General features: G+C 61.1%; 104 protein-coding genes and 1 pseudogene (1 of these 105 running past the window's edge). 60 read left to right on the forward strand and 45 right to left on the reverse strand.

The window, feature by feature from the left end; genetic code table 11:
• Window positions 1–124: pseudogene (locus tag ROG8370_RS21380) on the reverse strand (IS110 family RNA-guided transposase); the annotation flags it as partial.
• Window positions 125–264: 140 nt separating this feature from the next.
• Window positions 265–1,449: an ectoine hydrolase DoeA gene (gene doeA / locus ROG8370_RS03900; RefSeq protein WP_085825882.1), complete on the reverse strand. Its 1,185-nt coding sequence runs from the start codon at window positions 1,447–1,449 to the stop codon at window positions 265–267.
• A gap of 164 nt (window positions 1,450–1,613) precedes the next feature.
• On the opposite strand from doeA, the gene eutB reads away from it, so the two are divergent.
• The 9 genes from eutB (at window position 1,614) to ROG8370_RS03945 (ending at window position 12,667) form a co-directional block, all read left to right on the forward strand.
• On the forward strand, window positions 1,614–2,615 hold the full coding sequence (gene eutB / locus ROG8370_RS03905; protein WP_085825774.1) for a hydroxyectoine utilization dehydratase EutB: 1,002 nt from the start codon (window positions 1,614–1,616) through the stop codon (window positions 2,613–2,615).
• On the forward strand, window positions 2,605–3,597 hold the full coding sequence (locus tag ROG8370_RS03910; RefSeq protein WP_085825775.1) for a cyclodeaminase: 993 nt from the start codon (window positions 2,605–2,607) through the stop codon (window positions 3,595–3,597). The genes eutB and ROG8370_RS03910 overlap by 11 nt, the downstream gene beginning before the upstream one ends.
• A 3-nt stretch (window positions 3,598–3,600) precedes the next feature.
• Complete coding sequence (locus tag ROG8370_RS03915; protein ID WP_085825776.1) at window positions 3,601–4,074, forward strand: Lrp/AsnC family transcriptional regulator; 474 nt, start codon at window positions 3,601–3,603, stop codon at window positions 4,072–4,074.
• Between the two features lie 110 nt (window positions 4,075–4,184).
• Window positions 4,185–5,660, forward strand: a complete 1,476-nt coding sequence (locus tag ROG8370_RS03920; RefSeq protein WP_085825777.1) for an NAD-dependent succinate-semialdehyde dehydrogenase — start codon at window positions 4,185–4,187, stop codon at window positions 5,658–5,660.
• An 83-nt stretch (window positions 5,661–5,743) separates the two neighbouring features.
• Window positions 5,744–7,114 (forward strand): aspartate aminotransferase family protein, encoded by a 1,371-nt coding sequence (locus ROG8370_RS03925; RefSeq protein ID WP_085825778.1) that lies wholly within the window; start codon window positions 5,744–5,746, stop codon window positions 7,112–7,114.
• A gap of 235 nt (window positions 7,115–7,349) precedes the next feature.
• Window positions 7,350–8,459, forward strand: a complete 1,110-nt coding sequence (locus ROG8370_RS03930; RefSeq protein WP_085825779.1) for an ABC transporter ATP-binding protein — start codon at window positions 7,350–7,352, stop codon at window positions 8,457–8,459.
• A 123-nt stretch (window positions 8,460–8,582) separates the two neighbouring features.
• The gene (locus ROG8370_RS03935) at window positions 8,583–9,698 is read left to right on the forward strand and encodes an extracellular solute-binding protein (protein WP_170925178.1); all 1,116 of its coding nucleotides are present in this window, start codon (window positions 8,583–8,585) and stop codon (window positions 9,696–9,698) included.
• Window positions 9,699–9,799: 101 nt separating this feature from the next.
• Window positions 9,800–11,470, forward strand: coding sequence for an ABC transporter permease (locus ROG8370_RS03940; protein ID WP_085825781.1), 1,671 nt, complete (start codon window positions 9,800–9,802; stop codon window positions 11,468–11,470).
• 6 nt (window positions 11,471–11,476) lie between these two features.
• A complete protein-coding gene (locus tag ROG8370_RS03945) occupies window positions 11,477–12,667 on the forward strand; it encodes an ABC transporter permease (RefSeq protein WP_085825782.1) in 1,191 nt (396 codons plus the stop codon).
• Window positions 12,668–12,838: 171 nt separating this feature from the next.
• Here ROG8370_RS03945 and ROG8370_RS03950 read toward each other — a convergent pair whose 3' ends face one another.
• The 3 genes from ROG8370_RS03950 to ROG8370_RS20485 form a co-directional block, all read right to left on the reverse strand.
• Window positions 12,839–14,143, reverse strand: coding sequence for a ferredoxin reductase family protein (locus ROG8370_RS03950; RefSeq protein WP_085825783.1), 1,305 nt, complete (start codon window positions 14,141–14,143; stop codon window positions 12,839–12,841).
• A 132-nt stretch (window positions 14,144–14,275) separates the two neighbouring features.
• Window positions 14,276–14,893, reverse strand: a complete 618-nt coding sequence (locus ROG8370_RS03955; protein ID WP_085825784.1) for a TetR/AcrR family transcriptional regulator — start codon at window positions 14,891–14,893, stop codon at window positions 14,276–14,278.
• Between the two features lie 126 nt (window positions 14,894–15,019).
• Window positions 15,020–15,178 carry a hypothetical protein gene (locus ROG8370_RS20485; RefSeq protein ID WP_170925177.1) on the reverse strand — a complete coding sequence of 53 codons (159 nt, stop codon included), beginning with the start codon at window positions 15,176–15,178 and terminating at the stop codon, window positions 15,020–15,022.
• A gap of 174 nt (window positions 15,179–15,352) precedes the next feature.
• On the opposite strand from ROG8370_RS20485, the gene mbfA reads away from it, so the two are divergent.
• The 8 genes from mbfA to ROG8370_RS03995 all read left to right on the forward strand — a co-directional run bounded on the left by mbfA (window position 15,353) and on the right by ROG8370_RS03995 (window position 23,193).
• A complete protein-coding gene (mbfA, locus tag ROG8370_RS03960; RefSeq protein ID WP_085825785.1) occupies window positions 15,353–16,330 on the forward strand; it encodes an iron exporter MbfA in 978 nt (325 codons plus the stop codon).
• A 68-nt stretch (window positions 16,331–16,398) separates the two neighbouring features.
• Window positions 16,399–17,331: an AEC family transporter gene (locus tag ROG8370_RS03965; RefSeq protein ID WP_085825786.1), complete on the forward strand. Its 933-nt coding sequence runs from the start codon at window positions 16,399–16,401 to the stop codon at window positions 17,329–17,331.
• A gap of 30 nt (window positions 17,332–17,361) precedes the next feature.
• Entirely contained in the window at window positions 17,362–18,195 is an 834-nt protein-coding gene (fghA, locus tag ROG8370_RS03970; protein WP_085825787.1) for an S-formylglutathione hydrolase, read from the forward strand.
• A gap of 3 nt (window positions 18,196–18,198) precedes the next feature.
• On the forward strand, window positions 18,199–19,641 hold the full coding sequence (gene sthA / locus ROG8370_RS03975; protein ID WP_085825788.1) for a Si-specific NAD(P)(+) transhydrogenase: 1,443 nt from the start codon (window positions 18,199–18,201) through the stop codon (window positions 19,639–19,641).
• Complete coding sequence (locus ROG8370_RS03980; protein WP_085825789.1) at window positions 19,638–20,093, forward strand: YaiI/YqxD family protein; 456 nt, start codon at window positions 19,638–19,640, stop codon at window positions 20,091–20,093. The genes sthA and ROG8370_RS03980 overlap by 4 nt, the downstream gene beginning before the upstream one ends.
• 264 nt (window positions 20,094–20,357) lie before the next feature.
• Window positions 20,358–21,326 (forward strand): DMT family transporter, encoded by a 969-nt coding sequence (locus tag ROG8370_RS03985; RefSeq protein WP_085825790.1) that lies wholly within the window; start codon window positions 20,358–20,360, stop codon window positions 21,324–21,326.
• 26 nt (window positions 21,327–21,352) lie between these two features.
• On the forward strand, window positions 21,353–22,270 hold the full coding sequence (locus ROG8370_RS03990; RefSeq protein WP_085825791.1) for an ornithine cyclodeaminase family protein: 918 nt from the start codon (window positions 21,353–21,355) through the stop codon (window positions 22,268–22,270).
• On the forward strand, window positions 22,267–23,193 hold the full coding sequence (locus ROG8370_RS03995; protein ID WP_085825792.1) for an alpha/beta fold hydrolase: 927 nt from the start codon (window positions 22,267–22,269) through the stop codon (window positions 23,191–23,193). Before ROG8370_RS03990 ends, ROG8370_RS03995 begins: the two co-directional genes overlap by 4 nt.
• Here ROG8370_RS03995 and ROG8370_RS04000 read toward each other — a convergent pair whose 3' ends face one another.
• Together ROG8370_RS04000 and ROG8370_RS04005 are read right to left on the reverse strand one after the other, a co-directional pair.
• Window positions 23,194–24,426: an MFS transporter gene (locus tag ROG8370_RS04000; RefSeq protein WP_085825793.1), complete on the reverse strand. Its 1,233-nt coding sequence runs from the start codon at window positions 24,424–24,426 to the stop codon at window positions 23,194–23,196.
• A 90-nt stretch (window positions 24,427–24,516) separates the two neighbouring features.
• Window positions 24,517–25,305, reverse strand: coding sequence for a hormone-sensitive lipase (locus ROG8370_RS04005; RefSeq protein WP_085825794.1), 789 nt, complete (start codon window positions 25,303–25,305; stop codon window positions 24,517–24,519).
• An 87-nt stretch (window positions 25,306–25,392) separates the two neighbouring features.
• On the opposite strand from ROG8370_RS04005, the gene ROG8370_RS04010 reads away from it, so the two are divergent.
• A complete protein-coding gene (locus ROG8370_RS04010) occupies window positions 25,393–26,865 on the forward strand; it encodes an NAD-dependent succinate-semialdehyde dehydrogenase (RefSeq protein WP_085825795.1) in 1,473 nt (490 codons plus the stop codon).
• 87 nt (window positions 26,866–26,952) lie between these two features.
• Here the strand turns inward: ROG8370_RS04010 and ROG8370_RS04015 are convergent, their stop codons facing one another.
• Window positions 26,953–27,978, reverse strand: coding sequence for a Hint domain-containing protein (locus ROG8370_RS04015; RefSeq protein ID WP_085825796.1), 1,026 nt, complete (start codon window positions 27,976–27,978; stop codon window positions 26,953–26,955).
• A gap of 245 nt (window positions 27,979–28,223) precedes the next feature.
• Between ROG8370_RS04015 and ROG8370_RS04020 the strand changes: the two genes are divergently transcribed.
• The gene (locus ROG8370_RS04020) at window positions 28,224–29,465 is read left to right on the forward strand and encodes an META domain-containing protein (protein ID WP_085825797.1); all 1,242 of its coding nucleotides are present in this window, start codon (window positions 28,224–28,226) and stop codon (window positions 29,463–29,465) included.
• An 81-nt stretch (window positions 29,466–29,546) separates the two neighbouring features.
• Here the strand turns inward: ROG8370_RS04020 and ROG8370_RS04025 are convergent, their stop codons facing one another.
• From ROG8370_RS04025 to ROG8370_RS04050, 6 genes are all read right to left on the reverse strand, one after another.
• On the reverse strand, window positions 29,547–30,014 hold the full coding sequence (locus tag ROG8370_RS04025) for an Hsp20 family protein (protein WP_085825883.1): 468 nt from the start codon (window positions 30,012–30,014) through the stop codon (window positions 29,547–29,549).
• A 139-nt stretch (window positions 30,015–30,153) separates the two neighbouring features.
• On the reverse strand, window positions 30,154–30,972 hold the full coding sequence (locus tag ROG8370_RS04030) for a trypsin-like serine peptidase (protein ID WP_245827199.1): 819 nt from the start codon (window positions 30,970–30,972) through the stop codon (window positions 30,154–30,156).
• Window positions 30,969–31,778: a trypsin-like serine peptidase gene (locus ROG8370_RS04035; protein ID WP_085825798.1), complete on the reverse strand. Its 810-nt coding sequence runs from the start codon at window positions 31,776–31,778 to the stop codon at window positions 30,969–30,971. The genes ROG8370_RS04030 and ROG8370_RS04035 overlap by 4 nt, the downstream gene beginning before the upstream one ends.
• 62 nt (window positions 31,779–31,840) lie before the next feature.
• Complete coding sequence (glcF, locus tag ROG8370_RS04040) at window positions 31,841–33,163, reverse strand: glycolate oxidase subunit GlcF (protein WP_085825799.1); 1,323 nt, start codon at window positions 33,161–33,163, stop codon at window positions 31,841–31,843.
• 59 nt (window positions 33,164–33,222) lie between these two features.
• The gene (gene glcE / locus ROG8370_RS04045) at window positions 33,223–34,368 is read right to left on the reverse strand and encodes a glycolate oxidase subunit GlcE (protein WP_085825885.1); all 1,146 of its coding nucleotides are present in this window, start codon (window positions 34,366–34,368) and stop codon (window positions 33,223–33,225) included.
• A gap of 23 nt (window positions 34,369–34,391) precedes the next feature.
• Entirely contained in the window at window positions 34,392–35,831 is a 1,440-nt protein-coding gene (locus ROG8370_RS04050) for an FAD-linked oxidase C-terminal domain-containing protein (protein WP_085825800.1), read from the reverse strand.
• A gap of 83 nt (window positions 35,832–35,914) precedes the next feature.
• On the opposite strand from ROG8370_RS04050, the gene ROG8370_RS04055 reads away from it, so the two are divergent.
• A complete protein-coding gene (locus ROG8370_RS04055) occupies window positions 35,915–36,634 on the forward strand; it encodes a DUF599 domain-containing protein (protein WP_085825801.1) in 720 nt (239 codons plus the stop codon).
• Window positions 36,635–36,670: 36 nt separating this feature from the next.
• On the forward strand, window positions 36,671–37,030 hold the full coding sequence (locus ROG8370_RS04060; RefSeq protein ID WP_085825802.1) for a hypothetical protein: 360 nt from the start codon (window positions 36,671–36,673) through the stop codon (window positions 37,028–37,030).
• Between the two features lie 35 nt (window positions 37,031–37,065).
• On the opposite strand, the gene ROG8370_RS04065 is transcribed toward ROG8370_RS04060, so the two are convergent.
• Genes ROG8370_RS04065 through ROG8370_RS04080 form a run of 4 tightly spaced genes read right to left on the reverse strand, consistent with a single transcriptional unit; the run spans window position 37,066 to window position 43,763 of the window.
• A complete protein-coding gene (locus ROG8370_RS04065; protein ID WP_085825803.1) occupies window positions 37,066–39,120 on the reverse strand; it encodes a hypothetical protein in 2,055 nt (684 codons plus the stop codon).
• Complete coding sequence (locus tag ROG8370_RS04070) at window positions 39,117–41,876, reverse strand: DUF4159 domain-containing protein (RefSeq protein WP_085825804.1); 2,760 nt, start codon at window positions 41,874–41,876, stop codon at window positions 39,117–39,119. The genes ROG8370_RS04065 and ROG8370_RS04070 overlap by 4 nt, the downstream gene beginning before the upstream one ends.
• Window positions 41,873–42,754: a DUF58 domain-containing protein gene (locus ROG8370_RS04075; RefSeq protein WP_085825805.1), complete on the reverse strand. Its 882-nt coding sequence runs from the start codon at window positions 42,752–42,754 to the stop codon at window positions 41,873–41,875. Before ROG8370_RS04075 ends, ROG8370_RS04070 begins: the two co-directional genes overlap by 4 nt.
• A 1-nt stretch (window position 42,755) precedes the next feature.
• A complete protein-coding gene (locus tag ROG8370_RS04080; RefSeq protein WP_085825806.1) occupies window positions 42,756–43,763 on the reverse strand; it encodes an AAA family ATPase in 1,008 nt (335 codons plus the stop codon).
• A 69-nt stretch (window positions 43,764–43,832) separates the two neighbouring features.
• Here ROG8370_RS04080 and ROG8370_RS04085 point away from each other — a divergent pair, with 69 nt between their 5' ends.
• The 3 genes from ROG8370_RS04085 to ROG8370_RS04095 all read left to right on the forward strand — a co-directional run bounded on the left by ROG8370_RS04085 (window position 43,833) and on the right by ROG8370_RS04095 (window position 45,903).
• Complete coding sequence (locus ROG8370_RS04085; protein WP_085825886.1) at window positions 43,833–44,420, forward strand: DUF1285 domain-containing protein; 588 nt, start codon at window positions 43,833–43,835, stop codon at window positions 44,418–44,420.
• Between the two features lie 151 nt (window positions 44,421–44,571).
• Window positions 44,572–44,991 (forward strand): large conductance mechanosensitive channel protein MscL, encoded by a 420-nt coding sequence (gene mscL, locus ROG8370_RS04090; RefSeq protein WP_085825807.1) that lies wholly within the window; start codon window positions 44,572–44,574, stop codon window positions 44,989–44,991.
• Window positions 44,992–45,096: 105 nt separating this feature from the next.
• On the forward strand, window positions 45,097–45,903 hold the full coding sequence (locus ROG8370_RS04095; RefSeq protein ID WP_085825808.1) for a mechanosensitive ion channel family protein: 807 nt from the start codon (window positions 45,097–45,099) through the stop codon (window positions 45,901–45,903).
• Between the two features lie 21 nt (window positions 45,904–45,924).
• Here ROG8370_RS04095 and rlmH read toward each other — a convergent pair whose 3' ends face one another.
• From rlmH to ROG8370_RS04110, 3 genes are all read right to left on the reverse strand, one after another.
• On the reverse strand, window positions 45,925–46,395 hold the full coding sequence (gene rlmH / locus ROG8370_RS04100) for a 23S rRNA (pseudouridine(1915)-N(3))-methyltransferase RlmH (RefSeq protein WP_085825809.1): 471 nt from the start codon (window positions 46,393–46,395) through the stop codon (window positions 45,925–45,927).
• Window positions 46,396–46,773 carry a ribosome silencing factor gene (gene rsfS, locus ROG8370_RS04105; protein ID WP_073197806.1) on the reverse strand — a complete coding sequence of 126 codons (378 nt, stop codon included), beginning with the start codon at window positions 46,771–46,773 and terminating at the stop codon, window positions 46,396–46,398.
• Window positions 46,774–46,956: 183 nt separating this feature from the next.
• Window positions 46,957–48,282 (reverse strand): mechanosensitive ion channel family protein, encoded by a 1,326-nt coding sequence (locus tag ROG8370_RS04110; RefSeq protein WP_085825810.1) that lies wholly within the window; start codon window positions 48,280–48,282, stop codon window positions 46,957–46,959.
• Between the two features lie 97 nt (window positions 48,283–48,379).
• Between ROG8370_RS04110 and ROG8370_RS04115 the strand changes: the two genes are divergently transcribed.
• The 5 genes from ROG8370_RS04115 to ROG8370_RS04135 all read left to right on the forward strand — a co-directional run bounded on the left by ROG8370_RS04115 (window position 48,380) and on the right by ROG8370_RS04135 (window position 55,144).
• Window positions 48,380–49,309: a histone deacetylase family protein gene (locus tag ROG8370_RS04115; protein WP_085825811.1), complete on the forward strand. Its 930-nt coding sequence runs from the start codon at window positions 48,380–48,382 to the stop codon at window positions 49,307–49,309.
• A gap of 25 nt (window positions 49,310–49,334) precedes the next feature.
• Window positions 49,335–50,507: an MFS transporter gene (locus ROG8370_RS04120; RefSeq protein WP_085825812.1), complete on the forward strand. Its 1,173-nt coding sequence runs from the start codon at window positions 49,335–49,337 to the stop codon at window positions 50,505–50,507.
• Between the two features lie 73 nt (window positions 50,508–50,580).
• Complete coding sequence (locus ROG8370_RS04125) at window positions 50,581–51,603, forward strand: aspartate-semialdehyde dehydrogenase (RefSeq protein WP_085825813.1); 1,023 nt, start codon at window positions 50,581–50,583, stop codon at window positions 51,601–51,603.
• A 205-nt stretch (window positions 51,604–51,808) separates the two neighbouring features.
• Window positions 51,809–53,446 carry a DUF4139 domain-containing protein gene (locus ROG8370_RS04130; protein ID WP_085825814.1) on the forward strand — a complete coding sequence of 546 codons (1,638 nt, stop codon included), beginning with the start codon at window positions 51,809–51,811 and terminating at the stop codon, window positions 53,444–53,446.
• A gap of 84 nt (window positions 53,447–53,530) precedes the next feature.
• Window positions 53,531–55,144, forward strand: a complete 1,614-nt coding sequence (locus ROG8370_RS04135; protein ID WP_085825887.1) for a phage tail sheath family protein — start codon at window positions 53,531–53,533, stop codon at window positions 55,142–55,144.
• Window positions 55,145–55,175: 31 nt separating this feature from the next.
• Here ROG8370_RS04135 and ROG8370_RS04140 read toward each other — a convergent pair whose 3' ends face one another.
• Window positions 55,176–55,703, reverse strand: coding sequence for an invasion associated locus B family protein (locus ROG8370_RS04140; RefSeq protein ID WP_170925179.1), 528 nt, complete (start codon window positions 55,701–55,703; stop codon window positions 55,176–55,178).
• Window positions 55,704–55,892: 189 nt separating this feature from the next.
• On the opposite strand from ROG8370_RS04140, the gene ROG8370_RS04145 reads away from it, so the two are divergent.
• Complete coding sequence (locus tag ROG8370_RS04145) at window positions 55,893–56,888, forward strand: asparaginase (protein WP_085825815.1); 996 nt, start codon at window positions 55,893–55,895, stop codon at window positions 56,886–56,888.
• Window positions 56,889–56,896: 8 nt separating this feature from the next.
• Here the strand turns inward: ROG8370_RS04145 and serB are convergent, their stop codons facing one another.
• Window positions 56,897–57,769: a phosphoserine phosphatase SerB gene (serB, locus tag ROG8370_RS04150; protein WP_085825816.1), complete on the reverse strand. Its 873-nt coding sequence runs from the start codon at window positions 57,767–57,769 to the stop codon at window positions 56,897–56,899.
• A gap of 160 nt (window positions 57,770–57,929) precedes the next feature.
• Between serB and ROG8370_RS04155 the strand changes: the two genes are divergently transcribed.
• From ROG8370_RS04155 to ROG8370_RS04175, 5 genes are all read left to right on the forward strand, one after another.
• Window positions 57,930–59,087, forward strand: coding sequence for a phosphoserine transaminase (locus tag ROG8370_RS04155; protein WP_085825817.1), 1,158 nt, complete (start codon window positions 57,930–57,932; stop codon window positions 59,085–59,087).
• A 68-nt stretch (window positions 59,088–59,155) separates the two neighbouring features.
• Entirely contained in the window at window positions 59,156–60,754 is a 1,599-nt protein-coding gene (gene serA / locus ROG8370_RS04160) for a phosphoglycerate dehydrogenase (protein WP_085825818.1), read from the forward strand.
• A gap of 160 nt (window positions 60,755–60,914) precedes the next feature.
• Window positions 60,915–61,640, forward strand: a complete 726-nt coding sequence (locus tag ROG8370_RS04165) for a metallophosphoesterase family protein (protein ID WP_085825819.1) — start codon at window positions 60,915–60,917, stop codon at window positions 61,638–61,640.
• Between the two features lie 117 nt (window positions 61,641–61,757).
• Entirely contained in the window at window positions 61,758–62,933 is a 1,176-nt protein-coding gene (locus ROG8370_RS04170) for an acetyl-CoA C-acyltransferase family protein (RefSeq protein ID WP_085825820.1), read from the forward strand.
• Between the two features lie 108 nt (window positions 62,934–63,041).
• Window positions 63,042–65,243, forward strand: a complete 2,202-nt coding sequence (locus ROG8370_RS04175) for a response regulator (RefSeq protein WP_085825821.1) — start codon at window positions 63,042–63,044, stop codon at window positions 65,241–65,243.
• On the opposite strand, the gene yaaA is transcribed toward ROG8370_RS04175, so the two are convergent.
• The 3 genes from yaaA to ROG8370_RS04190 form a co-directional block, all read right to left on the reverse strand.
• Complete coding sequence (gene yaaA, locus ROG8370_RS04180) at window positions 65,228–65,992, reverse strand: peroxide stress protein YaaA (RefSeq protein WP_085825822.1); 765 nt, start codon at window positions 65,990–65,992, stop codon at window positions 65,228–65,230. The genes ROG8370_RS04175 and yaaA overlap by 16 nt on opposite strands.
• Before the next feature lie 32 nt (window positions 65,993–66,024).
• Window positions 66,025–68,064 (reverse strand): DNA helicase RecQ, encoded by a 2,040-nt coding sequence (gene recQ, locus ROG8370_RS04185; protein WP_085825823.1) that lies wholly within the window; start codon window positions 68,062–68,064, stop codon window positions 66,025–66,027.
• Between the two features lie 75 nt (window positions 68,065–68,139).
• Window positions 68,140–68,427, reverse strand: coding sequence for a YggT family protein (locus ROG8370_RS04190; protein WP_085825824.1), 288 nt, complete (start codon window positions 68,425–68,427; stop codon window positions 68,140–68,142).
• A 129-nt stretch (window positions 68,428–68,556) separates the two neighbouring features.
• Between ROG8370_RS04190 and ROG8370_RS04195 the strand changes: the two genes are divergently transcribed.
• The 5 genes from ROG8370_RS04195 (at window position 68,557) to ROG8370_RS04215 (ending at window position 74,320) form a co-directional block, all read left to right on the forward strand.
• A complete protein-coding gene (locus ROG8370_RS04195; protein ID WP_085825825.1) occupies window positions 68,557–69,102 on the forward strand; it encodes an acyl-CoA thioesterase in 546 nt (181 codons plus the stop codon).
• A gap of 54 nt (window positions 69,103–69,156) precedes the next feature.
• Window positions 69,157–70,542 (forward strand): MFS transporter, encoded by a 1,386-nt coding sequence (locus ROG8370_RS04200; RefSeq protein WP_085825889.1) that lies wholly within the window; start codon window positions 69,157–69,159, stop codon window positions 70,540–70,542.
• Entirely contained in the window at window positions 70,521–71,441 is a 921-nt protein-coding gene (mepA, locus tag ROG8370_RS04205) for a penicillin-insensitive murein endopeptidase (RefSeq protein WP_085825826.1), read from the forward strand. Before ROG8370_RS04200 ends, mepA begins: the two co-directional genes overlap by 22 nt.
• A gap of 317 nt (window positions 71,442–71,758) precedes the next feature.
• Window positions 71,759–72,181 carry an alternative ribosome rescue aminoacyl-tRNA hydrolase ArfB gene (gene arfB / locus ROG8370_RS04210; protein WP_085825827.1) on the forward strand — a complete coding sequence of 141 codons (423 nt, stop codon included), beginning with the start codon at window positions 71,759–71,761 and terminating at the stop codon, window positions 72,179–72,181.
• A gap of 111 nt (window positions 72,182–72,292) precedes the next feature.
• Window positions 72,293–74,320 (forward strand): NADPH-dependent 2,4-dienoyl-CoA reductase, encoded by a 2,028-nt coding sequence (locus ROG8370_RS04215; RefSeq protein ID WP_085825828.1) that lies wholly within the window; start codon window positions 72,293–72,295, stop codon window positions 74,318–74,320.
• 43 nt (window positions 74,321–74,363) lie between these two features.
• Here ROG8370_RS04215 and ROG8370_RS04220 read toward each other — a convergent pair whose 3' ends face one another.
• On the reverse strand, window positions 74,364–74,807 hold the full coding sequence (locus ROG8370_RS04220) for a DUF4399 domain-containing protein (protein WP_085825829.1): 444 nt from the start codon (window positions 74,805–74,807) through the stop codon (window positions 74,364–74,366).
• Between the two features lie 192 nt (window positions 74,808–74,999).
• Between ROG8370_RS04220 and ROG8370_RS04225 the strand changes: the two genes are divergently transcribed.
• The 7 genes from ROG8370_RS04225 to aroC all read left to right on the forward strand — a co-directional run bounded on the left by ROG8370_RS04225 (window position 75,000) and on the right by aroC (window position 80,098).
• Entirely contained in the window at window positions 75,000–75,905 is a 906-nt protein-coding gene (locus ROG8370_RS04225; protein WP_073197688.1) for a LysR family transcriptional regulator, read from the forward strand.
• A gap of 266 nt (window positions 75,906–76,171) precedes the next feature.
• A complete protein-coding gene (locus tag ROG8370_RS04230) occupies window positions 76,172–76,366 on the forward strand; it encodes a hypothetical protein (RefSeq protein WP_212580059.1) in 195 nt (64 codons plus the stop codon).
• Between the two features lie 246 nt (window positions 76,367–76,612).
• Entirely contained in the window at window positions 76,613–77,152 is a 540-nt protein-coding gene (locus ROG8370_RS04235) for an NADPH-dependent FMN reductase (protein WP_085825830.1), read from the forward strand.
• Between the two features lie 84 nt (window positions 77,153–77,236).
• Window positions 77,237–77,689, forward strand: coding sequence for a hypothetical protein (locus tag ROG8370_RS04240; RefSeq protein WP_139838038.1), 453 nt, complete (start codon window positions 77,237–77,239; stop codon window positions 77,687–77,689).
• A gap of 11 nt (window positions 77,690–77,700) precedes the next feature.
• Window positions 77,701–78,267 (forward strand): hypothetical protein, encoded by a 567-nt coding sequence (locus ROG8370_RS04245; RefSeq protein ID WP_085825832.1) that lies wholly within the window; start codon window positions 77,701–77,703, stop codon window positions 78,265–78,267.
• The gene (locus ROG8370_RS04250; protein WP_085825833.1) at window positions 78,264–78,890 is read left to right on the forward strand and encodes an SCO family protein; all 627 of its coding nucleotides are present in this window, start codon (window positions 78,264–78,266) and stop codon (window positions 78,888–78,890) included. The genes ROG8370_RS04245 and ROG8370_RS04250 overlap by 4 nt, the downstream gene beginning before the upstream one ends.
• Before the next feature lie 104 nt (window positions 78,891–78,994).
• Window positions 78,995–80,098: a chorismate synthase gene (aroC, locus tag ROG8370_RS04255; RefSeq protein ID WP_085825834.1), complete on the forward strand. Its 1,104-nt coding sequence runs from the start codon at window positions 78,995–78,997 to the stop codon at window positions 80,096–80,098.
• Window positions 80,099–80,151: 53 nt separating this feature from the next.
• Here the strand turns inward: aroC and ROG8370_RS04260 are convergent, their stop codons facing one another.
• The 6 genes from ROG8370_RS04260 to ROG8370_RS04285 form a co-directional block, all read right to left on the reverse strand.
• Entirely contained in the window at window positions 80,152–81,021 is an 870-nt protein-coding gene (locus ROG8370_RS04260) for a DMT family transporter (RefSeq protein ID WP_085825835.1), read from the reverse strand.
• Window positions 81,022–81,096: 75 nt separating this feature from the next.
• Complete coding sequence (locus ROG8370_RS04265; protein WP_073197672.1) at window positions 81,097–81,384, reverse strand: HU family DNA-binding protein; 288 nt, start codon at window positions 81,382–81,384, stop codon at window positions 81,097–81,099.
• Window positions 81,385–81,549: 165 nt separating this feature from the next.
• Complete coding sequence (locus tag ROG8370_RS04270) at window positions 81,550–82,182, reverse strand: hypothetical protein (RefSeq protein ID WP_085825836.1); 633 nt, start codon at window positions 82,180–82,182, stop codon at window positions 81,550–81,552.
• A gap of 52 nt (window positions 82,183–82,234) precedes the next feature.
• Window positions 82,235–82,567 (reverse strand): hypothetical protein, encoded by a 333-nt coding sequence (locus ROG8370_RS20055; RefSeq protein ID WP_139838039.1) that lies wholly within the window; start codon window positions 82,565–82,567, stop codon window positions 82,235–82,237.
• 379 nt (window positions 82,568–82,946) lie between these two features.
• Window positions 82,947–83,168 carry a hypothetical protein gene (locus ROG8370_RS04280; protein ID WP_085825838.1) on the reverse strand — a complete coding sequence of 74 codons (222 nt, stop codon included), beginning with the start codon at window positions 83,166–83,168 and terminating at the stop codon, window positions 82,947–82,949.
• Window positions 83,169–83,220: 52 nt separating this feature from the next.
• On the reverse strand, window positions 83,221–84,705 hold the full coding sequence (locus ROG8370_RS04285; protein WP_085825839.1) for an AMP nucleosidase: 1,485 nt from the start codon (window positions 84,703–84,705) through the stop codon (window positions 83,221–83,223).
• A gap of 100 nt (window positions 84,706–84,805) precedes the next feature.
• On the opposite strand from ROG8370_RS04285, the gene ROG8370_RS04290 reads away from it, so the two are divergent.
• Together ROG8370_RS04290 and ROG8370_RS04295 are read left to right on the forward strand one after the other, a co-directional pair.
• Window positions 84,806–85,252 (forward strand): VOC family protein, encoded by a 447-nt coding sequence (locus ROG8370_RS04290; RefSeq protein ID WP_085825840.1) that lies wholly within the window; start codon window positions 84,806–84,808, stop codon window positions 85,250–85,252.
• Window positions 85,249–86,004 carry a class II aldolase and adducin N-terminal domain-containing protein gene (locus ROG8370_RS04295; protein ID WP_085825841.1) on the forward strand — a complete coding sequence of 252 codons (756 nt, stop codon included), beginning with the start codon at window positions 85,249–85,251 and terminating at the stop codon, window positions 86,002–86,004. The genes ROG8370_RS04290 and ROG8370_RS04295 overlap by 4 nt, the downstream gene beginning before the upstream one ends.
• Before the next feature lie 4 nt (window positions 86,005–86,008).
• On the opposite strand, the gene ROG8370_RS04300 is transcribed toward ROG8370_RS04295, so the two are convergent.
• Window positions 86,009–86,497 (reverse strand): transglycosylase SLT domain-containing protein, encoded by a 489-nt coding sequence (locus tag ROG8370_RS04300; protein ID WP_085825842.1) that lies wholly within the window; start codon window positions 86,495–86,497, stop codon window positions 86,009–86,011.
• Between the two features lie 131 nt (window positions 86,498–86,628).
• On the opposite strand from ROG8370_RS04300, the gene ROG8370_RS04305 reads away from it, so the two are divergent.
• The gene (locus ROG8370_RS04305; protein ID WP_085825843.1) at window positions 86,629–87,483 is read left to right on the forward strand and encodes an SDR family oxidoreductase; all 855 of its coding nucleotides are present in this window, start codon (window positions 86,629–86,631) and stop codon (window positions 87,481–87,483) included.
• A gap of 156 nt (window positions 87,484–87,639) precedes the next feature.
• On the opposite strand, the gene ROG8370_RS04310 is transcribed toward ROG8370_RS04305, so the two are convergent.
• A complete protein-coding gene (locus ROG8370_RS04310) occupies window positions 87,640–89,004 on the reverse strand; it encodes a formimidoylglutamate deiminase (protein ID WP_085825844.1) in 1,365 nt (454 codons plus the stop codon).
• Window positions 89,005–89,145: 141 nt separating this feature from the next.
• Between ROG8370_RS04310 and hutG the strand changes: the two genes are divergently transcribed.
• The 7 genes from hutG to ROG8370_RS04345 all read left to right on the forward strand — a co-directional run bounded on the left by hutG (window position 89,146) and on the right by ROG8370_RS04345 (window position 97,048).
• Entirely contained in the window at window positions 89,146–89,940 is a 795-nt protein-coding gene (hutG, locus tag ROG8370_RS04315; protein WP_085825845.1) for an N-formylglutamate deformylase, read from the forward strand.
• A gap of 123 nt (window positions 89,941–90,063) precedes the next feature.
• Window positions 90,064–90,540 (forward strand): DUF1810 domain-containing protein, encoded by a 477-nt coding sequence (locus tag ROG8370_RS04320; RefSeq protein ID WP_085825846.1) that lies wholly within the window; start codon window positions 90,064–90,066, stop codon window positions 90,538–90,540.
• 93 nt (window positions 90,541–90,633) lie between these two features.
• Window positions 90,634–91,491 carry an FAD binding domain-containing protein gene (locus ROG8370_RS04325; RefSeq protein ID WP_085825847.1) on the forward strand — a complete coding sequence of 286 codons (858 nt, stop codon included), beginning with the start codon at window positions 90,634–90,636 and terminating at the stop codon, window positions 91,489–91,491.
• Window positions 91,488–94,181, forward strand: coding sequence for a molybdopterin-dependent oxidoreductase (locus tag ROG8370_RS04330; RefSeq protein ID WP_085825848.1), 2,694 nt, complete (start codon window positions 91,488–91,490; stop codon window positions 94,179–94,181). Before ROG8370_RS04325 ends, ROG8370_RS04330 begins: the two co-directional genes overlap by 4 nt.
• Window positions 94,178–95,632 carry a 6-hydroxynicotinate reductase gene (locus tag ROG8370_RS04335; protein WP_085825849.1) on the forward strand — a complete coding sequence of 485 codons (1,455 nt, stop codon included), beginning with the start codon at window positions 94,178–94,180 and terminating at the stop codon, window positions 95,630–95,632. Before ROG8370_RS04330 ends, ROG8370_RS04335 begins: the two co-directional genes overlap by 4 nt.
• Window positions 95,629–96,474: a UPF0280 family protein gene (locus tag ROG8370_RS04340; RefSeq protein WP_085825850.1), complete on the forward strand. Its 846-nt coding sequence runs from the start codon at window positions 95,629–95,631 to the stop codon at window positions 96,472–96,474. The genes ROG8370_RS04335 and ROG8370_RS04340 overlap by 4 nt, the downstream gene beginning before the upstream one ends.
• Window positions 96,467–97,048, forward strand: coding sequence for an amino acid synthesis family protein (locus ROG8370_RS04345; protein WP_085825851.1), 582 nt, complete (start codon window positions 96,467–96,469; stop codon window positions 97,046–97,048). Before ROG8370_RS04340 ends, ROG8370_RS04345 begins: the two co-directional genes overlap by 8 nt.
• On the opposite strand, the gene ROG8370_RS04350 is transcribed toward ROG8370_RS04345, so the two are convergent.
• From ROG8370_RS04350 to ROG8370_RS04360, 3 genes are all read right to left on the reverse strand, one after another.
• On the reverse strand, window positions 97,045–98,829 hold the full coding sequence (locus ROG8370_RS04350; protein WP_085825852.1) for an ABC transporter ATP-binding protein: 1,785 nt from the start codon (window positions 98,827–98,829) through the stop codon (window positions 97,045–97,047). The genes ROG8370_RS04345 and ROG8370_RS04350 overlap by 4 nt on opposite strands.
• A 98-nt stretch (window positions 98,830–98,927) precedes the next feature.
• On the reverse strand, window positions 98,928–99,743 hold the full coding sequence (locus tag ROG8370_RS04355; RefSeq protein ID WP_085825853.1) for a CE1 family esterase: 816 nt from the start codon (window positions 99,741–99,743) through the stop codon (window positions 98,928–98,930).
• Window positions 99,744–99,836: 93 nt separating this feature from the next.
• A complete protein-coding gene (locus ROG8370_RS04360; protein ID WP_085825854.1) occupies window positions 99,837–100,649 on the reverse strand; it encodes a cyclase family protein in 813 nt (270 codons plus the stop codon).
• Window positions 100,650–100,766: 117 nt separating this feature from the next.
• On the opposite strand from ROG8370_RS04360, the gene ROG8370_RS04365 reads away from it, so the two are divergent.
• Window positions 100,767–101,033 (forward strand): hypothetical protein, encoded by a 267-nt coding sequence (locus ROG8370_RS04365; protein ID WP_085825855.1) that lies wholly within the window; start codon window positions 100,767–100,769, stop codon window positions 101,031–101,033.
• Window positions 101,034–101,043: 10 nt separating this feature from the next.
• Window positions 101,044–101,625 carry a DUF1523 family protein gene (locus ROG8370_RS04370; protein WP_085825856.1) on the forward strand — a complete coding sequence of 194 codons (582 nt, stop codon included), beginning with the start codon at window positions 101,044–101,046 and terminating at the stop codon, window positions 101,623–101,625.
• 46 nt (window positions 101,626–101,671) lie between these two features.
• On the opposite strand, the gene ROG8370_RS04375 is transcribed toward ROG8370_RS04370, so the two are convergent.
• From ROG8370_RS04375 to ROG8370_RS04405, 7 genes are all read right to left on the reverse strand, one after another.
• Window positions 101,672–102,544, reverse strand: a complete 873-nt coding sequence (locus tag ROG8370_RS04375) for a dimethyl sulfoxide reductase anchor subunit family protein (RefSeq protein ID WP_085825857.1) — start codon at window positions 102,542–102,544, stop codon at window positions 101,672–101,674.
• A gap of 1 nt (window position 102,545) precedes the next feature.
• On the reverse strand, window positions 102,546–103,328 hold the full coding sequence (locus ROG8370_RS04380) for a 4Fe-4S dicluster domain-containing protein (RefSeq protein WP_085825858.1): 783 nt from the start codon (window positions 103,326–103,328) through the stop codon (window positions 102,546–102,548).
• A 109-nt stretch (window positions 103,329–103,437) separates the two neighbouring features.
• Window positions 103,438–106,263, reverse strand: a complete 2,826-nt coding sequence (locus ROG8370_RS04385) for a molybdopterin oxidoreductase family protein (protein ID WP_085825859.1) — start codon at window positions 106,261–106,263, stop codon at window positions 103,438–103,440.
• 128 nt (window positions 106,264–106,391) lie between these two features.
• Complete coding sequence (gene pta / locus ROG8370_RS04390) at window positions 106,392–107,405, reverse strand: phosphate acetyltransferase (RefSeq protein ID WP_085825860.1); 1,014 nt, start codon at window positions 107,403–107,405, stop codon at window positions 106,392–106,394.
• A gap of 23 nt (window positions 107,406–107,428) precedes the next feature.
• Entirely contained in the window at window positions 107,429–109,204 is a 1,776-nt protein-coding gene (gene xsc, locus ROG8370_RS04395; RefSeq protein ID WP_085825861.1) for a sulfoacetaldehyde acetyltransferase, read from the reverse strand.
• A gap of 208 nt (window positions 109,205–109,412) precedes the next feature.
• Entirely contained in the window at window positions 109,413–110,921 is a 1,509-nt protein-coding gene (gene pdxR, locus ROG8370_RS04400; protein WP_085825862.1) for a MocR-like pyridoxine biosynthesis transcription factor PdxR, read from the reverse strand.
• A gap of 49 nt (window positions 110,922–110,970) precedes the next feature.
• The gene (locus tag ROG8370_RS04405) at window positions 110,971–111,654 is read right to left on the reverse strand and encodes an ArsR/SmtB family transcription factor (RefSeq protein WP_085825863.1); all 684 of its coding nucleotides are present in this window, start codon (window positions 111,652–111,654) and stop codon (window positions 110,971–110,973) included.
• 78 nt (window positions 111,655–111,732) lie between these two features.
• Between ROG8370_RS04405 and ROG8370_RS04410 the strand changes: the two genes are divergently transcribed.
• Window positions 111,733–111,983, forward strand: partial view of an NIPSNAP family protein gene (locus ROG8370_RS04410; RefSeq protein WP_085825864.1) — the 5' portion only. Its footprint extends 73 nt past the window's final position; 251 of the gene's 324 nt are visible here — the first part of the coding sequence; it begins with the start codon at window positions 111,733–111,735; its stop codon lies beyond the right edge, outside the window.

Raw genomic sequence — 111,983 nt, forward strand, 5'->3', positions numbered from 1 at the left:
ACATGAATTTCCAGAACTGGGGCCGTGTCAGTTTTTTGCGGAATTGTTCCTTCCCCGACAGCAATGCCCCGTGAACCTGGAAAATACTCTTCGCCAGATCTACACCAATCATTGTATCCTTCATTTTGCCGTCCTCTCCGTTAGATGGTCTACAGACCACCATCTTGGCACATTGCGATGCCGTCAGGGGAGGGCGGCAACCACCCCATCTTCAGTACCTGGAACAGCACATCGCTGATCCTACCGGCGCCAGCCGGTAGTGGTTCAGTATTTTACGAACATTTTGCGCGGACGATTGCAGAAGGTTTCGGCCGGGCCGGTCTCTTTGATCAGAATGGATTCTGTGATCTCCAGCCCCCAGTCCGACATCCAGAGACCTGGCATGAAGTGGAAGGTCATGCCGGGTTCCAGCAGGGTTTCATCCTCGGCGCGCAGAGAGATGGTGCGTTCGCCCCAGTCGGGCGGATAGCTCAACCCGATTGGATAGCCGCAGCGCGCGCCGCGTTCGATGCCTGCCCGCTCCAGCGGTGCGGCAAGCGCATTGGCGATATCGCAGGCGCGGTTGCCGGCTTTTGCCGCCTCAAGACCCGCCTCTAGCCCCTCGACCAGTGCCTTTTCCGCATCGAGCAGGAATTGCGGTGGTTTGCCGAGAAAGAGTGTGCGGCAAAACGGGGCATGGTAGCGTCGGTAACAGCCTGAAATTTCAAAGAAGGTCGCCTCGCCAGTGGCAAATTCGCGTCCGTTCCATGTCAGGTGGGGGGCCGCAGCGTCAGAGCCAGAGGGCAGAAGAGGCACGATTGCAGGGTAATCGCCCCAGGCCCCGTCAACGCCGCGAATTCCGTCACGAAAGATCTCGGCGACGATTTCATTCTTCGGAATGCCCGGCTCGACCCGTTCAAGCAGACCATCGACGATTTTTTCCGAGATCGCAGCGGCCTTGCGCATAAAGGCAAGTTCTTCTTCGGATTTGACAGTGCGTTGCCAGTTCACAAGCGCGGTCGCGTCGATGAACGTCGCGCCGGGCAGCTCCGTGCGCAGCACTTCCATTGCCTTGGCGGAGAAATAGTAGTTGTCCATTTCTACGCCGATGCGTTTGTCGGCAAGGCCCATCCCGGTGAGGCGTTCCGCGAGGTCCTGCATCGGGTGACGTTCGGTGGATTGCACGTAATTGTCGGCATAGCCCATCACGCGATCATCGGTCATCCAGACGGTACGAACGCCGCCATTGGCATCCTGATTGCGGCCCCACCAGATCGGATCGGCCTCGGGCAGGACGATAACGCCTTGATGGACATAAAACGACCAGCCGTCATATCCGGTCAGCCAGTTCTGGTTTGACGGGTCGGTCACAAAGAGCGCATCAAGCCCTTTGCTTTCCATCGCGGCGCGGGTCTTGGCCAGGCGACGCTGAAATTCTTGCGGTGAAAACGGCAGGTCTTTTTCGATCATGTCATGGTCCATGGCTAAGTTTCACTCCCATACTGGGGGTTTAGCGCCCTGTTGCCCCAAGAAATACGCCATAAAATGTCGTTTTCAGGAAACTGACCCGCGCGCGGTTGACGTTAGGCTATGGCCTGACCCAAGGTATGCCTGAGCCGGAAAAGGAGAGACGAATGCAGCCTGTTTTGGCCGATGTTTATGCTGCGGCGCAGGTTATCCGGGGGCTTGCGGACGGCACGCCACTTGTGCCTTCGCCCTATATGAGCGTGCAGGCGGGTGCGGATTTTCTGCTCAAGCTTGAAAATATGCAACCGATCGGCGCCTTCAAACTGCGCGGTGCGCTGAACGCCGTGGCGGGGGTTGGCGAGGCGGCAGGCGTGACCTGTTGTTCGACTGGCAATCACGGGCGCGGTGTGGCTTATGCGGCGCGCGCCCGTGGCATGCGCGCGGTGATCTGCATGTCGGAGCTGGTGCCGCAGGCCAAGGTCGATGGCATTCGTGCATTGGGCGCCGAAGTGCGCATTATCGGCCAAAGCCAGGATGACGCGCAGGCCGAGGTTGAAAGGCTTGTGCGCGACGAGGGTTTGACCGAAATCTCGCCCTTTGATGACCCCTTGGTGATTGCCGGACAGGCGACCATCGGGCTTGAGATGCTGGCGGCGCGCCCGGATTTGGACACCCTTTTGGTGCCCTTGTCGGGCGGTGGGCTTGCCGCAGGCGTCGCCATGGCCGCCAAGGCGATCAAGCCGGGTATCCGGGTGATTGGCATCACCATGGATCGCGGCGCCGCGATGCATCAGAGCATCAAGGCAGGCAAGCCGGTGGAGGTGGAAGAATACCCAAGCCTTGCCGATTCCCTTGGTGGCGGGATTGGCATGCACAACCGGCTTTCGTTTCCGATGTGCCGTGATCTGCTCGATGACATCGTGCTTGTCAGCGAGGAAGAGATTTATCGCGCCATGCAGGTGCTTTACTACGAGGATCGGATCGTGGCCGAGGGTGCCTGTGTCGTTGGTCTGGCCGCCGTGTTGACCGGCAAGGTCAAACTGACCGGGCCGACCGCCACCATTGTAACGGGTCGCAATCTGGATATGGATATGTTTACCCGCGTGATGACCGGGCAGGATATTCGCCTTGGCGATAAAGTTATTAACGGAGTCAAATATGACACATGATATTCGTGTCGTGACCGAGGCCGAGTTGCGCGGTGTCGTCACGTTGAACAAAGACACCATTCGCGTGATTGAAAAAGCCTTTTCCGCCTTGTCCGATGACGGCGTGATCATGCCGCCGGTGATGTCGATGGAGCTGGCCGATGTGAATGGCGAGGTCGATGTAAAGACCGCCTATATCCCCGGATTTGACGGCTTCGCGATCAAGGTCAGCCCCGGCTTTTTCGACAATCCCAAGCTTGGCCTGCCAAGCCTGAATGGCTTGATGGTGCTGTTTTCGGCCAAAACCGGCATGGTGCAGGCGGTGTTTCTGGACAACGGTTATCTTACCGATTTGCGCACGGCGGCGGCGGGGGCGGTGGCGGCGCACCATCTTGCGCCCGACGTGGTGCATACGGCGGGTGTGATCGGCACCGGTGTTCAGGCGCGGCTTCAGATGAAGGCGGCGCATATCGTGCGCCCGTTTCAGCGTTTGCTGGTCTGGGGGCGTGACGCCGCCCACGCACAGGCCTGCGCCGATGATCTGGCGCGCGATCTGAAATGCGAAGCCCGCGTTGTCGCGCATCCCGGCGATCTTGTGATGGCGAGTCAGCTTGTGGTCACCACAACTCCGGCGCGCGACCCGATTGTCAAGGCGCGTTGGCTTCACCCCGAATTGCACATCACCGCCATGGGATCGGATCAGGACGGCAAGAACGAGATCGAGCCAGAGGCGTTGATCAAGGCGGATCTTTACGTCGCCGACCGGGCTGCGCAGGCCGAAAAGCTTGGCGAATTGCGCAGCGCGATTGCTGCGGGCATTTGGGACAAGGGCACGCCGTCCGAGTTGGGCGATGTCATTACCGGGCGCGCCCGCGGGCGGCGCAGCGACGCCGATATCACCATCGCCGATCTGACCGGCACCGGCGTTCAGGATACGGCGATTGCGACGCATGTGTTCGAGCGGCTCAAGAATGGCACGGTCGGCACCGTGATCTCGGCCTGATCCATGAAACTTGACGCGCGCGATCTGGAAATTCTGCGGGTTCTGGCCGATGAGGGCCGGATCACAAAGGCCGATCTGGCCGCGCGTGTTGGCCTCTCGGCAAGCCCCTGTTGGGAGCGGCTTCGCCGACTTGAAGAGGGTGGCATTATCGAGGGTTACAACGCGCGGATCAGCCTGAAAAAGCTTGGGCCCCATGTGACGGTCTTTGTCGCCGCCGAATTGGCAGATCACACGCCGGCCAGCTTTCAGGCCTTCGAGGCCAGCGTGATGCGCTACGGTGAGGTGACGGCATGTTGGGCGCTTGGCGGCGGGTTTGACTATCTTTTGCAGATCGTGGCCCGCGATATTGACGCCTATCAGCGCCTGATCGACGCCATGCTAGAGGCGCGGATCGGGCTTGCGCGCTATTTCACCTATATTGTGACCAAGCCGGTAAAATCGCCGCGCCTGCCGCCGCTGGATATGTTTGGCGGATGATTCATCTTTTGATGCCCTTATAAAAAGGCGATTAATCTGCAGAGGCGCCCAACTTCAGGCGCAGTTACTTGCCGTACCAGTGCATTCATTGGCGCAAAGGAGGGCAAGGCATGTCAGATTCAGCAAACTGGACCCGTCACGGGATCACCGATACGCGGCTTGTGCGTCACTTTTCCTATGTGAACGGAAAGTGGGTGGCCGGGGACGGCAACGAAACCCTGAGCGTGACCAACCCGGCCGATGGTGCCTTGCTTGGCGAGGTGGCCAGCATGAGCGCGGCACAGGCACGCACGGCGGTGGACGCCGCACAGGAGGCCTTTGCCACCTGGGGCATGACCCTGCCGCAAGAGCGTTCGGCGGTACTGCGCCGGTGGTTCGAGTTGATGATCAAGCACAAGGAAGACCTGGCCCGCATCATGGTGCTTGAACAGGGCAAACCCCTCTCCGAGGCGCGCGGCGAGATCGACTATGCTGCGAGCTTTGTCGACTATTACGCCGAGGAATCAAAGCGCCCGAATATCGAGGGGGTCACGAGCCATCTTCCCGACGCCGAGGTTGAATTGTGGCTTGAGCCGGTGGGCGTTGCCGCCCTCATCACACCGTGGAACTTTCCGGCGGCGATGCTCACACGCAAGGCGGCGGCGGCAATGGCGGCGGGATGCACCGTGGTGGCGCATCCAAGCGGCGAAACCCCCTATTCGGCGCTTGCCCTGGCCGAATTGGCCGAGCGTGCGGGCGTGCCGACGGGGGTGTTCAACGTGGTCACGGGCCATGCCCCCACCGTGGTCGAACCCTGGACCCAAGACGCCCGCGTGCGGGTTCTGTCCTTTACCGGGTCAACCAATATCGGCCAGCTTTTGTATCGCCAATGCGCGGGCACGGTGAAAAAGCTGGTGATGGAACTTGGCGGGCATGCACCGGTGATCGTGTTCAAGGGATCGGATATCGACAGCGCGGTTGCCGAAACCATCAAGGCGAAATTCGCCACCTCGGGGCAGGATTGTCTTGGCGCGAACCGGATTTACGTGGAACGCGCGATTTACGAGCCGTTTTGTGAGCGCTTCATCGCAGTGACCAAAGCGTTGAGCCTGGGGGTCGGGTTGGATGACCCCGACCTTGGCCCGCTGATGAACGAGGCCGCCGTGCAAAAGCAGGAAGAGCAGGTAAAGGACGCGCTTGAACATGGAGCCAGGCTTGGCTGTGGTGGACAACGCGATGCTCTGGGGCCGCTGTTTTATCAGCCGACGGTCTTGACCGATGTGCCCGACGCCGCCGCGATTATGCGTGACGAAACCTTTGGTCCAGTGGCGGCGATCACGCCGTTTGATACCGAGGACGAGGTGATTGCCCGCGCCAATGCCACCGAGTACGGGCTAATCGCCTATCTCCACAGTCTTGATCCGCGCCGGATTTACCGGATGTCGCGGGCGCTTCAATTCGGGATGGTGGCGGTGAACCGCACTAAGGTGACCGGCGCGCCGATTCCCTTTGGTGGGGTCAAGCAATCGGGGTTGGGCCGCGAAGGGGCGCGGCGTGGGATGGAAGAATTTATGGAAATGAAATACGTCTGTCGCGACTGGGCTTAGCCAGACCAAAATCTTGGAAAGATTTTTGTCCGGAAATTTTTGAAATTTCCGGACCCCGACACAAAGGATCGAAAGGAACAAACATGCTGAGAAATGACCAACTGGCGGAGTGGGATCGCGACAACTTTTTCCACCCCTCAACCCATCTGGCGCAATTCGCGCGCGGCGAGCTTACCCATCGGGTGATCAAGACCGGCACCAATTGCCATATCGAGGATCGCGACGGCAACAAGATGCTGGACGCCTTTGCCGGGCTTTACTGTGTCAACGTCGGTTATGGCCGTCAGGATATTGCCGATGCCATCGCCGCGCAGGCCAAGGAGCTTGCCTATTATCACTCATATGTCGGCCATGGCACCGAGGCGAGCATCACTCTTTCAAAGATGATCCTTGATCGTGCGCCTTCGAACATGTCGAAGGTCTATTTCGGCCAGAGCGGATCGGATGCCAACGAGACCAACGTCAAGCTGATCTGGTATTACAACAACATCCTTGGCCGCCCCGAAAAGAAAAAGATCATCAGTCGCTGGCGTGGCTATCACGGCTCGGGTCTTGTGACCGGCTCGCTCACCGGGCTTGAGCTGTTTCACAAGAAATTCGATCTGCCGCTGTCGCAGGTGGTCCATACCGAGGCGCCCTATTATTTCCGCCGCGCCGATCTTGGTCAGTCCGAGGAGCAGTTCACCGCCCATTGCGTGGCCGAGCTTGAGGCGCTGATCGAACGCGAAGGTGCCGACACGATTGCCGCCTTCATCGGCGAGCCGGTTCTTGGCACCGGGGGCATCGTGCCGCCGCCCGCAGGCTATTGGGCCGCGATCCAGGAGGTTCTAAAGAAGCACGATATCCTGCTTGTGGTGGACGAGGTCGTTACCGGCTTTGGCCGCCTTGGCACGATGTTCGGCTCCGATCACTATGGGCTTGAGGCCGACCTTATCACCATCGCAAAGGGCCTGACCTCGGCCTATGCGCCGCTCTCGGGGTCGATTGTCGGCGAGAAGATGTGGAAAGTGCTTGAACAGGGCACCGATGAAAACGGCCCGATTGGCCATGGCTGGACCTATTCGGCGCATCCGATTGGTGCGGCGGCGGGTGTTGCCAACCTCAAGCTTCTGGATGAACTCGACCTGATTGCCAACAACCGTGATGTCGGTAGCTACCTCAACAAGACCATGACCGAGGCGCTTGGCGATCACGCCAATGTCGGCGAGGTCCGGGGTGAGGGCATGCTCTGCGCGGTCGAGTTCGTGAAAGACCGCGACAGCCGCACCTTCTTTGATGCCGCAGACAAGATCGGCCCACAGGTTGCCGCCGCTCTTGGCGCAGACGCGGTGATTGCCCGCGCCATGCCGCAGGGCGATATCCTTGGATTCGCGCCGCCCTTCTGTCTGACCCGTGCCGAGGCCGATGAGGTGGTCACCAAGACCGCCAAAGCCGTCAAAACGGTTCTTGGCTAGACTGAGTCTCTTGCAAAGAATGGGCCGGGGTTCGCGTTAAAGATGTGCGTGCCCCGGTCGAATATCCGCGAGTCACGGGAAAATCGTCTTTTATTGTTCCAGATATGGTCGTTTTGACCTGCGGTGGTCGGATTCCGGAAAAAAGTGACGCAATCGACTTGCAACAAAGGGCGATTGTCGTTTTAGTTTCGACCGAACGCGGGGGACTCCGCGAAATAATAACAGGGAGCCGAACTTGGCCAATACTGGGAACAACGATGCATTCGTTGCTTTTGAACGCGTGCAAAAGAGCTATGACGGCGAGACTTTGGTCGTCAAGGATCTGAACCTTTCCTTGCCCAAGGGCGAATTTCTGACAATGCTTGGGCCCTCCGGGTCTGGCAAGACCACCTGCCTGATGATGCTGGCCGGATTCGAGACCGCCACCCATGGCGAGATCAAGCTTGACGGGATCAGCATCAACAACATCCCGCCGCACAAACGCGGCATTGGCATGGTGTTTCAGAACTATGCGCTTTTCCCGCACATGACGATTGCCGAGAACCTCAGCTTTCCGCTTGAGGTGCGCAAGATCGGCAAGTCCGACCGCGAGGCCAAGGTCAAGCGCGCGCTTGAGATGGTCGAGATGGGCGCCTTTGGCGGGCGTCGTCCGGCACAGTTGTCCGGTGGTCAGCAACAGCGCGTCGCGCTTGCCCGCGCCTTGGTGTTCGAACCCGAACTGGTCTTGATGGACGAACCGCTTGGCGCGCTCGACAAGCAGCTGCGCGAAAAGATGCAATTCGAGATCACCCACCTTGCGCACGAGCTTGGCATTACCACGGTTTACGTGACCCACGACCAGACCGAGGCGCTGACCATGTCAGACCGGGTTGCCGTGTTCAACGATGGCCGCATTCAACAGCTGGCCCCGCCGGATGAGCTTTATGAAAGCCCGCAAAACAGTTTCGTGGCCCAGTTCATCGGCGAGAACAACACGCTTGCCGGCACCGTTCAAGAGATTAAGGGCGGCCGCGCTCTTGTGAAGCTCGACAATGGCGACGTGATTGATGCCACGCCGGTGAACGTTGAAAAGGCGGGCGATCGCACGCTGATTTCGATCCGCCCCGAGCGGGTTGAGTTCAACCGCGACCGCCTTAGCCCTGATGCCCATACACTCAAGGCCGAAGTGGCCGAGTTTATCTATATGGGGGATATCTTCCGCACGCGCCTCAAGGTGGCCGGGCGTGACGATTTCATCATCAAAACCCGCAATGCCCCCGATCAACGCCGCCTGAAACCGGGCGAGATGATCGAGATCGGCTGGCTTGCAGAAGATTGCCGGGCGCTGGATGCGCCAGACGCATAACCTTATTCGCGTCGTGCCTCATGGGGCGCGGCGCGGGTTGAGCGAGGCCTTCGGAAGTTTTACCCGTAGCACGGGGGCCCATTTACAGAACAACGGGACTAAGAATAAACTGGGAGTATGTTTATGAAACTCACGAAAACTCTGCTTGCTACCACGGCTCTCACAGTCGTTGCAGGCACAGCGGTGACTGCACAGGATATGGCCGACAGCATGACGCTTGTATCCTGGGGTGGTGCCTATCAGGCGAGCCAGAACAAGGCCTATGTCGATCCTTACCTTGCGAACAACGCAGGCGTCAGCGCAACCTGGGACGAGAGCTCGGCCGAGGCCGTTGCCAAGCTCCGCGCGATGAACGAAGCCGGCAACGTCACCTGGGATCTGGTCGACGTAGTTGCGTCCGACGCCATGCGTCTGTGCGACGAAGGTCTGGCGATGGAGCTTGACCACGACGAAGATCTGGCCGCCGCGCCCGATGGCACCTCTGCCAGCGACGACTTTGGCGATCTGATCGTCAGCGATTGCTTCGTGCCGCAAATCGTTTACTCGACCACATTCGGCTATCGTACCGATCTCGTGCCTGCGGGTGTAGAGCCCCCGACCAGCGTTTGCGACGTGTTCGACCTTGCCAAGTACCCCGGCAAGCGGTCGCTGCAAAAGCGCCCGATCGACAACATGGAATGGGCTCTGTACTGCGATGGCGTCGCCAAGGAAGACATCTATCCGACCCTTGGTACAGATGCCGGTGTAGAGAAGGCTCTGGCCAAGCTCGACACCATCAAGGATCAGGTTGTCTGGTGGTCGGCCGGTGCCGAAACGCCCCAGCTTCTGGCCGATGGCGAAGTGTTCATGGGCTCGACCTACAACGGTCGTCTGTTCTCGGCGATTGCCGAGCAGGGTCAGCCGATTGCCATGATGTGGGATATGCAGTCGTTCGATCTTGACGGCTGGATCGTTCCCGCTGGTCTGCCCGCGGACCGTCTGGCGCGCGTGATGGACTTCCTCAAGTTCGCCACCGACACTCAGCGTCTTGCAGATCAGGCCGCCTATATCTCGTACGGCCCGGCACGCGCGTCTTCGGCGCCGCTGGTTGGCAAGCACGCGGATCTGGGCATCGACATGGCGCCGCATATGCCGACCGATCCGGCAAACGCGTCGAATGTGCACATCTATGACTACGAATGGTGGGCAGACAACCGTGACGATCTGGATGCAAAATTCCAGGCGTGGCTGGTGCAATAAGTCTTGCCAACACAAACAGGAGGGGGCCGGATCGGCCCCTTCCACCCCATGCCGGGCAAAAGACCCGGTTTTTATAAACACTACTGTCCGACGGGGATGACATGAGCGATACAACCCACACCGGCCCGGTTCTTGCCGCGGATGGCACGCCGCTGAAACGCAGCCTGCGACGCGCCCTTCGAGCGCAGAAATTGCGGGCCCTGGCGCTTATTGCGCCGCTGCTGCTCTTTGTGCTGCTGACGTTCATCGCGCCCATTGCGGACATGTTGTTTCGCTCGGTCGAAAACCAGATCACCGGAAAAACCCTGCCGATGACGGTGGAAGAGCTGCGCGATTGGGATGGCACCGGCACGCCGGACGAGAGGGTTTATCGTGCGCTGTTCTTTGACCTGTTCTTTGCCGCCGAAGGCAAGGAGCACACCAAGCTTGGGTCGCGTCTGAACTATGAGGAAAGCGGTATCTCCTCGATGTTCCGCACCACCGGCCGTGATGTTGATGACATGGGCAAGGTTTACCAGAAAGCCTTCAAGAAACTGAACCCGGCCTTTGACGAGGGCGCATTCTGGTATGAGATGATGTCCGGAGGCCAGGGGGCCGAGGGTAACACAAAGCTTTTGTCGAACCAGATCGGGCGTCTCGAAATGCTCGAAACCACGACGTTCAAAGGTGAGATCGGCTTTGTTCCCGGCGCCGAGATTTACAAAATCCTGCCCAACACCACGCGGGCCTATACCGCTTTTGCCGCCTTTACCTTTTTCATGAAGAACGATGTCGTTGCCGAAGAAGACCCGTGGGAGGCCGTCTATCCGGCGCTTGCGCTTGACCTTGCCGAGCCCGCCACGGTGGCGGCGCTTGCAGATTATCAGGGCCCCGGCGCACAGGAATTGCGCGATGCCGCCGCCCAGATCGACACCCTTCCTCCGGTTGACATGAAGGCCGCCTTTGCCGAGAGCAACAAGGACTGGCTTCGCACCGAATACTGGCAGGTGATCAAGGCCTATTCACCGCCCTATACCACCGGCTATTTCCTCAATGCCATTGATATGGAAAAAACGCCGAATGGCATCGCCCTGCGGTCCGAGGACGAGCGGATTTATGGCATCCTGTTCAAGCGCACGATGTTCATGTCGATGGTGATCACCTTTAGCTGTATCGCGCTTGGCTATCCGATTGCCTGGATCATGGCGAACCTGCCGGCGCGCTCGGCCAACCTGTTGATGATCCTTGTTCTGCTGCCATTCTGGACATCGCTTCTGGTGCGAACCAGTGCCTGGAAAATCATGCTGCAACAACAGGGGGTGATCAACGATGTGCTGGTCTGGCTTGGGCTTGTGGCCGATGAAAGTCGGCTTGTGATGATCAACAACCAGTTCGGCACGATCGTCGCGATGACGCATATCCTTTTGCCCTTCATGATCCTGCCGATGTATTCGGTGATGCAGACCATCCCGCAGACCTATCTGCGCGCGGCCAAATCGCTTGGGGCCAATAACTGGACAGCGTTCTGGCGGGTCTATTTCCCGCAATCTGTGCCGGGCATCGGCGCGGGCAGCATTCTCGTGTTCATCCTCGCGATCGGCTATTACATCACGCCCGAAATCGTCGGCGGCACCACCGGGACGTTCATTTCGAACCGGATCGCCTATCACATTTCGTCATCGCTCAACTGGGGTCTTGGCGCTGCTTTGGGCTCTATCCTGCTCGCGGTGGTGATGGTTCTCTACTACGCCTACGACAAGATCGTCGGCATCGACAACGTGAAGCTGGGGTAAAGAAAAATGAGCGGATTCACTCTTACACCGGTTGAAACGAAACCCCTGTCCTTCACCTTGCCGATGGTCGGCGCGGCGGGGGCCTTTGCGGGGCTGTTTGTCGGTACGGCGCATGGCTCTGGCCTTATGGGCATCGTGATTGGCGCAATCGCCTTGATGGCGCTTTCCCTGATCGCGCTCAGGGTGCTTGGCCTTGGCATGGAAAAGACCACTCGCATGGGAATGATCGTCCTCTTTATCGTGGTGGGATGGCTTGTGGCCGGGCTTCCGGGGTTGGTGCTTGGCGCGCTGTCCGGATGGTTCTTTTCCTGGTTCATCTTCTGGATCGGCGAAGGCCGGTATCGCGCCAACCTTGCGCCCTATCTGACCTCTGGTCAGGTGCTCTGGCATTATACCTTCCGGGTCATCTGCGGCACGATCTTTGTCTTTCTGATCACACCCATTCTTGTGGTCATGCCGCTTAGCTTCAACGCCCAGGATTTCTTTACCTTCACGCCCGAAATGTTGCGGTTTGATCCCGCCGGTTACAGCCTCAAGCATTATGAGGATTTCTTCACCTCGACCGGCTGGCAGCAGGCGCTGCGCAATTCGCTGGCCATCGCACCGATGGCGACGGTCCTGTCGGTGGGCTTTGGCACGCTGGCGGCAATCGGCCTTAGCCAGCCGCATGTGCCGTTCCGCCGCGCCATTATGGCGATCCTGATTTCACCGATGATCGTTCCGCTGATCATCTCGGCGGCGGGCATGTACTTTTTCTATAGCCGCGTTGGCCTGCAGGGCACCTATATGGGTGTTGTTCTGGCGCATGCCGCGCTTGGCATTCCCTTCGTGATCATCACCGTGACCGCGACGCTTGTGGGCTTTGACCGCTCGCTAACACGTGCGGCGGCGAATATGGGCGCTGATCCCCTGACCACCTTCTTCCGGGTACAGATGCCTCTGATCCTGCCCGGCGTGATCTCTGGCGGGTTGTTTGCCTTTATCACTTCGTTTGACGAGGTTGTCGTGGTGCTTTTCGTCGGCTCGGCCAATCAGCAAACCCTGCCTTGGCGGATGTTCACCGGCCTGCGCGAACAGATCAGCCCGACCATCCTTGCGGTTGCGACCATCCTTGTGGTGATCTCGATCTGTCTGCTGACCACGCTGGAATACCTGCGCCGCCGCTCCGAGCGTCTGCGCGGGCTTAGCCCGGGCTAAGCGGTCCAACCTGATAGAACACAAAGGGCGCCCCCAACCGGGCGCCCTTTTGCTTTGCCTCACACTGGCATTCAGCGCAGCGCAAAGGCGATCACAGCCAGACACAGGCAGAGATTCACCACCAAGATCACGATGCCTACCCGGCGCCGCAGGGTCATCTTTTTGAACGGATTAATCATAATCGAACCGCTCCGACAGGATGCGATCAGCGGGCGTGCCCCGCTTGATCAAATGGGTTTCTACGATGTCCATCATCACCGTCGGCCCACAGACCACGAACAGCCAGTCCTTGAATTCCTGCGGCGCAAAAACCCGGTCCAGAAGCGCGCCGTCGATGAAACCCGTCTCGCCCGTCCATCCCTCTGGTGGCTCTGACAGGACATAGGTGACATCCGCCACACCAAGCTCGTCGCGAAAGGCAATCTGGTCGGCTTTCCTATTGCCATAGACAAGCCTGAGCTTGCGCGGATCACCCGTAAGGCGCATCTGCCTGAGAATACCCAGAAGCGGCGCGAGGCCGACACCGCCGGCAATCAACGCGACGCCGGGTTCGGTGCGCCCTTCAATCGCGAGACTTCCATAGGGGCCGTCAAGATAGGCGATCGTGCCCGGCTTTATGTCACCAACCCCGCGCGTAAAGTCGCCAAGCTCCTTGATCATGAAGGAAACCTCTGGTCCGCCCGACGGCGCCGAGCAGATAGAAAACGGGTGTTCGTTGATCGAGAACGGGCTGTGCCCGACCGTCAGCCAGACAAATTGCCCGGCCTTGTAGGCAAGCCCCGAATGCGCATCGGGTGCGAGGGTCAGTTCCCACTGCTTGGGCGTCAACCGCGTCACAGAGGCGACGCGCCATGCCTGCCTGCGACCCTGAAACGGCACGATCAGGTAGACATAGAAAAGTGATCCAACCGCCAGCCCGGTCATCACCAGCCAGATCCAACTCATCACCGGCAGAGACCCATAGCGGCCCGCATGGGTGGCGTGATGCAACAAAAGCAGTGCGATCAAAACGGCACCGATCCCATGCATCAGCCGCCACACCTCGTATTTATGGTCAAGCTTGGTGCGCCCGATCGCCAGAAAAACAAGACTTGGAAGAATGAGGAACGCGGCAATGCCACTGGACAGGTCGGCAATATCAGTGGTGAGCGTAAGCTGGCCGGTCGGGTCCCAGGGTCGTGGCCCCCCGGACGGCGTAGCGCGATACAAGAACGGATGCAGCAGCGCAAAGATCAGAGCCGTGCGCGCCATGATCTGATGAAACCGCATGGTCACATCCATCCCGACGCCATGCGAAATCTTCCTGAAACGGCCGGAAAGAACAAACTCTGCGAGGATCATCGAAAAGGCGAGAATGCCAAGGCCCGAGGCAAGCTCTTGATACACCGGGCGCGACGGCCCGCCGGTCAGAAAAGAGAGCACCAGCGGCAGCGCGACGACGCCGAGATAAACGAGGATCAAAAAGAGAGGCTTCATGGGTTTCTTCGGCTCGGTATGCAGGACTTGGCAATCCTACGTCACCGCAGTGCCGCGCGCCTTGAGCCAGAACAATTCCGCAAGTTGTCCTTGGGCCCCCGGTTTCTGACCGCATGACCCGGCGGCGGGCGCTCAGACGCCGTAGCGCGCCATGAACATGTCAACAACGCCAGTGACCACGCGGTCGATATCGCCCTCTTTCGGAGCGTTGCAAAGCCCGCAAAGGCAGCGCACGAAAATATCGCATTTGCAGAGTTCGCAAAACTGTTCCGCCGCAAGATCCATATCGTCGATCTTGAGCGCGCCGGTTTCCACGTAGTGGCCCATGACCATGCCAAGCCGCTCGCGCAGCAATTCCGGCCCTGAGGCATAAAACCGTTTGCCAAGCTCGGGAAAGCGGTGGGATTCAGAAACGCTGATCCGGTAAACCTGAATGCCGAAATCCGACAGGAAAAACCGCACGACACGATCCGCGATATCGCGCAGGGTGACGGCGCAGGGGGCGTTCAGATCAAATTCGCGCAGCGCCTCTTCGGCCTGGCGGTTGCATTCGATCCGCGCCACCTCAGAGAACAGCAGGCGTTTGTCCGGGAAATAGCTATAGAGCGTGGCCTTTGACACCTGCGCCTCGCGTGCGATGTCATCAACGCTTGCGCCCTCGAAACCATCACGCATGAAGACGTGCCGTGCCCCTTCGAGCACTTGATCAAACTTGCGCCCTTTTTTGATTTCTGCGGCCATTGCCGACATAAAGCCCCTCCCGGTAAGAGGGCTAGTTTAGTCGCCCTGACGGCTGGATCGCAAGCACATCCGCGCAGAGGCGCGGAAATCACAGGCCACCCTTGCAGGTTCGCGGTGACCTGTGGTCGCGAGACGTCATTTATTAATGCCGCTGTTGCCTTGGGTCACCGGCGCGGGCGCAGGATCGGGATAGGTCAGAACGGGCGTGAGCGTGCTCATGTCGATGCCAAAGGCCAGAATCGGCGAGGCGGCCAGAGAAAGCGAGAGAGCGATTGCGGTGACGATCTGTTTCATGTCGTTCTCCAAAAGTGAACTGTTTGGTTCAGAATCATATCTAAACGGTTTAGTTTACTTTTCAAGTAAAAAATAAACTAATCGGTTTAGATTGTGCGCGACACCCGGACGCTTTGCGCTTGAAGCGGCCAGCGGCTAGAGTACATTAGAACCATTCTAAGGTAAGAGGCAGTCATGATTCCCGGTATCCCGTCACGTCGACGTTTCAAGGATTTGTCAGAACAGGAAATTCTGGCGCTCGCCATTTCGTCGGAAGAAGACGACGCGCGTATCTATCGAAGCTATGGCGAGTTGTTGCGCGGCGAATATCCCGATACCGCCAAGGTCTTCGATGGCATGGCCGCCGAAGAAGACGAACATCGAAAGCGCCTGATCGACCTGCATTCCAAGCGTTTCGGTGACGTGATCCCGCTTATCCGGCGCGAGCATGTTGCCGGGTTTTATGCCCGCCGCCCGGTCTGGCTTATCGAAAACCTCGGAATCGAGCGTATTCGCGCCGAGGCCGAAGGGATGGAGCGCGACGCCGAGGCGTTTTACATCAAGGCGGCGCATCGCACGACCGATGCCGATACCCGCAGATTGCTTGGCGATCTCGCCGCCGCCGAGGCCGGGCATCAGGCCCGCGCGGGCGAACTTGAGGCCGAGCACCTTGACGAGGATTCGCTTGCCGCAGAAGAGCGCACCTCGAAACGCGCCTTTCTTCTGACCTGGGTACAGCCGGGGCTTGCCGGTCTGATGGATGGCTCTGTGTCGACGCTCGCGCCGATCTTTGCCACCGCTTTTGCCACCCAAGACACCTGGACCACCTTCCTCGTCGGCCTTGCGGCCAGTGTGGGCGCGGGCATTTCGATGGGCTTTACCGAGGCTGCCAGTGACGACGGTGAATTGTCTGGACGCGGTAGCCCGATAAAACGCGGCTTTGCGGCCGGGATCATGACCACGCTTGGCGGGCTTGGCCATGCCTTGCCCTACCTGATCCCGGATTTCTGGACTGCTACAATCGTCGCCTTTGTTGTTGTCTTTATCGAGCTTTGGGCGATTGCCTGGATTCAGAACAAGTTCATGGACACACCATTTTTCCGCGCCGCCTTTCAGGTGGTGCTTGGTGGCGCCTTGGTCTTTGCGGCGGGTGTGCTTATCGGGAGCGGCTAGGCCTTTGGTCTGATGCCCCATGGCTCAGGGCCGATTGACCTTGGCCCGGAACCTGCTACCAAACGCGCATGCTGAGTGTATTCCTCCAGACACTTCCGTTCTTTTTGATCATCGGGCTGGGATACGGCGCCGGGCGAAGCGGCTTTTTCCCCGAAGTGGCCACCGCATGGCTTACGAAATTCGTGTTCTACTTTGCGCTTTCGGCGATGCTGTTCCGGTTTTCGGCGAACTTGACGCTGGCGGATGTCCTGGATTGGAATTTCGTGATGGCCTATCTCTGGGCCACCGGATTTGTCTATGGCATCGCCACCATGGTCGCCCTGTTGCGCCGGATCAGCATTCAGGAAGTCGCCATCGAGGCGCAATGCGCGGTGATCGGCAATGTCGGCTTTCTCGGGGTGCCGATGCTGGCCATGCTGATGGGCGAGGCGGCGATTGGCCCGGTGATGATCGTTCTTGCGGTTGACCTGATCGTTTTTGGCTCGCTTGTGGTGATCCTGATCACCGGGTCGCGCGATGGCCGGATGAGCCTTGGCATCCTGCGCACGGTTGGCCTTGGCCTTTTGAAAAATCCGATGATCGTGTCGATTGTTCTGGGCCTCACATGGTCGGGCCTGCGCATTCCGATCCCGGACCCGATGAACGATTTCGTGGCCATTCTGGGTGGCGCGGCGACACCCGGCGCCCTGTTCGCAATTGGCGCATCATTGGCCTCGAAATCGGCTGAACGCGCGACGATTTCGGGCTGGTTGTCGTTCTGCAAACTGGTGCTGCACCCGGGCTTTGTGGCGCTTTCGGCGCTGGTTCTGTTCCGGGTCGAGCCCTATGCAGCTGCCGTGATGATTGCGGCCGCAAGCCTGCCGGTGGCGGGCAATGTCTATATGCTGGCCCAGCATTACGGGGTCGCGCCCAAACGGGTCTCGGCCTCGATTCTGATTTCCACGACGGCGGCAATCGTTACAGTGTCGCTTGTGATCGGCTGGGTGAACCAGCTTTATTGAACACTGCTCAAGATGGTAAAGGAGAGACGCATGCAAACGGTTTCGGAGAACACCTGCTTTGGGGGCATTCAGGGGGTTTATTCTCATTCCTCCAAGGCCTGCGGTGGCGATATGACCTTTGGCCTCTTCCTGCCGCAAGAGGCCAAGGATGGCCCGGTGCCGGTGCTTTGGTATCTCTCGGGGCTGACCTGCACCCATGAAAATGCCATGACCAAGGCCGGCGCACAGGGCTGGGCCGCAGAGCAGGGCATCGCGCTTGTCTTTCCCGACACAAGCCCGCGGGGCGAGGGCGTTGCCAATGACGAGGCCTATGATCTTGGGCAAGGCGCCGGGTTTTACGTGAATGCCACGCAAGACCCCTGGGCGCCGCATTTCAAGATGTGGGATTACATTGCCGAAGAACTGCCCGCGCTGATCACCGAGAATTTCGCGATTGACGGCGAGCGTCAGTCGATCACCGGCCATTCGATGGGGGGGCATGGCGCGCTTACCCTAGCGATGGGCCTCGCCGGGCGTTACCGTTCCGTCTCGGCCTTTGCGCCGATCTGCAACCCCACCGCAAGCGATTGGGGCCGCAAACAGTTCACCGCCTATCTTGGCGCCGATGAAAGCAAATGGGCCGCCCACGACGCCAGCACCCTGATGCGCGAGGTCGGCTTTGACGGGCCGGTTCTTGTGGATACCGGCACCAATGATCAGTTCCTTGACCTGCTGCGCCCCGAAACCCTTGCCGAGGCCGCCTTTGCGCGCCGCCAAGAGGGCGCGATCCGGATGCAAAAGGGCTATGATCACAGCTATTTCTTCATGTCGAGTTTCATGGAGGATCACGTGTCGTTCCACGCCGAGGCGCTTTATGCAGGTTAAACCATGAGCCATTATGACCTGATCATCATCGGCTCTGGCCCGGCGGGGCGCGCGGCTGCCATTCAGGCCGGCAAGCTCAAGCGCCGCGTGCTTGTCATCGACCGCAAGGACAGGCTCGGCGGGGTCTCGGTGCATACCGGTACGATCCCCTCCAAGACCCTGCGCGAGACGGTTCTGAACCTTTCGGGCTGGCGCGAGCGCAGCTTTTATGGCCGTGCCTATCGGGTCAAGGATGACATCGGCGCCGAGGATCTCAAGGCGCGGCTGCACATGACGCTTGATCACGAGGTTGACGTGCTTGAGCATCAGTTCAACCGCAACCATGTCGACACGTTGCATGGGCTGGCGCGCTTTGTCGATCCGCATACCGTGGATGTCGCCACCGAGGCGGGCGATGTCACGCGGCTCACCGCTGAACGGTTTCTGATTTCCACCGGCACCAAGACCTATCGGCCCGACAACGTGCCCTTCAACGGGCGTACCGTGGTAGACAGCGACGAGTTTCTCGAACTTGCCCAGATCCCGCGCAGCCTGATCGTGGTCGGTGCCGGGGTAATCGGGGTGGAATATGCCACCATGTTCTCGGCGCTTGATGTCCGCGTGACCCTGATTGAGCCGCGCGAGACCTTCCTCGATTTCATCGACACCGCGCTCATTCAGGATTTCACCCATCAAATTCGCGAGAATGGTGTCGATCTACGGCTTGGATCCGCCATCGAAACGATTGAGGACGCGGGCGATCACATCGAGGTCAGCCTTGCCAATGGCCGTCATGTCCGCGCCGAGATGTTGCTTTTTGCCGCCGGGCGGATGGGCGCAACCGAAGGCCTTGATGTTGCCGCCGCCGGGCTTGAAACCGACCATCGCGGACGGCTTGAGGTTGATCGCAAAACCTATCAGACCAACGTGCCGCACATCTATGCTGCGGGCGACGTGATCGGTCACCCCTCGCTGGCCTCGACCTCGGTGCAACAGGGGCGCGTGGCCGGGTGTCATGCGCTTGAAACGCCCACCTTGCCGGAAAGCCCCTGGTTTCCCTACGGAATCTATTCGGTCCCCGAGATTTCGACCTGCGGCATGTCCGAAGAGGAAATGCAGGAACGCGGCATTCCCTACGAGGTTGGCGTCGCGCGCTTTCGCGAGACGTCACGCGGGCATATCATGGGCTTGGAACATGGCATGCTCAAGATGCTGTTTTCGCTCAAGACGCGGCGGGTTTTGGGCGTGCAGATCGTTGGCGAGGGCGCGACCGAGCTTATCCACATTGCGCAGGCGGTGCTGAACCTCAAGGGCACGGTGGATTACTTCGTGCAGAACACGTTCAACTATCCGACGCTTGCCGAGGCCTATAAGATCGCCGGTCTTGATGCTTTCAACCGCATGCCGATCCCCGAGGAATACAAGCTTGACCGCGGCGCGGCCAAAGCCAGCAAGGCAAAGAAATGAGCATCTATGTCGATGCCGATGCCTGCCCGGTCAAGGCCGAGGTTGAAAAGGTCGGCACCCGGCATCGCGCGCAGATGTTTGTCGTCTCGAACGGCGGTTTGCGCCCCTCGCAGAACCCGCTTGTCGAGACGGTGATCGTGCCCGACGGTCCCGATGTCGCCGACATGTGGATCGCAGAGCGCGTCGGCCCCGGCGACGTGGTGATCACCGGCGATATCCCCCTCGCGGCCAAATGCGTCGAGGCGGGGGCGCAGGTGCTCAAGCACAACGGCGAGCCTCTGACACAGGCCAATATCGGCAACGTGCTGGCCACCCGTGATCTCATGACCGACCTGCGCGCCGCCGATCCGTTTCGCCAAGGCGGCGGCAAGGGGTTTACCAAGGCCGACCGCTCGCGCTTTCTCGATGCCCTTGAACGTGCCCTGCGCACCGCCAAGCAATCAGGCGGATAAAGGTCGGCTGTATGGGTGAAGCGGTCGCTCGCAAAGCCGCGCGTCCCAGGGCCGCAGTCCGGCGATGAGCGGCGGCCTTGATTGCGCGTGGGGCAAAGACCGCAACGAGCAAAAGCCACCCTTCCGACACCCGCTTCTTTCATCGTTCCACAAATACTCAATCCTTCCTTTTGGCCTGCGATTGCCTCAAGAGAACCCTCGGGGGTTTACAATGCGAGGGTCGTGGCCTTTGGTGACGCGGGTAAACAACAACCGTGGATTTTCATGACCACCGCCACCGTTCAGCGCTCTAACCTGACCGGCGCCGCCTTTGCCTTGGCGGCGGTGATGTGCTTTTCGCTCAATGATGTCGGGATCAAGTTCCTGTCGGATGACTATGCGCTGCATCAGGTGGTGTTCATCCGCGCGATGATCGGGATCATTGCCTTTGTGACCTGCGTGATGCCCTTTACGGGCGGCACAAGCCTTTTGCGCACGCGCCGCCCCGTCGTTCACCTCATTCGCGGACTTTGCGTGGTGAGCGCCAATATGTGCCTGTTTCTGGGGCTGGCGGCGCTGCCGATTGCCGATGCGGTGGCGGTGTTCTTTGTCTCGCCTTTGGTGATCACGGTGTTCTCGGTGATTTTCCTCTACGAAACCGTCGGCCCGCGCCGTTGGGCCGCGGTTGCGGTGGGGTTTGTCGGCGTTCTGGTGATTGTCAAGCCGGGCACGGCGGCGTTTCAGCTGGCTTCGCTCTTGCCGATTGCGGCGGCGTTTCTTTACGCCACGCTGCATATGCTGACCCGCAAGATCGGCGGCACGGAAACCGCGCCAACCATGGCGTTTTATATCCAGCTCACCTTTGTCGTCGCCAGCCTTGCCATTGGGCTTGGGCTTGGCGACGGGCGTTTTGCCGGGATGGGCCACCCCTCGCTTGAATTCCTGTTTCGCGCCTGGGTGGTCCCTGATCCGGGCGATTATCCGATTTTTGTCATGCTGGGGATTTCGGCGATGCTTGGGGGCCTCTGCATCTCTCAGGCCTACCGCCTAAGCGAAGCGGCCTTTGCCGCGCCGTTCGAATATGTGGCCATGCCGATGGCAATCATGTGGGGCGTCACGGTCTTTGGCACATGGCCCGACCAAAGCGCGTGGATCGGCATTGCGCTTATCATCGGATCGGGGCTCTATCTTTTGTGGCGCGAGTCGGTGAAGGATGAAACCCTCGCCACCGACGCCCCGACATACCGGCGTTAGCGCCGCAAGACGAGAAAGGACCGCGTATGAACATCACGATGATCCCCTTTACCGAGGGCGAGGCCAATCTTGACTGGCGCGGGCTTTGCGCCGCCTTCAAAGCCGGGCATGCCTTGCCCAAGGCCGAGATTGCCGATACCTTTCTCTACCGCGATCCCGATACCCTGCTCAATCGCGCGGCCTGGATTGACGGGATGGGGCTTGCCGTGAAATCCGCCACGATCTTTCCGCGCAACCCCGACAAGGGCGAGGCGATGATCAACGGGGCGGTCAATCTTTATTCCGACGATAACGGCACGCTTGAGGCGATTGTCGACTTCCACCTTGTGACCAAGTGGAAAACCGCTGGCGATAGCCTTTTTGCCGCCACCCGCCTCGCCCGGCCCGAGAGCGAAACGATCCTGATCGTTGGTGCCGGCACCGTCGGGCGCAATCTCTGGCAGGCCTATCGCTCGGTCTTTCCGAGCGCCCGCTTTTCGATCTGGAACCGCACCCGCGCCAATGCCGAGAAAATGGCCGCCGATTGTCCGGGGATGAGCGTCGCCGATGATCTTGAAGCAGCCGTGCGCGCCGCCGATATCGTGACCTCGGCGACCATGTCGACCGAACCGCTGATCAAGGGCGACTGGCTGCAACCCGGTCAGCATATCGACCTTATCGGCGCCTATCGCCCCGACATGCGCGAGGCCGATGATGCCGCATTGTTGCGCGCGCGGGTGTTTGTCGACAGCTATGACACGACCATCGGCCATATCGGCGAGATCAAGATCCCGATTGAGGCGGGGGTGATCACCCGCGAGCACCTTGTCGCCGATTACTATGAGCCCGCGAATTTCAAACGCCGCTCGGATGATGAAATCACCCTGTTCAAGAACGGCGGCGGTGCGCATCTTGATCTTATGACAAGCCGCTACATCCTTGACGCCTGGAGGGCCGCCGCATGATCTGGCTTTGGCTGATCCTCGGCCTTTTGGCGCTTGTGGTGGCCGCGCCCTATCTGCTTGAGGCGCTCAAACCGCGCATGGACGAGCGCGCCCGCCGCACGGCGCCGGGCAAGTTTGCCGATCTGTCGCGCGGGCGCACGCATTACCGCTGGCTCGGGGCAACGCGCGGGCCGGTGGCGGTCTGCGTGCACGGCCTTACAACGCCGTCTTTCGTCTGGACCGGCCTTGCGCCGGGGCTTGGGGCGCTTGGGTTTCGGGTGCTGGTCTATGACCTTTACGGGCGTGGCTATTCCGACCGCCCCTCTGGCCCGCAGGATTCGGCCTTCTTCGCGACCCAGCTTGAAGAGCTGCTTGAGGATCAGGGCATTGACGGCGACATCACGCTATTGGGTTATTCCATGGGCGGCTCTATCGCCACCGCCTTTGCCGCGCTGTTCCCCGAAAGGCTGCGCCAGCTGGTGTTGATTGCGCCTGCCGGGCTTGGCCATGACCTTGGCCCGCTGGCCGAGCGCGTGAGCCAGGGCAGCGCGATTGGCCGTTGGGCGATGCAGGCGCTTTTCGCCCGCTCTTTTCGTGCGGGCACCGAGGCGGAACGTGACTTGCCAAGTTCGGTCAAAGGCATCGTCGATCTGCAACAGGGCGAATTGCGCTATCGCGGTTTTGTGCCCGCTGTCATTGCCTCAATCAACGGCATGGTGTCCGAGGATCTGCGCGAAGAGCATCGCGATATCGCCCAAACCCGCCTTCCGGTTCTGGCGATCTGGGGCAGTGAGGACAGCATCATCCCGCTCAGCAGCATGGGCGATCTGGCGCAACTGAACCGCGCCGCGCGCCAAGAGGTGATCGAGGGCGCCGGTCATGGCCTGACCTACACCCATAGCGACGAGGTGATCCATGCCATGCGCGATCTGATGCGCGATTGATCAGGCGGCCCGAAGGCTGCGCTCGCGAACCGGCAAATGCACGATTGCGCTGAACAACCCGATGCCGACGCCGATCCACCAGACCAGCGTATAATCGCCATTGAGATCATAGAGCTTGCCGCCAAGCCAGACGCCCATGAAGCTTCCCAATTGGTGAGAAAAGAACACGATCCCGTAAAGTGTGCCCATGTAGCGAAGCCCGTAGAGATGCGCGATCAGCCCGCTGGTCAGCGGCACAGTCGCCAGCCAGAGCGCGCCCATCGAGACCGAGAACAACAGCACCGTCGCCGGCGTGATCGGCGTCAGGATAAACGCCGCCGAAATCAACGTGCGCCCGAGATAGATCATCGCCAGCAGGTTTTTCTTGGAATACCGCTTGCCCAGCCAGCCGGCGGTCAGCGTGCCGACGATATTGGCCAGCCCGATCAGTGAAATCGCCACCGCCCCTAGCGCCGAGGTGGTGGTGATGCCCATACTGTGCAGCGCGCCACCGGGGGCAATCGGGCCGCATAATTCGGTCACGAAGGCCGGGAAATGCGCGGTGATAAACCCAAGCTGATAGCCGCAACTGAAAAACCCCAGGAAGATCAGGGTATAGGACGGATCGCGAAAGGCCTTACGCAGGATCGCGCCCATCGATTCCTCTAGCACGGCGCGATTGACTGGCTCTGGTGCGCGCATCAGCGGCAGGACCGCGAGGCTTGCCAGAATGATCGCGGCAAAGATCATGAACACCATTTGCCATGTCATCATGCCCAAAAGATATTCCGCCACCGGCGCGCCAAAGACCTGACCGGCCGACCCGGCGGCGGTGGCGATGGCAAGGCTCATCGAGCGGTTTTCATCCGAACTTGCCCGCCCTACCACGGCAAGGATCACCCCAAAGCCGGTGCCGGCAATGCCAAAGCCAACAAGTATTTCGTAAAGCTGATGCGCCTCGGGGGTGACCGCGAAAGACGACAGGACAAGCCCCGCCGCATAGGTCAGCGCGCCAAGCACGATTGCCCTGCGGTCACCCATCTTTTCGGCCAATCCGCCAAAGAACGGCTGACCAAAGCCCCAGGCGAGGTTCTGAATGGCGATGGCAAGCGAAAATTCAGCGCGGGGCCAGTTGAACTCGGCCGCGATCGGGATCTGAAACACCCCGAATGATCCGCGAATGGCGAATGAAATCAGGATGATCGCGCACCCTGCAATCAGGACGGGCGTGAACAGGGGGGCGGATTTCTGCATGATGATCTTTCAGCGAATTCCGCCGCAGTCTAGGGCCCCTGACCCGCCCGTCAATTCAGCCTTTGTGATGGGGCGCATCACAAGGGCGCGTCAGCCCAGCAATTGATCCATCATCGCGCTATCGGGATCGCTGAGCGCCTCGATGATATCGAAATGATGACGGTCTTTGGCGACGTGATGCGTGGCCCCCCAAGCCTCGGCAAGCCATTGCGCCTGATCAAGGAAGACGGGCCGCTCATCGGCGCCGACCCAGACGGTGACCGGCACGCTCGGCGGCGCCATCAATGCCGGGCTTTCGGCCTCGGCAGCGGCCAGATCAAGTCGGAAATCGGCGTTCATCGAGGTCTCTAAAAGCGGGCGCAGGTCAGAGACCGGCGAAATTGGCATGACATGAGAAAGCCGCGCCGCCACGTCATCGGGCAAAACCCCAGTCATGCCCATACGCGCCACAAGATGCCCACCTGCCGAATGCCCGGCAAGGGCAATCGGCCCGTCCACCCGCGCCGCCGCCGCCGTCACGGCGCGCGCGATCTGCATCGTGATATCGGCGATCCGAACCTCGGGGCAGAGGTCATAAGACGGCATCGCCACCGCCCAGCCCCTCGCAAGCGCGCCCGCCGCCAGATGCGACCAGAGCGAGCGGTCAAACCGAAGCCAATACCCGCCATGCACGAAGACCATCAAACCCTTGGCCGTGCCCTCGGGATGAAACAGATCAAACGCCTGCCGTTCGCTCGGGCCATACGAAATGCCAAGCTCGGCCCGCCCCTCTGCCACACGCGCGTCACGAAACGCCTGCGCCTCGGCGCTCCAGCGCGCGGGATAGTCCGCGCCGCCGGGAATATAGGGCACATTGGCATATGCATCGTCCAGATTCACGCTATTTTCCTTTCTGACTGGGCCTAGACATTCCTACCCCAAGGTGCTTTGCCTTTGCGAGATGAAAAGACAGGAGGCGATTGCGCCATGACCAAGACCGATCTGAAATCACTGCTCAAAGACCCCAGCCTTTTGGCCGAAAAAGCCTATATCGGCGGTGAATGGGTGGATGGTGATAACGGGACATTCGAGGTCACCAACCCCGCACGGGGCGACGTGATTGCAAATGTTGCCGATTTGAGCCGCGCACAGGTGGCCCGCGCCATTGCCTCGGCCGAGGCCGCGCAAAAGGAATGGGCGAAATGGACCGGCAAAGAACGCGCCGCTGTCATGCGCAAGTTCTTCGATTTGATGATGGAAAACCAGCATGATCTGGGCGTTATCCTGACGGCCGAACAGGGCAAACCGCTTGCCGAAGCCAAGGGCGAGATCGCCTATGGCGCGGCCTTTATCGAGTTTTTCGGCGAAGAGGCCAAGCGCATCTACGGCGAAACCATCCCCGGCCATCAGCGCGACAAGCGCATCACCGTGATCAAGCAGCCGATCGGCGTTGTCGCCTCGATCACGCCCTGGAACTTTCCCAACGCGATGATCACCCGCAAGGCCGCCCCGGCGCTTGCGGCGGGCTGTGCCTTTGTCGGTCGCCCGGCGGCGGAAACACCGCTTTCGGCCACCGTCATGGCGGTGCTGGCCGAACGCGCGGGCATCCCGGCGGGTGTGTTCAACATCGTTCCGTCGTCGCGATCCTCTGACATCGGCAAGGAATTCTGCGAGAATCCCGCCGTGCGCAAGATCACCTTTACCGGCTCGACCGAAGTGGGGCGTATCCTTTTGCGTCAGGCCGCCGATCAGGTGATGAAATGCTCGATGGAGCTGGGCGGCAACGCGCCGTTCATCGTGTTTGACGATGCCGATCTTGACGCGGCGGTCGAGGGCGCAATCCTGTGCAAATTCCGCAATAACGGCCAGACCTGTGTCTGTGCCAACCGGATTTACGTGCAGGCCGGCGTTTATGATGCCTTTGCCGAAAAGCTCAAGGTGGCGGTCAGCAACCTCAAGATCGGTGACGGCATGGAAGACGGCGTTGCCCTTGGCCCGCTGATCAACTCCGATGCAATTACCAAGGTTCAGGAACATGTGGCCGATGCCAAGGCCAAGGGCGCGCAAGTGATCCTTGGTGGCGGTGATCCGATGCAGGGTGAGGGCTATTTCCTTCCGCCGACGATCATCACCGGCGCCACGCAGGAGATGCAGGTTGCCACCGATGAAACCTTTGGCCCCTTTGCGCCGCTCTTCAAGTTCGAGAACGAGGATGACGTGATTGCCATGGCCAATGACACGATCTTTGGTCTGGCGAGCTACTTCTACGCCAAGGACCTGAGCCGCGTCTACAAGGTGGCCGAGGCGCTTGAATATGGCATCGTCGGCGTCAACACCGGCATCATTTCAACCGAAGTCGCGCCGTTTGGCGGGGTCAAGCAATCCGGCCTTGGCCGCGAAGGCAGCCATCACGGCATCGAGGACTTCCTTGAAATGAAATACATCTGCATGAGCGTCTGATCGCTCAAAACTCAAGCAGTGGCTTGTCGTTCTTGATGTGACGATACAAAAGTTTCTGCACATCTCTGTTACGGGCGCGGATCGGTCTTACCGGCCCGCGCCCGCGTCGCTTGAGCAGGGTCCATGACGTGCGATTGCCGTCCTTGATGGCCTTGACGCCTGGGTTCCGCGCAACAGTGTTTCACAGGGCGCACCCTCAGCCAGAACGATTTCGTGATGCGCACACATGAAGTGGCAATAGCGGATGTCGCCAGTTGTCGCGTGCTGCGCAATGCCCGGAGACCCGGTCAACTTGATCGCGGGGGCAAGAACCTCTGGCGCACGAAACAGGCGGGCCGCGACCCGCGAGCGCACAAGAATACGGTATTGAGGTGATACCAGAAGATCGCGCCTGGGAAGCCCGTTACCAAGAGCGCCGGCGCTTATCCTGACGGGGCCAAGCGCGGGTGTGTGGGCGAGAACCTCTGCCTTGATGCGGCGCATATTGGTCCATAAAATCGGCTGTGCACCGCGGTCAAGGCTGGTGACAAGATCATTGGGCACCAGCGTTTCAACCGCGCGCGGCCCTTCGGGCGTGTCGATAAGAGTGCCGGCCACGAAACACACCACGGTCGTGTTGTTATCCTGCTCGACATCAATGATAACGTCGCCGCCGACAGGGCTGAAATCAAGCGCGCCGGTGGAAAGCGAATTGATCGGTCCGACATCACCGAGATCATCATCCATCAATGCAAAGTAACGCGTTGCGCCACCACCGACCGGCGACGCGATGATGAACACGATATTACTATTGTCGCCATCTCCGGGGATCGTACCCGTCCCCCCGCCGGACAAACCATAGGTCACATCACCCGACGTCGAATTGTCGGGCGAAACAAGCTCGATATTATACTCTACGCCGCCAATGGTCAGAACGCCGTTATCGGCATCGCTCGTCTCGTTCAGCTCGTTGATATCTGTCGGGGTGTTGTTGTTTTCGGTGTCGGTATAGGTGGCATCATCCACGATGCCAAAAATGGTGCCGCCGCCCGACCCGTCGACCGTGTAGGTGGTGTTTTCCGTTATACCCGAAATCTCGATAAGATCGGGAATCGGTGTATTTCTGGCACCCAAGACGCAACCATCCTTTTGTTCATCACTCCCGCTAAAATGCCGAAAAACCGTGAAGAATTGGTGTTTGAAGGTTGGCCTTTTCTAGGAAAGGTCCTGTCCTTGCCGGTTCGGGGCTGCGGCCTCTCGCGCGCAATCGCTATGCGGGTAAATACCCGTTGCGCACTATGCTCAAGCAGTACTCGACCATGGGCGGGGCAATGGCTAGGATAGGCTACGACGATCCGCCCGCGCAAAGGAAGCAACCGATGCCCCGCCTCATCGCCTTGGCCTGTCTCATGGCCCTGATATCGCCGGTCTCCGCTTTTGCGCAAGACGACGGCGCCCGCATCATCAAGGGCGGGCTTGGCTATGCGCAACGCATCGCCCTGCCACCCGAAGCACGCGCCACGGTGGTCGTTGAAGGCCATTTCGGAAGCATGCTTGGCGAGACCACCGTCAGCGCCGATGGCCAGCAGGTGCCGCTTGATTTCGAGGTGACGGTGCCATCCGATCTGTCCGGGCGTCTGAGCACGGTCATTCACATTCAGGGGCAGCCTCGCTGGGTTCTGCGCGATGTGGGGTTTGACGCGGGGTCCGAGCCGCTCGATCTTGGCACGCTGATCCTTGAGCCGGTCACGCCGATGGCCTTTGCCGTCGATTTTACCTGTGGTGACCTGTCGGTGTCCGTCGGGCTCCTGGGGCGAGAAATGATCCTGCGCGCCGAGGGTCGTGATATCACGCTTGCCGCCGCTGAATCGGCTGCCGGTGGGCGCTATGTCGGCGTGAATGACCCCGAAACAGAGGTCCTGACCGACGGCAATACGACGGTGATCCGCCTTGAGGGGCACGATCTGCCGGATTGTCAAAAGACAGAGTCGGCGCATCGCGCAGCCTATCGCGCGGGCGGGAACGAACCGGGCTGGTCGGTTGTGTTTGACGGCAACAGCGCCGAGATCACGGCTGATTATGGCGAAATCCGCCGCACGGCCGCGCGCCCTGACGTTCAGGTCACACCCGGCGCCTATACGTTTTACATGCCCTCTGCGGGGGCGCATCTTACGGTCCACGACCAGGTTTGCAAGGACGATGCCACCGGCATGCCGCACCCCCATATCGCGCTTTTGGCCCTTGGTGACCGCGAGCTCCGGGGCTGTGGTGGCAACCCGGTAGAGTTGCTGACCGGGGCCGTCTGGCAGGTGATGCGCCTTGGCGATAGCCCGCTGGTCGAACCAGAGCGATTGACGCTGAACTTTGTCGCGCCCGATCGCGTGGCGGGAAACACAGGGTGCAACCGAATGGTCGGCGGGTTTAGTCTGACCGGCGAGGGGATGCATTTCGGCGCCATGAGCAGCACGATGATGGCCTGCCCTCTGCCGCTTATGGAACAGGAACGCCGGATGCTCGATGCGTTGGAGCAGGTCACCCGCTTTGACATCGCGGAGGACGGCGCGCTCCACCTCATCGGCGATCAAAGCGGCGCGCCGCTGTTGATGGCGCGCCGCCCCTGACCCATGAGTGCTTGCGTCAAAGACAAATGCCGCCACCGGCATCCCGGCGGCGGCACATTCATCTTTTAATCGGTGTCAGGTCTAGTTGACGCTTTTGGCGTCGACCACGTCCTGTTTCACGGCATCACCGCTGGCAATCTCGATCTGGCGCGGCTTGAGTGCTTCGGGCATCTCGCGAATCAGGTCGATATGAAGCATGCCGTCGGCATGGGTGGCACCGGTCACGCGCACATGATCGGCAAGCTGAAAGCGGCGCTCAAAAGCGCGCGTGGCAATGCCACGATGCAGATAGCTTCGGGCGTCATCATCCTCGGCCTTGCGGGCCGAAACCACAAGCGCGCGGTCTTTTACCTCAACCGACAGATCGCGGCCGGAAAACCCGGCAACCGCGATGGAAATGCGATAGGCATCATCGGCGGTTTTCTCGATGTTATAGGGCGGATAGGTCGGCTGAGCGACATCGCTTGATAGAACCCGGTCCATCATGTCTGCGATCTGATCAAAGCCAACAGTGGCCCGGTAAAGCGGGGCAAGGTCAAAATTTCGCATGGTCATCCTCCATTGAGCGATACCTGATGTGTGCCTTCCCTGAGGGGACAGGCATGGAAATATCCGGCCCGCTAGGCGGCACCGGGTGTCATTAATGTGGGGGGTGCATTTTGCGGTTTCAAGACCTGCCGCGCAGCAGTCAGGGTTTGGCGAATTTCGCACCAGAGGCGCGCTTGGTGGTGCCGACCTCGACCCGGCGAAACCCGGTGTTGACCGTGGTCGCGGTCGGGCCCGCGCGCAGATCGCGCTTAAGGGTCTCGACCAAAGCAGGCAGATCCATACCGTAGGCGACCTTGTCGTCGGTCTTCCAATTGCCGCCACTGACCAGCGACAGAATGCGCGCGCGGTTGCCGTCGCGGGCAAAGACCGGTGCGCCGGACGAGCCGGAAATTATGTTGCAATCGAATTGCATGATCCCCTCGTGCCGCCAGTTCAACCCGCAATCGCGTTGCCATGACGGGGCCTTGTCGCGGTTTGCCCCGTAGGACACGACGCTGACGCGCTGTCCCTTTGTGCCACCGCCATGCAGGCGGAACGGCGCGGCAAGCGCGCTTTGGATCGGTTCGGCAAGTTCGAGCAACGCGACATCGCGGCGGATGTTCTCGGCCGTCATGCCCGTCACGGGATCATATCCCTTGGTAGTGACATATCGGGCCACGCCTCGTTCGGCGACCACCACCCCATCGCGAAGCCCGGCGCGAAAGCGGATCGTGGTTGCCTCGACGGCTCTGCCCGTTTTATCAAAGATGCAATGGGCGGCGGTCAGCACCTGATTGGGGGCAATCAGAACGCCGGTGCAAAAGCCGCCCCGGCCGATGTCGACCCGGCCAACCGCCTCCCATCCGAACAGATCGTCACGATCCGTCAGGCGGATCAACCCGCTGGTCTGGGCCATCGCGCCGCTGGCGGACAACAGCGCGGCGAGGATCAGCGGCAGAATGGGGCGCAAGCGGATCATGGTTTGGCAAATTTAGCGCCGGTCTTGCGCCGGGCGACTCCGCTTGTGAACATCTTCGGGGCGGCATCCTGAAACACGCCCTGACCCGCGTCAAGCGCGGCGCGCAGCACCCGCAGGGGATCAACAAGCTGTGTGCCAAGCGACACCTTGCGCCCGTCGACCTCGGCCATGGCCGAGACCACCGAGACGATCCGGGGCATGCCGCCCTCAAAGCTAAAGATCGGCGCACCGGATGATCCGTAATTGACCTCGCAGGACATCACCAACACGCCCTGCTGGCGCGCGATAACCTCGCAAATATTCTGAAGCGACGGGGCCTCGGCGCGGTCCTTGCCATAGCTGACAACGCCTATCCGCTGGCCCTTGCGCGGGCGCTCGTCGGTTTCAAACGGGGTCACGCGGGTGTTCTTGATCGGGTGGTGAAGCTCCAACAGGGCCACATCGTTGCGCACGCGTTCGGCCGTTACGCCATTGGCGAAATCATAGTCGGGATGGGTCACTGCGCGGCGCACCGAACGATAGGCCGCAGCGCGCCCATTGCGCCACCCGGCCTTGAATTCGATCCGGGCCGGATCAATCCGCTTGCCGGTTTCCTTGTCATAAAGGCAATGCGCCGCTGTCAAAACCAGATCGGGCGCCACCAGAGAGCCGGTGCAAAACCCCTTGCCGGCAAGTTCAAGGCGGCCAACCGCCTCCCACTGGCGGGTATCATCGCCGGTATCAAGGCGCTCAAGGCGGCTATCTTGCGCCCATGCGCCTTGGGCGAATAGCAAGATCGACAGCGACAGATATAACGTGCGCAGCATGGCCCCTCCGAAAACGTATCTACCTGCGAATTAACAGGCGTTTAGGGCCAAAATAGGGCGTATTACCGTAGAATGGGAACCCCGGTCATGCCCTGCGCCGCGCGCTCCATCGCGGGCGGTTTCGGCCCACCGGTTGCCCAATCCAAGAGTTCGACAGTATGCACAATCGGCACCCCGGTGGCCGAGCCGATCTGCATCATGCAGCCGATATTGCCGGCCGCGATCACATCGGGGTTCCTGGCCTCAAGCGTGCGCACCTTGCGTTCCTTGAGCTGTTTGGAAATCTCCGGCTGCATCAGGTTATAGGTGCCCGCCGAGCCACAGCAAAGGTGGCTATCGGCGGGTTCAACAACGCCATACCCGGCCCGTTTCAACAAATCCTTCGGGAATGTCTTGATCTGTTGGCCATGTTGCAAAGAACAGGCCGCGTGATAGGCGACGGTCATCTGCGGCGCGCCACCCGTCGGCAGGTCAAGCTGCATCAGGACCTCGGAGACATCCATCGCAATCCCCGACACCCGCGCGGCATCGCTGGCAAGCGCGTCATGGCGGAACATATGACCGTAATCCTTGACCGTCGTGCCACAGCCCGAGGTGTTGATCACGATCGCATCAAGCCCCTCGCCATCCATTTCGCGCGCCCAGGCACGGATATTCTTGGCGGCGGTGCGGTGGCTTTCATCTGACTTGCCCATGTGATGGGTCAGAGCGCCACAGCATCCCGCGCCCTCGGCCACCACAACCTCGCAGCCAAGCCGCGTCAAAAGCCGGATCGTGGCATCGTTGATATCGGTGTTAAGCGCCTTTTGCGCACAGCCCGTCATCAGCGCCACGCGCTTTTTGCGCGCGCCTTCGGGGGCAAAGCTCTGCGGGTCGTCATTGCGGCTTACCGGCGGGATTTGCTTGGGCGCCATTTCAAGCATCGCGCGCAGCCGTGCATCGGGCATCAGCCGCGCAAACGGCCGCCCGATCTTGGCGCCCAACAGGGCAAGCCGAAAGCGTGTCGGATAGGGCAGGATACGTGCCAAAATCCAGCGCAACGCGCGATCCCCAAGCGGGCGCTTGTAGCGTTCTTCGATATATTCCCGTGCGTGATCAACAAGATGCATGTAATGCACCCCCGACGGACAGGTCGTCATGCAGGCCAGACAGGACAGGCAGCGATCAATATGCTTGACCGTCTTGGCATCCGGCACGCGGTTGTTTTCAAGCATATCCTTGATCAGGTAAATCCGGCCTCGCGGGCTATCAAGCTCGTCGCCAAGCACCTGATAGGTGGGGCAGGTCGCGGTGCAGAATCCGCAATGCACGCAAGAGCGCAAAATCTCGTTGGCGCGGGTGATCTTCGGGTCTTTCAGCTGCTCTGCGGTAAATTCGGTTTTCATATCTATGCCACCATCTATGCGGTTTCAGGCCCAAACGGGCGACGGGGTAGGCGCGCGGTTCAGGCCGCCCGTCCCTGTGTCATCAGCCCTGGATTCAGGATCTGCCTTGGGTCGAATTTCTGGCGCAGCGCGTCCTGAAGGGTGCTGACGGCCGGCGATAGCGGTTGGAACGCGCCCACCGACGGGTTGCCACGGATCAAGGTGGCATGGCCGCCAACCTTTGCCACGGCGGCGCGGATGGTGGTGGCACTCACGCCCGACCCTTCCGGTGCCAAGAGCCAGACAAGCCCGCCGCCCCAGTCGTAAAACGCCCGCGCCCCGGACAGGCCCGCCACAAGGCCGGGGGCATCGGTTGGTTTCACCGAAATCCGCCAGACATCGCCCTTCGCGTCGTGATAAGGGGCCACATCGCGGATCGCGGCCCATGTGGCCTCGGTCTCGGCGGGGCCTGCATCAATCGAAAGCTTGCCCAGATCGCCGAGCATGCTCTGCAATTCCGACCCGCGGTAAGCGACCGAGTTTTCAAACCCTTCCAGCCGCAAAAGCGTGGTCGGTGCGCCTGTGTCACCCTCCTGAAGATGCGCGGCACCGGAGACTTCGAAAGGCGAGCCAAGCGCGCGGCCAAGTGCGCCAACGGCGGCCTCATCGGCCAGCCCCTCAATCCGCAAGGTCGCGGCAAAGCGCGGTTTCGGCAGCACCTTGAGGGACACTTCGGTGAGAACGCCCAAGGTGCCGTAACTGCCGGCCATCAGCTTGACGAGGTCATAGCCGGTCACGTTTTTCATCACCCGGCCACCGTTCTTGATGATCTGCCCGCGACCATCGACAAACCGCACGCCAAGCATGAAATCCCGCGCCGCGCCGGATTGAATACGGCGCGGACCGCTGACATTGGCCGCCGCCACGCCGCCAATCGTCGGCGTGCCGGTGGTGCCCAACAATCCGCGATGATCCATCGGCTCAAAGGCAAGGCGTTGTCCCTCGACGGCCAAAGCCGCCTCGATCTCGGCCACGGGCGTGCCGGCCTTGGCCACCAGCGTCAGCGATCCGGGCTCGTAAAGCTCGATCCCCGACAGGGCGCTTGTGCTTAGGATCGTGCCGTTGGTTGGCATCCCGATCGGGCGCGTGCCGCCGCCCTGAATGCGCAGCGGCGCGTCGATCTCGGCGACGATCCGGGCCAGATCGTCTTCGGTTTTGGGGGTCAGCATGTTGGAAATCCTTTCGCCGATCAGGCGGCCACGTCGCGATGCGAATCCGAGGACAAAAGTGGAAAGACCTTGGCCGGGTTCAAAAGCCATTTGACATCAAACACGTCCTTGACCGCCATCTGCGCCTCAAGGTCGGCGGGGGCATATTGATAGGTCATCAAATCGCGTTTTTCGATCCCCACCCCATGCTCGCCGGTCAGACACCCGCCGACCTCGACGCAAAGCTTGAGAATCTCGGCCCCGAAATCTTCGCATAGCTCAAGATCGCCGGGCTTGTTGGCATCAAACAGGATCAGCGGATGCATATTGCCGTCGCCCGCATGAAACACATTGGCGACATCAAGCCCGAAGTCCTTGCTCATCTCGCCAATCCGCTTAAGGACATGCGGCAGCTCGCTCACCGGGATCGTGCCGTCAAGGCACATGTAATCGTTGATCTGTCCCATCGCGCCAAAGGCCGATTTGCGGCCAAGCCAGATCTTGGCGCTTTCCTCGGCCGAGCGGCTCTGGCGCAACTCAACCGGATTGTGACGGCGCGCGATCTCTTCGATCAGGGCAAGCTGTTCGTCGATTTCGGTGTCCGAGCCCTCGACCTCGACGATCAAAAGCGCCTCGCACATCGGATAGCCGGCCTTGGCAAAGGCCTCGGTCGCCTCGATGCAGGGACGGTCCATGAACTCGATCGCCACCGGCAGAACGCCCGCCTTGATGATATCCGACACACAGGCGCCGGCCACTTCGTTACTGTCAAACCCGATCAGCACGGGGCGCGCGCCTTCGGGCTTGTGCAGGATGCGCAGGGTCGCCTCGGTGACAACGCCAAGCTGCCCCTCGGAGCCACAGATAAGCCCCAGAAGATCAAGCCCCTCGGCATCAAGGAATGCGCCGCCAATCTCGGTCACGGTGCCATCCATAAGCACCATGGTGACCCCCATGAGGTTGTTGGTCGTCACCCCGTATTTAAGGCAATGCGCGCCGCCCGAATTCATCGCGATATTGCCAGCGATTGCACAGGCAAGCTGCGATGATGGGTCGGGAGCATAGAAAAAGCCGTTTTCCTCGACCGCGCCGGTCACGCTCAGGTTGGTGCGCCCGGTTTGGACCTTGATAAAGCGGTTCTCGTAATCGGTTTCAAGCACGTCACTCAGGCGCGCAACCCCGAGGATGACACTATCAGCGGTCGGCAAGGCCCCGCCCGCCAGAGAGGTGCCAGAGCCGCGCGGTACCACCGGCACGCCCATCTCGTGGCAAATCCGAAGCGCATCAGAGACCTCTTTCGTGCTTGCCGGCAGAACGGCCAGCAGGGGAGCGCACTTATAAGCCGTCAGAGCGTCGCATTCGTAAACGCGGGTTTCCGACGGATCAGAGATAACCGCGTCTTTCGGCATAACCTCTTGCAAACGCGTGATAAGCTCGGCCTTTTTGGCGATGATTTCCGGCTTTGGGGTTGGCATTTCCATGGTCGCGCTCCCTATGATTGGTAATAAAATATAACCAATTTTTGCTTATGGCAAGTTAAACCTTACGGCGGTACTGTGCCACCATGTCATGGACTGAACCTTTTGCCTATTTCAATGGCCTCGATATGGCGGCGCTTGCGCTGTTGTTCGGGTCGTGGGCGATCACCGGCTTTGCGATTGATCACGCCCCCAAGGGCCGCCCGTCCGTGTCGCGCCTTATGGCGCAGTACCGGCGCGAATGGATGGTGGTGATGATTTCCCGCGATCCGCGCATCTTTGACGCCCATATCCTTGGCACCCTGCGACAGGGCACATCGTTCTTTGCCTCGGCCACCCTGATTGCGATTGGTGGCTCACTGGCGCTTTTGGGCGATCTGGATCGGGTGATCGGCATTGCCGGCGATCTTACCCCCGGACAAGAGCCTATCGTCGTCTGGGAGCTCAAGATTCTCGTGATCCTGCTGTTTCTTGCCAATGCCTTTCTCAAATTCGTCTGGTCGAACCGGCTGTTTGGGTATTGCGCCGTTGTGATGGCGGCGGTTCCCAACGATGCCAGTGATCCGCGTGCCATTGTCCGGGCGCGCAAGGCGGGCGAGATCAACATCACCGCCGCGCGCGGGTTCAATCGCGGCCTGCGGTCGCTTTACTTTGCCCTGGCCACTGCCGCCTGGCTTTTGGGGTCAGAGGCGCTTTTGGTGGCCACCGCTGTGACCGTGCTGCTGCTGTTGCGCCGTGAATTCGCCTCGCAGTCGCGCGCCGTTCTGATGCAACCCGATGACGCTACGACCCACACACAGACGTGAGTGTTATTCCCCTCAGAATGGGTTATATTGCGCGCCATGAAACAGATTAGCCTTACCCTCGCCGCCCTTGCCCTTGCCTCTGCTGCTTCTGCGCATGAACCCAAAGTGCTTGACGTCAACGTCGAGAAATCAGGCATGGCCTGGCGTGTGGATGTCACGGTCGAACATCCCGATAGCGGATGGGAGCATTATGTTGACGGCTGGGAGGTGCTGGATAACGCCGGCAATCGCCTTGGCTATCGCATCCTGCATCACCCGCATGTCAACGAACAGCCCTTTACCCGATCACTGACCAATCTAGCCCTGCCCGATGGCACGCGCGAGATTTTCGTGCGTCCGCATTGCTCGGTTGATGGCTGGGCGGGCGACAGCCTGCGCGTCACGCTAGAGCCATAAGCGGGACGGCACGCAAGGGCCGACGAGCGGCCCCTTCACCGCCGTCCTTCGCGCAGCCATCCTGACAGGATCAATCCCGACACCAAAAGCAACACAAGCCATGTCGGCAAAAGCGGCATCTGGCTGACGCTGCGGGTCTCATAGGCGCCGCGCGGCGTGATCCCGATCCAGCCGCGTCCGGCGGCAGGGCGGCCCGCGCGTACCTCGCGAATACCGGGCACGCCGTCGGCAAGGGCGAGCACCCCGCCATTGGTGGCGCTGATCAGCGGTTGCAGGGCCTCGGCGCTGGCGATGGTCTGTTCAAATTCCACAGGCGCGGCGGGGCCAAGACCGATCACCGCGTTCTGGTCGTCGTTCTCCAATCGGTAAAGGCCAATCTCCGGCCCGTCATAGACAAGCTCGAACCGGCCCGGCGACACCTCTGTCATCTCGCGCTCTATCACCTCGCCCGACGGGGTGGTGATGCTGAGCGCGCCGATGCTGTCTTCAAGCGAGCGGCGGATCACGCGCATCTGCTGGCCGGTGGCCTCGGCCCAGAGCGCCTCTTCCTCAAGCTCGGGTTCCTTCATCATCCAATGCGCCAGACGGCGCAACAACTCAAGCTGCGGCCCGCCACCCTCGAACCCACGACCCCAAAGCCAGGCGTGATCCGAGGCAAGCAGCGCCACACGCCCCTCGCCGACCCGATCAAGCAACAACAGCGGCCGTTCGCCCGCACCCGACATCACCACATTGCCCGAGGTCTGGGTGACCTCGATCTGGCGCATCCAGCGGCCCCAATCGCCCGCCTCTTCGCCCTCGGCCTGTAATCCGGCGGTGACCGGATGGCGCTGCCCAAGGTCGGTTACCTTGGGGCGATATCCCTCTTCGACCACCCGCGCGGTGGGGCGGGCGGGCACGATTTCCTCAAACGGTCCGCGATAGATGCTTTCGGCCCCGGCAAAATCCGGCCCCGCCGCAAATAGAACCGCGCCGCCATTTTCGACATACTGGCGGATATTATCGAGATAGATCGACGGCAGGATGCCGCGCCGACGGTAGCGGTCAAAAATGATCAGGTCGAAATCATCGACCTTTTCCAGAAACAGCTCGCGCGTCGGAAAGGCGATAAGCGACAGTTCCCGCACCGGCACGCCGTCTTGCTTTTCCGGCGGCCGCAGGATGGTGAAATGCACAAGGTCGACCGAGCTGTCGGATTTCAGAAGGTTGCGCCATGTCCGTGTGCCGGGATGCGGTTGACCCGAGACCAAAAGCACGCTGAGGCGGTCGCGCACACCGTTGATCTGAATGAGCGCGGTGTTGTTGCGATCAGTAAGCTCGCCCGGCGCGGCAGGGGTTGTGAACTGCAACACGTTGCGCCCGCCATGTGGCAGGGTCAGCGGAAGATCAATCGTTTCGCCAAGCGCGACCTCAAAGCGGCGCGGCTCTGCGCCGTCGACCGAAATATCGAGCGGTACGGTCGTGACGCCCGGCGGGCTGGCGCCCTCATCGGTGATGGTCAGCATCATGCGCACCTCTTCGCCGAGGATGGCAAAGGCGGGGGCATTGTCGATCCTTAACCGGCGGTCCCAATCGCCCGCGCGACCGGTGTGAAGCAAATGCAGCGGGGCGGGCAGGGGCGGCGCGCGATCAACGTCATGCAGCCGCCCATCCGACAACAGGATCGTGCCGGCAATCCGGCCCTGCGGTTCCTCGGCCATGGCCTGCGCCAGGTCGGTCATCATCTGGGTGCCGCCATTGTCGGGCGCGTCGGGCACACGGATGCGGCGCACCTCGGTGTTGGGGCGCGCCTCAAGACGTGCGGCCAGCGTATCCGCCGCCGAAGCGGTCATCGCGCCGCGATCGCCAAGCCCCTGACTGGCGCTTTCATCCTCGACGATCATCACGATATCCGACAGCGGCGCGCGGTCTTCCTCCTGGTAAACCGGCCCCATCAGCGCGCCCAGGATAACCAGCCCGGCAAGCGTGCGAAACGCCCAGCCGGAAAGCCTGCGCCAGATCGCCAGCCCAAGACCGGCGGCCAAAAGACCCGCCAGCGCCGCGATCAGCAGCACCGGCAAAAGTGGGTCAAAGATAAGCGTCGCGGTCATTGGCCCAACCTATCAAGCAAAGCGGGCACATGCACCTGATCGGATTTGTAATTGCCGGTCAGCACATGCATCACAAGGTTCACCCCAAAGCGATAGGCCAGCTCGCGCTGCCGTTCACCGGCATAGCCGCGCCCGACAGGAAAAAGCGGATCACCGCGATCATTCACCGCCCAGGCCGAGGCCCAGTCATTGCCGCCGATCACCACCGGCGTCACCCCGTCATTGAGATTGCGAAACGGCATGCCCTCGATACGTTCGGCATCGGGCGGGGCGGCCTCAACCCATACCGGGCGACCCGCATGACGGCCCGGAAAATCCGTCAAAAGGTAAAACGCGCGCGTCAGGACGTGGTCATCGGGCACCGGTTCGAGCGGCGGAATATCAAGCGGCGCGGCCAGCCGTTGAAGCCGCACGCCATTGGGCGAGGACGCGCCAAAGCCCGCCACATCGGCGTCGCGCGTGTCAAACACGATAAGCCCGCCATTGCGCAGGTAATCGTTGAGCTTGACATAGGCCTCGGCCGAGGGAGTCGGCTGATCCGGGGTGATCGGCCAATAAAGGATCGGATAAAACGCAAGATCGTCGGTTTCAAGGTTAACGCTGATCGGGGCTGCAGGCTCGATCGAGGTGCGGAAATTCAAAACCCGTCCCAGACCGGCAAGCCCGGCGCGCGCGGCATCATCGAGCGCCGCGTTGCCGGTGATCACATGCGCCAGCACGACCTCTGATGTGGCAAGGATCGCGCGCGCATCATCCTGCGCCTTTGCCCCTCCGGGTGCGCCGAAAAGGCCGAGCGCCAGCAAAAGCGCCGCTGTCGCCCGCACTGGCCAGAGCCGTCCGGAAAGGGCAAGCGAGGCCGCGATATCAGCCACCAACAGCATCAAAGAGGCCGCTAAAAGCCAACCGCCCAAAGGGAGCTCCTGCGCGCGCGCCAAGCCCTCGACCGGGATACGCGCGGGCCACGCCATCGGGGCAAGCGTGGTCTCGGCCGAGACCACGTTGCGGGCAATCCGCCGGTCCGGTCCGTCATAAATGCCGGGGGCAAGGTCTGGGCCAAGTGGCGCGGCAAGAATGCGCTCGCCCGCCACACCGGGCAGGGTGCCCGCATCATTGAGCGCGCCAAACCCGTCAAGCACCGCGACCGGCTGCCATGTAGTATTGGCCAGTTCCGCCGCATCAGGCGGGGCCACGGCGGAAGAAACCGCAAGCCGTTCCAGCATCTGCACGAACAGGCCCGACAGCGGCAGGCTTGACCATTCGGCATTGGCGGTGACGTGAAACAGCACGACCTGCCCCGCGCCGATCCGCTTGCGGGTGACAAGCGGCGTGCCATCGGTCAGTTGCGCGATCACCCGTTCGGCCAGCACCGGGTCGGGCTGGGCCATGACCTGTGCGGTGACGCTGACATCTTCGGGGATCGAGAGGCCGTAAAACGGTGTGTCCTCGGCGAAGGGCGCAAGCGCCTTGGGTTCGCCCCAACTCATCGCGCCGCCCACCGTGCGTCCGCCGACACGCAGACGCACCGGCATAAGCGGCGCCTCTTCGGTGCGCGACACGTCGCTCGCGGCAAGGCGCGGCCCGGCAAAGCGCAGCAACAGCCCGCCTTGCGTTGTCCAGTCGAGAAGCGCGGCCTGTTCGGCCCCTGACAGCGTTGCCACATCCGCGAGGATGATAACATCGGGATTGGCCGGCAGCACATCCATCAGCGCGCCATCCAGAAGATCGGCGGTCGGGATCAGCGCCTGTTCGAGGTAGTGCAGCGGCGACAAAAGCTCTAGCCCTTCGCGGTCATCGCGCCCGGCGATCATCGCCACCTCGCGCCGCTTGAGGCCATCATCGCCAAGCGTGACCGCCCCGGCATGATCCTGTCCGGCGATCTTGAACCGGGTGAGGCGGGCGCGCAATTCGGGCGGCAAGGATAGCGCGCCCTGCGCGCCGGTCTCGCCTTCGCCAAAGGTCATCGGCAGGCTGGCCAGAACGCGCGGAACGCCTGCGGGGTCAAGGCCATGGGCGTTGACGATAATCTCTCGCGTCGGTCCCGACTGCGCGCGCAGCGCCTCAAGGTTGACCAAGCCATCGGCCAGCGTTGCGGGCTTGAGCGCCAAAATTGGTCGCGGGCTTTCGTGTGCGGTCACCGGGCCGCGCGCCTCTAATGCAGTCAAAAGGCGCTCGCGGCCCTCGTGCATCAAACCGTCAGAGAACCAGCGGGTTTCAAACGCCGCATCGCCCAGCAGTCCGGCGGCCTCGTCCAGCATCTCTGGCGTGGCCGACCACGGCGCGGGCGCAAGGCCGGGCAGGCGGCTGCGCCAGCTTTCGGCGGCCTGAAACAGGGGCGGCTCTGGATCGCTGAGCTGCATCACCGCCGCGGGGCGCCCGGCGCGCCCGGCCTCGGCCAAAAGCCCGTCGATCACGGCGATCTGCGCGTTCCAGTCACGGGCACTGGCCCAGCTGTTGTCGAGCAGAATCAAAAGCGGGTCGATGGCGCGGGCCTCGCCCGCGTCGCGCGGGTTAAGGACCGGCCCCGCCAGCCCGATAATCACCGCCGCCACCGCCAGCATCCGCAGCAGCAAAAGCCACCAGGGCGTGCGGTCGGTGACGCTATCCTCGTCCTTGAGGTCCAGCATAAGCGCGACACCCGGAAAGCGCCGCCGCACCGGTGCGGGCGGCACGGCGCGCAGGATGATCCAGAGGATCGGCAGGGCGGCGAGCGCCAGCAGCAACCAAGGCGCGGCAAATCCGATGGGGCCAAGCATCATGCGCCAATCCCCCCGTCAAGCGCGCGATAGAGCCATAACAGAGCCGATTGCGCGCTATCGCTGGTGTGATGACAGCCATAGCGCCAGCCGGTCACAGAGCATAGCGAGGCCAGCTCTGCCTTACGCTCGGCGAGGCGTTCAAGATAGCGGTCGCGCAGGTCACCGGCCTTGAGGGTCTCATGCGCCATGGTGCCGCCGATGCTTTCAAATATCGTGCGCCCGGCATAGGGAAAGGCCTCTTCTGCCGGGTCGAGCACCTGGTAGAGCACGCCGCGCACGCCGCGATCCGCCGCCGCCGTAAGCGCACCGCGCAGGCCCTTGAGGTCGCCCATGAAGTCGGAAATCAGGACCGCGCGGCCATGCGGCAACAGCCCGGCCATGTCGGGGCTGGCGTAATCCTCGTCGCTGTCTTGCATCAGCGCCTCGGTCAGGCGCGCGATCTGAATCTGCCCGCGCCGCGGCGGCAAGGCACCGCCAGTCAGGCCGACACGTTCGCCGCCCCGAATAAGCAGGATCGCACTGGCAAGCGCCAAAAGCCGGGCGCGATCGGCCTTGTCGGGCAGGCCGCTGTCGCTGGCAAAGCGCATCGAGGCTGCCGGATCGACCCAGAGCATCACGCTTTGCGCGATCTGCCATTCCCTTTGGCGCACGAATTGCGCGTCACTGCGCCCCGAGCGGCGCCAGTCGATCATCCGGCGGCTATCGCCGGGCTGAACCGGGCGATATTGCCAGAAATCATCCCCCTGACCGGCACGGCGTCGGCCATGCTCGCCCAGCAGGACCGTACCGGCAAGATGCTCGGCCCGCGCCAAAAGCGGCGGCAGGCGGGCGGCTTCTGCCTCGGCCCGAGGGCGCAGGGGGGTGACAGGGGCGTTCATCCTAGGCGGCGACCTTGACCTGCGCCACGTCAGCAACCGTGCGCGCAATCAGTGCGCTAAGGTCATCGCCCCGCGCCCTTGCGGCAAAGTTAAGCGCCATGCGGTGACCGAGCACCGGTTGCGCCATCGCGGCCACATCGCCCGCATCGGGCGCAAGCCGCCCCTGAAGCATCGCACGCGCCCGCACCGTCAGCATAAGCGCCTGCGCGGCGCGCGGCCCCGGGCCCCAGGCGACGGTGTCGCGCACCACTTCGCTGGCGCTTGGATCATCCGGGCGACAGGCACGCACAAGATCAAGGATCGCCTCCATCACCGCCTCGCCGACGGGCATCCGGCGCAGCATCTGTTGCGCTTCAATAAGATCGGCGGGCGTAAAGACGGCATGCGCCTCTTCCTCGGCGGCACCCGTGGTGGCGAGCAAAATCGCGCGCTCGGTGTCGCGGTCGGGATAGGGCACCTCGATCTGGACCAGAAAGCGGTCAAGCTGGGCCTCGGGGAGGGGATAGGTGCCCTCCTGTTCAATCGGGTTTTGCGTCGCGAGCACGTGAAACGGCGGCTCAAGCGGGCGGTTGGCCCCGGCGACGGTCACCTGGCGTTCCTGCATCGCCTGCAAAAGGGCGGATTGGGTGCGCGGGCTGGCGCGGTTGATCTCATCGGCCATCAGAAGCTGACAAAAAATCGGCCCTTCGATGAACTTGAACGCCCGGCTGCCGTCGCTGGCGGTTTCAAGCACTTCGCTGCCAAGAATATCGGCCGGCATCAGGTCAGGGGTGAACTGAACCCGGTTGGTATTGAGGCCCATGACCGTGCCAAGGGTTTCCACAAGCCGCGTCTTGCCAAGCCCCGGCAGGCCGATCAACAACCCGTGCCCGCCGCACAACAGCGCCGAGAGAGCCAGATCAACCACCTGTTCCTGACCGATAAAACGCCGCGTGATCGAGGCCCGTGCCTGTGCAAGCTTGCCTTCAAGCGCCTCAAGACCAGCAAGAAGGTCAGTGTCATCGGTCATGGCAAAACTCCTGTTTGGACTATATCCTAACGGTAGAGTGTATAGCGCTAGACAGAAATGGCAAAAGCAATGAGCAAAGAATCCATCACGTCGCCGTCAGCCGAAGGAATTGCCGCCTCTGCCAGGGCCGCCAAGGCCAAAGGGCGCGGCCTTCCGCCGGTTCACCTTTGGAACCCGCCGTTTTGTGGCGACCTTGATATGCGAATCGCCCGTGATGGCACGTGGTTCTACCTTGGTACCCCGATCGGGCGGCCCGAATTGGTACGGCTGTTTTCCACCATCCTTCGGCGTGACGGCGACGATTATTTCCTTGTCACCCCGGTGGAAAAGGTTGGCATCACCGTCGATGACGCGCCGTTTGTGGCGGTTGATTTCGAGGTCGCGGGCGCGGGCGAGGCCCAGGAATTACGCTTTGAAACCAACGTCGGCGATCATGTGACCGCTGGCCCCGATCATCCCATTCGCGTCACCCGCGACCCCGAAACAGGCGAGCCGTCGCCCTATGTCCTTGTGCGCGCCAACCTTGAGGCTTTGATTGATCGCAAAAGCTTTTACCGGCTGGTTGATATCGGCACAGATCACGAGGGCTGGTTCGGGCTCTGGTCGGGCGGTGCGTTTTTTGGCGTGATCCCGTCGGATGAATTGCCCCGCGACTAGGCCTGCACCGACCGCATTCTGGGGGGAAATCACGCCACGCTTTCCCGGTAAAAAGCGGCATTTTCAGGCACGTCTTTGCGCAACTTGTGCTATTGCACTTGCGCGAGCGGGCAGGATGATCCGCCGTCAGACAGTGTAAAAAGGGACGAAGATGCTTCAAGAGTTCAAGGATTTCATTGCCAAGGGCAATGTGATGGATATGGCGGTCGGTATTATCATCGGCGCGGCCTTTACCGCGATTGTCGGCTCGCTTGTGTCCGATCTTATCAACCCGATCATCAGCCTGTTTCTGGGCGGGGTCGATTTCTCGGGGCTTTATGTGCTTCTTGGCTCGGGTGAATACGCCTCTATTGCCGCCGCAGAAGAAGCCGGCGCTGCCGTCTTTGCCTATGGTCGCTTTATCATGGCCGTGATCAACTTTTTGATCATCGCATGGGTGGTGTTCATGCTGGTCAAGGCCGTCAATCGCGCCAAGCCCGAGGCCGAAGTCGAAGAGGCGCCTGCCGCCGATCCCGGCCCATCCGAACTGGACATCCTGATCGAAATCCGCGATTCTCTGAAGAACAAGTAAGCCACGGCTTATGGCGAAAGGGTCCGCGATCCAGCGGGCCCTTTTTCATGTCCGGCGTAAGGCCTGCGGGCCTCGCGCGATCAAGACCAGAAAGGAAATGCAGCAATGCAAGACATCATCGCACAACTAAGCGGGTACGGCCCGATGCTCCTCAGCGCGGGCAAGGCCCTCGCGGTTCTGGTCTTTGGCTGGATGGCGGCAGGGATCATTAGCGGCATGGTGCGCCGCCGCGTGAATGCCAGCCCGCGCATCGACAAAACCATCGGCAATTTCGCCGCCTCGATCGTGAAATGGGTCATTCTGGCGATGGTGCTTGTCGCGGTTCTTGGCATCTTCGGCATTCAGGCAACCAGCCTTGTGGCGGTCATGGGCGCGGCGACGCTGGCCATTGGTCTGGCGTTGCAGGGCACGCTTTCTGATCTTGCGGCGGGGTTCATGCTGGTGCTGTTTCGGCCCTACAAGTTGGGCCAATACGTTGAAATCGGCGGCACATCCGGGACCGTGGTTGATCTCAACCTGTTTTTCACCGAACTTGCGACGCCGGATAACGTGCAGATCATCCTGCCCAACGGTCAGGCCTGGGGCGCAGTGATCCGCAATTTCTCGCATCATCCCAAGCGGCGCTGTGATTTTGGGTTCGGGATTGATTACGGCGATGATGCCGATCACGCCATGCAGATCATCCTTGATCTGGCAAATGCCGACCCCCGCGTTCATGCCGACCCCGAGCCTTGGGTGCGGGTGGTGAACCTTGGCGACAGCAGTGTCGATCTTGGGGTGCGGCTTTGGTGTGATGCGGCCGATTACTGGGGTTTGAAATTCGATATGACCAAATCGGTGAAAGAGGCCTTCGACAAGAACGGTGTCTCGATCCCCTATCCGCATCAGGTCGAAGTTCAAAAGGCGGGCTAATCAAACGCTTGTCGGGCAGTCTCAGACCCTGTGATAGGGGCTGCCCGCCAGGATTGAGGCCGCGCGGTAAAGCTGTTCGCTCAGCATCACCCGCGCGAGCATATGCGGCCAGACCATGCGCCCGAACGACAGCTTGAAATCGGCGCGCCCGCGCAGCTCGGGGGCAATGCCATCGGCACCACCGATCACAAAGGCAACGTCGCCGCGCCCGCCGTCGCGCCAAGCGCCAATCTGGTCGGCAAACTCGGGCGAGCTCTGCAATTTGCCGCGCTCGTCGAGCGCCACAATCACCGATGCTTTGGGGATGACCCGTTCCAAAAGGGCGGCCTCGGCAGCCATGCCGCCGCCCTTTTTATCCTCGACCTCAAGCAATTGCGCGGGGCCAAGTCCAAGGGCGCGGCCCGTGCGATCAAACCGGGTCAGGTAGTCGTCGATAAGCGCGCGTTCCGGGCCGGTACGCAACCGGCCCACCGCGCAAATATGAATCCGCATTCAGACCTGAGAATCTGCCGTCTGCTCCGGGGTTTGTCCGGTGGGCAGCCACATTTTCTCAAGCTGATAGAATTCACGCACTTCGGGGCGGAACACGTGAACGATCACATCGCCTGTGTCGATCAGTACCCAATCGCCGGTTCCCTTGCCTTCCATCCGCGACAGAATGCCGAAATCCTGCTTGAGGCGATCCGTCAGCTTTTCGGCAATTGCCGCCACCTGACGGGACGAACGCCCCGAGCACACGATCATATAGTCGCCGATCGCCGTTTTGCCGCGCAGGTCGATCTGCACGATATCTTCGGCCTTGTCGTCGGAAAGTGAGGAAAGAATCGCCGCAAGCTGCGTTTCGCTGTCAGCGGTCATGGCAGGCACCATGGCAAGCGCCCCCTGTTGAGCGGCCTCGGCCGCATAGGTCGTAAAAGACAGGACATAGTCCTCCTTTGCTGCACACCGCAAAACCCCGGTGCCGGGCTATGGTTACAAAGTAGCAATCCAAAGATGATTTTTCAATGAACGGCAACCCCCAGAGTGCTGTGCGCCCCGCAAACTGCTGCAAATTTACCCGTCCTGTGGCAATTCCACGCCGGTATCGCCCAACATTCGCACCTCGCGCTGTGGGAAGGGGATGGAAATGCCATGCTCCTGAAACGCATCCCAGAGCGCCAGATAGACATTGCCGCGGATATTCGTAAGCCCGCCGGTCGGGTCGCGAATCCAGAATCGCAGGATGTAATCGACGCTGCTGTCGCCGAAACCCACGATATGACAGACCGCCGGCTTGCTGCTTAGAACGCGCTCGACACCATTTGCCGCCTCGATCGCGATCTTGCGCACAAGGTGCGGGTCATCGCCGTAAGCGGTGCCAAAATAGATATCGAGGCGCACGAAATCGTTGGAATGCGACCAGTTCACCACCTGCCCGGTGATCAGGTCCTCATTCGGGATCAGGTACTCGCGCCCGTCGCGGGTGGTGATCGAGACATAGCGCGCGCCAAGGCTGTTGATCCAGCCAAAGGTCTCGCCAAGGCTGATGACATCACCGGGTTTGATCGACTTGTCGAGCAGGATGATGATCCCCGAGACAAGGTTCGACACCACCTTTTGCAGGCCAAAGCCAAGGCCGACACCGATGGCACCCGACAGCACGGCAAGCCCGGTCAGGTCCACCCCGACGGTGCGCAGCCCGATAAAGAACGCGGCGCCATAAAGCAGAACCTGCATGAACTTGACGACAAGCACCTGCATCGAGGGCGAAATATCGTTGTTTTTGCGCACCTGCGCGGCGGTGGCGGTCGAGGTGAAACGCGCCATTGTAAACAGGACGCCGATCACGATCACCGCCTGCACCAATAGCCAGAGCGACAGCCGCGTTTCGCCTACCTCGAAGGCGGCACTGTCAAGAATGGCCTGCGCCTCGTCGGTAAGTTTCAGGATGCTGAGCGTGACCCATGTCCACCCCGCGTAGCGCACCATTGAGCGTAGGAAATTATTGGCAATCAACCGGGTGGCAATCGCGATCACAAGCCAGGCAAAGGCCAGATTGCCAACTGCGGCCAGGATATAGGAGCGGCTTGGCCAGGTGACTTCGCGCATGGCCCAGACCAGCGGCCAGATCATCAGGACGAAAAAGATAAGCCGAAGGCGGCGGTGCAGCATCACCAGAAGGCGCATTCGCCATTTCGGCCAGCCTTCGCGGGTGCGCATCCATTCGCGCGCCATCGGGCCGAAAACTTGCGCCATGACGTGCGCGGCGATGAAGAGTAATACTGCGATCCCCACCTGATAGGCGTTCCAGGGCCGCATAAGCCCTGTCAGGAAAAGCTGTGCCTGAGCCCAGAGGCCAAGCGCAATTTCCTGCGTGATGGTGATGGTATCGCCTTCCATTACATAGCAGATTGGCACGCGCCACGCCGCCTCACAAGCCCGCACTGGACAAGCCCCGCAATTCAGGCTCTTTTCAGGGCCGAAACGGAGAGGTGCGATGACAACAGCCCTGATTACCCACCCCGATTGCCTTGGCCATGAAACGCCCGAAGGCCACCCTGAACAGATTGCTCGGCTAGAGCATGTTCTGGCCGCGCTTGAGGGCAAGGAGTTGCGCCGCGTCACCGCCCCGTTGGTGGCCGAAGACGACCTGTTGCGGGTGCATCCCCATAGTCATATCGAGACCATCCGCGCCGCAGCCCCCAAAGAGGGGATCATACAGCTTGACGCCGATACCTATATGTCGCCGGGCACATTGGCCGCGGCGCATCGTGCGGCGGGCGGTGCGGTGCGCGCGGTTGATCTTGTGATCTCGGGCGAGGCGCAGAATGCCTTTGTCGCCACCCGCCCGCCGGGCCACCACGCCGAGCGCGAAACCACCATGGGGTTCTGTCTGTTCGGCAATATCGCCGTGGCGGCAAAACATGCGCTGGATCATCACGGGCTGTCGCGCGTGGCGATTGTCGATTTCGACGTGCATCACGGCAACGGCACGCAGGACCTGCTTGAGGATGACGCGCGCGCGCTTTTCGTGTCCTCGCACCAGTTTCCGCTTTGGCCCGGCACCGGCACCGCCGATGATACCGGCCCGCATGACACCATCCTCAACCTGCCGCTTGCGCCGGGCACCGGCGGCGAGGGCTTTCGTAAGATCTATGAGGACAAGGTCTTTCCCGCCGTCACCGCCTTTAAACCAGATCTGTTGCTGATCTCAGCCGGTTTTGACGCGCATCGCGACGACCCGCTTGCCGATCTGCGCCTGACCGAGGATGACTTTGCCTGGGTCACCGGGCGGCTTTGCGATCTGGCGGATGATCTGTGTGGCGGGCGGGTCGTGTCTTGTCTTGAAGGTGGCTATAACCTGATGGCGCTGGCCCAAAGCGCGGCGGCGCATGTTGACGTGTTGATCGCGCGCGGCGCGGCCTGATTTTCCCTGTTCAAGGATAACGCTCATGCGTGCCGGTCTTGCCCTGCTCTGTCTGGCCTATGTGCTAAGTCAGTTTTTTCGCGCCTTTCTTGCGGTTCTGAGCGGTGTTCTTGAGCGTGACATCGGCGCGACGCCGGATGATCTTGCCTTTGCCTCGGGGCTTTGGTTCCTGGCCTTCGCAGTGATGCAGGTGCCCGTAGGTTGGGCGCTTGACCGGGTCGGGCCACGGCGCACCTCGGCGGTGCTTTTGCTGATTGGCGGGGCCGGGGGCGCCGCGCTGTTTGCCATGGCCACAAGCCCGCTGCACATCGCCGTGGCGATGCTGTTGATCGGGGTCGGGTGCTCGCCGGTCTTGATGGCGTCCTATTACATTTTCGCGCGCCAGTTTCCGCCTGCCAAATTCGCCACCCTTGCGGCGTTGATGCTTGGGGTCGGATCAATCGGCAATCTGGTTGCCTCTTACCCGATGGCCTGGGCCGCCGAAACGCTTGGCTGGCGGGCGGCCCTGTTGGTGCTGGCGGGGGTGTCGGGCGTCGTGGCGGTTGGTATTCTGGCGCTTGTACGCGATCCCGAGGCCCTGACCGGCGATACCCGTGGCTCGGTTCTGGACCTGCTGAAGATGCCGGTGCTTTGGGCAATCATGCCGCTGATGTTCGTGGCTTATGTGCCCTCTGCCGCGTTGCGCGGGCTTTGGGCGGGGCCATATTTGCGCGATGTGTTCGCGCTTGATACCGGGCAGGTGGGGCAGGCGACCTTTGTCATGGGTGTGGCGATGATCGCCGGAACGCTGTGTTATGGCCCGCTTGATCGCATCTTCAAAACTCGCAAATGGGTGATCTTTGCCGGCAACGCGATCAGCGCGCTCGCGCTTTTGGTGATGGTTGCGCTGCCCGATCACAATCTGGCGCTGTCGATTGCAATGCTGGCGGTCGTCGGCTTTTTCGGCGCTTCCTTTCCGGTGATCATCGCCCATGGCCGGGCGTTTTTCCCGCCCCACCTTGCGGGGCGTGGCGTGACCCTTTTGAACCTGTTTGGCATCGGCGGCGTGGGCGTGGCGCAATTCGCCTCTGGTCCCTTGCACAGCGCCGCCTCGGCCAGTGGCGCGCTTGCGGGCTATACGGCGATCTTCCTGTTGTTTGCGGTTTCATTGCTGCTTGGTTTGGCGATCTACCTCTTCAGCCGCGACAGTATGGACTGAAACCGCCCCCTTTCACCTTCTGCACAGACACGATAAGACCCCCCGGCAACCCCGAACCTGGAGATTGATCAAAATGGGTTACAAAATCGCCGTCGTCGGTGCCACGGGCAATGTGGGCCGCGAAATGCTGAACATTCTGGCCGAGCGCCAGTTTCCTGTTGATGAGATCGTGGCCCTTGCCAGCCGCAAGTCTCTCGGTACCGAAATCAGCTTTGGCGACCGAACTTTGAAAACCAAGGATCTGGACACCTTTGATTTCACCGGCTGGGATATTGCCCTGTTCGCCATCGGCTCGGACGCGACCAAGATCTATGCGCCCAAGGCGGCGAAATCCGGCTGTATCGTGATCGATAACTCGTCGCTTTATCGCTATGATCCCGACGTGCCGCTGGTGGTTCCGGAAGTGAACCCCGAGGCGGTTCTGGGCTATGCCAAGAAGAACATCATCGCCAACCCCAACTGTTCGACCGCACAGATGGTCGTGGCGCTCAAGCCGCTGCATGACCGTGCACGCATCAAGCGTGTTGTCGTCTCGACCTATCAGTCGGTTTCAGGGTCGGGCAAAGAGGGCATTGATGAGCTCTGGGATCAGACCAAGTCGATCTACAACCCGACCGACAGCAAACCGCCGCGCAAATTCACCAAGCAGATCGCGTTCAACGTGATTCCGCATATCGACGTCTTCCTTGAGGACGGCCAGACCAAAGAAGAATGGAAAATGGTCGCCGAGACGAAGAAAATCGTCGATCCCTCGATCAAGGTGACCGCCACCTGTGTGCGCGTGCCGGTGTTTGTCGGCCATTCCGAGGCGATCAACATCGAATTCGAAGATCACCTCGACGAGGCCGAGGCCCGCGATATCCTGCGCGAGGCGCCGGGCATCATGGTGATCGACAAGCGCGAAGACGGTGGCTATGTCACGCCGATCGAATGCGTCGGCGATTTCGCCACCTTCATCAGCCGCATCCGTCAGGACCCGACGATTGATAACGGCATCAACCTGTGGTGCGTCAGTGACAATCTGCGCAAGGGCGCGGCGCTGAACGCGGTGCAGATCGCCGAGACACTGGGCCAGCGGGTGCTGAAAAAGGGCTAATCGCCGTTTCGAAACCCCTCTATCCCAACATCATCGGGCGCATCTTCGGGTGCGCCCGTTTTCATATTCGATGCACGGCGCGCGATGGCTTGGATGAAGGGGCATCTTGGTAAACAAGGCGTAAATCCGCGCGAATGGCCAGCCTGTGCTTGCACTTGCCCCGCGCCAGCGGGATGATCCTCACATGTTTACAGGAGTGATCCCCATGCGCGCGCTGTCCTTTGTCCTTCCGTTTGTCCTTTTCGCCCCGGCGCTACATGCCGAAGAGATCGCCCTTAACAGTCGGGTCAGCGCCGTGACCCTTTATCCGCAGGGCGCGACCGTCATCCGGCAGGTGCCATTTTCCATCCCCGAAGGCCAGCATGACCTGATCCTTGCCGATCTGCCGCAAAACACACCGCTGGCCGCGGTCCGGGTCGCCGTCACGGGCGCGCAAATGGGCGGGGTCACCACCCGCAACGATTATGTGCCGCCGCGTGACACAACCGAATCGCCCGCCCTGATCGCGGCCCGCGCCAGGGTCGAGCGGTTGGAGGATGCGCTGCGAGCGGCCCGCGCCGGTGTCGAGGATATCGCGCTGGAGGCGGATGCCGCCCGTGCCCGGATCGCCTTTCTCGCCGAGATTGGCCGGGGCGATGGCGTGGCAGCGCTTGGGGTTGAGGCGCTGCGCGATCTCTCGGCGATGATTGGTGCCGAAACCCTCGCCGCACAATTGGCCGCCGCCGAGGCCACCCGCCGCGCCGACACCGCCGAACGGGGCCTCAAGGATCAGATCAAGGCGCTCGAGGATGCGCAACAGGCCCTTGCCGCGCTGGTCCCCGAAGACACGGCGCGCGCAATGCTTGCCGTTGCGGTTGCCTCGGATCAACCGACGACCGGCACGCTGAGCGTGACCTACTCGATCAGCGATGCCGGATGGCAGCCACTTTATGACCTGCATTTGACACGCGACACCGGCAAGCTTCGGCTGGAGCGCGGCGCATTTGTGCATCAATACACCGGCGAGAACTGGCGCGATGTGGCGCTTACCCTGTCCACGCTTCGCCCCTCGGCCCAGACCGAACCCGGCCAGATATGGCCCTGGATTCCGCGCATCGAGGACCCGAACGAAATTCGCCCCAAATCGCGCCAGCTTGAAAGCGCCGAGGGCGCCCTGATGCAGATGGCCGAACCGATGATGGATGCGCCCGCCCCCGCGCGCATCGAGGCGGATGCCCAGTTTGACGGCCTGTCAGTCACCTATACCTACCCCGCGCCGGTTTCGGTCAGCACCGGCGCGGATCGCGTGCGCCTGTCGCTTGGCACCCTTGGCATGACCGCCGATGTGGTGGCGCAGGCCGTGCCGATGGTTGATCAGACCGCCTTTGTCATGGGGCGCATGACCAATGACACCGGTGAACTGATCCTGCCCACGTCAGAGGCGCGGTTTTATCTTGATGGCCGCTATGTCGGGCAACGCTGGATTGATCTTGTTCCGGCGGGAGGCAAGGTGGATTGGGCCTTTGGCGCCATTGAGGGCCTGCGCCTCAAGCGGATTGTGCGGGATCGCAATGAGGGGGATCGCGGGATCATCTCGAAATCCAACGAGATGAGCGAAACGGTCGAGATCAGCGTGGAAAACCTGACCGATACGGCCTGGCCGCTGCGCATTCTGGACCGTGTGCCGCAATCGGATCAGGAAGACCTTGAGATCACATGGTCGGCCAAGCCCCAACCGAGCGAGCGTGACGTGGATGGCAAACGCGGCATTCTGGCCTGGGATGTCACCCTGCCCGCCGGCCAGACGCAAGAGATTACCCTTACCCACGCGCTCGAATGGCCCGACGGCAAGGTTTTGCGCTAAGATACCCCTGCGGCGGCAGTTATTGCGTCGCCGCAGAGCCCTGTTTTCAGAATGTCAGCTTTTTCGCAAGAATCGGATGTCACAATGGCCAGTCAGTATAAAACGCCCGGCGTTTACATTGTCGAGACGAGCGCCTTTCCCAATTCCGTGGTTGAGGTCGCCACCGCTGTGCCCGCCTTTATCGGGCACACGGAAACGGCAATGAATGGCAGCGGGTCTTTGCGTGACACCCCGACGCGCCTCACCTCGCTGGCCGAGTTTCAAGCGGTGTTCGGCAGTGCCCCGACGCCGCTTTTTGAGATCAAGCCAACAGCGGCGCTGCCCAACCCTTCACCGCTGAGCGACGCGGGTGCTGATAGCGCTCCCGCCTTGCCGCCTATTCCAATTTCTTCCACGCAAGACCTGATCCAGAGCAACCCGGCCTATTGCCTTTATGGCGCCTTGCGTCTCTTTTTCGAGAACGGAGGCGGGCCCTGTTATGTCACCTCAATCGGTGGCTATGATGATCCCTTTGATGCCGACAAAATGATCGCCGCCATCACCGGCCTTGAAAAAGAACCCGAGCCGACGCTTTTGGTAATCCCCGAAACCACCCGCCTGTCGCGGGCCGATGCGAAACGGGTGCTTCAGGCGATGCTTGATCACTGTGGCGAAAGAATGCGCAACCGCTTTGCCATCCTCGATATCTCTTCCGGCCACCTGCCGCAGAACAGTGTGCTTGGGGATCCTGTCGCGACCTTTCGCAATGATATCGGTCACACCTCTCTCAGTTTCGGCGCGGCCTATTATCCCTGGCTCAACACGACCATCTTCCAAGACCGCGATTTCACTTTTGAAAACATCACTCCCGCGAGCCACGCAGAGCTGCGCAGGCTCTTGAGCGCAGAGGCTAGCGGCAACGCATCTCTTGCCGAGGAAATCAACAAGATAGGCGCGCCGGGTCAGTCGGGCAGTCTTGCAATCACGGCGCCCGACGAGGATCAGGCCGCGCCAGGTTTGGACATGCAGGACAATTTGCAAACCGACAAACGCGAGATGCGCCAGAAGACACTTGATAAAAGCCTTCGCGCTACTTTTCCGACCTATGTGGAAATCACCCGCGCCATAGCCGCCGCGATGAATACCTTGCCTCCTGCCGCCGCCTTGGCCGGGATTTATACCATGGTCGACAATTCGCGTGGCGTCTGGAAGGCGCCTGCCAATGTTTCGGTCAATGCCGTCACCTCACCAACCGTTACGATCAACGATGGCCAGCAGCAAAACCTCAACGTCCCCACCACCGGCAAATCCATCAACGCGATCCGCTCTTTCATGGGCGAAGGCACGCTTGTCTGGGGCGCGCGAACGCTTGATGGCAACTCGCTTGACTGGCGCTATATCCCGGTGCGTCGCGCCATGATCATGATCGAGCAATCCATCCGGCTTGCCGTCGAGGCCTATGTCTTTGAAGCCAACAATGCCAGCACATGGGTTACGATCCGCGCGATGATCGAAAACTTTCTGACAGGCGTCTGGAAGCAGGGCGGTCTTGCCGGGGCGGTGCCCAACGAGGCCTTTGGCGTTCAGGTTGGTCTTGGGGAAACCATGACGCCTGAGGATATAATCGAAGGCACCCTGCGGGTCACGGTTCTGGTCGCTGTTACCCGCCCTGCCGAATTTATCTACATCACGTTTCACCAGCAGATGCAGACATCCTGACGGCCCGTTTTCCGGGCCGTCGGTCCGCCGCCTACTTACAGCGCTTTTCGGCCTCTTCGACCGCTGCCGTATAGCCCGACAGAGAAAAAGAATCCTTGGTGATCGTGCCGCGCGACGAGCGCGCGCTAAGGACGGCCTCTGCGCCGCGCTTCATCGCCGCCAGAATCTTGGCGTCATCGCTGGTGCTTGCGGGCCAGGCCCATTCGCCCTCGGTGAACAATTCGAACTCGGAACCGCCGATATTCATGTTGACGGTCGAGCCGCCGGCAAAGGGATAGCCGCCGGTAAAGGTGATCTGGCCCTGAACGCCCGCGCCGGGGCGAAAGAACGTCATCAAAAGAATGTCACCACGGCGCACGGCGACGACGCGACCATCCTTGGTGTTCACCGTTTCGGTCGGGGCCGACACCGCCCAGCATTCGCGCGGGTCGCCGTCTTCAAACACGCTCCATGCGGTCTTGGCCGCCACCTGATTGGTGCTTGTTTCCTGCGCGGTTGCGCCCGTTGCCACCATCGCGGCCAATGCCACGGCCACGCCGCGTGCAAATCGTGATACCATCTGTCCAGCCTCCAAGCTGTCCTAAGCCTCAATTTTAGAGGTCGCGCCTATCCCTTTACGGAATTCTTTTTATGTGCGACCAGTCCCGTCTCGACATTGCAACATTAGCCTGAAACAGGCGAGAAGTGAAAGACGCAATTGGCGGATTTTCGCACACGCGCCTGTGAGCCACACTTATCGGAGGTCCCAATGACCCAGCCTGTTCCCATGACCGAAATCTGGCGCGGCCCGATGGCCGAAAGCGTGCACCTCGGTCACGCGGTGATTTGCGCCTCGGGTGGTGAGATTATCGAGGCTTGGGGCGATCCCGCCACAACCATTCTGCCGCGCAGTTCGTCCAAGATGATTCAGGCGCTGCCGTTGGTCACAAGTGGCGCGGCCAGGGTCCATGGCCTTACCTCAGAGCAGCTTGCGCTGGCATGCGCGTCGCACAACGGGGCGGCCATTCACACCGAGCGCGTCAATCGCTGGCTGGCCGATCTTGGGCTGAGCGATGATGATTTGCGCTGCGGGCCACAAGACCCGGATGACAAGGTGGCCCACAAGGCGCTGCTGTGTTCTGACACGTCGCCCTGTCAGGTGCACAACAACTGCTCGGGCAAACATGCGGGCTTCCTGACGCTGAACCGTCACCTTGGCGGCAGCGCCGAATATATTGACCCCGATCATCCGGCGCAAAAGGCGGTTTTGGATGCATTTGAAACGGTAACCGGCGAGACCTCGCCGTTTTACGGAATCGACGGATGTTCGGCGCCCAACCATGCCTCAAGCCTGCACGGGATGGCGCGTGCGATGGCGTGGTTTGCCGGGGCTCGGGAGGGTGTCGATTCCAATCAAACCGCCGCTGTCCAGCTTTGGCAGGCCATGGTCGCGCATCCCGAACTTGTGGCGGGTGAGGGGCGCGCCTGCACCGAGCTGATGCGCGCCTGTAAAGAACCTGTGGCGCTCAAGACCGGGGCCGAGGCCTTTTTCATCGCCATTCTGCCAAACCGAAAGATGGGTGTCGCGCTCAAGATCACGGATGGCACCACGCGCGGCGCGGAATGTACGATTGCGGCGCTGCTGGTCAGGTTGGGTGTGCTCGATGCGGATCACCCGGCCACCCGCAAATTCATGAACGCGCCGATTCTCAACCGGCGCGGAATCGAGACCGGAATGATCAAACCTGCCGCCACGCTGGTCTGATCCGCCGCTCATCCGCCCACGAATTCATCCTGCGCGTAGCCCTGTAGATAGAGCAGCGCCGTCAGGTCGCCGTGATTGATGCGGATGTCACACTCTGCGGCGACGCTTGGCTTGGCATGAAGCGCAACGCCGGATCCGGCCCGCCCCAGCATGCCAAGATCGTTGGCCCCGTCACCGACCGCGATCACATCGGTTTCGGCAAGCCCAAGCCGCGTACTGATCTCTTCCAGAGCCTGTATTTTGGCCTCGCGCCCCAAGATAGGCCGCGCCACATCACCCATCAGAACGCCGCGTTCCACTAAAAGCGTGTTGGCGCGATTTTCGTCAAATCCGAGCGTGGCGGCGACCGCCTGTGTAAAGGCAGTAAAACCGCCAGAGACCAGCGCGCAATAGGCCCCATGCGCTTTCATCGTCGCCAGCAGGGGGGCGCCACCGGGCATATAGGTGATCCGGCTTTCAAGAACTTGCGCGATCACGCCCTCATCCAGCCCCTTGAGCAGGGCCACTCGTTCGATCAGCGCGCCCTCGAAATCAAGCTCGCCATTCATCGCCCGCGCGGTGATTTCTTTGACATGCGCGCCGACGCCCGCGACCTCGGCCAGCTCATCAATGCATTCCTGGCAAATCATCGTGCTGTCCATATCCGCCAGCAGCATCTTCTTGCGCCGCCCCGTTTTGGGTTGCACCACAAGGTCGACACGCGCCTTTTGCAGATCACCCCACACGTCCCACTGATTGTCCGGCACCTTCTCCAGCGCGAATTCCGCCGCCTCATCGGGCGCAAGCCAGACCGCGTCACCGCCCCCCCAGGCATTGCGCAGGGCGTGAACAAGGGCAGGGTCCAGCGCGCCCTTGGGCGCAATCAACGTGGCAATGAACATTTAACGAAGTTTCCGATCGTAGTCGCGACGGGTCGCATTTTCTCATTCAAGCGGCGTTCTAGCGTCATTTCTGCACTTGCGAAAGGCCCTGATGCGCCGTAATGCGATAGGCGGGACACCCCTCCCCAACGAGGGGCGCTTATCTGAAAGGGTAGCATTCATGGCTATTGATACTCCGGCAACGCGGCCGGCTAATCCGCGTTTCTCTTCTGGCCCCTGCGCCAAAATCCCCACATTCTCGCTTGATAAGCTTAGCGATGCGCCCTTGGGCCGCAGCCACCGTGCCGCCGTCGGCAAGGCCAAGCTGAAAGCCGCGATCGAGCGGACACGCGACATCCTCGGCATCCCCGATGATTACCGCATCGGTATCGTGCCCGCTTCGGATACCGGCGCGGTCGAAATGGCCATGTGGAACCTTCTGGGCGCCCGCCCGGTTGAAATGCTCGCCTGGGAAAGCTTTGGCGCCGGTTGGGTCACCGATGTGGTGAAACAGCTTAAACTCGACGCGACGATCAAGACCGCCGAGTATGGCGAGATTGTCGATCTGGCCGGTGTCGATACGGACAACGATGTCGTCTTTACCTGGAACGGCACCACCTCTGGTGTGCGCGTGCCGAATGGCGACTGGATCAAACCCGACCGCGAGGGCCTTACCATTTGTGATGCCACATCGGCCGCCTTTGCGCAGGATCTGCCCTGGGACAAGCTTGATGTGACCACCTTCAGCTGGCAAAAAGTGCTGGGCGGCGAGGCGGCACATGGCATGCTTATCCTGAGTCCGCGGGCGGTTGAGCGGCTTGAAAGCTATACCCCGGCCTGGCCCCTGCCCAAGATTTTCCGCCTGACCAAGGGTGGCAAGCTTATCGAGGGCGTGTTCGTCGGCGAGACCATCAACACCCCGTCGATGCTTGCGGTCGAGGATTACCTCGTCGCCCTTGACTGGGCGGCCTCGGTTGGCGGCCTCAAGGGGCTGATGGGCCGTGCGAACGCCAATACCAAGGCCGTGGCCGATTTTGTGGAACTGCACGACTGGGTCGATTTTCTGGCCCATGATCCGGCCACCCTGTCAAACACCTCGGTTTGCCTGACCTTCAATGATGCCCGCATCACCGACGGTGCCACATTCGCCAAAGCCGTCGCCAAACGGCTTGAGGCCGAAAATGTCGCCCTTGATGTCGGGGCCTACCGCGATGCGCCGGCCGGGCTTCGGATCTGGTGCGGTGGAACGGTGGAAACCTCTGATGTCGCGGCCCTGATGCCATGGATCGAATGGGCGTTTCAGACCGAAATCGCCGCTCTGCGTGAGATGGCAGGTTAAAAATATCGCGTAGGGTGCGCATTCATGGCGCACCTTCCCCCGACATTCTCCATAAAGGACGCTTAAACATGGCTCCCAAGGTACTCGTCTCTGACAAACTGTCCGAAACCGCCGTTCAAATCTTTCGCGATCGCGGCATCGAGGTCGATTTCCAGCCCGATCTTGGCAAGGACAAGGATAAACTGGCCGAGGTGATCGGCCAATATGATGGTCTTGCCATCCGCTCGGCCACCAAGGTCACCGAGAAAATTCTCGAAAACGCCACCAACCTCAAGGTGATCGCGCGCGCCGGGATCGGCACCGACAACATCGACAAAGAGGCAGCAAGCAAAAAGGGCGTGATCGTGATGAACACGCCGTTTGGCAACATGATCACCACCGCCGAACACGCCATCGCCATGATGTTCGCCGTGGCGCGCCAGATCCCAGAGGCCTCGGCCTCGACCCATGCGGGCAAATGGGAGAAATCCAAGTTCATGGGGGTCGAGCTTACCGGCAAAACCCTAGGCGTGATCGGTGCCGGCAATATCGGCGGCATCGTCTGTGATCGTGCCCGCGGCCTCAAGATGAAGGTCGTGGCCTATGATCCCTTCCTGAGCCAGGACAAGGCCGACAAGATGGGCGTTGAAAAGGTCGAAGAGCTTGATGAGCTGCTCACGCGCGCCGATTTCATCACGTTGCATGTGCCGCTCACCGATCAGACCCGCAACATCCTGAGCCGCGAAAACCTTGAGAAAACCAAGAAAGGCGTGCGCATCATCAACTGTGCCCGTGGTGGTCTTGTGGATGAAGAGGCGCTGGCCGATCTGTTGAAATCCGGCCATGTCGCCGGTGCCGCCCTTGACGTCTTCAAGGTCGAACCCGCGACCGAGAACCCGCTTTTCGGCCTGCCCAACGTGGTCTGCACGCCGCACCTTGGCGCCGCCACCACCGAAGCACAGGAAAACGTTGCCCTGCAAGTGGCCGAGCAAATGTCGGACTACCTTTTGACCGGTGCCGTGACCAACGCACTCAACATGCCTTCGGTGACGGCCGAAGAGGCCAAGGTCATGGGGCCTTGGATCAAACTTGCCGATCACCTGGGCAATTTCATCGGCCAGATGACCGACGAGCCGATCAAGGCCATCAACATCCTCTATGACGGTGTCGTCTCGGAAATGAATCTCGGCGCGCTCAATTCCGCCGCCGTGGCGGGGATCATGAAATCGGTCAACCCCGAGGTCAACATGGTCTCGGCGCCCGTGGTGGCCAAGGAACGCGGCATCAAGATCAGCACCACCAAACAGGATAAATCCGGCGCCTTCGAGGGCTATGTCAAGGTGACGGTGGTGACCGACAAGCGCGAGCGCTCGATTGGCGGCACGGTCTTCAGCGATGGCAAGCCGCGGTTCATCCAGATCAAGGGCATCAATATCGACGCCGAAATCGGCCGTCACATGCTCTATACCACGAACGAGGACGTGCCGGGCATCATCGGCCTTCTGGGCCAGACCATGGGCGAAAACGGCGTCAACATCGCCAACTTTACCCTTGGCCGCGCTGATGCGGGCGGCGAAGCAATCGCGCTTTTGTATGTTGATGCAGACGTGCCCGAGGCTGCCATCAAGGCGCTCAATGCAACCGGCAAGTTCCAGCAAATTCGCCAGCTGCACTTCGACGTCGGTTAACCCCGAAACGGCGCCGCCTTTCGGGGTGGCGCCTGTTTTTCCGCTCCGTGACTTTCATCATTCCAGAAATACTCCGGGGGAATCGTCGCTTTGCGGCGATGGGGGCAGCGCCCCCTAAAACCTGCTGGACATTTCGGACGCGACAGGGCTTTTGTGCGCCATGACACATCCAATCTATACCATCCCCGACGTTCATGGGCAGGATGCCCTTCTAGAAGCCGCATTGACGCTGATCGAGGCCGAGGGCGGCCCCGATGCCGAAATCATATTCCTTGGCGATCTGGTGGATCGCGGCCCCGATAGCCGCGCGGTGATCGACCGCGTGATGCAGGGTCAGGCAGCGGGGCGCAACTGGACCGTGCTGCGTGGCAATCATGACCAGATGTTCATAGATTTCATTGAAAGCGGCGATATTCACCCCGCGCGCCTTCGACCCGACTTAAGCTGGCTGCATCCGCGCCTTGGCGGAGACACCACGCTTGCCTCTTACGGGGTGGTGTGTTCCGAAGCCGACCTCAATCTTGAGGGGGCCCGCGCCGCTGTTCCAGCCGCGCATATTGACTGGCTTTCCAACCTGCCGCTGACCCATCTGGTCGGCGATCTTTTGTTTGTCCATGCCGGCATCCTCCCTGGCGTGCCGCTTGAGAAACAGGACCCGGATGATCTCATGTGGATCAGAAACGGTTTTCTTGATTATGAGGGCGAGTATCCCTGGCTTTTGGTGCATGGCCACACCGCCCTTGATATGCCGACCCATTTCGGCAACCGGATTGACCTTGATGGCGGCGCCGGTCGTGGTCGCGGCCTTTGGCCCGCCGTCTTTGAGGGCCGCGACTGCTGGCTTTTGGCCGACACCGGACGAATCCCACTCAAGCCTGCCGAATAGAGCCGCTCGCGCGTCGCGTTTTACCTGTCTGCCCTGTGCGAAACGGCGAAAGAGCCGCATTGCCAGCGGCGGGGTAACCTCGTTAAGGTTGTGACAACTTAAAACCGAGGGACAGACATGACTGATATCGTAATTCTTGATGGCGCACGCACGGCAATTGGCACATTTGGCGGGGCCCTTGCGGGCACACCGCCGACAACCCTTGGCGCGATTGTTGCCAAAGAGGCGCTTGCGCGCTCGGGCGTCGAGGGCGCACAGATCGGGCATGTGGTCTTTGGTCATGTGATCAACACCGAACCGCGCGACATGTACGTGAGCCGCGTTGCCGCCATTGAGGCAGGCATTCCAGACAGCGCCCCGGCGATGAACGTAAACCGTCTCTGTGGCTCTGGCGCACAGGCGATTGTATCGGCGGTTCAGTCCCTGATGCTGAATGATGCGGACTTCGCCCTTGCCGGCGGTGTCGAGAACATGTCGCGTTCGCCCTTTATCATCCCCGACCAACGCTGGGGCGCCAAGATGGGCGATGTGACCACACGCGATATGATGTTGGGTGCGCTGAACTGTCCGTTTGGCACCGGCCATATGGGTGTGACCGCGGAAAACGTTGCCGCCGAGCATGACATCAGCCGCGCCGATCAGGATGCCTTTGCCCTTGAAAGCCAGCGTCGCGCAGGCATCGCGATTGCCGAGGGGCGCTTTAAATCCCAGATCGTTCCGGTCGAGGTGCGCGTCAAGCGCGACATGGTTGCCTTTGACACCGATGAACACCCCAAGGCGACCACCGCCGAGGCGCTTGGCGGCCTGCGCACCGTGTTCCAGAAAGACGGCACAGTGACGGCCGGCAATGCCAGCGGCATCAACGACGGCGCGGCGGCGATTGTCCTTGCCCGCGCCAGTGCGGCCGAGGCCGCAGGCCTCAAGCCGCGCGCGCGTATCCTTGGCTATGCCCATGCCGGTGTGCGCCCCGAGGTGATGGGCATTGGCCCGGTCCCCGCAGTACAAAAGCTGCTTGAAAAGACTGGGTTGAGCGTCGGTGATTTCGATCTGGTCGAATCAAACGAGGCCTTCGCGGCGCAGGCGCTTGCAGTCAACAAGGGGCTTGGCCTTGATCCGGCGCGTGTAAACCCGAATGGCGGCGCAATCGCGCTTGGCCATCCGGTTGGTGCCACCGGCGCGATTCTTGTCATCAAGGCGCTCTACGAGCTTGAACGCACCGGCGGAAAACGCGCCATCATCACCATGTGCATCGGTGGTGGTCAGGGGATCGCCATCGCAATCGAGCGCCTCTGATCGAGCGTCACGGGCAATAATCTGCTGATTTTGGCAAGGCTTTAAGCAGTTCTTCACGACGATGTCGGATGGTGACGATGGTACATCCCGGCATGGCGGAGGACAGGCATGAGCCTTGCCAATAAGCTGGCAGAGGAACGGCGCGCCCGATTGGCCGCCGAACGGCTGCTGGAACAGAAACAGGCGGAGTTGCAATCCGCCAACCGAAAGCTGGGCAAGCACGCGCGCGCCCTGTCCCACGAGATTGTCGAAACCCGTGCTCAGGTTCAGACGGTTCGTGATGAAAATCAGCGCGTCAAATCCGACCTTCACGTTGCCAATCAAAAGGTTGAAATCGCCGAACGCCGCCTGTGGCATTCGATCGAGACGATTCAGGACGGGTTTGCCTTTTTCGACAATGACAGCCGCATGATCGCCGCCAATCATGCCTATCTCGCGGTGTTTGAAGGGCTGGAGGCGGTCGAACCCGGCGTCAGCTATATCGAGATTTTGCAATTCATCACCGAAGAAGGGATCGTGAACATCGGTGACATGACCCCGGTAGCGTGGCGCGAAAAGATGCTGGATCGGTGGCAATCCACCGCGCCGGAGCCCGAGGTGGTGCGGCTTTGGTCCGGTGAATATATCAAGCTGATTGATCAGCGCGGCCACGGTGGTGACATGGTGAGCCTTGCACTCAATATCACCGATACGATCCGCCATGAAAAAGAGCTTCAAGAGGCGCGCCGCAAGGCCGAGGCGGCCAACCGGGCCAAATCATCCTTCCTCGCCAATATGAGCCATGAAATCCGCACCCCGATGAATGGGGTTGTGGGCATGGCCGAATTGCTGGGCGATACCGACCTGACCGACGAGCAGCGCCTTTATGCCAGCAGGATCAAGCATTCCGGCGAGGCGCTTTTGGTGATCATCAACGACGTCTTGGATTACTCGAAAATCGAGGCGGAAAAGCTTGTTCTTCATGAAGAACCGTTTGACCTTGAGCGCTGTATTCACGAGCTCATCACCCTGCTTCAGGCCAATGCCCGCGACAAGGGCCTCGAACTTTTGGTCGATTACGACATGTTCCTGCCGACGCGGTTTGTCGGTGATCCGGGGCGCATCCGCCAGATCATGACCAACCTTCTGGGCAATGCTGTCAAGTTTACCGAGTCCGGGCATGTCTTGATGCGCGTCACCGGCATGCCGTCGGGCGAGGGTGAAAAGGCCACGCTTCACATCACGATTGAGGATACCGGCATCGGCATTCCCGCCGAGAAGATCGACCATATCTTTGGCGAATTCAATCAGGTCGATGATGAAAGCAACCGCAAGTTCGAGGGCACCGGTCTTGGTCTTGCCATCTCGCAAAAGCTGATTCGGCTGATGGATGGCAAGATCTGGGTCGAATCCGAGTATGGCAAAGGCTCGACCTTCGGGTTTTCCATCGCGCTGCCGGTGGATGAGGCGGAACAGGACGATTGCCTGCAATTGCCCGAGGGGTTGAGCCGCGCGATGATTGTCGAGCCGCAGGAAGTGACCCGCTCGATCCTTGAGCGCCAGCTTGCAGTTCTCGGGGTCGAGTCGGTCTGTTACCAGAACGGCGAAGAGGCCCTGGCACAGATTGGCCCCGGCATCGACCTGGTGGTCACCGATCACAACATGCCCCGGATGGATGGTATCGAGCTTGCAGAGGCATTGCGCGAGGCGGGGCACGCCATGCCGATTGTCCTGCTCAGTCACAACACCGGCTATGCGGAACAGGATCCCGGTCGGGTGCATTTACAGGCGGTTTTGCAAAAACCAGTGCCCCGGCGCGAGTTGTTCCACGCGCTTGCCGCACTGGCGACGGGCAAGGTGCCAGGACCGCAATTGCCCGAAGAGCCAGAGATTGACGATACCCCCGGTCGCGCCATGCGGGTATTGGCCGCCGAGGACAACAAGACCAACCGCCTTGTGTTTTCCAAGATGATCAAATCCTTGGATATCAACCTGAAGTTTGCAGAAAACGGCCATGAGGCCCTGGCGTTCTTTCAATCCTTCAAACCCGACATCGTGTTCATGGACATCTCGATGCCCGGCATGGATGGCAAGGAGGCGACCCAGCATATCCGCCAAATCGAGGCCGCAACCGGCGGCCATGTGCCGATCGTGGCGATGACCGCCCATGCGATGGAGGGCGATGAAACTGGGATTTTGGCGGCCGGGCTTGATCATTACATGACCAAACCCCTGCGCAAGGACACCATAATCGGCCATGTCATCGACGCCTGCCCGCCCGACGTGCGCCCGCCAGAGGGCGTGGCCGAGGATATTCAGGCCTCGGGGTAATCGCGCAGGAACACCCAGTTGTCGCCTTTGGATAGCCATGCGTTATAGCGATATCCGCCGCTGTCGAAATCCTTTAGGGCCTCGGGATCGCTTAGGCGGTGCTGGATCATGAAGCGGGCCATCGCGCCGCGCGCGCGCTTGGCATAAAAGCTTACGATCTTGGGTGTGCCGACTTTTTCTTCCATGAAGACCGGCGTGATCACCCGTTGGTTTAGCGCCGCGAGATCAACCGCGCCGAAATATTCCTGACTGGCGCAATTCACCAGAACGTCGCTGTCAACGGCCTCTGCCTGTGCATTCAGCGCCTTGGAAATGGTGTCGCCCCAATAGTCATAAAGCGATTTACCGTGATCTGTTTTCAAGCGGCTGCCCATTTCAAGGCGATAGGGCTGGATCGCGTCCAGAGGGCGCAACACCCCGTAAAGGCCCGACAAAATCCGAAGATGATCCTGCGCCCAGGCCATTTCATCGGCATCAAGCGATCCCGCCTCAAGCCCCTGATAGGTGTCGCCGGCAAAGGCCAATGCGGCTGGCTTTTCGTCCATCTTGCCGAAATTGCCAAAACGGTCGGAATTCAGCCGCGCCAAATTCTCGCTGATCTTCATAAGCTTTTGCAGATCGCCCACGCTTAGCCCGCGCGCCACCTCGGCAAGCTCATTGGCCTCTGCCTGAAAGGCTGGGCGCGTGGGGGTGATCCCCTCGACCGGGTCCATATCCATTTTCTTGGCGGGCGAGACAACAACCAGCATGCGCAAATCCCTTTTCAAGCGTTTCCAGTGATCTAGTGCGCCGCGCGCAGAACGTCCAGAAAGGCGGTGCCGAAACGTTCGGCGCGCTTGTCGCCAAGGATGCGCTCCATTTCCTGTTCGGTGCTCGGGCGTGCGCTTGCCACCCGCGCCAAAAGCGTGGTCGAGCAACTAAGCGGCTTGTCGATCCCGTCTTCGCCGCGCGCCAGATCGGTTTGCGCCTGAAGCAGGCGGTCATAAACCTCGCCCGCGTCGCGCCCGGCCAGTCTGCGCCGCGTCGGGTGCACGTGATCGGCGGCGCCATTGATCACCTCAATAAAGGCATCGCCGTAACGTTCAAGCTTTTTCGCGCCAACGCCACTTATTCGCGCCATCTGATCCAGGGTGGCGGGCCGGGTCTCGGCCATCTCGATCAGGGTGCGATCGTTGAACACCACATAGGCGGGCACCTTGGCGGCCTCGGCAAGGGCGCGGCGCTTGGCCTTGAGCGCCGACAAAAGCGGCGCATCCTCGTCCGAGACAAGCGCGCGCACCGCCGGGCGGTTTGATTTGGCCACCAGAGTGTCGCGCCGCAGGGTAATGCCTTGTTCGTCGCGCAGGATCGGGCGAGCGGCCTCGGTCATGCACAGCGCGCCGTGGCGTTCCACATCGGGGCGGATAAGGTCGTGGCCCATCATCTGGCGAAACACGCCTTGCCAACCGCGCTTGTCGATGTCGCGCCCAACACCAAAGGTCGGCAGGGCGTCATGCCCGCGCGCGCAAATCTTGTCGGTGGCATTGCCCATCAGGATATCAATCAGATGCCCCGCGCCGAACCGTTCTTCGGTGCGCAGGATCGCCGATAGCGCCTTGCGCACCGCCTCGGTGCCGTCAAAGGTCTCGGCGGGGGTGTCGCAAAGATCGCAATTGCCACAGGTAAACTCGGTTTCCCCGAAATACCGCAGAAGTGTCGCACGGCGGCATTCGAGCGCCTCGGCCAGCCCCAAAAGCGCGTTCAGCCGCCCGTGATCGGCCATCCGGCGTTCGGGCGGGGCAAGGCCTTCGTCAATCTGGCTGCGACGCAGGCGGATATCGTCGGGGCCAAACAGCGTGAGGGTTTCGGCCGGGGCGCCATCGCGGCCCGAGCGACCAATTTCCTGATAATAGGCCTCGATGGATTTCGGCAGGTCTGCATGCGCGACCCAACGGATATCGGGCTTGTCGACGCCCATGCCAAAGGCCACGGTCGCCACCACGATAAGCCCGTCCTCGGTGTTGAACCGACCCTCGACATGGCGGCGATCCCCGGCCTCCATCCCGCCGTGATAGGCACAGGCGTTATGCCCCGCCTCGCCAAGCGCGCGCGCCAGCGTTTCGGTTTTGGCGCGGGTGCCGCAATAGACAATGCCCGACTGGCCCTTGCGCGCCTTGGCAAACTCAAGGATCTGGCGGCGGGGGTTGTCCTTGGCACCAAAGGCAAGGTGGATATTGGGGCGGTCAAAGCCGTGCAAAAAGGTCTGGGGCGGCTGGCCGTCAAACAGTTTTTGCACGATTTCTTCGCGGGTTTCGGCGTCGGCGGTGGCGGTAAAGGCGGCAATCGGCACGTTAAGCGCCTCGCGCAGCGCCCCGATCCGAAGGTAATCGGGCCGGAAATCATGCCCCCATTGCGACACGCAATGGGCCTCATCGACGGCAATCAGGCTTACGCCGATACGGCGCAGCATCCCCATGGCCGATCCGGCGGCAAGGCGTTCGGGCGCGATATAAAGCAGCTTGAGCCGCCCGTCTTCCAGCGCCTGCCAGACCTCGGCGGTCTCTTCATCGGTATTGCCAGAGGTCAGCGCGCCGGCTTCGACCCCGGCCTCGCGCAGCGCACGCACCTGATCGCGCATCAGGGCAATCAGCGGCGAAATGACCACCGTCACCCCGTCGCGCATCAGTGCAGGCAATTGAAAGCAAAGCGATTTTCCGCCACCCGTCGGCATGATGGCCAGGACGTTCTGACCATCGGCCACGGCATCCACGATCTCTTCCTGCCCGGGGCGGAACGCATCATAGCCGAAAATATCGCGCAAAAGCGTGGCAGCGCCGGGCATGGGATATCCTGTAAGATTTGTTGTTCTGCTCTTACCGGAATCTTTTCATACTACGAATCGCGGGACAACCCTTGATCAGTAGAACGCCGCCGCGTTGTTGATCAGGATAATGCGCAGCGCATAGACCGCCACCAGCACCACCAAAGGCGCAAGATCAATCCCCGACATGGCCGGAAGAAACGACCGTACCCGGCTATAGATCGGCTCAAGCAACCGGTTGAGCCCATACCAGACCTGCGCGACGAATTGCTGGCGCAGGTTGAGCACCTGAAAGTTGATAAGCCAGCTCATGATCACATGGGCGATAATGAAGAACCAAACGATATCGAGGATAAGCATCAGGATCTGGAAAAGCGATTGCATAGAGAGGGTCCTTTGCACGAAACGCTTATGACCTAAGCGTCATGCGGTCAAAGCGCAAGGCTGACGCGCCGTTGTGGTTGACGGGCACGCGCAGAGGCCCGACAAGGCCGCAAAAGAAAGAGAGTGCCCATGTACCCCTTCCTGCGCTTGTTCTGGCAGCTTTTCATCACCCGCAACCTGCCGCGGCTGCCGTTGACGGGCACTCATGTGTCGCATCATTTCTGCATGCCCTGGGATATTGATCTGTGGCGCGAACTGAACAACGGGCGCACCCTGACGATCTATGATTTGGGGCGCATTCCGCTGGCCGGGCGTGTCGGGTTGATCAGCGCGCTGCGCCGCAACCGCTGGGGCCTTGCGATTGCCGGTGCAAGCGTGCGCTATCGCCGCCGCATCCGCATGTTCGAAAAGATCGAGATGCGCTCGCGGGCGGTGTTCTGGGATGAGCGGTTTTTTTATATCGAACAGTCGATGTGGAAGGCGAATGGCGACTGCGCCAATCACATCATCTATCGCGCTGCCGTGACCGGGCGCGAGGGGATCATGGTGCCGGATGATGTGATGGCGACAATGGAGAATCAGGAAGCCGCGCCAGAGGCCCCCGAATGGGTTGCCGCCTGGATCAAGGCCGACACCCTGCGGCCCTGGCCTCCGATGCAGGACGCACAGGAATAGCTTGCGCGCGCGCCTTATCGCCTGTCATATCCCACCAAAGGCAAGGGAATGGGCATGGCAGAGATTTCACCGCGCAAACGGATCTGGGGCTGGTTTTTCTTTGATTGGGCAAGCCAGCCTTATCACACCCTGCTGGTTACCTTTATCTTCGGGCCGTTCTTTGCCTCGATCGCGTCGGATTATTTCATCGCCTCGGGCCTGAGCGAAGACCTCGCCGATGCCCGCGCGCAAACCATGTGGTCCTATTGCCTGACGGTGACGGGTTTGCTGATCGGGCTTGGCGCGCCAATCATGGGGGCCTTTGCCGATACCACCGGCAAGCGGCTTCCTTGGATCGTTGCGTTTTCGGCGATGTATGTGCTGGGCGCGACCGCGCTCTGGTGGACCAACCCGGATGGGTCGAACCTGTGGTGGGGGCTTATGGCCTTTGGTTTTGGCTTTGTCGGTGCGGAATACGCGCTAATCTTCATCAACTCGCAACTGCCCTCGCTTGGCACGGCCGAAGAGGTGGGCGATTTGTCGGGCTCGGGCTTTGCCTTTGGTTATCTCGGCGGGGTTCTGTCGCTGATGATCATGCTGTTGCTGTTTGTCGAGCAACCAAGCGGCAAGACCCTGATCGGGCTGGCCCCGGCCTTTGGGCTTGATCCCGAATTGCGCCAAGGCACGCGGTTTGTCGGGCCGTTCACCGCGCTTTGGTTCGCGGTCTTCATGGTGCCCTATTTCATGTGGGTGCGTGATGTCGGCCCGCCGCGTCAGGGGCGCGGCGTGGGCGCGGCGCTTGGCATGCTGAGCAAGACGATCAGAGGCCTGCGCCACCGGATCAGCCTAAGCACCTATCTTGGCTCGTCGATGTTTTACCGCGACGCCTTGAACGGGCTTTATGGGTTTGGCGGCACCTATGCGATCCTTGTGCTGAACTGGTCGATTGTGTCGGTGGGCATCTTTGGCATCATCGGCGCGATTTCTGCGGCTTTGTTCAGCTGGATCGGCGGCAAGGCCGATAAGCGCTTTGGCCCCAAGCCGGTGATCATCCTCGCGATCTGGGCGCTGATCGCGGTCTGCGTGACGATTGTCGGCATGGACCGGACCCAGATTTTCGGTATCCCGCTTGGGGTGGGATCAAAACTGCCGGATATGATCTTTTTTGGCTGCGGCGTGTTGATCGGCGGCTTTGGCGGCATGCTTCAATCCGCCAGCCGCACGATGATGGTGCGCCATACCGATTCGGCGGCGCCAACCGAGAATTTCGGCCTTTACGGGCTATCCGGGCGCGCCACGGCGTTCATGGCGCCAGCCCTGATCGGGCTTGTCACCACGCTTAGCGGCAGCGCGCGCATTGGGGTTTCTCCTGTCATTTTCCTTTTCCTGATCGGCCTTGTCCTGCTACGCTGGGTCAAATCCGAAGGGGACAGGGAAACATGGGCGGCTATCTCAGACTAAGCGTTCTTGTCATGGCTTTGGCGGGCTGCGTGCAATCCGCGCCAGAGCCGAAACCAACCGGCACTCTGTCAAGCCAGAGCATTCCCGCGTCGATGCGCGGGGTGCAGGCGAAACAGCTTTTCGGCGCGCATGGGCATGGCTCGGCGCAATCGCCCGCCCCGCTTGGGGGCTATGCCAAGGGCTGTATCGCGGGGGCGACGACCCTGCCGGAAACCGGCCCCACATGGCAGGCGATGCGCCTGAGCCGGAACCGCAACTGGGGTCACCCGGAAACCATTGACATGATCAAGACCCTGTCGCGCAAGGCCGCGGCGCAACCCGGTTGGAGCGGGCTTTATGTCGGCGACATAAGCCAGCCGCGCGGCGGGCCGATGATATCGGGGCACCGCAGCCATCAGATGGGTCTTGATGCAGATATCTGGCTCAGGCCCGCCGATAATCTCTCGCTTAGTCGCACGCAGCGCGAGGACATCTCGTCGATCTCGATGCGCCGCGCCAATGGCGCCTATACCAACAGCAGCTGGACCCGCGCGCATCATGAAATCGTCAAAGCCGCCGCGCAAGACCCGCGCACCGCACGGATATTCATCTTTCCCGGTGCCAAGGTGAAGATGTGCAACGATGAAAAGGGCGACCGGGCGTGGCTTCGCAAGGTGCGGCCCTGGTACGGGCATCACTATCACTTCCATGTGCGGCTGAATTGTCCGGACAACGTTTCGGGCTGTCAGCCGCAGGCGGTGCCGCCGCCGGGCGATGGCTGCGCCGAGGCGCAAACATGGGTCCGCAACATCCTCAACCCGCCGCCGCCTGACCCGAATGCGCCCAAGCCCAAGCCGCGCCGCGAATTGACGATGCAGGACCTGCCGCGCCAATGTGTGGCCGTGTTGCAGGCACAATAACGCAGCATCCTGCGCATAAACCTGCGGCGACCACATCATTTTGTTTTGACAAACGCAAAATTTGTGGCAGGCTAGGGATGAAATCAACAAGCGAAAGGAGGTGGTCCAGTGTCTACAGAGGTATTGGAGCGAGGTGTCGGAACAGTTCAGGAGAGCATCGTCTAGGGCAGCCCCGGGGCGAAAAAGCCATCCGAATTGGTGCGCCTAACCGGCCCACCTCCGCTAACTTCTAGAGGGCCGTTCCGGGATCGGGGCGGCCCTTTCGATTGGCTTTGGGCCGGAACAGGTCTAAAACCGCGTTGAAACCGGAAAGTCCCATGCTGAAAATCAACGATCAGATCACGATTGCCGACTGGGAGCTGACGGAGCAGTTCATGCGCGCCTCTGGCCCCGGCGGGCAGAACGTGAACAAGGTCAGCAGCGCGGTCGAGCTTCGCTTCGAGGCCGAGCGCTCGCCAAGCCTGCCTGATCCGGTCAAGGCGCGGCTGCGGCGACTTGCGGGGCGGCGCTGGTCGAAAGAGGGCGCCTTGATCATCCAGTGCGACGAAACCCGAAGCCAGGCCCGCAACCGCGAAATCGCCCGCGACCGGCTTGCCGCCCTGATCCTTGAGGCCACGCACAAGCCCAAACGCCGGGTGGCGACACGCCCGACGCTTGGCTCGAAAAAGCGTCGGCTCAAGGCCAAGAAGGTGCGCGGCGAGGTCAAGGCGATGCGCGGTCGCGTCGACGGTGAAGAATAACGCAGCGTCCGGGGTGACAAGCGCGGGCCAAGGCTGCATCCTGCGCCGGAATTCGACGTGTCGCGCGCTCTGGCTCCCACGTTTCGGATCGCGCTTTGAGGGAGGCCCGCCATGACCGACTATCCACATCTTCTTGCCCCGCTTGATCTTGGCCATGTGACGCTCAGGAACCGGGTCTTGATGGGCTCGATGCACACCGGCCTTGAGGAAACCAAGGATTGGAACCGGGTCGCCGAATTTTATGCCACACGCGCGCGTGGCGGTGTTGGCCTTATGGTGACGGGCGGCATGGCCCCCAACCGCGAAGGCGGGGTGTTTCCCGGCGCGGCGGGTCTCTTTAGTGACGCCGATATCGCCAATCACCGGATCGTCACCGACCGGGTGCACGCGGCGGACGGGCGGATCGCGATGCAAATCCTGCATGCCGGGCGCTATGCCTATGGCCCCGAATGCGTCAGCGCCTCGCCGATCAAATCGCCGATTTCGCCTTTTGCGCCGAAAGAGCTAGATGAGGAAGGCATCGAAAAACAGATCAGCGATATCGTCACCGCCGCCACCCGCGCCCGCGAGGCCGGGTATGACGGGGTCGAGATCATGGGATCCGAGGGCTATTTCCTGAACCAGTTTCTTGTCACCCACACCAACAAGCGCACCGACCACTGGGGCGGGTCTTATGAAAACCGCATGCGCCTGCCGATCGAGGTGGTGCGGCGCGCGCGCGCGGCGGTGGGCGATGACTTTATCATCATCTATCGCCTCAGCATGATTGATCTGATCCCTGACGGAAGCACCCATGAAGAGGTGGTGCAATTGGCCCAGGAGATCGAGCGCGCCGGGGCGACGATCATCAACACCGGCATCGGCTGGCACGAGGCGCGCATTCCGACGATTGCCACAAGCGTGCCGCGCGCCGGTTTTGCCTGGGTCACGCAAAAGCTGATGGGCAAGGTGGGCATCCCGGTGATCACCTCGAACCGGATCAACACGCCCGAGGTGGGCGAGGATATCCTCGCACAGGGCGCCGCCGATATGGTCAGCATGGCGCGCCCGTTTCTGGCCGATCCCGATTTCGTGGCCAAGGCGGCGGCGGGGCGGGCCAAGACCATCGCGCCCTGTATTGCGTGTAACCAGGCCTGTCTTGATCACACCTTCAGCGGCAAGATAAGCTCTTGTCTGGTCAATCCGCAGGCCTGCTTTGAAACCGAACTTTTGATCAAGCCAACCGATAAGGTGAAAACAATCGCGGTGGTTGGCGCGGGGCCTGCGGGCCTCTCGGCGGCGATCACGGCGGTGGGGCGGGGCCACAAGGTAACGCTGTTTGATCGCGCCGACCGGATCGGTGGTCAGCTCAACATGGCGCGGGTCATTCCGGGCAAGGAAGAATTTCACGGTCTGGTCGAATGGTTCGAAACCATGGTCGAAGAGGCGGGCGTAAACCTGCGTCTGGGGCAGGCGGTAAGTGCCCATGATCTTGACGGGTTCGACGAGGTGATCGTCGCCACCGGCGTTATCCCGCGCGATCCCGGCATTCCCGGTGAGGATGCGCCGAACGTGCTTTCTTATATCGACGTGCTGCGCAACAAGGCGCCGGTCGGTCGCCGTGTGGCGGTTATCGGCGCCGGCGGAATCGGCTTTGATGTGGCCGAATTTCTGGTGCACGAGGGCCATAGCCCGACCGAAGACCTGACGCTTTGGCGCAGCGAGTGGGGGGTTGGTGACCCTGCCGAGACCCGTGGCGGGCTTGCCGAAGGCGGCCCAAAACCCACGCCCCCGGCGCGCGAGGTGACATTGCTTCAGCGCAAGGCAGAGGCCCCCGGCAAGCGGCTTGGTAAAACCACCGGCTGGATTCACCGCGCGGCGTTGCGGATGAAGAACGTCAAGATGCTGGGCGGGGTGAATTACGAGCGGATCGATGAGAGCGGTCTGCACATAAGCTTTGGCGAGGCGCGCGAAAAGCCGACCCTGATCGACGCCGATACGATTGTTCTCTGTGCCGGTCAGCTGAGCGAGCGCAGCCTTGCCGATGCGTTGGAGGCGGCGGGCGTGGCCGTGCATGTCATCGGCGGCGCCGATGTCGCCGCCGAACTTGACGCCAAGCGCGCCATTGATCAGGGTAAACGGCTGGCGGCAGCGCTCTAACGGCGGCTTGGCCCGCTCTTGGATGCGGGCCGCGCCAGCGGTGTTACTTCACCGTGATGGTGATCACATCCGAGGCCACGGGTGGCTCGTGCGGCACGTGGTTCATATCGCCCATGACCAGTTGCAGCGTATGCTGCCCCGGTGCCAGATCAAGGGTGACCTCGGTCTGTCCGCCACCGAAGTGTTTGTGATGATCATCCGCCGGGATGCCATAGGTCAGCTCTTCGGCGCCATCGGGGCCCTCACCAAGCGGCGGGCGGTCGATCAACAGGTGATGATGACCGGTCTTTTCCTTTTCGGTGCCTGCCGGGGCGACGCCCATACCGGCGAGGCCAAAGTTGACCTTGACCGGGGCGCTGACGGTGTCGCCATCGGAAAGATTGATAAAGTAGACTGCGGCACCTTCGGGCGCCGGGGTGTCACCGGCAAGCGCGGGGGCAGCCACCATCATAAAGGCGGCGGCGGTTATCGATAGAATGCGTTTCATGGTAAATCCTCCTGTTTCCACTGTACCATAAATAAGCTGTCTGGCCGCGCATTCTGGTCTTTGGCGTATTGTTTCCCGGTTTCCAGCCAATCAACGATCCTGACAAAACCCAGATATTGTCTGGCCTATGCCCCAGTTGCGCCCGATTTCGCGGTCAGAAAAGAGCCTGAGACGCAATTTAGAGGTACAAGTATGGATCGCCTTACGGAAATGGAGGCCTTTGCCACGGTGGTGGATCAAGGCGGGTTTACAGATGCGGCCCGCAAGATGGGTATCTCGAAATCGGCTGTGTCCAAACATGTGTCCTCGCTTGAGGCCCGGCTTGGCGCACGGCTTTTGAACCGCACAACCCGCCGCGTGAGTCCGACCGAGATTGGCCTTGCCTATTACGACCGGGCGCTTCGGGTTCTCAACGATGCAGGCGAGGCCGACGCCTTGGTCAGCTCGATGCAATCCGACCCGTCGGGCCTGTTGCGGATTTCCGTGGCAACCGATTTCGGCGTCAATCACCTTAGCCCGGTTTTGGGCAGTTTCCTTGATGAATTTCCCGATATCACCGTCAATATGGTCCTCAACAACCGCTATGTAGAGCTTATCTCGGAAGGCTTTGATATGGCGATCCGGATTGGCGAGCTGGAAGACAGCACGCTTCGGGCGCGCAAGTTGACCGAGACCACAAAGCGGATGATCGCAAGCCCGGCCTATCTTGAAAAATACGGCCAACCGCAAAAGATCGACGATCTGAACGAACACAAGCTCTTGCATTATTCAAGCCAGGCAGGCGGCGCCGTTTGGAAGCTGACTGCGCCCTCGGGTGAAAAGCGCCAGGTGCGCACCGCCGGTGGCCTTTCGGTGAATGACGGGCAATCGCTTTTGAATGCTGCGATTTCCGGGCTTGGTATCGCCTATCTGCCCAGCTTTCTCTATGCCAAGGCAATGGCCGATGGCCTGATCCTGGATGCGATGCCGGAGCTGCCGACCGAAACCCAAGGCATTTACGCGGTCTATCCGCCGGGTCGCTTTACCCAGCCCAAGGTGCGCGCCTTCATTGATTTCCTCGTGCATTCCTTTGCCGAAAAAGGCCCCAACGAGTGGTAAGACTTTCCTCCCCGCCATTTATGGCCAACTTTGCCCCGGACGCCCCGCGCGTGCCGGGGTTTTTGTTGGTCTGACGGCGCGCCGCGCCGCGCGAAAGATGTCATCCGGGTCACGGAAAAAACGAAAGCCCGGCGGGCGGTTTCCGTGCCGGTCCAATCCTGCTTCTGGCCTATAAGAGACCTCGTTTGGCGGTCGAAACCATGGCCGCCTAGCCCCGGATATTTTGAACTGAGGCCAAGGCGCAGACATTGAGAAAAGGAACCGACATGGTTTTGAGAACTGTAATTGCCACTGGTATCGCCTGTGCCTGGGCCACGCTTGCCCCCGCGCGGGACGCGACCATGAGCTTTTTCATCACCAGTGAGAACCCCGGAAAGGGGGCCGATTTGGGCGGGCTCGCAGGCGCCGATGCCTATTGCACCAAGCTGGCCGAGGCCGCAGGGGTCACCGGCAAGGTCTGAGCCGACTGGACAAGCGGCGACAAGGGCACTGCGATGGTCGGCCATCATGATCGCACCGGCGGTGACGGTCTGTTTTACTGCTTTGCCAAAACCTAAAATCATCGGTGCCTCGGCACGCATCGTCGGGGCGCTTTTGTGCTCTGAACGCTCATGCACAGCGCCTGTGCGACGGATCGCAGTTGCCTTGGGCCCCTGATCGCCCCAGTTTACGCCTCAAGCAACTCATTAGGCGGAAAGGGATATCCAATGACCAACCTCAAACTTATGACGATTTCCGGATCACTGCGTAAAGGTTCTTATAACCGGATGCTTCTGGCCGAGGCCGCAGAGGCCTTTGGCCCGGCGGATGTGACCGAGGGCGACCTGAACCTGCCGCTCTATGACGGTGATCTTGAGGCCGAAAGCGGCGTGCCCGAAGCCGCGCAAACCCTGGCCCGGCAGATCAAGGATGCTGACGCGGTGGTGATTTCCGCGCCCGAGTACAACAAGGGCATCACCGGCGTTCTGAAAAACGCGCTGGATTGGATCAGCCGGGTCGAGGGCGCGGCCTTCAGGGACAAGCCGACGGTCGTTATATCGGCTGCGGCGGGGCGCACCGGCGGCGAGACTGCGCAATTCATGACGCTGTCCTGTCTTACTCAGCTTCAGGCGCGGCTTTTGCCCGGCACCTCTGTCTTGATCGCCGGGGCGATGAATGCCTTTGACGAGACTGGCAAGCTCAAGGACAACACATCGCGCAAGCTGCTGGCCACACGAATGGAGGCCCTGCGCGCCGAGGTGAGCTAACGCACGGTTCGTAAGAAAGTGTTTGGTCGGATATCTAGCCGCATGGAATACTTCCCTAACCGAACTTTGTTTCAAGGGGGATCCATGCGGATAATCGCAATGTCGCTATGCCTGTTGGTGTCCGGTACGTTTGGCGCACAGGCTTCAGAAGGTGAACGCGTTCAAATCAAAGGCGAGATCATTGACACCTGGTGTTACTATTCCGGCGTGATGGGCGGCCCGGATGCCGTGACCGGAAGCGCACATCACACCTGTGCGCTCTGGTGTTCGGCGGGGGGGATCCCGGTCGGCCTATTGGCCGAGGATGGCACGGTTTATATGGTGCTCAAGATCAAGGGCGATGCAAATTCGGCCGGTGGCGACACACAGCTTAACCTTGCCAGTCATGAGATCACCGCCGATGGCATACTCTACAAGCGCGACGGGTTGAATTATCTCGTGGTTGAAAAGGTGGTGACCGATCACGGCATCACCAATCTCAACCACGAAGATTACGGCCCGATCCCCGGCTTTGCCATCCCCGACCCGACCAAGTGAGGAGTGACCGGATGAAACGTTTGATTATGATACTGGCCGCTCTTGCCTCGCCCGCCATGGCGCAGGATTTTTCGGACGGTTCCGAAGCAAAGACATGGAATCTTTATGGTGAATCCCCGGCCCGCTTCGAGGCGAAAGTCGTCGATATCCTTTGCGAGATGACCGGCGATTGCGCAGCGGAATGCGGCGGCGGCACCCGCCAGCTTGGCCTGTTGCGCAGGGCCGACGATGTGCTGGTCTTTCCCAACAAGAACGCGCAGGCCGCGTTTAGCGGCGCGGTGGTGGAATTGGCGCCGTTCTGCGGAAAGGAGGTCGAGGTTGACGGGCTGTTGATCACCGACCCCGACCTTGGGGCAAAGCATATCTACCTGGTTCAGAAAATCCGCAATCTCTGCGATGCCGAATGGACCGCCGCCAATCGCTGGACCAAGGAATGGGCCAAGGCCAACCCCGAGGCCAAGGGCAAAGGCCCGTGGTTTCGCCGTGACCCGCGCATCAAGGCCCAGATTGCCGCGCATGGCTATACCGGTATCGGCCCCGAGGCCGAAAAACCGTTCATCAAAGAGTGGTTTGAATGAGAATCGCGCGCCTGATATGTGCCGCCTTGCTCTGTGGTGGCGCAAGCGGCGCGCTGGCCCATGGCAGCGAAACCCACGCCGCGCCTGCCATTCCGGAACAGAGTGCGGCGGTCACGCCTTTGCCCTGGGATATCGGCGGGCCGTTTGCCCTTGTGGATCATACCGGCGCCGCGCGCACCGAGGCGGACCCCGACGGCAAGATGCAGCTGGTGTTTTTTGGTTACGCCAATTGCCCCGGCATCTGTAACGCCGCCTTGCCGATGATGGCCGAGGTCACCGACCTGCTTGCGGCGCGCGATATCGCGGCCAGCCCGGTCTTGATCACGATTGACCCAGTGCTTGATACGGTGGCCAGCATGGGCCCGGCGCTGGCCGAGATTTCCGATGATTTCGTCGGTCTTACCGGCACCCCCGAGGCGCTTGGCCTGGCCTATAAGGCGTTTCAGATCAGCTTTACAAAGATCATGGATGACCCAAAGCACGGCCCGATTTATGCCCATGGCAGCCATATCTATCTGCTGGACGGGGCGGGTAAGGTTCTAACGCTTCTGCCGCCAGTTCTCTCGCCGGATCAGGCCGCCGGGGTCATCGCCAAATACGCCAAACCCCGAGGCGCGTCCTGAGGGTGCGGCGCGCGGCGATGCTCCGTTTGCGACAGAACTCCGCCAAAATAGCTTGAGGCGAGCCGCGCGCAGGGCTAGATGGGCAGCTATAAGGAGCAACGCCCATGAGCCTGAACACATTCGGTCACCTGTTTCGTTTCACCACCTGGGGCGAAAGCCATGGGCCAGCCCTTGGTGCCACCGTCGATGGCTGCCCTCCGGGCATCGCGCTTGATGAGGCGATGTTGCAGCACTGGCTCGACAAGCGCCGCCCCGGCCAGAACAAGAACATGACCCAACGCAATGAGCCCGACGCGGTGCGTATTCTGTCTGGCGTTTACGAGGGTCAGAGCACCGGCACGCCGATCCAGCTGATGATCGAGAACACCGATCAGCGCTCCAAGGATTACGGCGATATTGCCCAGACCTTCCGCCCCGGTCATGCCGATATCACCTATCACCAGAAATACGGGTTGCGCGATCCGCGTGGCGGCGGGCGCAGCTCGGCGCGTGAAACCGCCGCGCGGGTTGCCGCCGGTGGCGTGGCGCGCGCCGCGCTTGGCTCGCTTGTGCCGGGGCTTGAGATCAAGGGCTATATGGTCGCCATGGGCGAGATGGAAATCGACCGTGCCCGCTTTGACTGGGACGCGATTGACGGCAATGATTTCTGGATTCCCGATGCCGCCGCCGCCCCCGAATGGGAGGCGTATCTGCAAAAGCTGCGCAAGGATCACAACTCGGTCGGTGCCGTGGTCGAGGTGGTTGCGCGCGGTGTTCCCGCCGGTCTTGGCGCGCCGATCTATGGCAAGCTTGATACTGATCTGGCCGCCGCGATGATGTCGATCAATGCCGTCAAGGGCGTCGAGATCGGCGAAGGCATGGCCGCCGCGCGCCTCACAGGAACCGACAACGCCGATGAGATTTTCATGGGCGAGAACGGGCCGGAATACGGATCAAACCACGCCGGCGGCATCCTTGGCGGGATTTCGACGGGCCAAGAGGTTGTCGTGCGCTTTGCGGTCAAGCCAACCTCGTCGATCCTGAGCCCGCGCCGCTCGATCCGCATCGACGGCACCCCGATCGAGGTGGTGACCAAAGGGCGGCATGATCCCTGCGTCGGCATCCGCGCTGTTCCCGTCGCCGAGGCGATGATGGCCTGCGTGATCCTCGATCACCTGCTCTTGCACCGTGGTCAGGTCGGCGACGGCCCACGCGGTCAGATTGGCTAGGATCGTTTTCTTTAAAAGAAAACGACCCGGAATTTTTTGAAAATTCCGGGTGCCTAGATCCGGCCTTGGCGCGAAAGCTGCACCGCCAGAATGCCGCCCATGATCACCAGCACACCGATCAGATCGCCAAGCCGCAACGCCTCACCCAACAGCATGGCGGCGATGGCCACCCCGAAGAACGGGTTGAGAAAATGGAAAGTCGCGGCGCGGGTCGCGCCGATCCGCTCGACCAGAAGGAACCACACAAGCGTGGCGGCAAGACCGGGGATAAGCGTGGTGTAGAGAAACGCCAGCACAAGCCGCGTACTCCACTCGACCACAAGAGGCTCGGTCGCAAGTCCAACTGTTCCGACAAGCACCGACCCGACGATCATCTGAAGCCCGACAACCATCAGGAAATTCCCCCCCGAGGCCGCACCGCGTACCGACAGGGTGGCGAAGGCCAGCGCAAAGACCGCAATTGCACAAAGGCTGACGCCGTAAAGGTCCATCCCCCCCTGAAGCCGCGCGCCCATGATGATCACCACCCCCGCAAGCCCGGCAACAAGCCCGAAGATCCCGACCTTGCCAAGCCGCTCGCCAAGAAACGCCCAGCTGATCAAGCCGACCAAAAGTGGCACGGTCGAGGCGATGATCGCGGCAAGCGAGGCCTCGATCGTCTGCATCGCCACAAAGTTGAGGCCAAGATAAAGCGCGTTCTGACAGACGCCGAACACGATCGTCGCGCGCCATTGCGCCCGCGTCAGCCGCCAGGTCTGGCCGAGGATCAAGGCAATCGTGATCCCGATCACGCCGGAAATCAGAAACCGCAACCCAAGCGCGGTCAGCGGCGGCGCGGCGGCCACGATGATGCGCGCCGAGGTAAAGGCGCTTGACCACATAAGTGCAAAAGCAAGCCCCATGACAATCGCGCGAATATCCATCGGTCTACTCCGTCAATGAAAAGGGCCGCCCTTGGGCGACCCTTTTACGAAACTCGTTGCAAGTGCAAGTAGGCTTTAGCCGTTCACGCTATCCTTGAGCGCTTTGGCGATGGTCATTTTCACAACCTTGTCGGCCTCTTTTTTCATTTGCTCGCCGGTGGCAGGATTGCGCACCATACGCTCGGGGCGCTCGCGGCAATAGATCTTGCCAACGCCCGGAAGGGTCACGGCACCGCCTGCGGATACTTCTTTGGTGATGATCGCGATCACCGCATCCAGTGCGCCGGTCGCGGTTTTTTTGTCACTTCCCATTTCATCAGCCAGAGCAGCGACGAGTTGGGTTTTGGTCATGGGTTTTGCCATTTTATGGTCTCCTTCAACTGCCCTACCTATGGGCCTCATGCGCGTGATTTAACGCTATGGTGTGATCAAACACAATGACTGGTAGGCAAAAGCAAGTGTTTTTAGCGTATTTTGTGCCAATTTCCGCTAGGTCAGCGTAAGATTTCCCGCCAAAACGGCTCTGACCTAGACGTCGATACCGTTTGCCCACCCCTGCGGGATATATCCGGGACCGACCGAGTCGATCTGCCCAAGCCACCGCGCGAGCGTTTCAAACAGTTGAAGATAGGTTTCCCCGACCAGTGGAAGCAGGCTTTGCACAAGCCAGACAAGCGCCACAAGCGGAAGGGCGAAAGACACAAACCACGTCAGCCCAAGCACCACCGTCACGCCGATTTCGGCACAGACATTATCGTCGCGCCGGTCGATCCAGCCGACATAACGCTTGCGCAACCCCATCGGGGCCCATTGCGCAAGGCTAAGACAGCTTAGCCCGGCATGGATCAGGGTCGGCACCAGCGTTGAAAACAGCATCGCATAAAGCCAGAGATAGCGCGCTTGCGGGGTCTCAAGCCAGGGCTGACCGGGCAAAGGGGCGCTGCGCAGATCGGCAAAGATCGGGCCAAGCGGCAGGATATCCACCCCGGCCAGCCGGTTCATCACGGCAATGGCAAGGAGCAAGGCGGCCCCAAGACCGGTAAAGAGCAACAGCGCCGCACCGATATCGACAATCCCCGCAAGCCAGGGCACGATGCCGCCGCGCCGCAGGCCAAGACGCCAAAGGCCAAGCGTGACACCATAGGACAGAAAATCGAACACCCCGTTCAAATGCGGGAAGAGGCCAAGAAACAGGAATACGCTCGTGCGTTCGCTACTTGGCGTTTGGAGGGGCAAGCTGAGGAATAGGGCGAAAAAAAACGGATCCTGTCACTACTATGACGTAGCAGACAAATGCTAAACTTGAGTTCCCGAGTTTGATTAGCGCAGCGACAACAAACGGTACTGCTATCATTCCATAAAGTATGACAAAAGCTGAGGCTGCGGAGGTAAATATAAATGCAAGAGTACCAACTAATACAAAGGTACTCACAAAAATGCCGGGGAAGAAGGCAACAAAAAATAACGCCAACGTGGTTGGAATCGCAAATTCGAATGAAATCGACTTTCCAACCATAAATAAAAAGGTGGTTGATAGAGTTACCATCACCGCAGGTTTGAGGAAATGGCGTACATCAATAGTATCTGGTCCCTTCGAGGACCATTGAATTGTGCAACGCCTCATTGATGGTACGAAAGGCAAAGCGCCCCCCCAAGGCAAGAAGCACCGTCACCGGCGTAGCCCAATGACTCCACTGCGGCATGGCAACGAACTCACCCAATCGCCCTTCACCAGCAAATGCCCATTGCAATAGGAGAAGCACGAAAGGGTACATAACAGCCCAAAGCATTGCGAAGTCAAATAGCGTCCAACCAAACCACGCATAGGCGGTGTGCGTGGCAGCTTTTGCATCCCGCGCGTGGAGATCAAGCCATCCTGTATAAGGCCCCTTGGTACGGGGCCGCCGCCAGCGGGTGACGCGGCGCTACAGTGGGATCATCAGCGCGCGATAGGGCCGCAGCGTGCATTTCGCGTCAAGACGCGCCCGCAGATCGGCGCACCACTTGTCGTTTGCCAGAGTGGCCCGCGCAAGGACAAGCGCCACCACAAACCCGACAAACAGCCAGTCAATCCAGAGCGGCGTGGCCTCGGTCTGTAAACCAAGAACGGCAAGCGCGCCTAGAATGCCTGTAATTATAATATCCATAACCGCCCATAAGCCGTTAGGTCGTACAGGCTGTCAATCAGGGGCGGTATGATCAAAGAAAGGCTGTTTCCTCAAAGCTGCGTAATTTGCGGCTATGGATGCGTTCAAGGGGCATTTTACGCAACGATTCCATTGCGCGAATCCCTATCATCAGGTGGCGCGAGACCTGTGATTGATAGAATGCACTGGCCATTCCGGGAAGTTTCAGCTCGCCCTGAAGGGGTTTGTCGCTGACGCAGAGCAGGGTGCCATAGGGCACGCGAAAGCGAAAGCCGTTGGCGGCGATGGTGGCACTTTCCATATCAAGCGCGATGGCGCGCGATTGTGACAGGCGCTGCACCGGGCCGGATTGGTCGCGCAATTCCCAATTGCGATTGTCGACGCTCGCCACCGTGCCCGTGCGCATCACGCGCTTGAGGTCAAAGCCTTCAAGCTCGGTTTCCTGTGCCACCGCCGTTTCAAGGGCGATCTGGATTTCCGCCAGCGCCGGGATCGGCACCCAGGCCGGCAGGTCGGCGTCAAGCACCCGGTCCTCGCGCAGATAGGCATGTGCCAGAACGAAATCGCCGAGCGATTGCGAATTGCGCAGGCCCGCGCAATGGCCGACCATCACCCAGGCATGCGGTCGCAGCACCGCCACGTGATCGGTCGCGGTCTTGGCATTGGACGGCCCGACCCCGATATTGACGAGGGTGATCCCCGACCCATCGGCGCGCTTGAGGTGATAGGTCGGCATCTGCGGCAACCGCTCGACCATCGGCAAAACCCCGTCGGGCGTGGTGATCTCGGCATTGCCTGTGCTGACAAAGGCGCAATAACCGCTTGCGGGATCGGCCAGCATCTTGCGCGCATAGGCCTCGAATTCCGAAACATAGAACTGATAGTTGGTGAACAGCACGTAGTTCTGAAAATGCTCGGGATCGGTGGCGGTGTAATGCGCCAGCCGCGCCAGCGAATAATCCACCCTCTGCGCGGTAAAGGGCGCAAGCGGGGCGGCGCCGCCCGGCGGGGTCTGATGGGTGCCGTTGACGATATGGTCGTTCGTCGTCGAAAGATCCGGCACATCAAACACATCGCGCAGGGTGAAGTCTGCGGCGCCTTCTTGCGGGACGGTGATGCTGGCATCATTGGCGACGGCAAAATGCACCGGCATCGGCGTGTCCGACACGGTGATACAGACCGCAACACCGTGGTTTTCGATCAACAACCCGATCTGTTGTGCTAGGTAGTTGCGAAACAGGTCGGGTCGGGTGATCGTGGTGGCATAGGTGCCGGGGTTGGACACATGGCCATAGCTCAGGCGGCTGTCGATCTTGGCGAATGTCGTCGTCGTAAGGCGTATCTCGGGGTAATAAGCACGCATGCGACCCGTCGGGATATCGCCGCCAAGCGCCTTGGAAAACTCGTGACAGAGAAACGTCGTCGCCGTCTGGTAAAGCGCAACAAGCCGGTCGACCGCCGCCTTTGCATCGATGAAATCCTCGGGGCCCGGAACATTAGGCGAGGTGACGCCGGTGGTCTGATGGGTAAGCGTCACGGCGTGTCCTTGGTACAGTCAGTTTTCATCTCATACGTTGACACGGGCCGGTCGCCTTATCAAGCTGACCTCTGGAAGAATAACAAAGGCAGGCCCCGACATGGATCTGGAAACGGTCAGCGCAGAAGACTTTGGCGCCGCCCTCACGGGGATCGGCCTGAACATTCTGGTGCGCGATGTGCCCGCGCAGGTGGCCTTCCTTGAGGACATCTTTCAGATGGAGGGGCATCGCGTCAGCGCCGATTTCGCGATCATGACCTACCATGGCCAGATGATGCAGTTGCACGGCGATCACACCTATTCGCAAAACCCGCTATCAGGTCTTTTGCCCGAAACCCCGCCACGCGGGGCAGGGGCCGAATTGCGCCTCTATCACACCGACCCTGATGCGGCTGTGGAACGGGCAAGGGCGCGCGGGGCCCATGTGCTGCAAGAGGCTTCTGACAAGCCCCATGGTCTGCGCGAATCCTATATTCTGTGTGACAATGGCTATGCTTGGGTGGCCTCGCTGCCGCTGGCGCAATTTCCAAAGGGAGCCCCCTCATGAGTGTTACCGATATCCGCCCGAACATGGACCATTGGCAAGAGCGCGTGGATCTGGCCGCCGCCTTTCGCTGGACCGCGCGGCTTAACCTGCACGAGGCGGTCGCCAATCATTTCAGCCTGTCGATCAATGATGATGGCACGCGGTTCTTGATGAACCCGAACCAGATGCATTTTGCCCGGATCAAGGCCAGCGATCTTATCGTGGTGGATGCCAATGATCCCGAAACCCTGAGCGGGCCGGATGCGCCCGACCCGACGGCTTGGGGCCTGCATGGCGGGCTGCACCGCCATTGCGCCCACGCGCGCTGTGCGATGCATGTGCATTCGATCCACGCCACAGTTTTGGCCAGCCTCGCCGATAGCCGCCTGCCGCCGATTGATCAGAACTGTGCCACCTTCTTTAACCGCTACGTGATCGACGATGGCTATGGCGGTCTTGCCTTCGAGGATGAGGGCGAGCGTTGTGCCGGCCTTTTGACCGATCCCAAGAAAAAGGTGATGATCATGGGCAATCATGGCGTGATGATCATCGGCGATACCGTGGCCGAAACCTTTAACCGGCTCTATTATTTCGAACGCGCCGCCGAGACCTATATTCGCGCGCTTCAGACCGGGCAAAAGCTTCGGGTGCTCAGCGATGAGATCGCCGAGAAAACCGCGCAGGAGCTTGACGAATATCCCGGTCAGGCGGATCGTCACCTTGATGAACTCAAGGCGATTCTCGACGCTGAAGGCTCGGATTACGCCGCCTGACCGACTAGCCCGCGCGCAGGCCGGTTTGCACCAGAAGGCCTTTGCGCTTGGCCTCGTAATAATAGCCGCGCGCATACCACATGATCGCGGCATCGGGATCGCCATCCGCCACGATATAGGCGCCACGCAGATATTTGACGCCGTATTTCAAGTTGGTTTCGGCATCCAGAAGGTCGTTCGGCACGCCGCGAAATCCCATGCCGCGCGCCGTTTGCGGCAGGATCTGCAGTAGCCCGTAATAGGGGCCATTGCGCGCGCCGGGACGATGGGTGCTTTCGCGGATCGCAAGCCGATGCACAAGCGAGCGCGGCACCTCGTAGAGATCGGCGTATTTGTTGATCAACCGGCGCAGCGCTGGCGTCTCGTTGGGATAAAGCGGCGGCTCGGATGCCACGCCGCGCGCGCGCCCCGCGGGGCGCCTTGGGCGGGAACAGCCTGCAAGGGCGGCCGAGGCAATAAGCGCAAGCGCCAGACGACGGGAATAAGCGGGCATGGGCTCTCCGGTTTAAGGTCGCAATCGCGCCAATGTGACACCGTTTTGGCAGGGCGCGCCAGTGCGCGAAAAAATCACCGGCAAAACCCCGCCGCCTTGCCAAGCGGCCCCTCTCGCGCCATGTAAGCAGGATGAAAAAGACACTTCTTTCGTTCGGTCACGGCTATTCGGCGCGCGCACTTGCGGCGCGGCTTGTGCCGCAGGGCTGGACAATCTTTGGCACCACCCGCAACGAGGCCAAATTTGATGCCCTCGCGGGAGAGGGTATCACCCCCGTCCTGTGGCCCGACGGCGACCTGAGCACGGCTTTTGAAACGGCCAGCCACCTGCTGATCTCGGCCGGGCCTGACGTCGATGGCGACCCGGTTCTGAACCGCTTTCGCGATCAGATCGCAGAGATGGCGCCGCGGCTTGACTGGGCTGGCTACCTCTCGACCACCGGCGTTTACGGCGATCACCAGGGCGGATGGGTGGATGAGGCAACACCGCTTACGCCCTCTACCCGGCGCGGGCAAATGCGTGTGGATGCCGAAGCTGATTGGCGCTCTTTGCCGGGCCTGCCGCTGCATATCTTCCGGCTGGCCGGCATTTACGGCCCCGGTCGCGGCCCGTTTGAAAAGGTCCGGCAGGGCACCGCGCGGCGCATCGTCAAGCCGGGACAGGTGTTCAGCCGGATTCACGTCGAGGATATCGCGCAGGTGCTTGAGGCCTCGATTGACCGGCCCAATCCGGGTGCGGTTTACAACCTCTGTGACAATGACCCGGCCCCGCCGCAGGATGTGATCGGTCACGCCGCAGAGCTTCTGGGCCTTCCGCTTCCGCCGGAGGTGGATTTCGAGGCGGCAGAGATGAGCCCGATGGCGCGCAGCTTTTATGCAGAATCAAAGCGTGTCAGCAATGAGCGGATCAAGGACGAGCTTGGCGTAAAACTGATCTACTCCGACTATCGCAGCGGCCTTGCGGCGTTGCTTGGCGCAGGCGGATAGCGGGTATTGGGGCGTTGCCCCTCTTGGCCGTTGGCCAATTCACCCCGGAGTACTTGTGGAACAGTGAAAGCGCCTTGTGACTTTCATCATTCCATAAATACTCACTGCACAGCGCTTCACTCTGGGGGCTCGGTTAGTCGGTGATGCGCGGCGGACCTACAACGTGCCGCGCAGGGGTTTCATCGCCTTCACATAGGCCGCTGTGATCGCGTCGCGCGCGATGTGGCGGCCCTGTTGCACCACGTGTCGCCCCGCCGACCAGACATCGCGCACCATCTGGTCATCCCCTGCAAAGATCCAGCAATCAAGACATTTGTCGCCGGTCTGATCCATCAGGTCGATATGGCGGTCATCCAGCGCCATGAGATCGGCCAGCTGTCCGGGGGCGATCCGGCCCGAGGCGCGACCAGCGGCCTGTGCCCCGCCTGCGACAACGGCGTCAAACAGCCGCCGTCCGGTTGGGGCCTCTGTCGTGGCAAGTGCCGCGCGGGATTTGTCGCGCAGGCGCTGCGAATATTCCAGCGTGCGCAGCTCTTCCGACAGGGCGATGCGGATATTGGAATCCGATCCGATGGCGATCTGCCCACCGCTTTGCAACCATCGTACCCCATCGAACGTGCCGTCCCCAAGGCTTGACTCGGTGATCGGGCAGAGCCCCGCGACCGCGCCGGTTTGCGCGAGAGCGAACGTTTCATCGGGTTGCATCTGGGTGCAATGGATAAGGCACCATTGCTCGGTGATGTCGGCGTGATCCAAAAGCCATTCCACCGGACGCGCACCGTAGGTGGCCTGAATCTCGTCAACCTCGGCCAGTTGTTCGGCCAGGTGCATGTGAACGGGCCCGCCCTGTGCGAGGTCTGCGGCGTCGGCAATATCCGCGGGTGCCACCGCGCGCAGAGAGTGTGGCGCAACGCCAAGCCGGGCGTCGGTCGGAAGAACGGCGAGGGCCTGACGGCTTGCCGCCACGAGCCGTGCAAACCGCTCGGGATCATTGCCGAACCGGATTTGCCCGGCGCCCAGCCCACGTTTGTCGACCCCGCCGAATTGATACTGGACCGGCAAGAGGGTCAGCCCGATGCCGGTTTGACCCGCAGCGGCGATCACGCGCTCTGCCATTTCGGAAAGATTGTCATAGGGCGCGCCGCCGGGTTGGTGGTGAAGATAGTGAAACTCGACATTCGTGGCATAGCCCGCTTCCAGCATCTCCATCTGGACAAGGGCCGCAATGGCTTCGACCTGATCGGGGGTCAGAAGGTCGAGAAAGCGATACATCAGCTGGCGCCATGTCCAGAAGGTATCGCGGGGATTTGGGCCGCGCGCCTCGGTTAGCCCTGCCATTGCGCGCTGAAAGGCGTGGCTATGGGCATTGGCGGGCGCTGGCAGCAGAAGGCCGGTGCGATGACCTCTGGGCTGGCTGTTTGGCGTGACGCTGGCGATTTTGCCCGCGCCGTCGATTTCGATGCGAACATCGCGCGCCCAGCCGTGGGGCAAGAGCGCCTGAGAGGCCCAGATATGTGTCATCGCATGATCTTGCCTTGAAAGGGGAATATGGGCTTGCAAAGTGGCACCTTAGAGTTCTCAAATCAAGAACGCCCTGGCGGGGTATCGCGGCGGAGGTTTGTGCTATGAGTATTTTTGGAATGGTGAAAGCAGGGGGTGGTCATGACGCCGGTTGAGGTGGTTCAGGGAGGAAGCCCGGTTGTTCTGGGGTTGCCGCATACGGGTGCGTATGTTCCGGCGGATATCAGGGCAAAGCTGAATGAGCGTGGTCGCGGGCTTGCCGATACCGATTGGAATATTCACAAACTCTACGCCGGGCTTTTGCCGGGGGTCACCACCGTGCGCGCCACCTTTCATCGCTATGTGATTGACGCCAACCGCGATTCGTCCGGCGAGAGCCTTTATCCGGGGCAGAACACCACCGGGCTTGTGCCGATGACGGATTTCGATGGGCGCGACATCTGGCATGTGCCGCCTTCGGGGGGCGAGGTTGAGCACCGCCGCGAGATGTTTCATGCGCCCTATCACGCCGCCCTGAACACCGAGATGGCGCGGGTAAAGGCGATCCACGGTGTAGCGGTGCTTTATGATTGCCACTCGATCCGGTCGCGCATTCCGTTTCTGTTTGAGAGCACGTTACCGGATTTCAACATCGGCACCAATGATGGCACAACCTGCGCGCCCAAGATTGCCGAGGCGGTTGCGGCGATTTGTGAGGCGGCAAAAGGATATAGCGCGATCACCAATGGCCGCTTCAAGGGCGGTTGGACAACGCGGCATTACGGGCGGCCGGGCGAGGGATTGCATGCGATCCAGATGGAGCTGGCGCAATCGACCTACATGGAGGAAGCCCCGCCCTGGCCCTATCTTCATGAGCGCGCAGATCGGTTGCGGCCGCATCTCAAATCCATTCTCTGCGCGATTGAGCAGCTTGCCCTGCAGGGTGACCTGGCTTGAGCGTTCCGCCTTTATGCCCGGTGAAGGCGTTGCATAATTGCGCAGGTAGGGTGGCATGGGCTAGTCTTCATTGCGCCCGATTTTTGGGCGTAACCGCGGTTTGAACCTGCCAGGAATATTGAAATGACAATTGATGCCAAAGACACCGAGAGCCCAATAAATGTCGAACGGTTTGTCGATGCCCAGAACCAGATCTGGCCGCAGCCGCTGAACGAAATCCTCAACGGCAGAAAGCGAAGCCACTGGACGTGGTTTGTCTTGCCGCAAATCCGCGGTTTGGGCCGATCAAGGTTTGCCATTCATTACAGCATCAAGGATCTCGATGAAGCCAAGGCCTATCTTGCCCATCCGGTGCTTGGCCCGCGCCTTGTCGAGATCAACGAGGCGATGATGGGGCTTGAGGGGGTCACCGCAGAGCGGGTTTTGGGCGGCATCGACGCGCTCAAGCTGCAATCCTGTGCGACGCTGTTTGAAGCGGCTGGCGGCGATGATGTTTTCGCGCGCGTGCTGGCCAAGTATTTCCTCAATCAGCGGTGCCCGCAAACGCTTGGCTATCTCAAAGAGCCGGCCGTGATGGAAGACCCGTCCGAGACCGCCTAGGGTGAAACCGGCAACTGTCATGTTGACAGGGGCGCCGACGCTGCCGCACCATTCAGGCGTGGCCACCGATGGCCCCTTGATGTCGGAGAGCGCATGAGCCCCTATCACCGCCCCACCTCTCTGCAAGAGGCGCTTGGTCTTTTGGCACATCCGGGGCTGAGCATCGCGGCGGGCTGCACCGATCTTTTCCCGGCAACCGGCGCGAGGGCGCTGCGCGGCTCGGTGTTGGACATCACCGCGATTGCGGGGCTGCGCGGGGTCACGGTCGAGGGCGATGAGTTCCGGATTGGGGCGACGACCACCTGGGCCGATATCCTGCGCGCCGATCTAGCCCCCGGTTTTGACATGCTCAAACAAGCCGCGCGCGAGGTTGGCTCGGTGCAGATTCAGACATCGGGCACGCTGGCGGGCAATATCTGCAACGCCTCGCCGGCCGCCGATGGGGTGCCTTGCCTTTTGGCGCTAGAGGCCGAGGTCGAGATTGCCGCGCTTGGCGGCACACGCCGGGTGCCGCTTGCCGAGTTCATCACCGGGGTGCGCCAGACCGCGCTTTGCCCTGGCGAAATGGTCACGGCGATCCTTATCCCGAGATCGCAAACCGGCGGAGAGTCGCGGTTTCTCAAGCTCGGGGCGCGGGCCTATCTGGTGATTTCCATCGCCATGGTCGCGGCGCGCCTTGAGATCGAGAACGGCCATATCCGCGCCGCCGCATTGGCGGTTGGTGCCTGTAGCGCGGTGGCGCGGCGTTTGCCCCGCCAAGAGGCCGCACTGATCGGCGCGCGCGCCGATGCGGGGTTGATCGAGCGGGTCGAGGCGGCGCTTATCACCCCGGATCTTGCCCCGATTGACGATATTCGCGCCGATGCGACCTATCGCGCCGAGGCCGCTGTCGAGCTTATCCGCCGGGCGGTGGATGATCTGGTGACGCGCGACGCAGAGGCGGCGGCATGAACCGGATTTTCGACAGTCTGACCCTGACGGTCAACGGCACCTCTGTGGCCTTGCCGGTTGCCCCCGGTCGGCGCCTGTCCGAGGTGTTGCGCGAGGATCTGGGGCTGCGCGGCACCAAGGTAGGCTGTGACGCGGGCGATTGCGGGGCCTGCACCGTGCTGATTGACGGTGCGCCGGTCTGCGCTTGCCTCACGCCCGTGGCACAGGCGGCGGGGCGCGCGGTGACCACCATCGAGGGGCTTGATATGGCCACGCTGCAACAGGCGTTTTTGCGCCATGGCGCGGCGCAATGCGGGATTTGCACGCCGGGCATGCTGATCGCGGCCAAGGCATTGTTGAGCCGTGTGGAGACCCCGACGCGCGCCGAGGTCGAAGAAGCGCTTGGTGGCGTGCTCTGCCGCTGCACCGGTTATTCCAAGATCATAGAGGCCATTCTTGACGTCGCAACCCCCGGCGGGCCACCGCCCGCGCCCGCCGCCGGTCACGCGGTCGGCGCGCGGGTTGAGCGGCTTGATGGCGGGCCAAAGGTTTGCGGCACGGAAATCTACGGCGCCGATCATGTGCCGGATGGTGCCTTGCTGGTGCGTGCGGTGCGTGCGCCGGATGCGCCGATGACCTTTAGCCTTGGTGATATCAAAGCCTGGTGCGCGGCGCAGGCGGGCGAGGTGCAGGTCTTTACCGCCGATGATGTGCCGGGGGAGAACCGCTTTGGCGTGTTGCCCGCCTTCGCCGATCAGCCGGTTCTGGCGGACACCCACGTGCGGATGCGCGGCGAGGCGGTGGCGCTTGTCGCGGGCGTGGCTTCGGTGATCGACGCGCTTGATCTGGCGGAGTTTCCGGTCACTTGGCATGCGTCTTCCGAGAGCCTTGTTCATGCGAGCCGCGCCGACAATCTTTTGGTCAAGGGCCGTGTCGCGCGCGGCGATCTGGCGGCCGGGTTTGCCGCCGCCACGCATCTGGCCGAGGGCGAGGTGAGCACGCCCTATATCGAACACGCCTATATCGAGCCCGAGGCCGGCGTTGCCTGGCTAGAGGGCGATCAGCTTGTCATTCAGGCCTGTACCCAGGCGCCGATCATGGATCGCGACGATACCGCTCGCGTGCTTGGTCTGTCGCCCGAGGGCGTGCGAATCATCCCGGCGGCGGCGGGCGGCGGGTTTGGGGCAAAACTTGATCTCACGGTGCAGCCGCTTATCGGTTTGGTGACACTCAAGACCGGGTGCCCGGCGCGGATGGTGTTGAGCCGTGCAGACTCGATGGCGACCTCGACCAAGCGACACCCCTCGAAAATGCGCGCGCGCATTGGTGCGGATGCGCAAGGGCGCGTTACCGCGATGGAATTTGACGGCGAGTTCAACACCGGCGCCTATGCAAGCTGGGGCCCGACGGTTGCCGGGCGCGTGCCGGTGCATGCCTCTGGCCCCTTCCTCGTGCCCGCCTATCTTGCCTCGGCCAGTGCGCGCCATTCCTTTAGCCCCATTTCCGGCGCGTTTCGGGGCTTTGGCGTGCCGCAGGCGACGATCCTGCAAGAGGTGCTTTATGATGATCTGGCCGAGAAAACCGGCATCGACCGGCTTGCCTTTCGCCGCCTCAACGCCTTGCAGGACGGACAGGCCACGGTCTGTGGTCAGGTGTTACAGGGCGTCGGCATCACCGCCTGTCTTGAGGCCCTGCAAGAGCCGTGGCAAGCCGCGCTCCGCCGTGCCGAAGAGAGCAACGCCAAAGGCGGCGTGATGCGCCATGGCGTCGGGATCGCGTCCTGTTGGTATGGTTGTGGCAATACCGGGCTGGCGAACCCCTCGACCATCCGCCTTGGCCTGACGGCGGCGGGCCGGGTCTCTCTGCATCAGGGCGCGACCGATATCGGGCAGGGCGCCAATACCGTGATCCCCCAGATTTGCGCCGATGCTCTGGGCCTGCCGCTGGCGGCGTTTGATCTTGTCGGGCCGGATACTGCCCTCACGCCGGATTGTGGCAAGACCTCCGCCTCGCGCCAGACCTATGTGACTGGCAAGGCGGCCTGGCTGGCGGGTCAGGCGTTGCGCGCGCAAATCCTGAGCCTGAGCAACATGGGCGCCGATGCGCGGCTGTCCCTCACCGGGCAAACGCTTGTGGTCAGCGATGGCGCGGGCGAGCGGCGGATTGATCTTGCGGCGCTCACGCCGGGCGCGCATGGCTATGCCCTCATGGCCGAGGAAACCTATGACCCGCCAACGACGCCGCTGGATGCCGACGGCCAAGGCGCGCCCTATGCGGTTTACGGTTACGGCGCGCAGATCGCCGAGGTCGCTGTCGATAGTGTGCTTGGCACCGTCAAGGTGACACGGATCACCGCAGCGCATGATCTTGGCCGGGTGATCAACCCGCTTTTGGCCGAAGGCCAGGTCGAAGGCGGCGTGGCGCAGGGCCTGGGGCTTGCCTTGATGGAGGAATACATTCCGGGGCGCACCGAGAACCTGCATGATTACCTGATCCCGACCACCGGCGATATGCCCCGGATCGACACGATCTTTGTCGAGGTGCCTGACCCCGAGGGGCCGATGGGCGCCAAGGGGCTGGGCGAGCATGTGTTGATCCCGACCGCCCCCGCGATCCTGAATGCGATCCGCCATGCCACCGGCGCGCGGATCACCGACCTTCCGGCGCTTCCGCATCGGGTATTGGCAGCCATCCGAAAGGCTCGGGGATGAGCGAGCGGCGTGCGCGCGATGAAAAGATCCGCTGCGATGCCTGCCCGGTCATGTGCTATATCGCCCCTGGCAAGGTCGGCGCCTGTGATCGCTATGCCAATGAGGGCGGCAAGATCATCCGCTGTGATCCCATCACCATACTTGACCGTAGGGTTGAGGTCGGCGGCGAAGTGCGCCCATTCCTCAATGCCGATTGGGATGGTGACTTGGGCGGTGATGACCTGTTCCTGAGCGGTGTCGGCGCAGGCACCACCTATCCTGATTACAAGCCTGCGCCCTTTATCGTCAGCCGCGAGGTCGAGGGCGCCGATTTTGTCACCGTGGTGACCGAGGCAATCTATTCTTATTGCGGCGTCAAGGTGAAGATCGACACCGACCGCCACCTTGGCCCCGAGGCCGCAACCGTGCGCGTGGGCGGCGAGGCGATTGGCCATGTCACCACCGCCGAATACGGCAGCCAGATGCTCTCGCTTGGTGGGGTCGAACACCTGACCGGGGGTAGCAAAGTAGAGGGCCGCGTGACCTGTGACGCCCTTTTGCGGCTCTGCAATCGCGAGGCGGTGGAATTGGACATCGACGGCGGCGCCAGCGTGATCGTAGAGGCCGGTCAGCCGCCAATTGTCGATGGCCAGCGTGAAGACCGCATGCGTGTCGGCTGTGGCTCGGCCACCATCGGGATGTTCGCGAGCCAATGGCAGGGGCTTGTCGATGAGGTGGTCGTTGTCGACGATCACATCACCGGCGTCGTGAGCGAGCATCAGGCCGGCAAGGTTTTGGGCTGGCCCGATACCGGCATTCGCATCAAGGGGCGACGCTCGACCCCGGGGCGGTATTTTCAGGTGGCCGGGCCGGGGCGCGGCTGGGGCGGGACCGATATCGAAGACCCGCTTACCATCCTCAACCCGTGGTGGGAAAAGAAGGGCGCACGCGCGGGACTTACCTTGTTGATGGTCTCGACCACGGGCGAGCATCACGGCTATTACGTGCTTGACGATGATCTTGTGCCAAGGCCCGCGCCGCTGCCCGAGGCGCTGCGCGCGTCGGTCGATCTTATTGCTGAAAATTGCGAACCGGCGCTTTGTACGGTGATGTTTCAGGCCGGCGCCGGCGGTTCGCTGCGCTCTGGCGTGACGGGCAATCCGGTGCGTCTGACCCGCTCGGTTCAGGCGCGCAAGACCCGCGTGACCTGTGGCGGGGCGACGGCCTATGTCTGGCCTGGCGGGGGGATCACCCTGATGGTGGATGTGCTGGCGATGCCCGAGGGCAGCTTTGGCTACGTGCCGACCCCGGCGCTTGTGGCGCCGCTTGAATTTACCCTGCCGCGCGCCGAATTCCGCGGGCTGGGCGGGCATGACGGGGCGGTGCGCTCGATTGCCGATATCCTTGAAACCGGTGGCGAATATGGCGCTGAATTCCGTGGAGTTGCTCGCGTGCCGGAGCAGGGCGAATGACAGGGCCACAGATCACGCGAATTTCGGGCGGGCGGCTTCACCTGCATCACGGGCCGATTGATATGATCGTTGGTGCAAGTGGTTCGGGACAAGAAGCCGGATTTGTCCGCGCGGCGGAGCGGTTCAAAGGGCTCTTGCAGGAGATCGTGGACGATCTGCCACGCCTGCGCTCTGCCACAGGACCGATGCCGCAGGGCCGCATTGCGCGCCGCATGGTGCGCGCGGTGGCGCCATTTGCGCCGCGTTTCATTACGCCCATGGCCGCCGTTGCCGGCGCGGGGGCCGAAGAGATATTGGCCCCGCTCTGTGACGGGCCCGGCATCGCCAAGGCCTATGTCAACAATGGCGGCGATATCGCGTTTTATCTCACGTCGGGCGAAGTGATGCAGGGCGTTGTCGCCGCCGATCCGGTGGCGCGATTGGCGATTGGGCATGACACGGCGGTGCGCGGGATTGCCACCTCTGGGCGTGGCGGGCGAAGCCTGTCGCGCGGCATTGCCGAGAGTGTGACGGTGCTTGCCGCCTCTGCCGCGGCCGCCGATGCTGCTGCCACGATGATCGCCAATGCGGTCGACCTTCCGGGGCACCCCGAGATCACGCGCCTGCCCGCGATTGAGGTTTCGCCCGAGAGCGATCTTGGCGCGCGGCCCGTGACGCGGGCGGTGGGTCGCTTGACGTGCTCGGAGGTCGAGCACGCCCTTGACGCCGGGGTTGCCTACGCCGAAACCTGCCTTGTGGCGGGATTGATCGTCGGCGCAGTCCTCATGCTCAAGGGGCAATGCCGGATTGTCGGCGACCTGCCCGTGAAAACCTTGAATAGAACGGAGGCCCTGCATGCCTGAATTTACCCTGCGCAAGACCGCGATTTTCATCGAGGACATCCATCATGATGGCGGCCCCGCTCCCGAGCAGCCGCGCCGACGAGGCGCGATTGCCGCGCTGGTGAAGAACCCCTTTGCGGGCGGGTACACGGACGACCTTCAATCGGCGATGGAGGATCTCAAGCCGCTTGGCCTGATGATGACCGACCGCTTGATCGAGGCGATGGGCGGGATGGCCGGGATTGATGGCTATGGCAAGGCCGCGATGGCGGGCGAGCGCGGCGAGTTGGAACATACTGCGCTTTGGCATGTTCCGGGCGGCTATGCGATGCGCGCGCGCCTTGGCGAGGCCAAGGCGATCGTGCCCTCTGCGATGAAACAGGGCGGGCCGGGCACGCGCATCGACGTGCCGCTTGGCCATATCAACGCCGCCTATGTGCGCAGCCATTTTGACGCGATGGAAGTGGGCCTTGCCGATGGTCCGCGAGCCGACGAGCTTTTGTTCATCCTCGCGATGGCGCGGGGCAGGCGCATACACGACCGTATGGGCGGGCTGAGCCTGGCCGAGGTAATCGGCGAAGACGGCCTGCGTTAACTCGCGGCGTAGCTTTGCTTTTGGGCGAGGTAAAGCTGGGCGTAATAGCCGTTCTTCTTCAACAGATCGTCATGCTTGCCCTGTTCGACAAGCGCGCCGGCCTCTAGCACATAGATGCTATCGGCGTCGGCAATGGACGACAGGCGATGCGCCACGACAATCGTCGTGCGCCCTTGGGTCAGACGGGTCAGGGCGGATTTGATCCGCGCCTCGGTGCCCTGATCAAGCGCGCTTGTGGCCTCGTCCAGCAAAAGGATCGGCGCATCGACCAGAAAGGCGCGGGCGATGGCGATGCGTTGTTTTTGACCGCCCGACAATTGCGCGCCCTTGGGGCCGACCGGGGCATCACCGCGTGCACGGATCAGATCGGCGATCTCGGCGTTTTCAGCGGCCTGCCAGATGTCGGCATTCGTCGCCTCTGGGTTCACGTAGCGGATGTTTTCCCAGATCGAATTGTTGAAGATCACGATATCCTGCGCCACCACCGAGAATGCCCCGCGCAGCGCGCGAAGCTTGACCTTGTCGATGGCCGTGCCGCCGATGGTGACCTGGCCACCCTGCACATCGTAAAGACGTGACAACAGCGACAGGATCGTGGTTTTACCCGACCCGGTCGCGCCGACAATGGCCGAGACCTGTCCGCCCTTGAAGGTCATCGACAGCCCGTCAAACAGCGGCTGTTCCGGCCTATAGGAAAACCGCACCTGATCGAGGGCGATATCGCCGCCGGTATCAAACGTGGCAACTGCCCCCGGCCTGTCGGTGATGCTTGGTTTTTCGTGAAACAGGCTGCGTACCCGATCAAGCAAAACCACATGCGACTGAAGGATACCAAGGTATTGCGCCAACAGGCGCGCGGGATCAAACACAAGCACCATGCCAAGCAGAAAGGTGATGATGCCCGCGCCATCCATGTCGAAATCGGGGCTCAGCACCATATACCCGCCGCCGCCGATCACCAGCACATAGACAAAGGCCGAGCTAAGGTCGATCGAGGGCATGACGAGGGCCTGCGTAAGCTGAACCCGTGTTGCCAGATCGCGAATCCGGCTTGTGCCTTTTTCAAGCCGCGCGGCCTCGACCTGTTCCTGGTTTGAGATCTTGACCGTGCGCATCCCGCTCACGGTTTCCTCGATCCCGCTCATGTAATCGCCAAGCGCATGTTCGGCCTCGCCCTGAACCTGTTTGACGCGGGCCGAGACGAAATTCATCACCCAGATGATGAACGGCAGCACCAGAATGGCGGCGGTGAACAGCACCGGGTTCTTGTAGATCAGATAGGTCGACACAATCACCACGGTGACCGCATCGCGCACGGCGTTGGCGGTCGAGAGGCCGACGAAATGCCCAAGCTGTTGGGTTTGCGTCACAAGCCGCTGAATGATCTCGCCGGATTTGGTGCGTTCGAAATAGGCAAGATCCAGATCCATCATATGCTTGATCAGATCGCGGCGCATTTCAAAGACGGCGCTGTTGCTGACCCAGACAGTGATGCGCGGCACGAGATAGCCCATGGCGCCGCGCACAGCGAAAAGAAAGAACACCGCAAGACAGACCATCGCCAGCTCGCGCACCGTGCCATTCTCGAAAATAACCCGGAGGCCGTTTTCGGTGATCGACAGGAATTGCTGATAGACCACGCCCTGAACAAGGATCATGAACAACACCAGCAAAAGCCAGGGCGACCGCTGTTTCAGGTATTTGTTCCAGAACCAGCGCAGGTTGTCGCGGTCAGCGGCAGAATAGAGCGGCACTTTGACTTTGGCGGGCTTTTTGGTCATGCGGGTGAAACCGTCAGATCAGGGATATCAAGCCTGCTCATAGAGGGTTCTGCGTGCAAGGTCATCCCATTGCTGCAAAAATCCGGCACAAGGGCAGGCTACGGATAGGCGACCGGCAGATCCAACAGCTCGTCCAGCTGTCGCGCGATCCAGCCGCGCGGGATGAAGTGGCCGCGTTTGTGCACATCAAGCGTCACCTGCCCGTCGGCGCAATCGCGCCATTGGGTGCGTTTGAACGTGTCATGCCGGGTGATATCCCATGGGCCAAGGTCGCGCGGCGGGCCGTCACACCCAAGCCTGTCACGCCAGAGTTTGACCGGATAGGTCGTGTCGCCCCCCGGCCCAAAGGGAAAATCCATCACATTATCCGAGGTGCCATGCACATGGCGGATTTCCCTGGGGGCGGCGGGGCAGGTCTCTGATTGGCGCAGGGTGCCCGAGATCGCCAGAAGCGCCGCCACGCCGTTGCCGTTTTCACAGGCATAGCGCCAGGCCATGGCCGAGCCATAGGAATAGCCCGACACGTAAATCCGGCTTCGGTCGATGGGATAGCGCTTGGCGGCGTCTTCGATCACGGCGGCGGCGAAATCGACGTCATCGGTGTCCGAGGTCCAGAAATCCCAAGTCTTTCCAGCCCCGTTGGGCGCCAAAAGCAAGACCCCGCGCCGCCGGGTCGCGCCGGAAATGCGGCCATGTTTGACGATCAGCGTGCCCTGTCGCATCCAGCCGTGAAAATGCAGCAGCACCGGAAGCGGGGATGTGCCATCCCAATCATCCGGCTCTTTCACGTGATAGGAGCGATCCCCAAGCGGGCAGGGGATTTCCGCGTGACAGCGCGCTGTTTCGGCCTCGGGTTCTGCTGCCGGGGCCAGACCGGGAAAGAGAAGGGCAAACAGGACGAGCAGATAGCGCATAGGGCCTCCGGTAAGGGCGAAAATCATGCCCTTACCCTAAGGTGCTTCGATGAAATGTCACGTCACAAGCCTGTCAGGCTGTGCGGCTGAGTGTCAGACCATCGCGAAGATTCGCGCAGGCCCGCCGGTGCCGCCGCGATGTTTGGGCGCGCCGACGACAATCGTTGCCCCCGAGGCGGGCAGCCTGTCGAGATTGGCGATGCATTCGATCCCGAAGCGCCCCGTGGGCAGCCATGCGTAATGGGTGGCAAAATCGGCCGAAATCCCGTGATCAAGCGAAAGCGTATCGCTGGCAATCGAGCCAGCCCCGGTTTCAAGCAGCATCTGCGCCGCCTCGACATGAAAGCCGGGAAAATGCTGTTTCTCGCCATCAAAGCCGCGAAAGGCATCGGTGGCGGTCTTGGCGCCCCAGCCGGAATAGAGTGCAACGCAGGCATGATCGGGAATCTCGCCATTTGCGGCGATCCACGCCTTGAGGTCATCAGGCGTAAGCTGTGCGTCGGGGTTCTCGGCGGCCTTGGCGGTGATGTCGATCACACAGAGTGGCGCCACCAGAGTGCTGAGCGGGATTTCATCGACCGAAGCGCCGTCGGCAGAGAAATGCAGCGGCGCATCGACATGGGTGCCGGTATGCTCGTTCACCGTCAGCGTCATCAGGTTTAGCCCGTGTTCGGCGAAATTGAAGTTCTGCTCGCTCGAAATGCCGGGCGTGCCGAAATAGGTCGGGAAATCTGCGTCATAGGTATGGGTCAGATCCTCGACGCTGCCGTGACCGGCGGCCATGGCCGCAGGAGCAGAGAGGGGGCCAAGCGCGGTGGCGGCGCCAGCGGCGGCAGTGGCGGTGAAAAAGGCGCGGCGCGACAGCATCCTGTCTTTGACCGCGTTCATGATGCATGCGTCACACATGGAAATCTCCTTTTGGGGTGTTGTGGGGTGCATCCTAGCACGATTCTGCGCTAAGACCGCCTGGGATTGCTGCGACTTTGGTCGCGAGTCGCGGTTTGGGATTTAGGAAACAGGCAGATGCTGGCATTGCTGCGATTGGTCATTTTCGGCTTTATCATCCTGACGGTGATCTATTTCGGCATTTCCATCTACTCGCGCTCGGCGCGGCGGCGCAAACTTCTCAAGGAATGGCAAGACACGGGTAGGCCCGGCGACAAGGATGCCTATATAGAGACAGGACTGGCGCAATATGAGCACTCGCTCAGACGACGTTTGATCTGGCTGGTTTATATCGTGCCGGTCACGGTGATCGTGCTGATCATCTATCTGATGAATTTTATGTAAGGGGGCCGCAATGGGCTATGTGAAATGGACGATCCGAGGGCTGTTCTGGCTGCTGGTGATTGCGTTTCTGCACTATACCTTGCCGCAACACGATGTGGCCCGGATCACCGACACCTATGAAAAGCGGGTCAGCCCGGGCAGCAACGCGCTGTTCTGGTCCAATGCCGATACCGGCGAGGCCACCGATGTGAATGTGCGTGACGTCTTTTTCATTCAGGCCTTTCGCACCGATGACAAGCCGATGATCTATCGCAATGAGGATACCGGTTGGGGCTGGCCGCCCTATTTCAAGTTTGACACGTCGAACCTTCAGGCCGAAGCCTCTGACCTTATTTCCAAGAAGAACGATGCCAAGCCGCAATGGGTGGTGGTGCGCCATTATGGCTGGCGCAACGAATTCCTGTCGATCTATCCAAACGCAGTCACGATCTGGGCGGTGGATGGCCCCGATGTCAGGATCATTCCTTGGGTCAAGATCGTGCTTTTGACGCTTCTGGCGGCGCTCTTCTGGGCGATCCGGGTGCGTTGGCGGCGGTTTCGCAAGCAGCGGATCGAACCCAAGGTCGATGAATGGACGGATGGCTGGGCGTGATGGCCCCGCTCATCCGCCCTGACAGGCGGCCTCGCGTTCGGGCTGCCTAGCGCTTGCCGTAATAGAGGCCGACCACATGCTCGGCCTCGGCAAAGAACAACCAGCGTGAGGCGGCGATGCCTGCGACGTGGCTGAGGACCGCGAAAAGCGCCATGGCATGTGTTAACGGCACAAGCAGCATCAGCACCGGCAGGACAAACCCAAGCCCAAGCGCGATGGCGCGCAGCTTTTGCGCGTGTTTGCGCCCGACATGATGCACCATTTCGCGCAGCAGGTAATTGGTCCCGGTATGCGGCGCCTCGAACGCGCGCACGCTGCCGATGGTGCCAAGCCCGGTCGCGCTTGCCATATTGGTGCCGCTGGCGGCAAAGGCCCCGTCACCGCGCACCCACCAGAGCACCTGGATCACGCCTGCCACCGGCAAGAGGATCAGCGCGGCAGTGACCTGACCGGCAAGAAGAGCGCCGCCTGCCAAAGAGATCGACACCAGCAAAGCGGGCGTCAGGGGGGTCTTCCAGCGTGGAATGGTTGAAAGCTGGGCATAGATCATCGAGGTTGTGAACACGGTGCCGAGCGACAACAGCGCACCAAGCCAGCCGAGGATCGCAATCCGGGTGTCGAGAAACACCAGGGCGGCGGCATAGAGGCCCATCACCAGAAGAGCGGCGACCGCGCAGACGCCTTCGCGGCTTAACCAGCTTGAGCGCCATTGGCTAAACGCCTTCATGGCGCGTTCGGGGTGCCCAAGGTGAAAGGTCGAGGCCAAAAGTCCGCCGACAGCCAGGCCGTAGGCGATGACAAAAAAGGCAAAAGCGACCCAGCCGGTGACCGCAGGCATGCCAAGCCCGAGCCAGACCAAGAGGCCAAAGCCAAGCCCGGAGAGAGTTGTAAAGACGATGACGGAAGGGGCGGGATGCATCTCAGATCTTCTCCAGAGCTTTGTCGAGCCAGCCAAGGAAGCCCTTGGGTTCGTCCATGACCGGGGCCAGGAAGGGGGCAAGAATGTCGATTTCGCCGACCGGTTTGGGTTGGTCGAGCTGATCCTTGGGGCGGGGTGGCAGGTATTGGTTAACGGGCTTGGTGCCCTGTTCGGGCATCAGATCCATGCCGCCACGCTCGGCCGTCAGTTTGCTGACATTGCTTTCGGGGTCGGCAAAATCACCGAAATGGCGCGCCCCGGCCGGGCAGGTGCGCACGCAGGCGGGTTCACGATCCACCTCGGGAAGGTTTTCGTTATAGATGCGGTCCACGCAGAGCGTGCATTTCTTCATCACGCCCTCGGCGGCATCAAGTTCGCGCGCGCCGTAAGGGCAGGCCCAGGCACAAAGGCCACAGCCGATACAGTCGGTCTCGTTCACCAGAACGATGCCATCCTCGACCCGCTTGTAGCTTGCCCCGGTGGGGCAGACGGTGACGCAGGGCGCGTCCTCGCAATGCAGGCAGGATTTGGGGAAATGCACCAGCTGCGCCGCCGGATGCGGCATGGTTGAGGTTGCCAGCGGCTGAACCTCGTAGCTGTGCACGCGGTTGAGGAAGGTGCCCGAAGGATCAGCGCCGTAGGGGTTTTGATCGCTCAGGGCCGCGCCGTAATTCTCGGTGTTCCAGCCTTTGCACGACACCACGCAGGCATGACAGCCGACGCAGGTATCAAGGTCGATCACGAGCCCCAGCTTGCGAGTGGTTTTTTCGGGTAGGGTTGTCATTGGACCACCTCGGGATTGCGCGGTGTGAGCGGGGATTGGGGGCGCTGCCCCCGTCGCGCGGAGCGCGACTCCCCCGGGATATTTAGGGCAAGAAGAAAAGCTGAACCGGTCATTTGCCAACCTTCCATTCGAGGTGATCGGGGCCTTGGGGGACCGGGGATTTAAGCGGTTTCATCGCCGGTTGGCTCTCAGTCGGGGCATCGGTCTTTTCGACCTTCACGCGCAGGTCGAACCAGGCGGCCTGACCGGTGACCGGGTCGGAGTTGGACCAGCGCAAGCCATCGCCCTTGGGCGGCAGGAGTTCATGGATCAGGTGGTTGAGCAGGAAGCCTTTGGTCGCCTCTGGCGCGTCCTCGGAGAGGGCCCAGGCGCCTTTGCGTTTGCCGATCGCGTTCCATGTCCAGATGGTATTTTCATTGAGCGCCGCCATATGCGCCACGGGCACGGTGATCTCGCCATGCGCCGAGGTGACGCGCGCCCAATCGCCATCGGCAAAGCCGTTCTTTTCCCAGAGTTTGGTCGGCAGGTAGAGCGGATTGTGGCCGTGGATTTGGCGCAGCCAGGCGTTCTGGCTTCCCCAGGAGTGGTACATCGCCATCGGGCGCTGGGTCAGGGCGTGGACCGGGAATTCGGCCGTGTCGACATGGTCGTCCTCGAACGGCGGGTACCAGATCGGCAGCGGGTCCAGCGTTGCCTTGATCCGCTCGCGCAGGTGATCGGGCGGCTGACGTTCGCCATGGCCTTCGGCGGCGAGTTGGAATTTGCGAAGGGGTTCGACGTAGAGGTCGAAAATATAGGGCTGGGGCGCGTCATAGATGCCCATGCCGACGGCCCAATCCTGATAGGCGGTGTTCCAGGGCTTGTAGTAATTCGCGCCCTCGGGGATGTGATTGACGAAAAAGCCGCCGTTTTCGATATAGCGATCAAGCTGATCGGGGTTGGGCGCGCCGCGACCGGCCTCATCCCCCGCAGCGCCGCGGAAACCAGCGAGCGGGCCGATGCCCGGGCGGCGTTCGTGGCTGGTGATGTAATCGGCATAATCGGCGTATTTCTGGCCGCCGTCGGCATTTGTGAACGCCGGCAGGCCAAGCCGCGCACCAAGATCGCAAAGCACCGACTGGAACCCGCGCACGTCGCGGTCGGGTTCGATCACCGGCCAGCGGATCGCGTCGGCGGCGGCGTCGGCCTCGCAGATCGGGCGATCGAGCAGCGAGATGCAATCGTGACGTTCAAGATAGGTGGTGTCGGGCAGGATCAGGTCGGCATAGGCGACCATTTCCGAACTATACGCATCCGAATAGATGATGCGCGGGATCACGTAATCGCCGTTCTCATCCTTGTCGGTCAGCATCTTGATCACGCCGCCGGTGTTCATCGACGAGTTCCACGACATATTGGCCATATACATGAACAGCGTGTCGATCTTGTAGGGATCACCGGCGTGGGCGTTGGAAATCACCATATGCATCAACCCATGCGCCGACATCGGGTTTTCCCAAGTATAGGCTTTGTCGATGCGCGCCGCACTTCCGTCCTCTGCAAGGCAGAGATCGTCCGGACCTTGCGCATAGCCAAGATGCGGCCCGTCAAGCGGCGCGCCGGGCGTGACCTTGCAATGCGGTTTGGGGTGGGCGCTGACCGGTTTGGGATAGGGCGGCTTGAAGCGGAAACCGCCGGGCACCTCGACCGTGCCCAGAAGGATTTGCAGCACATGCAGCGCACGACAGGTCTGAAACCCGTTCGAGTGGGCCGAGATTCCGCGCATGGCGTGAAAGCTGACTGGGCGGCCGGTCATGGTCGCGTGCTTTTCGCCGCGGAAATCGGTCCATTCATGGTCAAGCGTGATGGCCTCGTCAAAGGCGACGCGGGCGATCTCGGCGGCGATGCGGTGGATTTTCTCGGGCGTGATGCCACAACGTTCGGCGACCGCCTCGGGGGCGTATTGCGGATCAAGGTAGCGCTCGGCCATGTGGTGCATCACCGGGCGATGGGTCACGCCCGCCGCGCGGTGCGTGGCAGAGAGGTCAGGGCGGATGCCGGGCGTGTCAAACGCCGCCAGCTTGCCGGTATTGCGGTCGATCACCAGCGGCTTGCCATCATCATCGCGCAGGAACAGGCCGAATTCGGGTGAGGTTTCATCGCCGTTCAGAAGAACCGGCGCGTTGGTGAAGCGCGACAGGTAATCAAGGTCGATCTTGCCGGATTTGATCAGCACGTGCACCAGCGACAGGATGAAAAGACCATCGGTGCCCGGCGTGATCCCGACCCAATCATCGGCTACCGCGTTATAGCCGGAGCGGATCGGGTTGACGCCGATAACCTTGGCGCCGCGCGCCTTGATCTTGCCGATGCCCATCTTGATCGGGTTGCTGTCGTGATCCTCGGCGACACCGAAAATCATGAAAAGCTTGGTGTGGTCCCAATCCGGCTGGCCAAATTCCCAGAACGCGCCGCCCATGGTGTAGATGCCGGCAGCGGCCATGTTGACCGAGCAAAAACCGCCATGCGCGGCATAGTTTGGCGTGCCAAAGCTTTGCGCCCAGAGGCTTGTAAAGCTCTGGCTTTGATCGCGGCCGGTGAAGAAGGCAAGCTTTTCGGGATGCTTTTCGCGGATCGGCGCAAGCCAGTCGGTCGCCATTTCAAGCGCCTCATCCCAGCTTATTTCCTCGTATTCGCCAGAGCCGCGCGGCCCCACCCGTTTTAAGGGCGCGCGCAGGCGTGAGGGGGCGTTGACCTGCATTATGCCGGCAGAGCCCTTGGCACAAAGCACGCCCTTGTTGACCGGGTGGTCGCGGTTGCCCTCGATATAAGAGACCTTGCCGCCCTTGAGGTGCACATTGATCCCACAGCGACAGGCACACATATAACAGGTGGTCTTGCGTATCTCGTCCGACACTTTCGGTGAGGTATCAATTTTCGGCTGGTGATGGGTCATCACGAAATCCCTGTTCTTGCGGCTTTCACGCTAGGGCAGTTTCTGCGCCGTCGCGACCGTTTTCTTGTTTGTTTGGTTTTCCTGAACATATGTCCCGGAAAACCCGAAATTCACGTTACATCATTCCGTCAGTCACGTTTGGCCATGGATTGAAGCACAGTAACGGCAATCATTTGGGTCACGTCACCGGCAACACAGCCGCGCGACAGATCGTTGGCGGGTTTGGCAAGGCCCTGAAGGATCGGGCCGATGGCGGTATAGCCGCCAAGACGCTGGGTAATCTTATAGGCGATGTTGCCCGCATCCAGATTTGGGAAGATCATGACATTGGCCTGACCCGCGACGCGTGAGCCGGGCGCTTTTCCTGCGCCGATGTCGGGGACAAAGGCGGCGTCGAACTGCAACTCGCCGTCGGCCTCAAGATCGGGGTGATCGGTGGTCAGCCGCTCCAGCGCCTTGGTGACCTTGGTGACCTTTTCGTGCCGGGCGCTTCCCTTTGACGAGAATGACAGCAGGGCGATCTTGGGCTCTTGGCGCAAAAGCGCGCGACAGGACGCGGCCGAGGCGGCGGCAATCGCGGCCAGCTCGTCAGACGAGGGATCAATCACCAATCCACAATCGGAATAGAGCATCGCACGGGCGTCGCCGCCAACGCCTTGCGGTGGATACATCAGGAAAAAGCTTGAGACCATGGCGCTGTCGGGCGCCTTGCCGATCACCTGAAGCGCGGTGCGCACCACATCCGAGGTGGTGGCAACGGCGCCACCAACGGTGCCGGTGGCATGGCCTTCGCGGACCAGCATCGCGGCATAGACAAGCGGGGTTTCAACGGCCTTGCGGGCGGCATCGGCATCGACACCCTTGTGGCGGCGCAGCGCGTGAAAGGCCGCGGCCAGATCGGCCGTGAGCGGCGAGGTGACGGGATCATGAATGGCGATTCCGTTACCCGCGGTCGCACCTTGGGCCTGTAACGCGGCGGTAATGGCATCGCCGTCACCGACAAGGATCAGATCGGCGATCCCGGCGTCACGGGCGGCAAGCGCCCCCGCGACAACGCGGGGATCACTGCCTTCGCTTAGCGAAACGGTGGGGCGGGCGGCTGGTGCCTCGGACAGCAACAGATCAAGAGGTGTCTTTGTCATCGGCTCCGGCCCGGCCCCCCCTATCAGACTTGCTGAGGGCGCATGTCGGCGGGATCGATCCCGGCAACCGCAACCGGGTTTTTCATCGCGTCACGGCGGAAGGGTTCGCCCAGTTCCTGATTGATCATCGCCTCGATCAGGGTGGTGATGCCGTTTTCCATCTGATCCTTGATCGCCTGATTAAGCGCCTCGGTCAGCTCGTCCATGGTGCGTGCGATCACGCCCTTAAGGCCACAGGCCTTGGCGATACCGGCATAAGACACCTGTGTGTCAAGCTCGGTGCCGACGAAGTTGTCGTCAAACCACAGGGTCGAGTTGCGCTTTTCCGCGCCCCACTGATAGTTGCGGAACACCACCTGCGTGACGGCGGGCCATTCGCCCCGGCCAATCGCCGTAAGCTCGTTCACCGCGATGCCAAAGGCGCCGTCGCCGGCAAAGCCGACAACCGGCACGTCGGGCTGGCCGATCTTGGCGCCGACGATGGCGGGAAGGCCATAGCCACAGGGACCAAACAGACCCGGCGCAAGGTATTTGCGGCCCTCGTCAAAGCTCGGGTAGGCGTTGCCGATGGCACAGTTGTTGCCGATGTCGGAGCTGATGATCGCTTCGCGCGGCAAAGCGGCCTGAATGGCGCGCCACGCCATGCGCGGGCTCATCCAGTCGGGCTTGTCGGCGCGGGCGCGCTCGTTCCAGCTGGTGCCGGGATCGTCATCCTCGTGGTCCATCGACGAAAGCTGCTGTGCCCATGTGGATTTGGTCTTGGCAATCAGCGCCTTGCGGTCGGCGCGCCCTGCGTCACCGGCGTTATCGGCCAGCTGCTCAAGGATCGAGGTTGCCACTTTCTTGGCGTCGCCAACGATGCCGACAGTGACCTTCTTGGTCAGGCCGATGCGGTCGGCGTTGATGTCGACCTGAATGATCTTCGCGTCTTTGGGCCAGTAATCAATGCCATAGCCCGGCAGGGTCGAGAACGGGTTCAGGCGGGTGCCGAGGCAGAGAACCACGTCAGCCTTTGAGATAAGCTCCATCCCGGCCTTGGAACCGTTATAGCCCAGAGGCCCGGCAAAAAGCGGGTGCGCGCCGGGGAAGGCGTCGTTGTGCTGATAGCCGACGCAAACCGGCGCATCGAGGCGCTCGGCCAATTCGCGCGAGGCGTCAATGCCACCGGCCAAAACCACGCCGGCCCCGTTCAGGATAACCGGGAACTTGGCGGTGCTCATAAGTTCTGCGGCCTTTGCAATCGCCTGATCGCCACCCGAGGGGCGTTCGAATTCGACAATCGCCGGAAGCTCGATATCAATAACCTGCGTCCAGAAATCGCGCGGGATGTTGATCTGGGCCGGGCCGCTGGCGCGCTTGGCCTGCATGATCACGCGGTTCAGGGTCTCGGCGATGCGGGTCGGGTCGCGCACCTCTTCCTGATAGGCAACGCAATCGGCGAACAGGTTCATCTGTTCCATTTCCTGAAAGCCACCCTGACCGATGGTCTTGTTGGCGGCCTGCGGCGTCACCAGCAACAGCGGGGTGTGGTTCCAATAGGCGGTCTTCACGGCGGTCACGAAGTTGGTGATGCCGGGGCCGTTCTGGGCGATCATCATCGACATCTTGCCGGTGACGCGGGTGTAGCCGTCTGACATCATCCCGGCGCTGCCCTCATGGGCGCAATCCCAGAATGTGATTCCCGCTTTCGGGAAAATATCAGAGATCGGCATCATGGCCGAACCGATGATGCCAAAGGCATGCTGAATGCCGTGCATTTGCAAGGTTTTTACAAAGGCTTCTTCGGTGGTCATTTTCATGGGCTACATCCTTGGGTCGCGGTGCCGAACGGCACCTGAAGGGGAAATCTGGGCTGAAACTAACCCCCGGAGGCCCGCGCTTCTAGGGCCAGAAAGGGTCCGAGAGTATGTCCAGACTGCTTTGAAATTGAGAATAACAATCTCAATAATGAATAGCAAGAAAGGTTTGGAATGGCGCAAAGCTGGCTGACTTATACGGCAAAGTCTTTTATTTTTCAGTCTTTTCGTCGGATTTTCCGCGATTCGCACCCGTGCCGCGCGCTTTTTCCAATTCCCTTGCCAATAGCTCGATGCCCGGCGCAATGCGCTCTGCGGGCACCGAGGAATAGGCCAGGCGGTAGTAATTGCGCGGACGATTGGTGCCATAAAAGAACGGATGGCCCGGCTCGATCAGCACGCCGACGTCACGCAAGCGCGGTTCGACTTCGGTTATATCCACATCCTCGGGCGCGCGCATCCAGATCGACGATCCGCCAAACACCCCGCGCCCGGCCACGCCAAGGCCTTGATCGGCGAGCGCCGTTTCCATCGTGTGACGGCGCTTGGTAAACACCTGGCCCATGCGGCGCACAAGACTGTCGTAATGTCCAAGCGACAGGAAATAGGCCGCTGTGCGTTGGATATGGCCGGGCGGGTGGCGCAACACACTGGCGCGCAACGCACGGCATTCGCGGATAAAGGATTTGGAGCCAACCAGATAGCCAAGCCGCAAGCCGGGAAAGATCGACTTGGAAAAGCTGCCGACATAAATCACCCGCCCTTCGGAATCGAGCGATTTGAGCGCCGGCAAGGGCGCGCGCAGGAAGGAGATTTCAAACTCGTAATCATCCTCGACGATCAGCGCATCCATCGCCGCTGCCTTGGCCAAAAGCGCCTTGCGTCGCGCCAGGGGCATGGTGGCATTGGTCGGGGCCTGATGGCTTGGGGTGGTGAAAATCACATCCGCATGATCCGGCAATGCCTCGGGCGGAAGGCCGTCGCGATCCACATCAATCGGCGTAAGATGACAGCGCGATTGCACAAGAATATCGCGCAGGGCGTGGTAGCACGGGTTCTCGATCACCGCCGTGCGCCGCTGGGTCAAAAGCACCTGCGCCGTGAGCCAAAGCGCGTTCTGTGCGCCCATCGTCACAAGAATTTCATCCGACTGCGCCAATATCCCGCGCCGCGGAAGGGTATGACGGGCGATGAATTCGATCAGCTTGGGGTCGTCCTGATCATAGTAATCCGAGGTCAGCGATTGAAAATCCTTCTGGCCCAGGGCCTGAAGCGCACAGTGGCGCCAGTTGGCATGATCAAACAGCGAGGGGTCGGTCTGGCCATAGATGAAGGGATAGGGATAGCTCGCCCAGTTCAGGGGCTTTTCCGGGGTATCGCCGCCGGTAAAGCGACGGCCAAGCGCGCGGGACCAGTCGATCGTATCGCGCGCCGGGCCCTGTGCCCCAAAGGCGGGCGGTTCCGGTGCGTTCTGCGACACGAAATAGCCCGAGCGATCCCGCGCCTCGAGGTAATCATTGGCCTGCAATTCGGTCAGTGCGAGCGTCACTGTGATTCGGCTGACCCCAAGATGCCCGGCCAGTTTGCGCGAGGACGGAAGCTTTTCGCCCTTGCGAAAACGCCCCGACAGGATGCCCTGCGCGATCATCTGCTGAATCTGCGCCTGAAGGGTGCCCTGTGCGTCGGGAGCAAGGAAAAAGGTTTCGACCGGTATCGCCATGGCTGTCAGTCTAGATTGGACTTATCTCCTGCGCAATCTGGTATGGTTATCAGAGCGCGGGAAAAGCGGCGTTGAATGCGGCCTGTCCGCGCGGCGTAAACCGGATGATCCGGCTGTCGGGCACGCGGCTGGCCCAGCCGGTTGTCTCGAAATGGGCCAGCAATCCGCGCCCAAGCCGCCCCGCCAGATGCGAGCGCCGCTCTGACCAGTCAAGGCAATCGCGGCACAGCGGTGCGCGCGGCGAGGGCAGGGTGTCAAGATCAAGGCCAAGGTTCGTGACAAACGCGCGCCCCTGCGTTCCAAGCGTCAGGGCGTCGCCGCTATGGTCAAGAAATCCGCGTGCGACCATGCTGTCATACATCCGCGTGCCCATGTCGCCTGCAAGGTGGTTATAACAAATCCGCGCATGGCGCATTTCCGGGTCACGCGGGCCGGGGCGGGTGCGCAATTGCCCGCTGCCTGCCGCCAGACCCATCATCGCCTTTAGAACATGCGCCACATCATCGGAGGCAAGTGTGATGTATTTATGCCGCCCTTCGCGCCGCACTCGGATCAGAGCGCCCTGTTCCAGCTTGGCAAGATGCGAAGATGCGGTTTGCAGGGTCACGCCCGCCTCACCTGCAAGCTCTGACGCGGTCAGGGCCTTGCCGCTCATCAGGGCGGTCAGGATATTGGCGCGCGCCGGATCACCGATCAGCGCGCCAAGGCGGGATATGTCAGGGCCGTCTTTCATACTTCGACCGTAGCCGAAGCATTTGCGCCGCGCAATATGCCAGAACAGCAAGGCCACCCAACCCAAAGGAGACCCGAGATGCTGACCTGTGTGATCCGCTATCAGATCGACCCGACCAAGAAAGACCAGTTTGCCCGATATGCCCGTAATTGGGGGCAGGCCATTCCGCGCTGTGGCGCCGATCTTATCGGCTATTTCGCCCCGCATGAGGGCAGCAGCACCCTGGCCTACGGCATCTATAACATCCCCTCGCTCGCCGCCTACGAGGCCTATCGCGAACGCTTGGCCGCCGATCCGCTGGGGTGTGAAAACTATGCCTTTGCCCAACA

The sequence above is a fragment of the Roseovarius gaetbuli genome (genome assembly GCF_900172365.1).
In the GTDB taxonomy this organism is placed as follows: Bacteria; Pseudomonadota; Alphaproteobacteria; order Rhodobacterales; family Rhodobacteraceae; genus Roseovarius; species Roseovarius gaetbuli.

What these genes read in the sequence shown, in the direction of transcription:
- doeA (WP_085825882.1), bottom strand. Translation starts at nt 1,449, where the DNA reads ATGATCGAAAAAGACCTGCCGTTTTCACCGCAAGAATTTCAGCGTCGC.
- eutB (WP_085825774.1), top strand. Translation starts at nt 1,614, where the DNA reads ATGCAGCCTGTTTTGGCCGATGTTTATGCTGCGGCGCAGGTTATCCGG.
- ROG8370_RS03910 (WP_085825775.1), top strand. Translation starts at nt 2,605, where the DNA reads ATGACACATGATATTCGTGTCGTGACCGAGGCCGAGTTGCGCGGTGTC.
- ROG8370_RS03915 (WP_085825776.1), top strand. Translation starts at nt 3,601, where the DNA reads ATGAAACTTGACGCGCGCGATCTGGAAATTCTGCGGGTTCTGGCCGAT.
- ROG8370_RS03920 (WP_085825777.1), top strand. Translation starts at nt 4,185, where the DNA reads ATGTCAGATTCAGCAAACTGGACCCGTCACGGGATCACCGATACGCGG.
- ROG8370_RS03925 (WP_085825778.1), top strand. Translation starts at nt 5,744, where the DNA reads ATGCTGAGAAATGACCAACTGGCGGAGTGGGATCGCGACAACTTTTTC.
- ROG8370_RS03935 (WP_170925178.1), top strand. Translation starts at nt 8,583, where the DNA reads ATGAAACTCACGAAAACTCTGCTTGCTACCACGGCTCTCACAGTCGTT.
- ROG8370_RS03940 (WP_085825781.1), top strand. Translation starts at nt 9,800, where the DNA reads ATGAGCGATACAACCCACACCGGCCCGGTTCTTGCCGCGGATGGCACG.
- ROG8370_RS03945 (WP_085825782.1), top strand. Translation starts at nt 11,477, where the DNA reads ATGAGCGGATTCACTCTTACACCGGTTGAAACGAAACCCCTGTCCTTC.
- ROG8370_RS03950 (WP_085825783.1), bottom strand. Translation starts at nt 14,143, where the DNA reads ATGAAGCCTCTCTTTTTGATCCTCGTTTATCTCGGCGTCGTCGCGCTG.
- ROG8370_RS03955 (WP_085825784.1), bottom strand. Translation starts at nt 14,893, where the DNA reads ATGTCGGCAATGGCCGCAGAAATCAAAAAAGGGCGCAAGTTTGATCAA.
- ROG8370_RS20485 (WP_170925177.1), bottom strand. Translation starts at nt 15,178, where the DNA reads ATGAAACAGATCGTCACCGCAATCGCTCTCTCGCTTTCTCTGGCCGCC.
- mbfA (WP_085825785.1), top strand. Translation starts at nt 15,353, where the DNA reads ATGATTCCCGGTATCCCGTCACGTCGACGTTTCAAGGATTTGTCAGAA.
- ROG8370_RS03965 (WP_085825786.1), top strand. Translation starts at nt 16,399, where the DNA reads ATGCTGAGTGTATTCCTCCAGACACTTCCGTTCTTTTTGATCATCGGG.
- fghA (WP_085825787.1), top strand. Translation starts at nt 17,362, where the DNA reads ATGCAAACGGTTTCGGAGAACACCTGCTTTGGGGGCATTCAGGGGGTT.
- sthA (WP_085825788.1), top strand. Translation starts at nt 18,199, where the DNA reads ATGAGCCATTATGACCTGATCATCATCGGCTCTGGCCCGGCGGGGCGC.
- ROG8370_RS03980 (WP_085825789.1), top strand. Translation starts at nt 19,638, where the DNA reads ATGAGCATCTATGTCGATGCCGATGCCTGCCCGGTCAAGGCCGAGGTT.
- ROG8370_RS03985 (WP_085825790.1), top strand. Translation starts at nt 20,358, where the DNA reads ATGACCACCGCCACCGTTCAGCGCTCTAACCTGACCGGCGCCGCCTTT.
- ROG8370_RS03990 (WP_085825791.1), top strand. Translation starts at nt 21,353, where the DNA reads ATGAACATCACGATGATCCCCTTTACCGAGGGCGAGGCCAATCTTGAC.
- ROG8370_RS03995 (WP_085825792.1), top strand. Translation starts at nt 22,267, where the DNA reads ATGATCTGGCTTTGGCTGATCCTCGGCCTTTTGGCGCTTGTGGTGGCC.
- ROG8370_RS04000 (WP_085825793.1), bottom strand. Translation starts at nt 24,426, where the DNA reads ATGCAGAAATCCGCCCCCCTGTTCACGCCCGTCCTGATTGCAGGGTGC.
- ROG8370_RS04010 (WP_085825795.1), top strand. Translation starts at nt 25,393, where the DNA reads ATGACCAAGACCGATCTGAAATCACTGCTCAAAGACCCCAGCCTTTTG.
- ROG8370_RS04020 (WP_085825797.1), top strand. Translation starts at nt 28,224, where the DNA reads ATGCCCCGCCTCATCGCCTTGGCCTGTCTCATGGCCCTGATATCGCCG.
- ROG8370_RS04025 (WP_085825883.1), bottom strand. Translation starts at nt 30,014, where the DNA reads ATGCGAAATTTTGACCTTGCCCCGCTTTACCGGGCCACTGTTGGCTTT.
- ROG8370_RS04030 (WP_245827199.1), bottom strand. Translation starts at nt 30,972, where the DNA reads ATGATCCGCTTGCGCCCCATTCTGCCGCTGATCCTCGCCGCGCTGTTG.
- ROG8370_RS04035 (WP_085825798.1), bottom strand. Translation starts at nt 31,778, where the DNA reads ATGCTGCGCACGTTATATCTGTCGCTGTCGATCTTGCTATTCGCCCAA.
- glcF (WP_085825799.1), bottom strand. Translation starts at nt 33,163, where the DNA reads ATGAAAACCGAATTTACCGCAGAGCAGCTGAAAGACCCGAAGATCACC.
- ROG8370_RS04050 (WP_085825800.1), bottom strand. Translation starts at nt 35,831, where the DNA reads ATGGAAATGCCAACCCCAAAGCCGGAAATCATCGCCAAAAAGGCCGAG.
- ROG8370_RS04055 (WP_085825801.1), top strand. Translation starts at nt 35,915, where the DNA reads ATGTCATGGACTGAACCTTTTGCCTATTTCAATGGCCTCGATATGGCG.
- ROG8370_RS04060 (WP_085825802.1), top strand. Translation starts at nt 36,671, where the DNA reads ATGAAACAGATTAGCCTTACCCTCGCCGCCCTTGCCCTTGCCTCTGCT.
- ROG8370_RS04065 (WP_085825803.1), bottom strand. Translation starts at nt 39,120, where the DNA reads ATGACCGCGACGCTTATCTTTGACCCACTTTTGCCGGTGCTGCTGATC.
- ROG8370_RS04070 (WP_085825804.1), bottom strand. Translation starts at nt 41,876, where the DNA reads ATGATGCTTGGCCCCATCGGATTTGCCGCGCCTTGGTTGCTGCTGGCG.
- ROG8370_RS04075 (WP_085825805.1), bottom strand. Translation starts at nt 42,754, where the DNA reads ATGAACGCCCCTGTCACCCCCCTGCGCCCTCGGGCCGAGGCAGAAGCC.
- ROG8370_RS04080 (WP_085825806.1), bottom strand. Translation starts at nt 43,763, where the DNA reads ATGACCGATGACACTGACCTTCTTGCTGGTCTTGAGGCGCTTGAAGGC.
- ROG8370_RS04085 (WP_085825886.1), top strand. Translation starts at nt 43,833, where the DNA reads ATGAGCAAAGAATCCATCACGTCGCCGTCAGCCGAAGGAATTGCCGCC.
- mscL (WP_085825807.1), top strand. Translation starts at nt 44,572, where the DNA reads ATGCTTCAAGAGTTCAAGGATTTCATTGCCAAGGGCAATGTGATGGAT.
- ROG8370_RS04095 (WP_085825808.1), top strand. Translation starts at nt 45,097, where the DNA reads ATGCAAGACATCATCGCACAACTAAGCGGGTACGGCCCGATGCTCCTC.
- rlmH (WP_085825809.1), bottom strand. Translation starts at nt 46,395, where the DNA reads ATGCGGATTCATATTTGCGCGGTGGGCCGGTTGCGTACCGGCCCGGAA.
- rsfS (WP_073197806.1), bottom strand. Translation starts at nt 46,773, where the DNA reads ATGGTGCCTGCCATGACCGCTGACAGCGAAACGCAGCTTGCGGCGATT.
- ROG8370_RS04110 (WP_085825810.1), bottom strand. Translation starts at nt 48,282, where the DNA reads ATGGAAGGCGATACCATCACCATCACGCAGGAAATTGCGCTTGGCCTC.
- ROG8370_RS04115 (WP_085825811.1), top strand. Translation starts at nt 48,380, where the DNA reads ATGACAACAGCCCTGATTACCCACCCCGATTGCCTTGGCCATGAAACG.
- ROG8370_RS04120 (WP_085825812.1), top strand. Translation starts at nt 49,335, where the DNA reads ATGCGTGCCGGTCTTGCCCTGCTCTGTCTGGCCTATGTGCTAAGTCAG.
- ROG8370_RS04125 (WP_085825813.1), top strand. Translation starts at nt 50,581, where the DNA reads ATGGGTTACAAAATCGCCGTCGTCGGTGCCACGGGCAATGTGGGCCGC.
- ROG8370_RS04130 (WP_085825814.1), top strand. Translation starts at nt 51,809, where the DNA reads ATGCGCGCGCTGTCCTTTGTCCTTCCGTTTGTCCTTTTCGCCCCGGCG.
- ROG8370_RS04135 (WP_085825887.1), top strand. Translation starts at nt 53,531, where the DNA reads ATGGCCAGTCAGTATAAAACGCCCGGCGTTTACATTGTCGAGACGAGC.
- ROG8370_RS04140 (WP_170925179.1), bottom strand. Translation starts at nt 55,703, where the DNA reads ATGGTATCACGATTTGCACGCGGCGTGGCCGTGGCATTGGCCGCGATG.
- ROG8370_RS04145 (WP_085825815.1), top strand. Translation starts at nt 55,893, where the DNA reads ATGACCCAGCCTGTTCCCATGACCGAAATCTGGCGCGGCCCGATGGCC.
- serB (WP_085825816.1), bottom strand. Translation starts at nt 57,769, where the DNA reads ATGTTCATTGCCACGTTGATTGCGCCCAAGGGCGCGCTGGACCCTGCC.
- ROG8370_RS04155 (WP_085825817.1), top strand. Translation starts at nt 57,930, where the DNA reads ATGGCTATTGATACTCCGGCAACGCGGCCGGCTAATCCGCGTTTCTCT.
- serA (WP_085825818.1), top strand. Translation starts at nt 59,156, where the DNA reads ATGGCTCCCAAGGTACTCGTCTCTGACAAACTGTCCGAAACCGCCGTT.
- ROG8370_RS04165 (WP_085825819.1), top strand. Translation starts at nt 60,915, where the DNA reads ATGACACATCCAATCTATACCATCCCCGACGTTCATGGGCAGGATGCC.
- ROG8370_RS04170 (WP_085825820.1), top strand. Translation starts at nt 61,758, where the DNA reads ATGACTGATATCGTAATTCTTGATGGCGCACGCACGGCAATTGGCACA.
- ROG8370_RS04175 (WP_085825821.1), top strand. Translation starts at nt 63,042, where the DNA reads ATGAGCCTTGCCAATAAGCTGGCAGAGGAACGGCGCGCCCGATTGGCC.
- yaaA (WP_085825822.1), bottom strand. Translation starts at nt 65,992, where the DNA reads ATGCTGGTTGTTGTCTCGCCCGCCAAGAAAATGGATATGGACCCGGTC.
- recQ (WP_085825823.1), bottom strand. Translation starts at nt 68,064, where the DNA reads ATGCCCGGCGCTGCCACGCTTTTGCGCGATATTTTCGGCTATGATGCG.
- ROG8370_RS04190 (WP_085825824.1), bottom strand. Translation starts at nt 68,427, where the DNA reads ATGCAATCGCTTTTCCAGATCCTGATGCTTATCCTCGATATCGTTTGG.
- ROG8370_RS04195 (WP_085825825.1), top strand. Translation starts at nt 68,557, where the DNA reads ATGTACCCCTTCCTGCGCTTGTTCTGGCAGCTTTTCATCACCCGCAAC.
- ROG8370_RS04200 (WP_085825889.1), top strand. Translation starts at nt 69,157, where the DNA reads ATGGCAGAGATTTCACCGCGCAAACGGATCTGGGGCTGGTTTTTCTTT.
- mepA (WP_085825826.1), top strand. Translation starts at nt 70,521, where the DNA reads ATGGGCGGCTATCTCAGACTAAGCGTTCTTGTCATGGCTTTGGCGGGC.
- arfB (WP_085825827.1), top strand. Translation starts at nt 71,759, where the DNA reads ATGCTGAAAATCAACGATCAGATCACGATTGCCGACTGGGAGCTGACG.
- ROG8370_RS04215 (WP_085825828.1), top strand. Translation starts at nt 72,293, where the DNA reads ATGACCGACTATCCACATCTTCTTGCCCCGCTTGATCTTGGCCATGTG.
- ROG8370_RS04220 (WP_085825829.1), bottom strand. Translation starts at nt 74,807, where the DNA reads ATGAAACGCATTCTATCGATAACCGCCGCCGCCTTTATGATGGTGGCT.
- ROG8370_RS04225 (WP_073197688.1), top strand. Translation starts at nt 75,000, where the DNA reads ATGGATCGCCTTACGGAAATGGAGGCCTTTGCCACGGTGGTGGATCAA.
- ROG8370_RS04230 (WP_212580059.1), top strand. Translation starts at nt 76,172, where the DNA reads ATGGTTTTGAGAACTGTAATTGCCACTGGTATCGCCTGTGCCTGGGCC.
- ROG8370_RS04235 (WP_085825830.1), top strand. Translation starts at nt 76,613, where the DNA reads ATGACCAACCTCAAACTTATGACGATTTCCGGATCACTGCGTAAAGGT.
- ROG8370_RS04240 (WP_139838038.1), top strand. Translation starts at nt 77,237, where the DNA reads ATGCGGATAATCGCAATGTCGCTATGCCTGTTGGTGTCCGGTACGTTT.
- ROG8370_RS04245 (WP_085825832.1), top strand. Translation starts at nt 77,701, where the DNA reads ATGAAACGTTTGATTATGATACTGGCCGCTCTTGCCTCGCCCGCCATG.
- ROG8370_RS04250 (WP_085825833.1), top strand. Translation starts at nt 78,264, where the DNA reads ATGAGAATCGCGCGCCTGATATGTGCCGCCTTGCTCTGTGGTGGCGCA.
- aroC (WP_085825834.1), top strand. Translation starts at nt 78,995, where the DNA reads ATGAGCCTGAACACATTCGGTCACCTGTTTCGTTTCACCACCTGGGGC.
- ROG8370_RS04260 (WP_085825835.1), bottom strand. Translation starts at nt 81,021, where the DNA reads ATGGATATTCGCGCGATTGTCATGGGGCTTGCTTTTGCACTTATGTGG.
- ROG8370_RS04265 (WP_073197672.1), bottom strand. Translation starts at nt 81,384, where the DNA reads ATGGCAAAACCCATGACCAAAACCCAACTCGTCGCTGCTCTGGCTGAT.
- ROG8370_RS20055 (WP_139838039.1), bottom strand. Translation starts at nt 82,567, where the DNA reads ATGGTAACTCTATCAACCACCTTTTTATTTATGGTTGGAAAGTCGATT.
- ROG8370_RS04280 (WP_085825838.1), bottom strand. Translation starts at nt 83,168, where the DNA reads ATGGATATTATAATTACAGGCATTCTAGGCGCGCTTGCCGTTCTTGGT.
- ROG8370_RS04290 (WP_085825840.1), top strand. Translation starts at nt 84,806, where the DNA reads ATGGATCTGGAAACGGTCAGCGCAGAAGACTTTGGCGCCGCCCTCACG.
- ROG8370_RS04295 (WP_085825841.1), top strand. Translation starts at nt 85,249, where the DNA reads ATGAGTGTTACCGATATCCGCCCGAACATGGACCATTGGCAAGAGCGC.
- ROG8370_RS04300 (WP_085825842.1), bottom strand. Translation starts at nt 86,497, where the DNA reads ATGCCCGCTTATTCCCGTCGTCTGGCGCTTGCGCTTATTGCCTCGGCC.
- ROG8370_RS04305 (WP_085825843.1), top strand. Translation starts at nt 86,629, where the DNA reads ATGAAAAAGACACTTCTTTCGTTCGGTCACGGCTATTCGGCGCGCGCA.
- ROG8370_RS04310 (WP_085825844.1), bottom strand. Translation starts at nt 89,004, where the DNA reads ATGACACATATCTGGGCCTCTCAGGCGCTCTTGCCCCACGGCTGGGCG.
- hutG (WP_085825845.1), top strand. Translation starts at nt 89,146, where the DNA reads ATGACGCCGGTTGAGGTGGTTCAGGGAGGAAGCCCGGTTGTTCTGGGG.
- ROG8370_RS04320 (WP_085825846.1), top strand. Translation starts at nt 90,064, where the DNA reads ATGACAATTGATGCCAAAGACACCGAGAGCCCAATAAATGTCGAACGG.
- ROG8370_RS04325 (WP_085825847.1), top strand. Translation starts at nt 90,634, where the DNA reads ATGAGCCCCTATCACCGCCCCACCTCTCTGCAAGAGGCGCTTGGTCTT.
- ROG8370_RS04330 (WP_085825848.1), top strand. Translation starts at nt 91,488, where the DNA reads ATGAACCGGATTTTCGACAGTCTGACCCTGACGGTCAACGGCACCTCT.
- ROG8370_RS04335 (WP_085825849.1), top strand. Translation starts at nt 94,178, where the DNA reads ATGAGCGAGCGGCGTGCGCGCGATGAAAAGATCCGCTGCGATGCCTGC.
- ROG8370_RS04340 (WP_085825850.1), top strand. Translation starts at nt 95,629, where the DNA reads ATGACAGGGCCACAGATCACGCGAATTTCGGGCGGGCGGCTTCACCTG.
- ROG8370_RS04345 (WP_085825851.1), top strand. Translation starts at nt 96,467, where the DNA reads ATGCCTGAATTTACCCTGCGCAAGACCGCGATTTTCATCGAGGACATC.
- ROG8370_RS04350 (WP_085825852.1), bottom strand. Translation starts at nt 98,829, where the DNA reads ATGACCAAAAAGCCCGCCAAAGTCAAAGTGCCGCTCTATTCTGCCGCT.
- ROG8370_RS04355 (WP_085825853.1), bottom strand. Translation starts at nt 99,743, where the DNA reads ATGCGCTATCTGCTCGTCCTGTTTGCCCTTCTCTTTCCCGGTCTGGCC.
- ROG8370_RS04360 (WP_085825854.1), bottom strand. Translation starts at nt 100,649, where the DNA reads ATGTGTGACGCATGCATCATGAACGCGGTCAAAGACAGGATGCTGTCG.
- ROG8370_RS04365 (WP_085825855.1), top strand. Translation starts at nt 100,767, where the DNA reads ATGCTGGCATTGCTGCGATTGGTCATTTTCGGCTTTATCATCCTGACG.
- ROG8370_RS04370 (WP_085825856.1), top strand. Translation starts at nt 101,044, where the DNA reads ATGGGCTATGTGAAATGGACGATCCGAGGGCTGTTCTGGCTGCTGGTG.
- ROG8370_RS04375 (WP_085825857.1), bottom strand. Translation starts at nt 102,544, where the DNA reads ATGCATCCCGCCCCTTCCGTCATCGTCTTTACAACTCTCTCCGGGCTT.
- ROG8370_RS04380 (WP_085825858.1), bottom strand. Translation starts at nt 103,328, where the DNA reads ATGACAACCCTACCCGAAAAAACCACTCGCAAGCTGGGGCTCGTGATC.
- ROG8370_RS04385 (WP_085825859.1), bottom strand. Translation starts at nt 106,263, where the DNA reads ATGACCCATCACCAGCCGAAAATTGATACCTCACCGAAAGTGTCGGAC.
- pta (WP_085825860.1), bottom strand. Translation starts at nt 107,405, where the DNA reads ATGACAAAGACACCTCTTGATCTGTTGCTGTCCGAGGCACCAGCCGCC.
- xsc (WP_085825861.1), bottom strand. Translation starts at nt 109,204, where the DNA reads ATGAAAATGACCACCGAAGAAGCCTTTGTAAAAACCTTGCAAATGCAC.
- pdxR (WP_085825862.1), bottom strand. Translation starts at nt 110,921, where the DNA reads ATGGCGATACCGGTCGAAACCTTTTTCCTTGCTCCCGACGCACAGGGC.
- ROG8370_RS04405 (WP_085825863.1), bottom strand. Translation starts at nt 111,654, where the DNA reads ATGAAAGACGGCCCTGACATATCCCGCCTTGGCGCGCTGATCGGTGAT.